Origin of the sequence: Sphingomonas pituitosa NBRC 102491, from assembly GCF_001598435.1 — a bacterium.
GTDB lineage: Bacteria > Pseudomonadota > Alphaproteobacteria > Sphingomonadales > Sphingomonadaceae > Sphingomonas > Sphingomonas pituitosa.
Genome location: NZ_BCYY01000015.1, coordinates 57,672 through 144,679, shown reverse-complemented (window position 1 = coordinate 144,679; position 87,008 = coordinate 57,672). Strand labels below are relative to the sequence as shown.

The 87,008-nt window shown below is 67.2% G+C and carries 66 protein-coding genes and 2 pseudogenes; 27 read left to right on the top strand and 41 right to left on the bottom strand.

Annotated features, from left to right (window positions below):
- A partial coding sequence (locus SPI01S_RS22330) for a hypothetical protein (protein ID WP_157084687.1) occupies positions 1 to 369 on the bottom strand: 369 nt, incomplete at its 3' end.
- Here SPI01S_RS22330 and SPI01S_RS13435 point away from each other — a divergent pair.
- The 6 genes from SPI01S_RS13435 to SPI01S_RS13410 all read left to right on the top strand — a co-directional run bounded on the left by SPI01S_RS13435 (position 353) and on the right by SPI01S_RS13410 (position 6,822).
- Positions 353 to 1,357: a YadA-like family protein gene (locus SPI01S_RS13435; RefSeq protein ID WP_157084686.1), complete on the top strand. Its 1,005-nt coding sequence runs from the start codon at positions 353 to 355 to the stop codon at positions 1,355 to 1,357. The genes SPI01S_RS22330 and SPI01S_RS13435 overlap by 17 nt on opposite strands.
- Positions 1,358 to 1,479: 122 nt before the next feature.
- Positions 1,480 to 2,595, top strand: a complete 1,116-nt coding sequence (locus SPI01S_RS13430; protein ID WP_066723261.1) for a DUF2827 family protein — start codon at positions 1,480 to 1,482, stop codon at positions 2,593 to 2,595.
- A 2-nt stretch (positions 2,596 to 2,597) separates the two neighbouring features.
- A complete protein-coding gene (locus SPI01S_RS13425) occupies positions 2,598 to 3,755 on the top strand; it encodes a DUF2827 domain-containing protein (RefSeq protein WP_066723258.1) in 1,158 nt (385 codons plus the stop codon).
- Positions 3,756 to 3,793: 38 nt separating this feature from the next.
- Complete coding sequence (locus SPI01S_RS13420; protein WP_157084685.1) at positions 3,794 to 4,306, top strand: hypothetical protein; 513 nt, start codon at positions 3,794 to 3,796, stop codon at positions 4,304 to 4,306.
- Positions 4,306 to 5,454 carry a DUF2827 domain-containing protein gene (locus SPI01S_RS13415; RefSeq protein WP_157084684.1) on the top strand — a complete coding sequence of 383 codons (1,149 nt, stop codon included), beginning with the start codon at positions 4,306 to 4,308 and terminating at the stop codon, positions 5,452 to 5,454. The genes SPI01S_RS13420 and SPI01S_RS13415 overlap by 1 nt, the downstream gene beginning before the upstream one ends.
- A 171-nt stretch (positions 5,455 to 5,625) precedes the next feature.
- Entirely contained in the window at positions 5,626 to 6,822 is a 1,197-nt protein-coding gene (locus SPI01S_RS13410; RefSeq protein ID WP_066723254.1) for a TetR/AcrR family transcriptional regulator, read from the top strand.
- Here SPI01S_RS13410 and SPI01S_RS13405 read toward each other — a convergent pair.
- The 3 genes from SPI01S_RS13405 to SPI01S_RS13395 are packed head-to-tail and all read right to left on the bottom strand — an operon-like array spanning position 6,799 to position 11,653.
- Entirely contained in the window at positions 6,799 to 8,061 is a 1,263-nt protein-coding gene (locus SPI01S_RS13405; RefSeq protein WP_084253457.1) for an MFS transporter, read from the bottom strand. The two genes, SPI01S_RS13410 and SPI01S_RS13405, sit on opposite strands and share 24 nt — an antisense overlap.
- A 44-nt stretch (positions 8,062 to 8,105) precedes the next feature.
- Positions 8,106 to 9,278, bottom strand: a complete 1,173-nt coding sequence (locus SPI01S_RS13400) for a Ca2+-dependent phosphoinositide-specific phospholipase C (RefSeq protein ID WP_066723287.1) — start codon at positions 9,276 to 9,278, stop codon at positions 8,106 to 8,108.
- Positions 9,279 to 9,286: 8 nt separating this feature from the next.
- The gene (locus SPI01S_RS13395; RefSeq protein WP_245653597.1) at positions 9,287 to 11,653 is read right to left on the bottom strand and encodes a TonB-dependent receptor; all 2,367 of its coding nucleotides are present in this window, start codon (positions 11,651 to 11,653) and stop codon (positions 9,287 to 9,289) included.
- Positions 11,654 to 11,743: 90 nt separating this feature from the next.
- Here SPI01S_RS13395 and SPI01S_RS13390 point away from each other — a divergent pair.
- Together SPI01S_RS13390 and SPI01S_RS13385 are read left to right on the top strand one after the other, a co-directional pair.
- Positions 11,744 to 11,998: pseudogene (locus SPI01S_RS13390) on the top strand (IS110 family RNA-guided transposase); the annotation flags it as partial.
- Positions 11,999 to 12,164: 166 nt separating this feature from the next.
- Entirely contained in the window at positions 12,165 to 12,614 is a 450-nt protein-coding gene (locus tag SPI01S_RS13385) for a Rossmann-fold NAD(P)-binding domain-containing protein (protein ID WP_066723245.1), read from the top strand.
- Positions 12,615 to 12,679: 65 nt separating this feature from the next.
- Here the strand turns inward: SPI01S_RS13385 and SPI01S_RS13380 are convergent, their stop codons facing one another.
- The 12 genes from SPI01S_RS13380 to SPI01S_RS13325 form a co-directional block, all read right to left on the bottom strand.
- Positions 12,680 to 15,355 carry a glycoside hydrolase family 2 TIM barrel-domain containing protein gene (locus tag SPI01S_RS13380; protein ID WP_084253462.1) on the bottom strand — a complete coding sequence of 892 codons (2,676 nt, stop codon included), beginning with the start codon at positions 15,353 to 15,355 and terminating at the stop codon, positions 12,680 to 12,682.
- 57 nt (positions 15,356 to 15,412) lie between these two features.
- On the bottom strand, positions 15,413 to 16,375 hold the full coding sequence (locus tag SPI01S_RS13375; RefSeq protein WP_066723242.1) for a creatininase family protein: 963 nt from the start codon (positions 16,373 to 16,375) through the stop codon (positions 15,413 to 15,415).
- Between the two features lie 78 nt (positions 16,376 to 16,453).
- A complete protein-coding gene (locus tag SPI01S_RS13370) occupies positions 16,454 to 19,294 on the bottom strand; it encodes a TonB-dependent receptor plug domain-containing protein (protein WP_066723240.1) in 2,841 nt (946 codons plus the stop codon).
- A gap of 196 nt (positions 19,295 to 19,490) precedes the next feature.
- A complete protein-coding gene (locus SPI01S_RS22325; protein ID WP_066723236.1) occupies positions 19,491 to 19,796 on the bottom strand; it encodes a hypothetical protein in 306 nt (101 codons plus the stop codon).
- Positions 19,797 to 20,029: 233 nt separating this feature from the next.
- The gene (locus tag SPI01S_RS13360) at positions 20,030 to 20,992 is read right to left on the bottom strand and encodes a fumarylacetoacetate hydrolase family protein (protein WP_066723233.1); all 963 of its coding nucleotides are present in this window, start codon (positions 20,990 to 20,992) and stop codon (positions 20,030 to 20,032) included.
- The gene (locus tag SPI01S_RS13355) at positions 20,983 to 21,909 is read right to left on the bottom strand and encodes an NAD-dependent epimerase/dehydratase family protein (protein ID WP_066723231.1); all 927 of its coding nucleotides are present in this window, start codon (positions 21,907 to 21,909) and stop codon (positions 20,983 to 20,985) included. Before SPI01S_RS13355 ends, SPI01S_RS13360 begins: the two co-directional genes overlap by 10 nt.
- Before the next feature lie 2 nt (positions 21,910 to 21,911).
- A complete protein-coding gene (locus SPI01S_RS13350) occupies positions 21,912 to 22,475 on the bottom strand; it encodes a cupin domain-containing protein (RefSeq protein WP_066723228.1) in 564 nt (187 codons plus the stop codon).
- An 11-nt stretch (positions 22,476 to 22,486) separates the two neighbouring features.
- On the bottom strand, positions 22,487 to 23,671 hold the full coding sequence (locus SPI01S_RS13345) for an MFS transporter (RefSeq protein ID WP_066723226.1): 1,185 nt from the start codon (positions 23,669 to 23,671) through the stop codon (positions 22,487 to 22,489).
- A complete protein-coding gene (locus SPI01S_RS13340; RefSeq protein WP_066723223.1) occupies positions 23,668 to 24,825 on the bottom strand; it encodes an alpha/beta hydrolase family protein in 1,158 nt (385 codons plus the stop codon). The genes SPI01S_RS13345 and SPI01S_RS13340 overlap by 4 nt, the downstream gene beginning before the upstream one ends.
- Positions 24,826 to 24,828: 3 nt before the next feature.
- Positions 24,829 to 25,731, bottom strand: coding sequence for a VOC family protein (locus tag SPI01S_RS13335; RefSeq protein ID WP_066723221.1), 903 nt, complete (start codon positions 25,729 to 25,731; stop codon positions 24,829 to 24,831).
- A gap of 23 nt (positions 25,732 to 25,754) precedes the next feature.
- On the bottom strand, positions 25,755 to 26,870 hold the full coding sequence (locus tag SPI01S_RS13330; RefSeq protein ID WP_066723219.1) for an FAD-dependent oxidoreductase: 1,116 nt from the start codon (positions 26,868 to 26,870) through the stop codon (positions 25,755 to 25,757).
- An 11-nt stretch (positions 26,871 to 26,881) separates the two neighbouring features.
- Positions 26,882 to 29,308, bottom strand: a complete 2,427-nt coding sequence (locus SPI01S_RS13325; protein WP_066723216.1) for a TonB-dependent receptor — start codon at positions 29,306 to 29,308, stop codon at positions 26,882 to 26,884.
- A 109-nt stretch (positions 29,309 to 29,417) separates the two neighbouring features.
- On the opposite strand from SPI01S_RS13325, the gene SPI01S_RS13320 reads away from it, so the two are divergent.
- Together SPI01S_RS13320 and SPI01S_RS13315 are read left to right on the top strand one after the other, a co-directional pair.
- Positions 29,418 to 30,341 carry a LysR family transcriptional regulator gene (locus SPI01S_RS13320; protein ID WP_066723213.1) on the top strand — a complete coding sequence of 308 codons (924 nt, stop codon included), beginning with the start codon at positions 29,418 to 29,420 and terminating at the stop codon, positions 30,339 to 30,341.
- A gap of 171 nt (positions 30,342 to 30,512) precedes the next feature.
- Positions 30,513 to 30,839, top strand: a complete 327-nt coding sequence (locus tag SPI01S_RS13315; RefSeq protein WP_066723206.1) for an alpha/beta fold hydrolase — start codon at positions 30,513 to 30,515, stop codon at positions 30,837 to 30,839.
- Between the two features lie 402 nt (positions 30,840 to 31,241).
- Here SPI01S_RS13315 and SPI01S_RS13310 read toward each other — a convergent pair whose 3' ends face one another.
- From SPI01S_RS13310 to SPI01S_RS22320, 5 genes and pseudogenes are all read right to left on the bottom strand, one after another.
- On the bottom strand, positions 31,242 to 31,487 hold the full coding sequence (locus SPI01S_RS13310; RefSeq protein WP_066723204.1) for a tautomerase family protein: 246 nt from the start codon (positions 31,485 to 31,487) through the stop codon (positions 31,242 to 31,244).
- Positions 31,488 to 31,490: 3 nt separating this feature from the next.
- The gene (locus SPI01S_RS13305; RefSeq protein ID WP_169804513.1) at positions 31,491 to 31,973 is read right to left on the bottom strand and encodes a (R)-mandelonitrile lyase; all 483 of its coding nucleotides are present in this window, start codon (positions 31,971 to 31,973) and stop codon (positions 31,491 to 31,493) included.
- Entirely contained in the window at positions 31,970 to 33,190 is a 1,221-nt protein-coding gene (locus SPI01S_RS13300; protein WP_245653596.1) for an MFS transporter, read from the bottom strand. Before SPI01S_RS13300 ends, SPI01S_RS13305 begins: the two co-directional genes overlap by 4 nt.
- 136 nt (positions 33,191 to 33,326) lie before the next feature.
- Positions 33,327 to 34,241 (bottom strand): LysR family transcriptional regulator, encoded by a 915-nt coding sequence (locus SPI01S_RS13295; protein WP_245653595.1) that lies wholly within the window; start codon positions 34,239 to 34,241, stop codon positions 33,327 to 33,329.
- Positions 34,242 to 34,506: 265 nt separating this feature from the next.
- Positions 34,507 to 34,713: pseudogene (locus SPI01S_RS22320) on the bottom strand (oxidoreductase); the annotation flags it as partial.
- Positions 34,714 to 34,891: 178 nt separating this feature from the next.
- On the opposite strand from SPI01S_RS22320, the gene SPI01S_RS13290 reads away from it, so the two are divergent.
- Positions 34,892 to 36,571 carry an MFS transporter gene (locus SPI01S_RS13290; protein ID WP_066723198.1) on the top strand — a complete coding sequence of 560 codons (1,680 nt, stop codon included), beginning with the start codon at positions 34,892 to 34,894 and terminating at the stop codon, positions 36,569 to 36,571.
- A 4-nt stretch (positions 36,572 to 36,575) separates the two neighbouring features.
- Here SPI01S_RS13290 and SPI01S_RS13285 read toward each other — a convergent pair whose 3' ends face one another.
- The 5 genes from SPI01S_RS13285 to SPI01S_RS13265 all read right to left on the bottom strand — a co-directional run bounded on the left by SPI01S_RS13285 (position 36,576) and on the right by SPI01S_RS13265 (position 45,928).
- A complete protein-coding gene (locus SPI01S_RS13285) occupies positions 36,576 to 39,017 on the bottom strand; it encodes an ABC transporter permease (protein WP_066723194.1) in 2,442 nt (813 codons plus the stop codon).
- A gap of 12 nt (positions 39,018 to 39,029) precedes the next feature.
- A complete protein-coding gene (locus tag SPI01S_RS13280) occupies positions 39,030 to 41,438 on the bottom strand; it encodes an ABC transporter permease (protein WP_066723192.1) in 2,409 nt (802 codons plus the stop codon).
- Between the two features lie 10 nt (positions 41,439 to 41,448).
- The gene (locus SPI01S_RS13275; RefSeq protein WP_066723190.1) at positions 41,449 to 43,860 is read right to left on the bottom strand and encodes an ABC transporter permease; all 2,412 of its coding nucleotides are present in this window, start codon (positions 43,858 to 43,860) and stop codon (positions 41,449 to 41,451) included.
- A gap of 94 nt (positions 43,861 to 43,954) precedes the next feature.
- Positions 43,955 to 44,635, bottom strand: coding sequence for an ABC transporter ATP-binding protein (locus SPI01S_RS13270; RefSeq protein ID WP_066723187.1), 681 nt, complete (start codon positions 44,633 to 44,635; stop codon positions 43,955 to 43,957).
- Between the two features lie 9 nt (positions 44,636 to 44,644).
- Positions 44,645 to 45,928, bottom strand: a complete 1,284-nt coding sequence (locus tag SPI01S_RS13265; RefSeq protein ID WP_245653594.1) for an efflux RND transporter periplasmic adaptor subunit — start codon at positions 45,926 to 45,928, stop codon at positions 44,645 to 44,647.
- A gap of 139 nt (positions 45,929 to 46,067) precedes the next feature.
- Between SPI01S_RS13265 and SPI01S_RS13260 the strand changes: the two genes are divergently transcribed.
- Positions 46,068 to 47,312 carry a sigma-54-dependent transcriptional regulator gene (locus SPI01S_RS13260; protein WP_066723182.1) on the top strand — a complete coding sequence of 415 codons (1,245 nt, stop codon included), beginning with the start codon at positions 46,068 to 46,070 and terminating at the stop codon, positions 47,310 to 47,312.
- Positions 47,302 to 48,480: a sensor histidine kinase gene (locus SPI01S_RS13255; protein ID WP_066723180.1), complete on the top strand. Its 1,179-nt coding sequence runs from the start codon at positions 47,302 to 47,304 to the stop codon at positions 48,478 to 48,480. The genes SPI01S_RS13260 and SPI01S_RS13255 overlap by 11 nt, the downstream gene beginning before the upstream one ends.
- 51 nt (positions 48,481 to 48,531) lie before the next feature.
- Here the strand turns inward: SPI01S_RS13255 and SPI01S_RS13250 are convergent, their stop codons facing one another.
- The 6 genes from SPI01S_RS13250 to SPI01S_RS13225 form a co-directional block, all read right to left on the bottom strand.
- The gene (locus SPI01S_RS13250; RefSeq protein WP_066723178.1) at positions 48,532 to 49,701 is read right to left on the bottom strand and encodes a pyridoxal phosphate-dependent aminotransferase; all 1,170 of its coding nucleotides are present in this window, start codon (positions 49,699 to 49,701) and stop codon (positions 48,532 to 48,534) included.
- A 35-nt stretch (positions 49,702 to 49,736) separates the two neighbouring features.
- Complete coding sequence (locus SPI01S_RS13245) at positions 49,737 to 50,552, bottom strand: sulfite exporter TauE/SafE family protein (RefSeq protein WP_066723175.1); 816 nt, start codon at positions 50,550 to 50,552, stop codon at positions 49,737 to 49,739.
- A gap of 90 nt (positions 50,553 to 50,642) precedes the next feature.
- Positions 50,643 to 53,255, bottom strand: a complete 2,613-nt coding sequence (locus SPI01S_RS13240) for a TonB-dependent receptor plug domain-containing protein (protein WP_066723173.1) — start codon at positions 53,253 to 53,255, stop codon at positions 50,643 to 50,645.
- Positions 53,256 to 53,966: 711 nt separating this feature from the next.
- A complete protein-coding gene (locus SPI01S_RS13235; RefSeq protein ID WP_066723172.1) occupies positions 53,967 to 55,496 on the bottom strand; it encodes a DHA2 family efflux MFS transporter permease subunit in 1,530 nt (509 codons plus the stop codon).
- A 12-nt stretch (positions 55,497 to 55,508) separates the two neighbouring features.
- The gene (locus SPI01S_RS13230) at positions 55,509 to 56,702 is read right to left on the bottom strand and encodes an HlyD family secretion protein (RefSeq protein WP_066723170.1); all 1,194 of its coding nucleotides are present in this window, start codon (positions 56,700 to 56,702) and stop codon (positions 55,509 to 55,511) included.
- Positions 56,695 to 58,134: an efflux transporter outer membrane subunit gene (locus SPI01S_RS13225; protein ID WP_157084682.1), complete on the bottom strand. Its 1,440-nt coding sequence runs from the start codon at positions 58,132 to 58,134 to the stop codon at positions 56,695 to 56,697. The genes SPI01S_RS13230 and SPI01S_RS13225 overlap by 8 nt, the downstream gene beginning before the upstream one ends.
- A 117-nt stretch (positions 58,135 to 58,251) precedes the next feature.
- Between SPI01S_RS13225 and SPI01S_RS13220 the strand changes: the two genes are divergently transcribed.
- From SPI01S_RS13220 to SPI01S_RS13205, 4 genes are all read left to right on the top strand, one after another.
- On the top strand, positions 58,252 to 58,893 hold the full coding sequence (locus SPI01S_RS13220; protein ID WP_066723168.1) for a TetR/AcrR family transcriptional regulator: 642 nt from the start codon (positions 58,252 to 58,254) through the stop codon (positions 58,891 to 58,893).
- A 69-nt stretch (positions 58,894 to 58,962) separates the two neighbouring features.
- Positions 58,963 to 59,415 carry a hypothetical protein gene (locus SPI01S_RS13215; protein ID WP_066723167.1) on the top strand — a complete coding sequence of 151 codons (453 nt, stop codon included), beginning with the start codon at positions 58,963 to 58,965 and terminating at the stop codon, positions 59,413 to 59,415.
- Between the two features lie 85 nt (positions 59,416 to 59,500).
- Entirely contained in the window at positions 59,501 to 60,154 is a 654-nt protein-coding gene (locus tag SPI01S_RS13210; protein ID WP_066723164.1) for a hypothetical protein, read from the top strand.
- On the top strand, positions 60,151 to 60,468 hold the full coding sequence (locus SPI01S_RS13205) for a hypothetical protein (RefSeq protein WP_066723162.1): 318 nt from the start codon (positions 60,151 to 60,153) through the stop codon (positions 60,466 to 60,468). The genes SPI01S_RS13210 and SPI01S_RS13205 overlap by 4 nt, the downstream gene beginning before the upstream one ends.
- Here SPI01S_RS13205 and SPI01S_RS13200 read toward each other — a convergent pair.
- From SPI01S_RS13200 to SPI01S_RS13185, 4 genes are all read right to left on the bottom strand, one after another.
- Positions 60,465 to 60,854, bottom strand: coding sequence for a DoxX family protein (locus tag SPI01S_RS13200; protein ID WP_066723158.1), 390 nt, complete (start codon positions 60,852 to 60,854; stop codon positions 60,465 to 60,467). The genes SPI01S_RS13205 and SPI01S_RS13200 overlap by 4 nt on opposite strands.
- A gap of 4 nt (positions 60,855 to 60,858) precedes the next feature.
- The gene (locus tag SPI01S_RS13195; protein ID WP_066723155.1) at positions 60,859 to 62,382 is read right to left on the bottom strand and encodes a fumarate hydratase; all 1,524 of its coding nucleotides are present in this window, start codon (positions 62,380 to 62,382) and stop codon (positions 60,859 to 60,861) included.
- A 71-nt stretch (positions 62,383 to 62,453) separates the two neighbouring features.
- A complete protein-coding gene (locus SPI01S_RS13190) occupies positions 62,454 to 63,221 on the bottom strand; it encodes an EAL domain-containing protein (RefSeq protein WP_174539107.1) in 768 nt (255 codons plus the stop codon).
- 80 nt (positions 63,222 to 63,301) lie between these two features.
- Positions 63,302 to 64,186 carry a LysR family transcriptional regulator gene (locus tag SPI01S_RS13185; RefSeq protein WP_066723272.1) on the bottom strand — a complete coding sequence of 295 codons (885 nt, stop codon included), beginning with the start codon at positions 64,184 to 64,186 and terminating at the stop codon, positions 63,302 to 63,304.
- Positions 64,187 to 64,289: 103 nt separating this feature from the next.
- Between SPI01S_RS13185 and SPI01S_RS13180 the strand changes: the two genes are divergently transcribed.
- The 7 genes from SPI01S_RS13180 (at position 64,290) to SPI01S_RS13150 (ending at position 73,658) form a co-directional block, all read left to right on the top strand.
- Entirely contained in the window at positions 64,290 to 65,837 is a 1,548-nt protein-coding gene (locus SPI01S_RS13180) for a proton-conducting transporter transmembrane domain-containing protein (RefSeq protein WP_066723151.1), read from the top strand.
- 4 nt (positions 65,838 to 65,841) lie between these two features.
- A complete protein-coding gene (locus SPI01S_RS13175) occupies positions 65,842 to 68,232 on the top strand; it encodes a YbcC family protein (RefSeq protein WP_066723148.1) in 2,391 nt (796 codons plus the stop codon).
- A 2-nt stretch (positions 68,233 to 68,234) separates the two neighbouring features.
- Positions 68,235 to 68,477 carry a hypothetical protein gene (locus tag SPI01S_RS13170; RefSeq protein ID WP_066723146.1) on the top strand — a complete coding sequence of 81 codons (243 nt, stop codon included), beginning with the start codon at positions 68,235 to 68,237 and terminating at the stop codon, positions 68,475 to 68,477.
- 50 nt (positions 68,478 to 68,527) lie between these two features.
- The gene (locus tag SPI01S_RS13165; RefSeq protein ID WP_066723143.1) at positions 68,528 to 69,466 is read left to right on the top strand and encodes a hydrogen peroxide-inducible genes activator; all 939 of its coding nucleotides are present in this window, start codon (positions 68,528 to 68,530) and stop codon (positions 69,464 to 69,466) included.
- A gap of 73 nt (positions 69,467 to 69,539) precedes the next feature.
- Positions 69,540 to 71,225, top strand: a complete 1,686-nt coding sequence (locus SPI01S_RS13160; protein ID WP_066723141.1) for an ATP-binding cassette domain-containing protein — start codon at positions 69,540 to 69,542, stop codon at positions 71,223 to 71,225.
- Positions 71,215 to 72,276 carry an HlyD family secretion protein gene (locus SPI01S_RS13155; protein ID WP_066723140.1) on the top strand — a complete coding sequence of 354 codons (1,062 nt, stop codon included), beginning with the start codon at positions 71,215 to 71,217 and terminating at the stop codon, positions 72,274 to 72,276. The genes SPI01S_RS13160 and SPI01S_RS13155 overlap by 11 nt, the downstream gene beginning before the upstream one ends.
- The gene (locus SPI01S_RS13150) at positions 72,273 to 73,658 is read left to right on the top strand and encodes a TolC family protein (RefSeq protein WP_066723138.1); all 1,386 of its coding nucleotides are present in this window, start codon (positions 72,273 to 72,275) and stop codon (positions 73,656 to 73,658) included. The genes SPI01S_RS13155 and SPI01S_RS13150 overlap by 4 nt, the downstream gene beginning before the upstream one ends.
- Here the strand turns inward: SPI01S_RS13150 and SPI01S_RS13145 are convergent, their stop codons facing one another.
- The gene (locus SPI01S_RS13145; protein WP_066723136.1) at positions 73,659 to 75,443 is read right to left on the bottom strand and encodes a thiamine pyrophosphate-requiring protein; all 1,785 of its coding nucleotides are present in this window, start codon (positions 75,441 to 75,443) and stop codon (positions 73,659 to 73,661) included.
- Positions 75,444 to 75,589: 146 nt separating this feature from the next.
- Between SPI01S_RS13145 and SPI01S_RS13140 the strand changes: the two genes are divergently transcribed.
- From SPI01S_RS13140 to SPI01S_RS13130, 3 genes are read left to right on the top strand one after another with little or no spacing between them, the layout of a single operon-like run.
- Positions 75,590 to 78,703, top strand: coding sequence for a response regulator (locus SPI01S_RS13140; RefSeq protein ID WP_066723134.1), 3,114 nt, complete (start codon positions 75,590 to 75,592; stop codon positions 78,701 to 78,703).
- The gene (locus tag SPI01S_RS13135) at positions 78,688 to 79,560 is read left to right on the top strand and encodes a CheR family methyltransferase (protein WP_066723132.1); all 873 of its coding nucleotides are present in this window, start codon (positions 78,688 to 78,690) and stop codon (positions 79,558 to 79,560) included. The genes SPI01S_RS13140 and SPI01S_RS13135 overlap by 16 nt, the downstream gene beginning before the upstream one ends.
- Positions 79,553 to 81,358 carry a response regulator gene (locus SPI01S_RS13130; protein ID WP_066723130.1) on the top strand — a complete coding sequence of 602 codons (1,806 nt, stop codon included), beginning with the start codon at positions 79,553 to 79,555 and terminating at the stop codon, positions 81,356 to 81,358. The genes SPI01S_RS13135 and SPI01S_RS13130 overlap by 8 nt, the downstream gene beginning before the upstream one ends.
- A gap of 6 nt (positions 81,359 to 81,364) precedes the next feature.
- Here the strand turns inward: SPI01S_RS13130 and SPI01S_RS13125 are convergent, their stop codons facing one another.
- From SPI01S_RS13125 to SPI01S_RS13110, 4 genes are all read right to left on the bottom strand, one after another.
- A complete protein-coding gene (locus SPI01S_RS13125; protein WP_084253453.1) occupies positions 81,365 to 82,351 on the bottom strand; it encodes a LacI family DNA-binding transcriptional regulator in 987 nt (328 codons plus the stop codon).
- 62 nt (positions 82,352 to 82,413) lie between these two features.
- Positions 82,414 to 84,477: a phosphocholine-specific phospholipase C gene (locus SPI01S_RS13120; protein ID WP_066723118.1), complete on the bottom strand. Its 2,064-nt coding sequence runs from the start codon at positions 84,475 to 84,477 to the stop codon at positions 82,414 to 82,416.
- A 78-nt stretch (positions 84,478 to 84,555) separates the two neighbouring features.
- Positions 84,556 to 85,644, bottom strand: coding sequence for a PLP-dependent cysteine synthase family protein (locus SPI01S_RS13115; protein WP_066723114.1), 1,089 nt, complete (start codon positions 85,642 to 85,644; stop codon positions 84,556 to 84,558).
- A gap of 326 nt (positions 85,645 to 85,970) precedes the next feature.
- The gene (locus tag SPI01S_RS13110) at positions 85,971 to 86,738 is read right to left on the bottom strand and encodes a Crp/Fnr family transcriptional regulator (protein ID WP_245653593.1); all 768 of its coding nucleotides are present in this window, start codon (positions 86,736 to 86,738) and stop codon (positions 85,971 to 85,973) included.
- Positions 86,739 to 87,008 lie beyond the last annotated feature (270 nt).

Here is an 87,008-nt window from a genome sequence, read left to right as displayed (position 1 = left end):
CAGCCAGGTTTCGGATCTCTCGACGGGTGTCGCGAGCAACGTGGCGTCGCTGTCAAGCGGCCTGAGCGCGGCGAACAGCAATGTCGCTTCGCTCTCGGCCGGTACGGCGAGCAACGTGGCGTCGCTGTCGACGGGGCTTGGCGCGGCGAACAGCGATGTCGCTTCGCTCTCGACCGGCGCTGCGAGCAGCGTGGCGTCGCTGTCGACAGGCCTGAGCGGGACGAACAGCAACGTGGAATCGCTCTCGACCGGGCTGAGCGCGGCGAACAGTAACGTCGCTTCGCTTTCCACCGGCACGGCCAGCGACGTGGCGTCGCTGTCGACGGGCCTGAGCGGGGCGAACAGCAACCTGGTGTCGCTGTCGACCACGACGGCGCAGGGACTGAGCACGGTTCAGTCGTCGATCATGGCGTCGATGAGCTCTGCGATGTCGCCGCTCCTGCCGGTGGCGGGTTCGGGTACGCAGGTCGTCGGAACGTTCGCAGCCGGCGCGAAGCTGGACAACATGTTCCAGACCCGCGGCCCGGCTGGCGACGCGGTCAACACCGTGAACGCGCTCGACTGCCGGAAGGTCGACGGTATCGACACGACGGCAACGGGTCTCTGCAGCGTCGCCGTCGGCGACGGGGCGAGTGCCTATGGGTCGAACGCCCAGGCGACGTCGTCGAACGCAACCGCCATTGGCTTCCGTGCCGTGGCCAGCGGCGCCGGTGCAACGGCGGTTGGCTATAACAACAAGGCCATCGGCAGCCAGTCGATTGCCATCGGCTATGCCAATGTCGTCACGGGGGCGGGCTCGGGTGCGATCGGTGACCCGAACATCGTCAGCGGCAACGGCAGTTATGCGATCGGCAACAACAACAATATCGCATCGAACGGTGTCTTCGTCCTTGGCAGCAACGTCAATGTCGGGGCCGGGAACGATGGAGCGGTCGTCCTCGGCGATCACAGCACCGCCAGCGGCGCGAACACCGTCTCGGTCGGTTCGGCGGATCAGGCGCGCCGGATCACCAATGTGGCGGACGGCATCGCCATGTCGGATGCCGCGACGGTTGGACAGTTGCGGCAGTCGACCTCGTACCTCAGCAACCAGATCGCGGGCGTCCAGGACCAGGTCTTTGACCTGGCACGGCAGACCTCGTTCGGCATCGCCGGGGCAACGGCTGTCGCGATGATCCCGGACATCGATCCCGACCAGCGTGTCTCCATCGGCATGAGCGTCGCCGGGTACAATGGCTACAAGGCTGTCGCGTTGGGCCTGACCGGGCGCATCGGGGACAACGTCAAAGTGAAAGCGGGTGCATCTATCTCCGGAGGAAAGTCGGTGTACGGCGCCGGCATCGCCTTCGGCTGGTAATTGCGCCGCTGCTCTGGGGCTTCCTTGTTCCCCCAATAGTCCCGGAGCGGGGAAGTGCGGGTGCATGCCCTCCCGCACTTCCCCATTTTTCTCGCTAAGCGATCAAGAGAGACGAGCACTGCATGCGCATCGGAATCTCCATTTTCACCCAAGCCGGCCAGAACATCTGGAACAACGGCATCGGTCAGAATGTGTACCATCTCGCTACTTTGTGCCGACAGTTACCGTTCGTGGAGGCGGTCTATCTGATCAACTGCGGTGATCAGCAGGAGCCGCCGGCCTGCGCCGGTGAAGCGGGCAAGTGCTTTCGACTCATTTCGCTGGCCGAGGCTACGGATCTGGTCGACGTCGTAATCGAATTGTCGGGTGCGATTGATCGCGAGTGGGGCGAGCGCTTCCGCGCCAGGGGAGGGCGCGTCGCCTTCAACAATTGCGGCCAACCTTATGTCGCGCTGGTCGACCACACCACCTTCTCGAGCGTGGGCTGCTTTCTGAAGCCGGACCGCTGTGACGAAGTCTGGCTGCTGGAAAAGGATGCTGCGTTCCTGCCGATGATGCGCAGCATGCATCGCTGCCCGGTTACCGTCGTTCCGTATCTCTGGGGGGCGAATTTTCTGCGGGAAAGCTTCGCCGGGGACGGTGAGAAGTTCGGCTACAAGAAGGGCACGCTGGCGTCCAAGCCGGCAAGCGTCGCGATCTTCGAGCCCAATCTTTCGCCGATCAAGATGGGGGTGATTCCCTTTCTCATCGCGGAAGCGGCCGATCGACGCAGGCCAGGAACTGTCGGCCGCGTCGATTTCATGAATACCGCCCAAATGGTGGGCCACCCGACCTTCAGTGGGCTGATGAATAACAGTGATATTTACCGGGACGGCAAGGTATTTATCCAGGGAAGAGATTATTTTTCACACGTCATGGGGCGGGGGGGTAACATCGTGATCAGTCATCAATTGGATTGTGCGCAGAATTATCTATACCTCGATGCAATATCCGGCGGGTATCCGCTCGTGCACAATTCACCACTGTTTGCTGGTGTTGGATATTACTATCCCGAATCCGACGTTGCGGCGGGTGCGGAGCAAGTTTTGCGGGCCTGTCGCGAGCATGACCGGGAACTCGACGCCTACAACGCCGCTGCGGCGGCGAAGATCGTCAGCCTTAGCCCGTTCAACCGACGGAACCAGGATGCCTATGCCCGACGGCTGCTCAACCTCGTCGCACGCAAGGAAGGCCGCTGAGCATGTCCGGCGCGAGCAAGCGTGCCGCCCAGCGGGGGCTGAAGGTCGGGGTGACCCTGTTCATTCGGGACGGCGAGCAGAGCCTGTGGGAAAACGGCATTTTCCAGAACTGCTACTTCCTGGTGATGCTGCTCAACCAGTCGCCAGCAGTGGAGCGCTGCTTCATCGTCAACGGCGGCTCGGGCGATCCGGCCAAGGCAGGGGACTTCCTGCAGCTGGCGCCGGCACCGGTCATCGACCTGGGCGAGGCCATGAACGAGCTGGACGTCATCATCGAACTGAGCGCGCAGCTCAACCCGGCCTGGGCACAGCAATTCTCGGAACGCGGCGGCAGCATCGTCGGGATGCGGGTGGCGAATGATTTCATCATCGACATGGAGCGGATGGTCTTCAAGCTGCCGCCGGGCCTGGTCGTGACGCCGGTACCCTATGACGAAATTTGGACACTGCCGGCCTTCGCGGACACGTGCGGCGCCTATTACCACACGGCCGCCCGAGCCCCCGTGCGCGTGATGCAGCATCTGTGGAATCCGATGATCCTCGAGCACGGGCGCAAGAGCGCGGGTCTGGCGGGCGCCTTCGAATATCAGCCGGGCCGCCGCCGCTGGCGCCTTGCCGTGCTCGAGCCCAATATCTGCACGGTCAAGACCTGCCATTTGCCGCTGCTGCTGTGCGACGTCGCCTATCGGCAGGACCCCAATGCGATCGAGCAGTTGCTTGTGTACAACGCCATCAAGATCAAGGACCATCCGGATTTCATAACCTACGCCAGATCGATGGATCTGGTGGGGCAGGGGCTTGCGACCTTCGAGCCGCGCTTCCCGATTTTCCACGTGATGGGGCCGTCCGCCGACGCGATCGTCTCCCATCACTGGAACAATGCGCAAAACTATCTTTATTACGAGGCGCTCTACGGCGGGTTCCCGCTGATTCACAATTCGCATCTGCTCGACGGCTGCGGATACCGCTATGGCAGCTTCGATCCCGAAGATGGCGCGCTGGCACTTCGGCAGGCGATGGCCGCGCATGACCGCAACCTGGAGGCCTATCGCCGGCAGGCCCAGGCATTGCTGGCGAAGCTGGACCCGGTCTCCGAAGCGAATGTCGCGACCTATAGCGAGGTGCTGCAGGCGATCGTCGACCGAAAGCGCGCGGCGTGAGCCGGCGGGGGATCTGGCTGGGCAGGCTGGCCGTCGCCGTGCCTCTTTCGCTGATCGGGTTTCTCGCTGGACACGTCGCTGCGGCCGTACAGCGCCAGGCGCCGCCACCGAAGGAACCGTTGGTGGTGGCAGCGGCGAGAGCCGTGGGCGTGAAGCGCTGCCTGCCGATGATCAGCGCCATTGCGCAACGCGCGACCGCCGGCGCCACCATGCAGGACATCATCGTCGACTGGGACCGCAAGGTGCCCGACGAAGCGCCCTTCTTCTCGCTCACCGGGCTGGGGAACGGCACGCTGCGCGCCGCCCTGACGATCGCCGCGATTCCCGCGCCTGCAGGCTGTGCCGTGCTGGTCGAGCGCGTCTCGTTCGCGGCGCGCGATTGTGCGTCCGTCGCGGCATCGGATCTCGCCGGATTTCCGTCCGGCCAGCTGATTGCAGGAATCATGGTGTATCAGAATCCAAAGCAGGCGGGCGAAACGTACAGCCTCATCAGCAACAATAGCGGCTGCCTCATCCTGCGTCGGCAGGCTTCGCTCACTTGGGGGGAATAATGATGACGCGTCGCTCTCTTCGCATCGGCATCACCATCGGCTTGCGTGCGCCCGACGAGACTCTCTGGAGCAACGGCATCAAGCAGAATGCATTGTTCCTGGCGAAGCTCCTGCGCAACTCGTCCTTGGCGCACGATGTGGTGCTGCTCAACACTACGGACGTTCCGGTCACGCCGGCGCTGCCTTGGGATCTGACGGCGTTCCCCACCGTCCCGTTCGACAATGGCTGCGACGGACTCCACGTGCTGATCGAGCTGGGTGGCCAGATCTCGCCCGATCAGACCGCGCGGTTGAAAAAACAGAAGACGAAGCTCGTCAGTTATTGCTGCGGGCCGGAATATGTCCAGAATATCGAGGCGATGATATTTGGGCGACCGTTGTGGGACTCGATCTTCATCAACCAGGAATATGACGAGCTATGGACGATCCCGCAGATTACGGGCACGACCGCGCCGTTCCTGCAGACGTTTCGACGCTGTCCCGTGCGCGAGGTGCCGTTCGTCTGGGATCCGATGGCCATCGAAAGCGTCGCTGCGGCGCTTCCGCATGGGGGTGAGTACCGTCCCCGCGGTGGGCCCCGCAGACTTGCGGTGGTAGAGCCCAACATCGACGTTCTCAAATTCTGCCTCTATCCGATCCTGGCGGCAGAGCGGGCCTTTCGTGCCGCGCCCGACAGCTTCGAGATGCTATACGTCGCCAACAGCGAGCACCTGGCGCTGGCGGATCGCGAATTCGCCGGCATGATGCGGCATCTCGACATCGTGAAGGCGGGGAAGGCGGGCTTTCTTGGCCGCGTCCGCACGCCAGATTTTCTCAGCGCCCACACGGATATCGTGGTTTCGCACCAGTGGGGCTTGCCGCTGAACTATTTCTATCTCGAATGCTGTTGGCAGGGATTTCCATTGATTCACAATGCGCAACTGATCCGGGATCTTGGCTATTACTATCCAGACAATGCAGTGGACGTGGCCGGGAGCCACATTCTTGACGTTTGTGCGCGGCACGATGCCGAATGGCAGCCCTATCGCGATCGCCAGCGCCGCCGCATTCAGCGCTTCCTTGCGACCAATCGCGCACTGGCAGACCAATATGACGATCTCCTATTCGGACTGTTGAGCCGTAGCGGCGCTGCCGCGCGCCATCGCTAGTCCGGAGAAAGATCGGGTGCCGCACAAGGGCATGTGTTCGCGAATTCCATCGCCTGCATTTCTGACCATTCAGGAAAAAGCTGAAAATGATCGGGCTTGCTTACCAGGGTGCCTGCCTCGTGCGTATGACGGATTGCCTCGCGGCCGGGACGACGGCATTGGTACGCTGACATGACCAATTCACATGTTCGGCAGTTGATCGATGCGGCGCGTGCGCGGATTGCTGCCGAAGGTATGCGAGGTCTCAGTCTTCGCACGATTGCGCAGGATGTCGGGATCTCGCTGGGTTCGCTCAGCTACAGGATCGGCGACAAGGCGGCGCTGCTCAAGCAGTTGCTGGAGCGGGAACATCTTGACCAGCAGGAATCCCAGGCAATTTGGCGCCAGCGCGTGACCGCGTTGAATCTGGCTGTTCCCTCGGTTCTTGCCGCGGTCATCACGACGTGGTTCGAAGACGCGTCCCAAGGGCGCCGCGTGGCGGCTTTGGCCGGTTGCGAGTTGTTGCTCGAAGCCGGCGCCAATCCCAGCGGCTATCCAGGGATGGCCGCGATCTTGGACGCGCAGGATGCTTTCTGGCGAGACGCGCTGCTGTCGCATCTGCCTGCCGAGGAGGCGGGGATCTTCGGATGTGCGATCGCGAACTACATTCGCGACGAACTTCCATTCTCGCTCGCTGCCGGGAGCAATGCTGATTATCGACTGCTCCGCGCGGCTACCGTCGAGCGCCTTGCCTCGCGGTTGATGGCCGGCGAAGCCGGCCTGTCCGTGCATTTCTCGCAACTCGTGGCAGCTTCCGGCAGCGAGAGTGCGGAAGCGCCGCTGCCGGTCGACCTGCCCGCCGGAACCAAGCGCGCGGAAGTGGCGGCGGTGATCGCGTCGCTCATTGCGGAGCAGGGGGTTGCGGCGGTATCGCATCGGGCGGTTGCGGCGCGCGCGGGAGTCTCGAATTCCAGCGTCGCACATTATTTCCGCACCCGCACGGATCTTCTCGACGCCGGCTTTGGCGCGCTCGTGATGAACATGCGGGATGAGCTGCAGGAGCATGCGGGGCCTGCGCGGTACCAGTCCTGGGCGGCGTTGATGCGGTCGACCCACGCGATCGCCCTGGCGGCTGCGCGCGATCCGCAGCTTGTGCCGTTCGCGTTGGATATGCGGCGACGGCGGGCGGAAAACGGGCGGGAGGCGCTGCGTACCGCGTTATCGGCCGATGCCCCGATCGACGCCGCCGCCGTCCAGTCCGCGGCGTTGATACTCGTCGGTAATTTCCTGTCGATGCAGGCGCGGGGCGGCTTCGATCGGCCGGGGTGGCTGAAGATCGAGGACCTTGCCCGGTTGCGGCGTCTGTCAAGCATCGCGGAATCCGCTTGAAGGGGTGTGCCCGGGTTCGCGGGCAATGGCGACGCCTGCCAGGCTGCAGGCGAGCATGACGAGCAGGCCGAGCATCAGGAACTGGTGGGGATCGGCATGCGTGGTGATGCCGCTGAAGGACAGCCAAGTCCCCACCAGCAACGCGGCTAGGCCGAGCGCGATCTTGGTCGCCATGGTGTAGACACTGAACGCTGCGGTAAAGCGCGCGGCGCCGTTTTGGCCGTCGCGCTTGATCGCGTCGGTCAACACGGCCCAACTCAGGAACGCGACGCCGCCGCTCCCCAGGCCAAACCAGGCGAGTAACAGGGTTACGGCATTTCCCATGCTCTTCGTCCAGGGAAGAAGCAGTGCGGTCATTCCACAGACCGCGTAGGCCCAGCCGAGCGCCTGCCTGCTGCCGATGCGGCCCGCGATCGGCGACCACAGCCATATCGCACCCAGCCGGGCGACCGTGGCGACAAGCAGTGCCAGCGGCCCGATGGCGCCTTCAACGACATCGATGTGCAGCAACGCCTTGGCCGTCGCGGCGATCGGAGCGAGGCCCAGCATGGTCGCGACGCAAAAGCGCCAAAGGGCAGGGGACCATCGCGGGGCAGGGTCTGCTTCGGGTGGCTCGATATGGAGACTATCGCCGCGCAGAAGGAACGGGAGCGGGGTCATCAAAGCGAGCGCTGCCAATGCCACGCAGCCGGCCAGCATCGCCGCACGATGGGGATCATTACCAGAGCCGGCCTGAATCAGCGCCGCCACCAAACCTATCGCCAGGGTTGCGACCGCCGAACCGATCGCGCGAACCCGGGCCGCCATCAGGTCGGCACCGTGCGCGGCAAGTTGGCGGGTAAGGCCGTTATGCGGGACGTCCGCAACGCTGTAGCCAAGCCGGAAGATCAGCAGCAGCAGCGTGGCGGTCCAGGGATTGTGCGGTGCCAGCAGGGGCAGCGCGGCAAAGCCGGCCGATGCCGCGAGGATCGCCAGACAGGAGAGCCATGGCATCGCCCTGCGCAGCCAGGCGAAGCGAACGATCGCGCGGCCGACCATGCCGTCGCAGAACGCATTGGCCAACGCGCTCGCCAGAAACACCCCACCCGCAAGACCGGGGGGCAGTGCGAGAAACCGCACCATGATGTAGAGACACAGGATTTCCTCGCCCGCCCAAAGCAGGCTGATGCCGAGATGTACCGACGCGTAGCCGACGACCAGGGATCGTCGCCTCCCGCCCGGCGTAATGGGTGAGTTCATGCGAACGCCTTGTTGATTGGATGGGACCCGTGACGACGTTCCGGTCAGCGGGCGGGGGGCACCAGGCGCGCGATCGCTCCGCCAGGAAGCTGCACGACATAGGGGGTGCCATAGTTGTTGCCGTCTTGCTCGAAATCGGTCGAAACGATCTGCGCGTTGGTGGCGAACGCTGCATCCGCCCGCGTTCTCACCATGTAGCCCTTGGCGATCGCGCTGTGGATTTCGGCGCCGCGGGCCAGCGCGTTGTCGTCGAGAATGAACGCAGCGTGGGGCTGGCCGGGCTGGGAGTCTAGAAAGGCCAGTCGTCCCTTCAGATCTGGATGATTCTGTAGATATGCTGCCGCGCCATCATGCCCGGTGGCGGTGATCAGCTGGAAGACGAACTTTCCGCGCGCACGCGCCAAGGTCGGCCAGTTGCCCGCCAGGACCGCTTCTTCCAGCGTCGCCCGCGACCCCCGGACGTCGTCGGGCGTGACCAGGCGATCGCGGCCGATCACCGCTGCGATCAGCCGGTCGATCTCCTCATATTCCGCGCTTGTGAACGGCGGTATGGGCGATGCGCCGGGCAGGATCGGCAGCGGCTGTACCTTGGCCTCCACCAGCACGAAGATGGGGATGTGCCGCGGATGTGCGTCGGACCAGGCCTTCAGCTCGGCCAGGCACTGGCGGAACGTCGGGCACGAGCTGCGAACGTCGATGTCCGGGATGTGCAGCACTTTCAACCCCGGCTCGGCAAGCGCAGCGGGGTCGAACGGCAGCAGGTCGCCGATCCCTTGGCTGCGCAGGAGTCGATAGACGGCAGGATCGGCATAGGCGCCGCCCTTGGGATCGGCATGGACATCCAGTTCCAGGGCGCGAACGCCCAGGTCCAGCTGCCGGGTCAGGCTGGGATGCCGGTAGTTCAGCGCTTCGGAAAAGCGCACGTCGTTCGGGTGCGCGATTGCGATCTCGTGCCGTTTGTCCGGTGGAAGGAGCGCCAGTATCTTGCCCGTCGATGGAAGGCGCGCATCCAGCAGCGCCGCCGCCCTCGGATCGATCCCGATCGAGTAGCTGTTGTGCGTGCCGAGCACTTGAATGCGATTGAGCGGCGTCGATTCCGGAATTTCGCTGGCTTCGGGCCTGGGGACGTTCTGGCCTCGGCCCGGCGAGGCCATGCCCGTCGCGAGCAGTGCCAGGCCGGCCATTGCGGCCAGGGCAGGGGAGAACCGAACGGGCATCGTGCGCATCACAAGCGGATGCTCACGAAACCGCCCACCGTGCGGCGGGCGTTGGGTGCGCTGTAACGGAGCAACCCGATCGCGCCATAGATCTGCCAGCCTGTCGAGAAATAGGTGTCGAACAGATTGCGCGCGTAGACGCCCATCTCGGTGCCCGAGCGCGCGTGCAGGATGCTGACGCGCGCATTGGTCAGGCCGAAAGCGGGGACATAGGAGTAGCCGGGCTGGCCCACCACGGTCCAGGATCCGCTCCGGTAGGCGTAATCGGCATGCCCACGCAGGCGCAGCGAGGCCGAGAGTGCGTGCTCGTAGGTTGCCGCCGTGGTCGCGGAAAATGCCGGCGAATTCGGCAGGCGCGTATTGGAATAGTTCGTCGTCGCGTCGAAGCGATAATCGGTGAAGTACGCGTCCGTGTAAGACGCCGACGCAGTGAGCGATAGCGACGCTGTGGGCCGCGCCGCGATGCTGGTCTCGAAGCCCTGGCTGCGCAGGCCGCCGGCATTGCCGATGGCGGTAGCGAGAAGCGAGCCGCCTGCGCCGTCCGGTATCCGGGTCAGGATAGTCGCTTGAAAATTGGTGAAGTCGGATCGGAAGAGATCGATGTTGACGCGAAGTCGCCGCCCGAACCATTCGGATTTGAGGCCGACTTCCCAGGCCTTTACCGTTTCTGCTGCGAACGGATCATATTTGTTGCCGACGAAGGCGATGCCCGCGGGTTTGTAGCCCGTCGTGTAGGTGCCGTAGACCATTAACTCCGGCGCGATCTGGAAGGTGGGCGAGATCCGGAAGGAGAAATCGTCGCCGGTCACGCGACCGAACGGACGTACCGGCGGGGCGCTGGTCGGGACGAACCTGGGGGCGAAGCCGATTACCGGGACCGGGTCCACCGTCACATGGTTCAGACCTTGAGCATTGTCGTCATGGCTATAGCGCGCGCCCACGTTGAGATGGAACCATCGCGTCGGGGTGATGCGGATCTCGCCGAATGTCGCTGCGGTTTCGTTCACGGCCCGGAACAGCGAGGCATTGCCGGTGGCGCCGATCGCGCCGGAGACGGCGAAGAGCGTACGAGTCGGGGTTCCGTTGGTGAAAACGGGGGCCCCCAGCGTAGCCCATTGGAGCTGCGTCTGGGTGGCTTCCAGTCGGTTGTAGAAGAGGCCGATCAGGTACTGGACCACACCGCCTTCGGGTGAGGCGAGATGGACCTCCTGGCTTACCTTGTCGGTATGAAGGTAGCCGACATTGTAGGGCACGTAGGCGAACCGGTCGATCGGCGTCAGATTTGCGGGCGTGTCGTTGTTGTAGCGGGTGTAGCGGTAGGCGCTGATCGACGTGAGATCGTGATTGCCGATCTTCGCATGCGCACGCACGGAGGCGCCCCATTCCTCGGTCTCGAGCTGCCCGTAGATCCCGTCGGCGGTATCGGCGCTTCTGGGGCCGGGGGTGACGCCGAGCGACCCCAGGATTGCGGTCACGGCAGCAGGCTGGCCGGAAACCGGCGTGCGGACGTTGCTGTCCCAATGATGGCCGTAATCGCCCGACACCAGAAGATCAAAACGATCACTGGGCTGGAGCAATAGGCGGCCGCGGCCGCCATAATCATGCGTCGAACCTACCAGCTTGTTCAGGGTCACGTTCCGCCCGAAACCGTCCTGTCCTTGATCGAAGCCGGTGATGCGCAGCGCTGCCCTGTCCCCCAGCGGGAGATTGACCGTGGTATGCAGGATCCGGTCGTCGTGTGCCCCGAAGCTCGCGCTCGCCTGCACCGACGTCGTGTTCAGCAACGGTCTGTTGGTCGTGATCGCAATCACGCCCGAGGTGGAGTTCTTGCCGAACGCCGTGCCCTGCGGCCCCATGAGGACATCGGCGTGCGCAAGGTCCGCGAGGCCGATCAGTCCATTGGCGCGCTGGCCGTCCATTACCACGTCGTCGACGACGACGTTGACCGACTTTGCGTTGGAGAAATCAAACGACGTGGTGCCTACGCCGCGGATCTGGAATGCCGCGCCCTGGGTCGGATCATATTGCAGGCCCGGCGCGAGATACTGGAGATCCGTGAGGGTGCTGTAGCCGGCGTCGCGGATCGCTTCCCCGGTGACGGTCTGGATTGCGACGGGCACCCGCTGGCTGTTTTCTCCGCGCCGCTGCGCAGTGACGACAATGTCAGCCAATTCAATGTTTCTGCTCTGGCTCCCGTCAAGCCCCGCGGCCACCTCCCCGCTGGCCTGCGCAAAAGACTGTGGAGCGTAAAATGCAATCGTTGCCATTGCAACCATATTGGCAATACGGAACAATTGTACTGATTTGTCAGGGGTTTCCACGAAAATCTTACCATGCAAAAGACGCGATTCGCCCGTCTCATAACAAAGATTCATTTCGGATCTAAGTCACTTGTACTGGAAGGCTGTGCTGGGCGGCGAGACGCAGAAAAGCAGAAGGTCGTGTGGTCGGTGTCAGCGGCTGGATTTGCGGGCATCGGGATCGAAGCCGGGCCATTGTCTCAGTGGCTGGTGAGCGGCATGATCGAGGCGGGTCTGCCGGTGATCTGCGTCGAGACCCGGCACGGGAAGGCCCTGCTGCAGGCGCAGCAGATCAACAAGGCGGACCGTAACGACGCGCGCGGCATCGCCCAGGTGATGCGGGTCGGCCTGTTCAAGCCAGTGCACGTGAAGATGCTGGTGGCGCAGGAGCAACGGATGCTGCTGACCAGCCGCAAGCTAGCGCTACTTTGGCAGGAGTGGAGGGATCGCCATCGATAGGCTCCCACCGCAGTGAGGGCATTGGCGTGGCGGAGATCGCATCAGGCGGACTGGACCACGCTCGACGTACCGAACCAGCCGTACATCCTGTCGAAGACGATCGCCGAACGCGCGGCGTGGGAGTTCGTTGAATCAGACGAGGGGGCCGGAACTCAGCCTCATCAATCCCACGGGCATCTTCGGTCCGGCGCTCGGGCCGCAACTCTCGGCCTGGGTCGGCATGATTAAGGGGCTGCTCGAGGGTGCCTTTCCGGAAGACCTGCCCGACCTATGGTTTGGCGTGGTTGATGTGCGCGTCGTCGCCGATCTGCATTTGCGCGCGATGACGGCGCTGGCAGCCGCAGGCGAGCAGTTCATTGCCGTAAGCGGCGCTCCGCTATCGCTGCTGGACGTCGCGACGATTTTGCGCGAGGCATTTGGGGATGCGGCGGCAAAGGTCCCGAGCCGGAGCAGTCTCGTGCCGTCGGAACGCAGGGCAAGGCACGCCACCAATGCGAAGGCTGCCGATATGCTCGGATGGACGCCCCGACCCAGCCGCGAGGCGACAATCGCGAGCGCGGAAAGCTGGCGCGGCTAGACTTGCTCACAACGTCCGGTTGAGCATCTCGAACCCGGTTCCTGAACCATCCTAAACGAAGGCGATCAACTCGGCCGGATGCTGATGCCAGCAAGAACGGCGTCACCCCCCAACGGCTTGAATTCCAGGACCAAGTGCCCACCGCGGCTCTGCGCCGCGAAGCTGCGCAAGACCGCCTTCCTTGCGCCGCCACCCGCTTCCATCGGTGCGAACCGCTCGATCACGGACTGGCCATTTGCCAGCACCTGAAAGCTGCGCCCGGCGCCCTTCGTCGGCTCCGGTTCAAGGCTGGCGATCGTCACCGTCCAGTTCCCGTCGGGCAGCGGCACGTCATAGCGGAACTGCCCCTCCCGGTAGCTCCCGAACAGGGCGGGCATGTCGGTGCCTTCCACCTTGGGCGGCGGCGCCATCGGGTTGCTGCCGGACAGGACCTTGGCGGTGCCGCCGCGGAAGAACGTATCCGAGCCATAGCGGTCCCCGCCCATCACGCTCGCGGCAATGGCGCCGACATCGATGAACACGCCCTTGCGCGGATCGGGCGCGTTCCAGTCGAGCGCGTCGCTGACCTGCTTGCCGCCGATCGTCGCGGTGGCGACGACATGGTTGGGTCCGGGCGTCAGCACCACGCCGGGCCAGGCACAGATGCGATCGGGGCAGGCGACCTCGCCCACCGGCTTGCCGTTCACCGACAGCGACACCCGATCGGCATTGGAATAGGCGCGCACATCGGCCACCGCATAGGCGCGATCGGTGTACCGGCGGCTGTTCAGATGCAGCGTCGGCGTGTCCGTCCAATTGGCCTTGAGGAAGTAGAAGGCGTCCTTGCGCGTCTTGCGATCGTAGGAGACAAGCCCCTTGGTATTGATGTCGGTCGCATCGCCTTCGTTGCGCATCGTCGTGGCGAAATCGAACAGGTTCCACAGCCAGCTCGCCGCCAGATAGGGGCGCGCGCGAATCTGCTTCCAATTCTCCTCGATGACGAGGCTCTGAAATTCCTCCGGCTGTGGCCGGCCATAGGCGGCGACCGGCCCGCCGAGCGGATTGTCGCTATGCTGGGTCATCGCGCCGCCGGCGCCATATTCGCTGAGCGTGATCGGCAGACCCGGATGCTTGGCATGCAGCGCGTCGAGGGCTGGCCCGACCGCGTCCAGCCCGCCATAATACCAGCCGAAATAGCGGTTCAGCCCCATCACCTGGGTGATGCCGTTGAGGCTCGGCGCGCCCTTCATCGACAGTATCGAGGGCGTGTCCTCGCAGCAATCGGCATAGACGGTGGGGCGGCTCGGATCCTCCGCGCGGGCCAGCGTGTCGAGCTGTTTCAGCATCGCGCCGGACTGGGCCGGCCCGCCGCCGCCCTTGCGCGCGGCGTCGATTGCGGCACCGATATCGGCCTCGTTGCCGACCGACCAGAGCAGGATCGAGGGATGGTTGTAGTTCTGCCGGATCAGCTCGCGCAGCTGCTCTTCGGCATTGGAGATCGTCGCGGCAGCCGGGGCCTCGCTCGGCTCGACATTGGCTTCGTGGACGAAGGGCAGTTCGGCCCATACCACCATGCCAGCCTTGTCGGCCGCATCGCTCCATTCCTGGGCATGCTGGTAATGGGCATGACGGATGGTGTTCGCGCCAATCTCCAGCGCGAAGGCCATGTCGCTGGCATGGTCCTCGGGCGTCAGCGCCCAGCCCTTGCCCTGCACGTCCTGATGGCGCGACACGCCGTGCAATGGGGTGACCTTGCCGTTGAGCACCAGCCCGCGGTTGGGGTCGAACACGAAGCTGCGGATGCCGAGCGGCTGGACCTGCCGGTCGATCACGCGCGTGCCCTCGCGCAGTTCGCTGACCACGCGGTAGAGATAGGGATCGGCGCGGCCCTGCCAGAGATGCGGCGTGGGAACGGTGAGGCTGCGCTCCACCGCCGATGCCTGACCGGGCGCGAGCGTGACGGGCGCACGATCGCTGACCACCGCCTTGCCGCCGGCGTCCTGGATGGTGGTGACCAAGGTCAGCGCGCGGCGCCGCGTGCCGAGGTTGCGCAGCAGCGTCTTCGCGGCGACGTCGGCGCTTTCCGGCGAGATGCGCGGCGTGCGCAGATACACGCCCGGGCCGCCATGATCGCCAAGATCGATATGCGCCGCATCCACCGCCAGCAGCCGCACGCCGCGATAGATCCCGCCCTGCACGAAGAAATCCCCACCGAGAGGGATCACATGCTCGGTGCTGCTGCCGGGAGCAGAGGCGCTGTTGTCCGCGCGCACGGCGAGGCTGTTGGCACCCGGTTTGACGAACGCGGTCACGTCGAAGCGGAACCGGCCGAACGCCCCGGCATGGCTGCCGACATGGCGGCCGTTCACCCAGATGTCAGCGATCTTCGAGACGCCGTCGAACTCCAGGAAAAGGCGCCGGCCGTTCAGCGCCGCGGGCACGGCGAAGCTGCGGCGATACCAGCCCTTGCCCTGGCGCATGTCGGCATCGGCGACGCGGGCGAGGGCGTAGGTGCCGACCCTGTTCCAGCTGTGCGGCACCGCCACCGGCTGCCACGTGGCATCGTCGAAGCCGGGGGCCGCGGGCGCGTCATCGGCGTCGCCGAAATGGAAGCGCCAGCCCTGGGAAAGATCGAGCACGGCGCGCGGATCGCTGCTGCTGGTCTGGCTTGCCGCCGTCGCCGGGGCCTGTGCCCAGGCCTGCGGCGCCAGCAGCGCGACCGAACACAGCAGGGCAGAAGCAAGGGCCGAACGCTGTACCATATCCATGTCTCTCCCGATCCGGTCCCTGTCGGACCGTATGCACGTCATTGCTGCGGATCAGTGCCCCGCAGAGGGCAGCAGGCTACCAAATTTCGTTTCCAGCTCCTTGGTGAACTGGTCGCGCTTGCGCAATGCCTCGAGCATGCCGTTCACGTCGAAGGATTCGACCTGCGCCTTGATCATCGCGGCGCCTTCGCGGCCCCATTGCGCGCGCTGCTCGGGGGTCACATTCTCCACCCAGCCGCCATGCTCGACCGGATCGGCGTAGAAGCTGCCCGCCGGCGTGCCGTTGAACGGCGGCACGATGCGCGACAGGTTGCTGGGATCATGCGCGATGTCGTGCTTGGGCTGGCTGAGCCCGGTGGGGATGTCGTTCAGCCGGCCGACGAGTTCATAGGCACCGAAGGTGACGAGCTGGCGGCCATTGGCGGGGCCGTCGCCAAAGCCGGGGCGACCTTCGCCGGGCTTGAAGGCGCGGACCATGCCGGTGTCCATCCACAGCACCGGCACATGATATTCGTCGAACGTCTCGCGGATCAGCGGCAGCAACGTGTTGCCCGAAGGACCGTGCGAGGAGAGGAACACGATCCGGCGAAAGCCCTGGCGGATCAGCGAGCGGGTCAGCGCCTTGAGGTAGGGCAGGCTGTCTGAGGTGGAGACATAGACCGTTGCCGGGCTGGTGGTGGTGCCGCCCGGATAGAAATAGGCGAGATAGGGCATCACCAGCCCGTCGCCCTTGGCGGCAAGCTCCTGCGCATAGGCGAGCGGGATGACATATTCCACGTCGGTCGGCGCGCCGCCATTCTGCTCGACCGGGCCGACGGGCACGAAGATCACGTCGTTGCGCTTGAGATATTCGCTCACTTCCCAACCGGTGAGCGTGGTGAGCAGGCGGCTGCGCATCGCCGGCACCGGCTTGGCGGCCGGCTGGGACTGGGCGAGCGCCGCCCCGGGCGTGAGCGCGAACGGCAGCAGCGCGAGTGCAAGCGCGGCGCGGCAGGTGTTGAACAGGGTCTTCATCGATCCGGACTCCCCCGAAAGGTTGGGCAAGCATAGCGAAGGCGGGGCGACCAGACCGGGCGCCTCGAGGCAAGGAGCTTAGAATTGCACCCGGATACCGATCCGGTAGCTGCGGCCGAGCAGATCGTAATAGGCGTTGTTGCCGATCGCGGGCAGCGGCGGTTCCTGATCGAACAGGTTGTTGATCGTGCCGTACAGCTCGATCGGCTTTGCCTCGCTCGCCAGATTGTAGCTGAGGTTGAGGTTCACATAGCCGCGCGCCGGCACGATGTTGTTGTTGATGCTGTTGACCAGCGCGGGGCTGTAGCTGGGATCGTCCGGCCCGATCAGGCCGTTGTTGAAGTGGCTGCGGCTGATCCAGCGATACTGGACATTGCCGCCGAACTTCTTGTCGCGATAGCCGACATTGGCGTTGACCGCCCAATCGGGCACGCCGCTGGTGCCGCCGAAGAACGAACCAGTCTGGCCTGCGCGGTTGATGCCGTTCGGGAACAGCAGCGAAACGTCGAAGGTCGAACGGAACTCCAGCGCGCGCGTCGCCTGGGCGCCGAAGGTCAGGCGGCCGGGAGCGTTCGCGATGATCTCGTCGAGCGGCTGGACATAGGAGGCGGCGATGTCGATCCCGCGTGTCTTGAACTCGGCGAAGTTGGCGTTCTGCGACAGCACGGAGAGTACCGCGCCGTTCACCGGATCGTTGTTGGCGAAGGTGATCAGGCCGCAGAACGGATTGGCCAGATCGGCGGTGCCGGTGCCCAGGCAGTTGGTGAGCGCCGTGGCGGCACCCGTCGCGCCGATCGCCTCGCGGATCTTGATCCGATAGTAATCGACGGAGAGCTGTAGCCGGTGCGCAAAGCGCGGGCTGAACACCGCACCGAAGCTGAGCGTGTTCGACACTTCCGGTTTCAGGCCGACATTGCCGCCGGTAATCGAATCATAGGTGTAGGACGGCTTGCCGGCAAAGGCGGGGCGAAGATCAGCATAGAGTGGCTTCGGCACCGTCAGCACCGCGGCGGTGTAGAGTTCGGGCAGGCTGGGCGCGCGGATGTCGCGCGAGAGCGTGCCGCGCAGCAGGATGTCCGGGATCGGCTTCCACACCAGGCCGGTCTTCCAAGTGGTGACCGCGCCAGAGACGCTATAGTCGGTGCGCCGGATCGCGCCGTTGAAATCGAGCGAGCCGATGCCCCAGTTCTTGCGCAGTAGCGGCACGATCGTCTCGAGATAGGCTTCCTTCACCGACTGCCCCACCTTCGGGAAGTTGCGCGGGGTACGGGCCATGAAGGCGCCCGCCTGGCTGAGCGCATCGACGTCGGTGCGGAAGGTTTCGCGGCGGAATTCGACGCCGGTGCCGATCGATACCGGACCCGCCCAGGTCGAGAAGGGCTCGCCGTTGATGTTCGCCGATGTCTCGAACAGGGTAGTGACCGCCCTGGCCGTCGAGGTGCCGAACGCATAGGCATAGGCCTCGGGCGAATAGGTCGCCTTGCCGAGGATGTTGATCGGCTGGCAGCCTGCGGCGCGGGCGGCGGCGCTGTTGCACACCGTCTGGCCGTTCAGCACCACTGCGTCGACCGCATTCCGGAAATTGGCGGTGATCGCGGTGTTGCTCTGCGCCTGGGTGCTGGTGTTGCGGCTTGCCTGCGCGCTGACGTCCCAGCGCCAGCCATCGCCGAAATCGCCCTTCAGACCACCCTGGCCGACGATCGTCTTGCTCCGGATATCCATCTTCGGCGCGCCGAAATCATAGCCGAGATAGCCGAGCGTCAGCGAACCATTGGCCGGGATCAGCGCGAGCTGGGCCGGGGTGAGCGCGGCCTGGAGATAGGGATTGTTGCGGCTGATCGTCAGGAAGCTCGTGGTGCCGCCGGTCGCCGCGCGGATTTCCGCGCTCAAATTCTTGGTGTCGACGTCCGAATACAGCCCGCGTGCCCAGATCTGGAGATGGTCCGTGATCTGGAAATCGGCATGCGCAACAAGGTTGTAGCGCTCGGTCTCCGGGCGCAGCACCTCGACCGGCAGCACGTTCGATCCGCCGATCATGCGGGTGCCGATCTGGCCCTGGAACTGGCCCGCATTGAACGGCGACGCGGTCACGGTGCCGGTTGGCCCGGCAACGAATTGCAGATTGCCCAGCCCGGCCGGATTGCTCGCCACCGTCGGCGTGATCAGGCCGCCGGGGGTCAGCGTGCCGTAGTAGATGCCGCTGCCGATGACATTGGCCGGCGTGCCTGCCGCCCGGCCCGCGCCGAACGCGACGCTGGTGGTTGCCGAACGGCCCCAGGCGCGCTTGTCGTTGAAGGTCCCGGTGCCGTCGTTCTTGTTATACTCGCCGCCGATCACGAAATGGCCGCGCCCGCCCGCGAAGCTGGTGCCCTTGGCGAGCGACACGAACTTGTCGGTTGCGTCGCCATAGCGGGTCTGGCCCCATTGCAGCGTCGCCTTGAAGCCTTCCAGCTTCGTGTCGAGCTGGAGATTGACCACGCCCGCCACCGCGTCCGAGCCATAGGCGGCGGAAGCACCGCCGGTGACCACATCGACCCGGCCGATCAGCGCCGCCGGGATCAGGTTGAGGTCGGTCGCGCCCGCAACGGTTGCGCCGGGCAGGTTTACCGCAGGCAGCCGCATCCGATCGAGCAGCACCAGCGTGCGCACCGGGCTGAGGCCGCGCAGGTCGATATTGTTGGCGCCCGAATTGCCGATGCCGCCGGCTTCGGGCGACTGGGTGCGGCGAAAGGCCGGAAGTTCGTTGATAACGTCGGCGACGTTCACCGCAGCACGTGTCTTGAGGGTGTCTGCGCCGACCACCAGCGTCGGGCTGGGCGCGACGAAGCCGCTGCGATCGATGCGCGATGCGCTGACGATGATTTCGTCGGCCTGCTGATCGGCAACGGGGCGTGCTTGTGCATCTTGCGCAGTGGACACGGCCCCGGTGGTGCTCGATGGCTGCTGCGTTTGCGCCTGAACTGGAACAATATACGCGAGCGTGCTCGCCCCCGCCGCCCATAGGAACGTGCGCATAACCTCTCCCGATTGTTATTGGTCATACCAATGCCACACGAGAGGCCTGACCGCCAAAGTCAAAAAAGTGATGGAGTTTGATAAACGCCGTTGATGGATCTTATTGAAAGACATAAAAATGACTGTCGCATCTGATCATCGCACGCGAGTATATTTCCCATGGCCTGCGCGAGCGCGCGTCCGAGCTGGTCAGGCTCGACCTGGCGCCGCGCACCGACCAGGAGATCGAAGCCGCCTCCGCCGCGATGTCGACAAGGGGCGGCTGACCGCGATTGACCGGCGGCTGCTCCGGCGGATGGATGCCGACCGGACGGTGCCGGCAGCCGACGATGATCCCCTTCCAGCAGGCCGTGGCTGCGGGACGGTTGCGGAAGCTGAAGACGATGGCGGCGCTGGCGAAAGACATCGGCGGGGGGCGCTACCGGCTCGCCGAAGGCCTTGAGGCCACGCCCCCGCAAAGACGGCGGCGGCAGCGGACCAGACCGTCCTGCACGGACGTCCTCATCGATTGAAGGATGTCGGACCGTTACCTGCCGGGCGGCATATGACATCACACGCTAAAGCGAACCGGTTCGAGACGATTGACCGTACGTTCGGAGGTCCTCCGACCCTGCCTTCGAAGCCGAGCGCCCAGTGGCTTCAGTCGCCCAGCCGCACCCGCTGGTCGATTCGGCCGAAATAGGCAGCATCCTCGCCAACCTGCATCGCCACGCGGTCGCCGCGCGTGAGGAAGCTGGTGCGGAATTCGCCGTGCACGATCCGCTCGATGGCCCGGCGCTCGGAAATGCAGGTGGATCCGACCACGGCGTGATCGGCATTGGAGACCGTGCCCGATCCGAGGATCGTGCCCGCCGGCAGGCTGCGGGTGCGGGCGGCGTGGGCGATCAGTTCGTGAAAGCCGTAAGCCATAGCGCTGCCATTGGGGCTGCCGAACCATGCGCCGTTGAGCGTCACGGTGAGCGGCAGGCAGACGCGGCCGTCCTTCCAGGCATCGCCGAGTTCGTCCGGCGTCACCGCGAACGGGGCGAGGCTGCACGCCGGCTTCGCCTGGATCCAGCCGAAGCCGGTCTTCATCTCAGCGGGCGCGATGGTCCGCAGCGACCAGTCGTTGATCAGCACGATCAGGCGGACATGCGCCAGCGCGTCCTCGGCCGAACAGCCCATCGGCACGGCGCCGGTGACCACGCCGAACTCGCCCTCGAAATCGATGCCGTCGGCAGCCGACGGAAACGGCGCGTCCTCGGTCGGGGCGAGGAACTGGTGGCTCATGCCCTGGTACATCAGCGGCTTGTCGGTCTCGATCGGCGGCAGGTCGAAGGCCTGCTGCATCAGTTCGCCATGCGTCGGGAACGCCGAGCCGTCGAGCCATTGCCAGGTGCGCGGCAATGGGGCGCGGAGCCTGGCCGGGTCGAGTGGCTCGCCCTCACCACCGCCAAGGCACGCCGCGACCGTGTGCAGTGCCGGAACGGCGGCGTCCCACCGTTCGAGGGTCGACAGCAGGTTGGAAGCGTCCGGCCCGGCGGGCATGCAGCGCGTGCCGTCCGCAGAGACGAGAACGAGTTCGCCATCGGGTGTGCCATTGTCGCGGGTGGCTAAGCGCATTGTGGGCATCCTTGTCTCGGGTTCGGCGATAGTTCCGCCAGAACCGCGTCGACGAGCGCGTCGACATCCGGTTCGGCGGTGAATCCCAGCGCGGCTGCGCGCGGTGTAGTGAGCGGCGGGTAGCTCGCGAAGGTGCGGCGCAGCGCCGGGTCCTCGGCATGGGTGATCGCCGCGCCGGGAAAACGGCGCGCGAGGACGGCGGCCAGGTCGCCCATCCGCACCCGCAGCGCTGGCAGGGTCACCGCGGCCTGCTCGGCGCCGTCGCCGAGCAGGGCAGAAGCGAGGTTAACCGCGCAGGCGCGTACGGAGCAAAGCCAGCTGGTCGCATCGGGTGCAACCGGCAGGGCATAGGGTTGGCCCGCCCCGGCCGCGTGGAACACGTCACTGAGGAAAGCGGAACCGAATCCCGTAGCTGCCGGTGGCCGCGCAACGATTCCCGGCAGGCGCAGCACCGCGCCGGCGATCGCGCTGCGGCGCACCGCGTCGGCAAAGGCAAGCTCGGCCATGCGCTTGTGCGTGCCATAGACGCTGTCCGGCACCGGCACGGTTCGATCGTCGACCGGCCCGGATGGCGCCGCGCCGAACACCGCGATGGAGCCGGCAAGCACCAGCCGCCGGTCCGACAGGGCCTCGATCAGCCGCAACGGCACGTCGAGGTTGATTGCCCGCGAGGCGGCAGGATCGCGCTCCGCTGCGCCGCCGGGCAGCGCGGCCAGATGCAGCAGTGCATCGCAATCGCGCGTCGCCGCCGCGAGGAGGGCAGGATCGGTCAGGTCCCCGGCCAGCCGGCGCTCCGGACCGGGATCGGCGAAGGCCCGATCGACCAGCAGCAGCTCGGCGGCGGTACCGATGTCGCGCAGCCGCCGGACGACCGCCCGGCCGACAAAGCCGTCGGCGCCGGTGATCGTCAGTCGCATGGTCAGCGCTTCAACTGCTCGTCGAACGCGCCGTCGATCAGGATGAAGGCGATGCGGCAGTTCTTGTCCGAGCGGTTCGACCAGCCATGGTTGGTGCCGCGCTGGATCACGATGTCGCCGGCGCGCACCGTCGTCTCGCCTTCGTCCATGATCAGCACCAGCTCGCCTTCGAGCACGATGCCATAGTCGATCGTCTCGGTGCGGTGCATCAGCGCATGGCGCGCGCCCTCGCCATGCGCCGAGGCGCTGCCGGCACCGACTTCGGCGAAGTGCGCGCGCGCCTCCTCGGGCGTCATGTTGCGGATGCCGTCGCCTTCGGGGGGGATGTCGAGCACGCGGATGCGGGTGCCGTTCTTGGGCGGCGCGAGGACGATGCCGTCCTCGTGCGGCTCGCCCGAGGCAGCGTTAATCGGCGCCGGCATCGCCTGGGTGTTCCACACTTCGTGGAACATCGGGCCGATATCGCCGCCGACGCGCTGGACGCGCGGCACGACACCGTCTTCCTGGATGATCGCGCGACCCTGGGCATCATGGCCGGTGACGACGCGGCGAACGGGTTTTTCCATGGTATTTTCCTTCAGGCGGGGAGGGCGTGGGGCTCGCGGCTGCCGGCGATCAGGGCGGCGACCGCCCCGGCCAGCGCAAGCCCGGTGTAGAGAAGCAGGGTCTGCGAGAGGCCGCCGGTCACCGGCGTGAGCAGCGTGGAGATCAGGGGTGCGGCGAACTGGCCGAGGAAGAAGGCCCCCGTCCAGGCGCCAGTGCCCGATCCGCGCGCGGCGGCGGGCAGGCGGCGCATCACCCAGGCGAGCATGTTGGGCAGCATCACGCCGCTGCCGATACAGGCGAGGATCGCAAACGCAGTGATCGCGGCGAAGCTGGGCGACAGCGCGGTGCCGGCATAGCCGACTGCGACCAGTGCGAGGCCGAGCGCGAGCAGCCGCGGCCCGGCATGCGCCTTGAACCGGCCGAAGACGATGCTGCCGATCGCCACGCCCAGATTGGTGCCGGCAGCCGCCAGCCCGATCAGCGCGGGAGAAGTCACGCCGCTGCGTTCGATGATCGGCCCGACCTGGACGATGATGGTGTAGAACAGCACGCCGACCGCGATCGTGATCAGCAGCACCGGCACGATGGTGCCGAGCGGCAGCCGCACCTTGGCGGCCGTGCGGGCGGCGCGGTGGACCGGCTCGAACAGCATGGCGGAAACCGCCAGGGCGATCGGCAGGGCGACGATGTACAGGAGGAACGGCCCGCGCGCCCCCAGCGCCTCGCCCAGCGCGCCGCCGATCGCCACCAGCGCGATCGCGCTGAGGCTGACCGACGCCATCTGGATGGAGATCCAGCGCTCGCGCCGGTCCCCCTCGAAATAGTCGGCGAGCATCGCGGTGGAGACGGTCATGATCGCCGCCTCGGCCAGCCCCAGTACCGCACGGGCGGCGATGATCGCGGGCAGATCCTTCAACACGAAGGGCAGCGTGCCGACGACGCCGTAGACCAGCAGCGCAAGGAGCAGCACCGGCTTGCGCCCGAAGCGATCGGACAGCGCCCCCGCCCCCGGCGAGAATAGCGCGATGCACAAAGCCGGGATGGTCAGCGCCACTGGCACCAGCACCGCCGATCCCGGTACGCCCGCAAACTCGCGCAGCAGCAGCGGCAGCACCGGCACCAGCGCGACGATGCCCATGGTGGGCATGATCGCGGTGAGGATCAGCAGGATCGCGTGCCTGCCGGTCGCGACCTGCGTTCCCGCCGACCGGCTCATGCGGTGCGTCCGCCCAGCGTCTCTGCGAACCAGTCGGCGATATAGTCGCGGCCGTACGACATGTTGTCGGCGCCGACATGCTCGACCCCGCCTTCGCGCGCGGTGAAGATCTTCAGCTCGCGCTTCGGGCTGTTGACCAGCTGGTCGTAGCAGTCGTGTGCGTACTGGACGCTGATCTGGCGGTCCTCGGCGCCGTGGGTGACGAGGAAGGGCACCTTCACGCCGTCCATGTGGCCGTTGAGGTTCATGTCGGCGGCCTTGGCGAAGAAATCGTCCATGTCGGTGGCGCCGAACGCCCACATCACATGCGCCCAGTAATGCGGCACCGGGTTCTCGCCTTCGCGGTTGAGGCGCTTCTGCTGCACCTCGGCCCAATTGTGATTGGCGCCCCAGCAGGCGCCCGAGGCGAAGCGGGGTTCATAGGCGACCGCACGGGGGGCGAAATGGCCGCCCAGCGAAATGCCGGTCATGCCGATCCGCCTGGGGTCTACGTCCGGCTGGCGCTCCAGCCAGTCGACCGCCTTCGACGCCCAATGCTCCGAATGCGGATCGACGGGAAGGTTCTGGAGGCGCAGCGCCTCGCCCGATCCGGGCTGGTCGACGCACAGCGTGGAGATGCCGCGCCGGGCCAGCGCCTCGGGCAGGCGCGACCAGTAGAGCAGTTCCTTGCAGCTATCGAGGCCGTTGCAATAGACCACGACGGGCTTGGGACCGTCGCCCGGCGCGCGGGTGTAGAGCGCCGGCATGGTGCCGGTCTCCAGCGGGATTTCCACGCGCTCTCGGTCGATCTGGCCGAGCGCGGTGGAGCGATCGAAGGTCGCCCGCGCCTTGGCATAGGTTTCCTTGCGGCCGGGATGGCCATGGCCCTGCATCCGCTCGCCGGTGAACAGATAGAGCGCGGCGCGCTCCAGCTTGTTCGAGGCGGAGAAGGCGCGGCCCCTGGCCTCGTCCTCGGCGGCGAGGTCGATCAGCTTGTCGGCCATCGCCACCCATTGCGCCATGAACTGCGGGGTGCCGGCGTCCGCACCGGCGGCGGCCGCGTCCTTGATCGGCTGGCACATGTCGACCAGCTCGCCGATCTGGCCGCCGCTCTCCATCGCGATCGCGACCGACAGGTTCCAGATATAGTTCGGGAAATACTCAAAGAGCGCCATGAATCAGGCCTCCACCGCTACGAACAGGCCGGGATTGGGCGCGGGGTGCGGCAGCGTCTGCGGGCCGCCGGTGCCGATCCCCCACTGGTCCATGATCAGCGGCGCGGGCGTGTAGACCTGGTGCTGGTGCGCCTCGAAATCGACCTCTTCCAGCTCCGACGTATATTCGGTGACGAAGCCGCTGGGCGTCACGAAATAGCTGAAGGTGTTGTTGCCGGCGGTGTGGCGGCCGGGGCCCCAGCCGATATTGATGCCGTTGAGCTTCAGCCGATGGGCGCCGCGCATCATCCCGTCGATCCCCTCCATGTCATAGGCGACATGGTTGAGGCAGGCGGGTCCGGGCAGCAGCGCGATGCGGTGGTGCGCCGAGTTGCAGCGCAGGAAGCACATGAAGTCGCCCAGCCAGTCGCTCACCTTGAAGCCGAGCACCTCGGTGAAGAACGTCACCGCCGCCTGGTGATCGGGCGAGTGCAGCACGATGTGGCTGATCTTGACCGGCACGCCGTCCCAGCGCGCGATCTCGCGACGCTGGCCGCGGGCGACGTCGCTGGAAACTTCGAACAACAGGCCGTCGGGCGAAAAGAAGCGGAAGCCATAGCCGCCGCCGGGCGTGGCGAGTTCGGCCGGTGTCCGCGCGATGGTGCAACCGGCCGCCTCGACGTTGGCGTGCAGCGCATCGACATCGGCGCGGCTCTCTGCCGACAGTGCGATCACGTCGATGCGGTTCTCTTCGGCGGGGCGGAGGCGGACGACATGGTGCTCGTCATGGCCCTGCGCCTTGAACCAGGCGAGGCCATCGTTGCTCGGCACGGGCTCCAGCCCCCACACGTCTTCGTAATAGCGTTTCTCGGCGTCGAAGTCGGTGACGGCATAGCCGACATAGCGGATTTCGGTGACACGGGTCATGATCGGTCTTCCTGGGGGGAGGGTCAGATGGGTTCGGCGGTGACGGCGAACATCTCCGCCGTCGCCTGGGCGTTATCGACCGGCGGGCCCTTGCCGAGCTGGCCGTGGCAGATCGCCAGGCTCTGGCGGACGATATAGGCGCAGCGATCGAAGCGGCGGGCGCGATAGGCGGTGAAGGCGTCTTCCACCGTCTCTGCGCGCTCCAGTTCCTCGGCGAGCACAAGGCTGTCCTCGATCGCCATGCCCGCCCCCTGGCCGAGATGCGGGGTGGTCGCGTGTACGGCATCGCCGAGCAGCACCACGCGGCCGCGATGCCAGGCCCCCTCGACCAGCATGCCTTCGAGCGGGCGATAGACCACGCCGTCGTCGTCGGTGATCTGCTCGGCGAGGTCGCGGATCGCGGGTGCGCATCCGGCAAGCTTGCTCCGCATCGTCGCTGCCAGCCCGTCGCGCGGGTAGCGTGGGTTGTCCGGTTCCGGCGTCGTCACATACATGTACATCAGGCTATCGCTGATCGGCACGAAGCCGACGCCGGTCGGCCCGTTATAGACCTGGAGCGCATCGAGGTCGGCAAAGCGCGGGAAATTGTAGCGCCATACCGCCTGGCCGGTGAACTGGGGCCGCTCGGCATCGGGGAACAGGGTCTGGCGGGTCTGCGAATAGACCCCGTCCGCGCCGATCACGACGTCATAGATCCCGCTGCTACCATCGGAAAAGGTGACCGCGACCTGCTCGCCATCGTCGACGATCGTCTCGGCGGTGATGCCGAGGCGTACCTCGGCGCCGAGCGCGATCGTGCGGTCGCCCAGCACCTTGTGCAGCGCCGGGCGGCCGATCCCGACATTGGCGGGATAGCCCTCGAGCAGCCGCGGCGCGGGTACCCGGGCGACCTTCACCCCGTCCGGCCGGAAGATCTCCACCGCATCGAACCCGACGCCGGCGCCCAGATAGTCATCGAGCAGGCCGAGGGCGTTCATCGCCCGCAACACATTGGCCTGCTGGATGATGCCGACGCCGTAGACCGACCAATTGGGATCGCGCTCGATCACCTCGACGGCGAAGCCCTTCTGGCGGAGCGCAATGGAGGCGGTAAGCCCGCCAATGCCGCCGCCGATGACGAGGATCTTGAGAGACTGCATGCCGATTTTCCTCAGAACTTCGAAGTAGCCCGCACGCCATAGGTACGCGGCGGGGAATAAACGGCGAGGGCGGCCGAGCCTGCGCTGTAGATCTGCGCGCTGGCCTGATAGCGTTCGTCTTCGATGTTCCGGACGAAGGCGGCGATCGACCAGCGATCGTCGGCCGATCCGAAGGCGATCTGGGCATTGCTCACCCAGGTCGCGCCGACGATCTGATTCGGCATATATTCGAACCCGACCACGCGGCTGGTGCGATACTGCGTGTCGCCCGAGAGCAGGATCTTGTAGTCGCCCAGCGGCACGGTCTGCTGCGCGCCGAGGTTCATCGTCCATTTCGGCGACTGATAGGCGGTGCGGCCCGAGCAATCGATGTCGTACAGCCCTGCCATGGCGCTGGCGCGGTACGGGCAGCCGGTGATCGGCGGGGTTGCGCCGATCGGTTCGCGATAGACGAAGTCGTCATATTTCGCGTCGAGATACTGGACGTTGACGCTTAGCAGCGTGTTGCGCGTGGCGAGGAACTGCGCATCGACCTCGACACCCTTGTTGGTCGACTTGCCGACATTCTCGGTGAACTGGCCCTGGTTGCCGTTGCGATCGATGCCGGTGTGGTTGACCTGCTGGTTGCGGTACTTCCAAAGGAACGCCTCGAGGTTCAGCTGCAGCCGGTTGTCGAAGAACCGGTTCTTCATGCCGATCGTGTAGGCGTCGATATATTCGGGCTGGAACGTCTCGTACCCGGCGGAAAGCGCGAAGCCGCCCGAGCGATAGCCGGTCTCGTAATTGGCATAGAGCAGCGAGCGGGGGCCGACGTCGAACTCGGCGCCGAGATGGTAGGTGAAGCGATCGTTCGACAGCGGCGTGTTGACCGGGGTGACGGCGTGGATCAGCAGCGCGCCGGTGGTGCCGATCGGGCGTGCCTGGTTGTCGGGCACGCTGGGATAGCCGAGCGAGGACAGGTCCTGGTAGCGGCCGGTCGATGGCAGCAGCGGCGCGTTCGGGCAGCTCGGCCGGCCCTGCACCACGGCGGTGCAGCGGACGAGGAACACGTCGGCGCGGCCGTTGAAGTCCTTGTCGTCCTTCGTGTAGCGCAGGCCGCCGATCAGCCGCAGGCGATCGGTGAAATTGGCAGTGACCCGGCCGAACCCGGCATAGGATTTGGTCGTCGAGGTGAACTGCTGATACGCGTTCAGCGCCTGCTGCGCATAGAGATAGGTCGCGTCGACCGACTCGTCGAAATAATAGGCGCCGAGCATGTAGTCGAAGATGCCGATGCGATTGCCCGCGAAGCGGACCTCCAGGCTCTTCTGCTCGTCGGTCTCCGCAACGTTGCCGTAGAAGGCGGGCACGGCGAAGCGGTTGTCGAGCTTGGTATAGCGCCAGGCCGGAATCACGGTGAGCGTGCCGGCACCGGTACGCAGGCTGATCTCGGCATTGGCGCCGAAATAATTGTTGTCGAGATAGGGCTGCACGTCGAGCGGCGTCAGCGTGCGGCCCGCGAGGCCGCTGAACAATGTCTGGCGATAGGCTTGCGCCTCGGGCGAGAACAGCCCGCTATCCTCGCTGAGCCCCGAGGGGACGAAGAGGTTGCTCGTGCCGTTGAAAGCGATGCGCCCGGCATAGGTGGAGCCCGGCCCCTTGCCGCCGCTATGCGCATAGTCGCCGCCGATGCGCACGGTGAGGTCCGGGGTCAGCTCGCTCATGAACTGGACACGCAGCGCCTGGGTCTTCTCGTCGCTGGTGCCGTCGGTCTGATAGCCGTCGCGGCTGACGATGTTGCCGGCGATGCGCATCGCGCCATGCTCGCCCATCGCGACGTTGACCGCGCCCTGGACGTTGAACGCGTTGTAATTGCCGTAGCTGGCGGTGACGAAGCCGCTATTTTCGCCGAGCTTGGGTCGCGTCGGCAGCACGTTGATCGCACCGGCGGTGGCGTTGCGGCCGTAGAGCGTGCCCTGCGGGCCCTTCAGCACCTCGACCCGCTCGAGATCGTAGAAGATGCCCGAAGTGGACGTGGCGCGGCCGAGATAGACGCCGTCATAATTGAACGCGACCGCCGGATCGCTATAGCCGTTGACGGTGAAATTGCCGACGCCGCGCAGGAAGAACACGGTGTTGGCGCCGCCCTGCGGCTGAGCGCTCAGGGACGGTACCGAATTGCCGAGTTCGTTGGCGCTGGTCAGGCCCTTGCTGACCAGCTGATCGCCGGTAACCACCGCGACGGGAATGCCCGCGCGCTGAAGATTCTCGGCCTTGCGCTGCGCGGTGACGATGATCTCCTGCAGACCCTGCTGGTCTGCCGCGCTGCTCGTTTCCTGCTGTTGCGGCGCAGCGCCGGCAGCCTGTTCAGCGCTCTGCGCATGCGCCTGCGCAGCGATGCCTGCGATTATTAGCGCCAGTATCGAACTGCTCCGCCTCCATGCCCGGTCCACATCCATTCTCCTGATGATGCGGATCTTTGTTTGTCCGCTGCAGACCAGGATGCGCCGGTTTTGACATTCATCAAAATTGTAATATTTTATGATGATCCAGTCACAGGATTTATACATGCGGCTTGATCGGTTCGACCTAAACCTCCTCGTTGCCTTCCACATGTTGATGGAGGAACGCAGCGTCACCCGTGCGGCCGAGCGTCTCAACCTCACCCAGCCTGCCATGAGTGCGGCGCTGCGTCGGCTACGCGAGTCGTTCAACGACCCGTTGCTGGTCGCCAATGGCAAGCAGATGGTGCCTACCCCCCACGCGCAGGAACTTGCTCCGCGCGTTGCGGAGATCGTCGCCAATGCACAGGCACTGATCTCCAGTTCGACATTGTTCGATCCGCACACGTCGCGGCGCAGCTTTCGGATCGCGGCGTCGGACTATGTCACGTCGATCGCCATCCAGCCGCTGCTTGCGGAGATGGCGGTGCAGGCGCCCGGTATCCGCTGCTCGGTAATCCCCCCGCATCCCGGCGCGACCGAGCAGATGGAGCGGGGCGAGGTCGACTGCATCATCTCGCCCGAACAGTTTCAGGCACATGGGCACCCGACGGAGCTGCTGTTCGAGGAGGACCATGTCCTGCTCGGCTGGTCGGAGAACCCGCTGTTCGCCAAGCCGATCACGGAGGCCGAGTATAAGGCGGCAGGCCATGTGGTCGTGGAGCTTTCGAACACGCCCGCCTTTGTCGAGCAGCTGGTCCGTTCTCGCGGCGATACCCGGCGTATCGAGGTAACCGTGACGTCGTTCACGCTGGTGCCTTGGCTGTTGCCCGGCACGCACCGGATCGCGCTCGTCCATGCCCGGCTCGCGCGTCTTTTCATGGGCAAGCTACCGCTTGCGATTGCGCCGCCGCCCTTTCCGCTTCCCAAGATGCGGGAACTGATCCAGTTCAGTCGCGCCAGGGCAAGCGACCGCGGGCTGGTCTGGCTGCGCGAGCGGCTCCGGCACCATGCCGGCGCGACGGGGGCGGCGGCGTGTTTCGATCCATGAGGAAGTGCGCATTGCGCCTTCCGCCAACCCGGTTGCCCCGGCGCTGGAGGCAGCCGCCCAAGCACCCGATCGCGTGGTGGGTCTGGGCCTCGCGAACACCGGCGTCCATCCACCCGCCCAGGGGAGGCGCAGGGCCGCCAGAAACTGATCGAGTGCGCCCGCACCGGTGGCATGGCGGCGCTGGCGGAGGCGTGGCTGCCGCCGATGATGGGCAACTCGGCGGAGCAGAGGGCCGCGCTGATGCCGGAATTGCGGGCGATGGTCGCTGCTAATAGCCGGGAGAGCTATGAGGACCAGATCGCGGCGCTGCTGGCGCGGCCGGATGCGGCGTCGGCACTCCGGGCCTATCGCAGACCTATTCTGCTGCTGGCAGCCGAGCAGGACCGCTGGCCACCGCCGCGGCAGCACCAGGACATGCGGGTTCTGGCCCCCAAAGCGAACTGCACATCCTCGACGATGCCGGTCATATGCTGCCCTATCGGGGTTCGGTCGCTCTAGTCGCCATGGCATGGAGTGCCTTGGGATCGCGCCTGCTGCCGGCAGCAGCCGAGCGGAGGGAGTTTTCGGAGCCGAGCAGGCAGCGATCGCCCGAAACCCTGAACGGCATGCCCGCACGCTATGGTGATGTTCCCAAGCTCGGGCCGGCTGCCCCAGGCATGACGGCAACAAATGGTTGAGAGACCTACCGGGGAGAGTGCCGCGAATCGGGCCTAGAAAGTACCAAATTGGTTCGTTGGACGAGGGTTCGTGTCCGGGTTTCGGACCAGATTTTTGGTGGGCCACGAAGGGGGCACGGCTTTTGTTCTCCGCGAGAAAATGGCGGTTTTCTCGGGTTTCTGGAGGTAGATGTGAGTCCGGCCAGGGCCTGCTTCATTCCGATGGAGAACCGGTGCGCATCGCTCAGTCGGCCCTTGTCGCCAACGGACCGTATCCGGGCATCTTGGTGAGCGTATCCCGTTTCCCCTGTATATCGGGCGCATACACACGCGTCATCCAGTCATCGGGCGCCACTTCCTCCAAGCCGACCGACACAGCCTCGGGGCCATAGTCCATGGTGCGGGCAACTTCCCGCACGATGGCGTCGGCCAACTGCTGCTTCTGGGCCGCGGACTTGCCCGGCCAGAGCTTGACGATGACGTGCGGCATCGATCAATCCTTGCCGAGCGGCGCCAGATATTGCGCGTCCGTCACCTTCTCCATCCAGGTCACCGGTGTGCCGTTGATCGATTCCTGAATGGCAATGTGGGTCATGCCTTGGTGCGGCGTGGCGCCGTGCCAGTGCTTGTGCCCTGCCGGGCACCACAGGACGTCCCCGGCGTGGAACTCCAGCTTCGGGCCACCCTCGATCTGGGTCCAGCCGACGCCTTCGGTGACGATCAGCGTCTGCCCGGCAGGATGGCTGTGCCAGGCGGTGCGAGCGCCGGGTTCGAAATGGACGATGGCGCCGCCCACACGCGATGGATCGGGGCGCTGGAATTGCCCGGTGATCGTCACCTTTCCGGTGAACCATTCGGCGGGCCCGTCGACGGTCTTCATGTCGGCCTTGCGGGTGATTTCCATGTTGGTGCTCCATGTAGGGTCGGGGGTGGGGAGGGGGATGGCCAGCAGGCCGAGGATCATGAGCGGCGTCATTGCGTGGCTCCGCGGCTGGTGGACGGGGTCCGGGCGTCGAGCGCGGCGAAGACGGCGCCGAGCGCGAGCAAGGCCGCGCTGGCGAAAAAGGTTGCGCGGTAGCCGCCTGCATCGAACAACAGCCCACCGCCGGCCGCGCCCAGCGTGATCGCGAGCTGGACGACGGCCACCAGCAAGCCACCGGCGGCTTCGGCATCGTCTGGAAAACGGCGCGCAACCCAGGTCCACCAGGCTACCGGCGTACCGGTGCCGACCACGCCCCAAAGCGTCAGGAGGATCGCGGTGGGTATGGCGAACGCACCACATGCGACCAGCAGCGCGGCGATCGCGGCAAGCCCGATCGGCGCCAGGATAAGCGTGGCGGCCAGGCTCTGCGCCACGAAGCGTCCGAACAGCCAGGTGCCGAGCAGTCCACCAGCGCCCATCAGCAGGAGGACCAGCGAAAGCGCGGGCACGTCCAGATGGGTCACGCCCTCCAGGAACGGGCGGATATAGGTGAACAAGGCGAACTGGCCGGCGAAGAACAGCGCCACGGCCACTGCGCCGATCCGGGCGGTCGGGCGGCGCAATACCCCCAGCGCGCTCGCGCCGCGCACATCCCGATCCGAGGGCATCGTGGGCAGGGTGAGCCACTGCCACGCAAAGGTAATCGCCGCCAGGGGCACCACCAGGAAGAAGGCGCCGCGCCAGCCGATGCTCTGGCCAAGAAAACTGCCGAGCGGTGCCGCAACCGTCGTCGCAAGTGCGTTTCCGCCGTTAAGCAGCCCCAGCGCGCGCGGCACCTGATCCCCAGGCACCAGCCGCAGCACCGTGGCCGCGGACATCGACCAGAAGCCGCCGATGACCACGCCGATCAGCGCACGGCCTGCCATGAACACCAGGTAATTGGGGGCGAAGGCAACCGTCAGCCCCGACAGCAGCATGAGGACGGTAAGCCCCAGGAGCAACGCGCGGCGATCGATCCCGCGCGTCACGCTGGCGATCGACAGGCTGGTCAGCACCGCGAACAGGCCGGAGATCGCAATGGCTTGCCCCGCCGCGCCTTCGGTCAGGTGCAGATCGGAGGCGATGGGGGTGAGCAGGCTGACCGGCATGAATTCCGATGCGATCAGCGTCGAGACGCACAGAGTCAGCGCAAAGACGGCGCTCCAGCCGGTCTTGACGCCGCCCAGCTCGGTATGGGGCAGGGATTGTTCCGAAGATAGGGATTGCGCCACGCAGATGCTCCGTCGGGGTTGCGGTGCCACAGACGTGGCTCGCGATCGTCGGAGCTAAGGTAGGGTGCGGAAGACGCGCGGATCACCCAGAGTCTACACAATGGAGGGGTGAGGCCGGCTCAACGTTCCGAACCCGCTAGAAGCCGAGCGGCTGAAGCTCGCGTATCAAGTCTATCAACAGTCGGAGGCCTGTGGGAAGCTGCCTTCGACCCGGGTAATACATGTGGAAACCTGCGCCGGTCGCCGCCCAGTCGGCAAGGACACAGCGCAGCCGACCTTCCGCGACCAACGCAGCGACGCTTGGTTCGGGCAGATAGGCCAAGCCGGCGCCCGCGGCGGCCAGGGTGAGGGCGAATTGGGTCTCGTCCAGCGTGATGGCGCCGGGGACGTCGATAGCCGCCGCTTCCCCGTCCTTCTCAAACTCCCAACGATAGACGGTGTCGTCGCCCAGCCGGATCCGCAGGCATTGGTGCTGGAGGAGCTCCTCAGGACGCGCAGGCGTACCCTGGCGATCCAGATAGTCGGGCGCGCCGACGACCACCCAGCGGACGTCTGCGGAAAGCCGCTGCGCGATCATGTCTTCTGGCACGGTGCCGCCCCAGCGGATGCCGGCATCCGCGCCCATCGCGACCACATCGACGAGCTGGTTGGAGATCGCCACGTCTATCGCAATGCCTGGATAGCGCGCGACGAAAACGGGCAACACCGGTGCCAGCAACAGCGAACTGGCCTGTTCCATGACGTTCAGCCGGATCCGCCCCGCAGGCGCATCCCGGTAGCGGTTAAGCCCTTCTACCGCGGCGCCGATGGCTTCGAAGGGGACGGAGAGCGCCGCATTCAATTCTTCGCCGGCTGCCGTCAGCGTAACGCTTCGGCTTGTCCGGTTGACCAGCCGCACGCCGATGCGCGCTTCCAGCCCCTTCAGCGAATGGCTGAGCGCAGAGGCGCTTACGCCCAGTTCCAGGCCTGCTACACGAAAGCTGCGGTGCTTCGCGAGCGCGAGGAAATAGGAATAGTCCGCAAGATCGGACCGATTGATGCGCATGAACATCAACTGCCAGTTGAGCGCTCCCAGTGCAACGCTCGCCGATGATGCTCGACGTTCGAAACGGCGCGGTAAATCTGCTGCTGGTGCGCCCTGGCTTGCCGGACCGGGCATCTAGCCAGCACCGCCTTGCAGCCCGACTGCGAAGCGCCGTTGACGCCTGCCTTGACAGCGCGTCACCACGCATATTGCCCCGGCCGCCGCGTTCCATACGGATTTGAAGAGGGGGGCGAAGGTGGGCACCCCTTACGGCTTGGGTTGGCCGAACTGCATCGGTCGCTTCAAGCAGGAAGCGCGCGCGGTTTTCGACAGGCCCGCGATAGGCGTCCGTTCGCTTGTTGGGCCCGTCCTCCAGGAGCTGGGCCGACAGATAGCCATTGGCACCATGTACCTCCACGCCGTCGAAGCCCGCCGCCTCTGCTGCGCGTGCGGCGACCTCATAGTCGAGGATCGTGCTGTGGATCTCCTCCAGGGGCATTGCCGGGGGGTGACGGCAGGCTTCGGCCCCTCGGGCGTGATGGCCTGGCTATTGAAGGGCACGGCCGATGACGCTTTTGTCCGACATGCCTATGCAAGCGCGTCGCCGCTTGCCACTATCCCCCGGGCAACCGGTGCGGACACGTCATGCGACGGCCGCCGGGCAGGGAGAGAATGCGATGGCGATCGGGGAGGGAGCTGCGGTGCCGCAGCGCCACGTGGCGATGCGGAGCGAGAAGCTGGTGATCACGGCCAGCTCGCTCGGCACGGTGTTCGAATGGTATGATTTCTATCTCTATGGGCTGCTGACGACGATCATCGCTTCGCAGTTCCTCACCGGCCTGAACCAGACGACCTCGTTCATCATGGCGTTGCTGGTGTTCGCCGCCGGATTTATCGTCCGGCCGTTCGGCGCGCTGGTGTTCGGTCGGATCGGCGACATGGTCGGGCGGCGCTATACCTTCATCCTTACGCTGCTGGTGATGGGACTTTCGACCTTCCTGGTCGGCTGCCTGCCGACCTACCAGACGGCGGGCGTCACCGCGCCGATCCTGCTGGTGGTGTTGCGCATGTTCCAGGGGCTTGCGCTGGGCGGCGAATATGGCGGCGCGGCGACCTATGTCGCCGAGCATGCGCCCGAGGGGAAGCGCGGCTTCTACACGAGCTGGATCCAGATCACCGCCACCGCCGGCCTCGCCATGGCGCTGCTGATCGTCATCACCGTCCGCTCGCCGATCACCGGCCTCGGCGAGGAGGCGTTCAAGGCCTGGGGCTGGCGCATCCCCTATCTCCTGTCGGGCCTGTTCCTGGTGGTGGGGCTGTGGCTGCGGTTGAAGCTCCATGAGTCGCCGGTATTCCAGAAGATGAAGGACGAGGGCACCGCCTCCAAGGCGCCGCTGACCGAGGCGTTCGGCCAATGGGCGAACCTGAAGATCGTGCTGATCGCCTTCTTCGGGGCAATCGCGGGGCAGGCGGTGATCTGGTATACCGGCCAGCTCTACGCGCTGTTCTTCCTCGAGAAGATGCTGAAGGTCGACGGGCTGACCGCCAACATGCTGGCGATCACCGCGCTGATGCTGGCGACGCCGTTCTTCCTGTTCTTCGGCTGGCTTTCGGACAAGATCGGTCGCAAGCCGATCATCCTCACCGGCTGCGCGCTGGCGGCGGTGACGATGTTCCCGGTGTTCCACGCGCTGACCGGGGCCGCCAATCCCGCGCTTGCCCGTGCACTGGCCTCCGCGCCCGTGACGGTCACCGCCGATCCGGCCGAATGCTCCTCGCAGTTCGATCCGGTCGGCCAGAACAAGTTCGACACGACGAGTTGCGACATCGTCAAGAACGCGCTCGCCAAGGCGGCCGTGAACTATGAGAATGTCGCGGCCGCGCCTGGCACGATTGCGGCGGTGACGATCGGCGGAACGGGCTTCACTGCGCCCGATCCGCGCCAGGTGACCGGCGAGGCGCGCAAGCAGGCGGTGAAGGCCTTCGCCGGCCAGCTCACCGGCGAACTCGCCAAGGTCGGCTATCCCGCCAAGGCCGATCCGACGGCGATCAACAAGCCGATGGTCGTCGCCTTGCTCTTCTATCTCGTGCTGCTGGTCACCATGGTCTACGGCCCGATCGCGGCAATGCTGGTGGAGCTGTTCCCCAGCCGCATCCGCTACACGTCGATGTCGCTGCCCTATCACATCGGCAATGGCTGGCTGGGCGGATTGCTGCCGGCAATCGGCTTCGCGATGGTGGCGGCGAACGGCAACATCTATTTCGGGCTGTGGTATCCGGTCGTCGTTGCCGCGGCGACGGTGGTGCTCGGGCTGCTGCTGCTGCCCGAGACCTTCCGCCGCAAGGTCGACGGCTGAAGCCCTATTCGCTGCGCAGCGCCCAGGCGGGCGAGGCGCGGCTGGCGCGGAGCGACTGGCCCAGCACGGTCAGCACCGCGATGGCGGTGGCGATCAGGCTGGCGCCGAGGAAGTAGAGCGGGGAGAGGGGAATGCGGTCCCCGAACCCCGCCAGCCACGCGCGCGACGCCGCCCAGGCCAGCGGCCAGGCGAGGAGGCTGGCGAGCAGCACCGGCCGCAGGAACTGGCCGACCAGCAGCCGCGCGACCTCGGCCGCCGAGGCGCCGAGCGTCTTGCGGATGCCGATCTCCTTCACCCGGCGCGCGGTGCTGAACGCGGCGAGGCCCCACAGCCCGACACAGCCGATCAGCACCGCCAGGCCGGTGCCGATGCCCACCAGCCGCATCGCGCGCTCGTCTTCGGCATAGAGGTCGGCCATCCGCCGATCGGCGGTGTCGCCGCGAAACGGCACCCAGGGGATCACCCGCCGCCAGGTCTGCTGCACCCGGTCCAGCATCGCGCGCGGATCGCCGGTAAAGCGCACCGCGCCGACATGCTGGTACACCGCGTTGGGCGTGTACATGTAATAGGTGCCGGTCTCCGGCGTTCGCGGTGACAGGAAGCGCAGTTCGTCGATCACGCCGATGATCGTGCGGGGGCGGGGATTGCCCACGGTCTTGCCGATCGCTTCCGCCGGGCTGCGGAAGCCGAGCGCCGTCACCGCCCGGCGATCGAGCACGACGTTGCGCCCGAGGGGCCAGCGCTTCCAGTCGCTGGCATCGTCGGCGGCGTGGGCGTCGTCGAACAGCCGGCCGGCGAGCAGGCGGGGACGATAGCTGTCGAAAAAGCCGGGGCCGACGCTGACCAGCCGCAGCATCGGACCCGTGCCCGGCGGTCCGGGCTGTTCGATCATGTCGATGTTGCTCGTGCCTTCGCCACCGGGCGCGTTGTTCGCGGTGCCGACTGCTCGAACGCCGGGCAGCGCCTGCAGCGCGCGGATCAGGGCGCGGGCCTGGTCCTGACCGATCTTGGGATCGGCGAGCGAGGCGATGGTGATCAGCCCTTCGCGGCGGAAGCCCAGGTCGGCCTCGCGCAGGTGGCGCATCTGCACGGTCATCACCACCGTCCCGATCAGGAACGCGATGGCGAGGCCGAACTGCAGCACCACCAGGGCCTCGCGCAGCCGCGCGCCGGCCTTGCCGCCGCCCGGCGCGCGGGCCGAGGCGAGCACCGCGGCGGCAGGAAAGCGTGACAGGACGAGCGCAGGGTAGAAGCCTGCGATCAGGCCCACGACCAGCGTCACGGCCGCCAGCAGCGGCAATGCCCAGCCATAGGGCATGGCGAGCGCGGTGCCCCCGGCGGCATTCACCAGCGGCAGCCCCATTTCGGCGAGCATCAGCCCCAGCAGGGCGGCGATGGCGACGGTGGCGATCGCCTCGCCCAGGAACTGGCCGATCAGTGCCGTGCGGCTGGCGCCCAGCACCTTGCGCATCGCCACTTCGCGGGCGCGCAGGCTGGCGCGGGCGGTGGCGAGGTTCACATAATTGACGATGCCGATCAGCAGCGTGAGCAGCCCGATCGAACCGAGCGTGGTGACCATCAGCTGGCGGCTGGCGCTCTCTGAACCCATCGGCTTCAGATGCGTGTCGGCGAGCGGGACGAGCGGCAAGGAGATCCATTTCGACGCGCCGGGCCCGAAATCGGCCTTGGAGCGGCGATCGATAAAGGCCGGCAGCTTGGCGGCGAAGGCCTGCGCCGCCTCGGGCGTTTCAAATCGCAGCCAGGTGGTGACCGATGCGGTCCCCCATTTGTACCACGCCCATTCGCCCGGCGGCGGCGTTTTGGGGATCGGGATCAGGATGGCGAGGTGTAGCTCGCTGTTCCTCGGCAGATCCTCGAACACGCCGGCGACGCGGTAATTGGCGGGCGCGTCCATGCTGACGGTAATCGTCTGCCCGATCGGATCGGCGCTGCCGAAATAGCGCCGCGCCGCCGATCGGCTGAGCAGCGCGGCGGTGGGATCGGCGAGCGCGCGGGCGCCGTCGCCCTGGACCATCGGCAGCGCGAAGACCTGGAAGAAGCCGGGATCGACCTGTGCGACATCCTCGGTCGTCGCGATGCCGCCGCGCACCACCGCGCCGCCGTGCTCCCCGGTGGCGCGGTCGCCGCCGCGGATCCGCGTGCCGATCAGGCCGGGGAAATCGTCCCGCATCTGCTCCAGCATGCCGGGCATGGTTGCCGGATAGGCGCCGTTGAACGGGCTTCCGGGAAACTGCACGGCCGTATCCACCCGGTACACCCGGTCGTAGCGCGGCAGCCAGCGCTCGAAGCCGGTCTCGAAGCGGACGTACAGCGCAAGGACAAGGAAGGTGGCGATCCCCACCGCCAGCCCGCCGATGGTGAGCGCAGCATACAGCTTGTCGCGGGTAAACGAGCGGTACAGGGCGGTGAGGGCGAGGCGGGGCATGGGCGTCTGCTCCTATTCGTAGCGCAGGGCGCGCGCGGGTTCGGCGCGGGCGACGCGCCACGACTGGCCGAGGACGGTGGCTACCGCGATCACCCCGGCCAGCATGGAGGCGACGAGGAAATACCAGGGGGTAAGCGCGATCCGATCGTCGAAGGTGGAGAGCCAGCGCTGCATCGCCACCCAGGCGAGCGGCCAGGCGATCAGGTTGGCCAGCAGCACCGGCCGCAGGAAGTTGCCGAGCAGCAACCCCAGCACGTCGCGGGTCGAGGCACCCAGCGCCTTGCGGATGCCGATTTCCTTGATGCGGCGCTCGGTATCGAAGGCGGCCAGTCCGTAGAGGCCGATACAGCCGATCAGCACGGCCAGGGCGGCGCCAGCGGTGAACAGCCGCGTGCGCTGGGCATCGGCGCGCTGATATTGCTCATACAACTGCTGATCGACGGTGACCGCCTGGAACGGCACATTTGGCGCGATCCGCCGCCATGCCGCCTCGAAGCGATCGAGGATCGGCCGGGCGTCCGTACCGGCATAGCGGGCGGCGAGGACGGGCGCGAAGAGGTCCTTCGACTTCAGCAGATAGGCCTGCGGCTCTACCGGCGCTCGGGGCCCCATAAACCGGAAATCCTCGATCACGCCGACGATTGTCGCGCTCTCGCCGCCGTTGCGCACCGTGCGCCCCACCGCGGCGGCCGGGCTGCCAAAGCCGAGCCGAGTGACCGCCGTGCGATTGAGCAGCAGGTTGTTCTTCCGCCCCGCGCCGGTGGCCAGCGCGGCATCATCGGCGGCGAAGCGGGCCGGATCGAGCCAGCGCCCGGCGAGCAGGCGGGCGCCATAGACGCCGAAGAAGCCGGGGCCGACCTCGTCCTGCACGACGTTCGGGTCGGGCCCGCTCGCGCCGTCACGATGCATGGTCGCGATCCCATAGCTGCCGCCGCCAGCGGCGATCGACGACTGGGTGACCGCCGTCACGCCGGGGAGTGCGCCCAGCGCCGCGGCGAGGTCACGGCGCTGGGCGACGTCCAGGCCCTGATCGCCATAGGCGGGGACCATCACCAGCCCGTCCCGCCGGAAGCCGAGATCGGCGGTCTCCAGATGCCGCGCCTGCCCGAACAGCACCGCGGTGCCGACCATCAGCGCGATCGCGGTCGCGAACTGAAGCACGACCAGCGTGGCGCGCAACCGTCGGCCCGCGCGTCCGCCGCCGGTGGCTCCCGCCGCCGCGAGGATCGTCCCCGGCTGGAAGCCGGAAAGCACCAGCGCCGGATAGAATCCCGCCAGCAGCCCCAGCAGCACGATCAGTGCGGCCAGCGGCGGCAGTACCGAGTCCCGGCCCCAATAGACCAGACGGAGGTCTGCACCGCCCAGCGTGTTGACCAGCGGCAGCGCCATCTCCGCCAATGCCAGCCCGAGCACGGCGGCGAGCGCGCTGGTAGCGATGGCTTCGGCGAGGAACTGCCCGATCAGTGCAGGGCGGCCGGCGCCCAGTACCTTGCGCAGCGCCACCTCGCGGGCGCGCAGCCCGGCGCGGGCGGTGGCGAGGTTCACATAATTTCCGATCGCCACCAGCAGCACGAGGAGCCCGACCAATCCCAGCGCGGTGACGACCGCGCGGTTCTGCCCTTCGCGCAGGTGCATCGAGCCGAGCGGGAGCAGTTCGTGCCGCAGCCGCAGCTTGTCCGGCGGCCCGGTGAAATCCGGATCGGGATGGCGGCGGTTGAAGTCGGTGATCTGCGGGAGGAAGCGCGCGGCCGCCGCGGCATCGTCGAACCGAAGGAAGGTCGTCAGCCCCTTGCCCTTGCGGCCGAACATCGGGGAATCGGGCATGAGGCGGACGAAGATCGTCTGGCGTTGGGTAATCGACAGCGGCAGGTCGCGGATCACGGCGCCGACGCGCACCAGCCGCGGCGTGCCGTCGATCGCCAGCGTCAGCGTGCGGCCGAGCGTGCCGCCGCCGGGCAGATAGATGCGGGCGACGCTTTCGGTGATGACGGCGCCATCGGGCGTGCGCAGCGTGGCGGCGGGATCTCCCTCCACCACGGGCAGCGGGAAGAAGGTGAAGTGATTCGGGTCAACGAAGCCGATCGGTTCGGCGGCGCTGCCGTTGCCGATCCGCACCGCTGCCTCGTTCGCCGCCAGCCGGGTGCCCTGCAGGCCCGGATTGTCAGCCTGCAGCATCGCCAGCATCTCGCGGCGCGTTGGGATGGTCACCTCCGGCGCGCCGGAGAACTGCATGCTGCGCTGGACGATCCAGGTACGGTCCCAGCCGGGCACGGCGTGATCGAATGTCGTCTCGTAGCGCACGAACAGCGCGAGGATCAGGAACACCGCCATGCCCAGCGCCAGCCCCCCGATGTTGACGAGCGTGAACAGCTTGTGCCGCGTGAACGAGCGATAGAGGGCGAGCCAGGCGAGGCGGTGCATGGAGCCGATCCTATTCGTAGCGCAGCGCGCGCGCGGGTTCGGCACGGGCGACGCGCCAGGACTGGCCGATCACGGTCGCCACCGCGATCAGCACGGCGATGGCCGAGGCGAGCAGGAAATAGGCCGGGGACAGCCCGATCCGGTCGTCGAAGGTCGACAGCCAGCGCTGCATCGCCACCCAGGCGAGCGGCCAGGCGATCAGGTTGGCGAGCAGCACCGGGCGGAGGAACGTGGTGACGAGGAGCTGGAGCACGTCCCGCGTGGAGGCGCCCAGCGCCTTGCGGATGCCGATTTCCTTGATGCGCCGCGTGGTGTCGAAAGCGGCGAGCCCGTAAAGGCCGATGCAGCCGATCCCGATCGCCAGCACCGCGCCCATCGTGAACAGGCGGCCGCGGCGCGTGTCTTCCTCGTAATAGGCCTTGTAGAGATTTTCCTCGATCGTGCGGCCCTGGAACGGCTCGGTCGGGACGATGCGCTTCCAGCTGGCCTCCACCGCGTCGGCCATTTTCTGCGGGTCGCCGCTGTACCGCAGCGTGATGTAGGCGTCGTTGAGCGGGCGCGTGTCGTACAGGTACAAGGTTCCGGCGATCGCCTCGCGCGGACCGCGGAAGCGGAGATCGTCGACCACGCCGACGATGATGTTTGTTCCGTCGCCCTCCACCGTTTTGCCGATCGCAGCCTGCGGGCTGGCAAAGCCGAGCAGGCCGACCGCCTTGCGGTTGGCGACCACGTTGACGGGCGTGGTGCTGCCCTTCGCGCGGAGTGCACGATCATCGGCCGGTCGGCCCGGATCGAACAGGCGCCCGGCGATCAGGCGTGCGCCGAAGGTATCGAAATACTGATTGCCGACGCGCAGCCACATCAGCGAAGGCGCGCGGATGCCCTGCATGCCCGGCTGGTACATCGACGAGAAGTTGGTGTTGCTCTGATCGCCGGGCGCGTTCTGCGCCATGGTGACCCCGCTGACGCCCGGCAGCGCGGCGAAAGCGCGGAGGAGCGCGGTCTTCTGTTCGGGCAGCACCGATCCGCTGTTCAGCGATCGCACGACATAGAGGCCGTCGCGGCGGAAACCGAGATCGGCATTGCGGACATGGTTTGCCTGGGCGAGCATCACGGTGGTCCCGATCGCGAAGGCGATGGCGACGGCGAACTGGACGACCACCAGCGCGGCGCGAACCCGCGCGCCGGCCCGTCCTCCGCCGGGCGCACGGGCGGAGGCGAGTACCGCGGCGGGGCGGAAGCCGGCCAGCACCGCGGCGGGATACAGTCCGGCAATGGCTCCGACCAGCAGGACGAGCGGGACCATCAGGAGCAGCACGCTGTCCGTTCCCCAATAGGTGAGGTGCAGCGACATTCCGCCGGCGGCGTTGACCAGCGGCAGCGCGATTTCCGCCAGCGCGAGGCCGATCACTGCCGATAGGATCACGGTCAGCATCGCCTCCGCCATGAACTGGCGGATCAATGTACGCCGCGTGCCTCCCAGCACCTTGCGCACCGCCACTTCCCGCGCCCGCAATCCGGCGCGGGCGGTGGCGAGGTTGATATAGTTCACGATGGCGATCAGCAGGGTCAGCACGCCCACCGCGCCGAGCGTGGTCACCACCGCACGGTCGGATGCTGCATAGAGGTGGTTGTCGACCAGCGGCCGTAGCGACTGTTCCCACTCCCCCTTCTTGATGTCGCCGCCGAACACGCGGCGATCGGCGAAGCGGGCGAGTTCGCCTTCGAACTGCTTGGCTGCGGCGCGATCGGGGAAGCGCAGGAGGGTCACCAGCGAGGTGCTGCCCCAGTGATCGAAATTGTCGCCGGCGAATCGCGAGGCAACCAGCGGTACGAACAGCTCGGCGGTGTAGCTCTGGTCCTTGCGCATGTCGGCGATCACCGCACCGACGCGGTAGGTATAGGTCGAGCCGTTGGCGATGACGGTCAGAGTGCGGCCGATCGGCGACTTGAGGCCGAAATAGCTGGTCGCAGCGCGCTGCGTGATGACCAGGCCATCGGGATCGGCGAGCGTGCGCGTGGGGTCCCCGGCCACGATCGGCAGCCGCATCAGCGTGAAGAAGTTGGGATCGACCGCCGCCATGGTCTCGCGGGTGTTCGAGGTGCCCTGCCGCACCGTTGCGTCCATCTGCGCGATCCGGAAGCCCTGCAGCTGCGGATAGTCCGCGCGCAGATGCAGCAGCTCGTTCCCCATGGTGTAGGGGCTCGGCGTCTCCGGATAGCCGGGCATGTGATAGGTTTCCTGGACGATGTAGAGCTGGTCCGCGCCGGGAATCCACCGGTCGAACCCGGTCTCGAACCGCACGAACAGGGTCAGCACCAGGAACACCGCGATCCCCAGCGCCAGCCCGCCGATGTTGAGCGCGGCGAACAGCTTGTGGCGGGTGAGCGAGCGATAGAAGCTGGTAAGCGCCGAAGTCATGGCGTCACTCCCGGTTTACGGGTGGCGGAGAGATGGCGGAGCAGGGCGACGGCGAGGAGCAGCAGCACCAGCACCGTCAGCGCGCGATCGAGCTTCACGCCGCCCGCCGCACCGCAGAGAGGATCCGCCCGTCGAGCATGTGCACCGTGCGCTTGGCGATATCGGCATGGGCGGGCGAGTGGGTGACCATCACGATCGTCGCGCCGTCGGCGTTCAGCCGGGTGAGGATGTCCATCACCTGCGCGCCGTTTTCGGTATCGAGGTTGCCGGTCGGTTCGTCGGCAAGGATCAGCTTGGGCTCGCCGACGATCGCGCGGGCGATCGCGGCGCGCTGCTGCTGGCCGCCCGAAAGCTGGTGCGGATGGTGGTTGCGGCGGTGCGCGATCCCCACCCGGTCCATGGCGGCGTCGACACGCTCGCGCTTCTCGCGCGCCGGCATCGACCTATAGGCGAGCGCCAGCGCGACATTCTCGGCGATGGTCAGCTCGTCGATCAGGTTGAAGCTCTGGAACACGAAGCCGAGCCGATCGCGGCGGAGCTTGGCCAGTTGCGCCTCGGGCACCTTGGCGATGTCCTCGCCCTCGAACCGGTACGCGCCGCTGGTCGGACGATCGATCGTGCCGAGGATGTTGAGCAGCGTCGACTTGCCGCAGCCCGAGGGGCCCATGATCGCGAGGAATTCGCCCGCCTGCACGGTCAGGTCGATATCGGCGAGCGCCGTGGTCTCGACTTCGTCGGAGCGGTAGGCGCGGTGGATGGCGTTGAGTTCGATCATGGCGGGCTCCTATCGGATGAGCAGGGTCTGGTAGGGGGCGTAGGTGGCGAGCGGCGTGGTGATGATGCGCTCGCCGGGGGCGAGGCCGCTGGTCACCTCGACCTGGTCGGGGTTGCGGCGGCCGGTGGTGATCGCCCGGCGCACGGCGCGGTTGTCGCTGGTGAGGACGAAGGCGGTGGTGCCGCCGGCATCGAGCCAGCCGCCGGAAGGGGCGACGGTGGCGGGGCGATCGGCGCCCAGGGTGAGCCGCACGTCGAGCGTCTGGCCGCGGTTCAGGCCCGCAGGCGCGGCGCCCCGAAAGCCGAGCTCGACACGAAATCGCCCTTCGGTGACTTGGGGCAGCACCTTGATCACGGTCATCGGCAGGCTGCGCCCGTCGAGATCGGCAACGGCGGTGAGGCCGGTGCGGACGCGGCCGAGATAGAATTGATCGACATCGGCGGTCAGCTTCCAGGCGCGTTCGGAATCGACCTGGCCCACCGTGTCGCCGGGCTTGATCATCTGCCCCGGCTGAAGGGTGAAGGCGGTCAGCCGCCCGGCGACCGGCGCGCGCACCACCAGCGCGGCAAGGCCGGCGCGGGTCATGGCCAGGCTCTCGCGCAGTTCGCCGGCGGTGGCGTTCACGCCGGAGGACTGGTCGGCGAGCATCCGCCCGGCCTCGGCGGCGCTGCGGGTGAGCGCGGCCAGGCGGGCGCGCTGGTACGTCACCTCCTCGCGCAGCGGAGTGACGGCGGCGGCGGTGACGATCTGCTTGTCGAACAGGATCTGCTTCTGGCGCAGCAGCGCCTCGGCCTTGGCGAGTTCGTTGCGGGCGGCGGCGATGTCACGCTCGGTCTGCTCGCGGCTCTGCTGGATCGACAGGCGCTGACCGCTGATCGAGCTGAGCTGGCCGGCGATGTTGGCGGAGCGGCTGGCGACGTCGAGCGCGAGGGTGGGGTTGGCGAGCCGGGCGAGCGGGGCGCCCGCGGCGACCGACTGGCCGTCGCTGGCGATCAGCGCCTCGACCTGGCCGCCGCTGATCGCGGTGACGTAGACGGTCTGGAGCGGAGCGACCTGCGCGCGCAGCGGCACGTAATCGGCGAAGGCGGCGCGGGTGACCGGCGCAATGCGGATCGCTGCCGCATCGACTGCCAGGCTTCCCGAGCCCGGAAGGAACCACCAGAGACCGGCGGCCGCGACGACCACGGCGATGCCGAGCCCGATGCGCACGATCAACTTGCGTCGGCGCGCATGCGGGCGCTCGATCCTTCGGTCCATCGCGGCGCCGTTGGTGTGGAGAGGCGTAACGTCCATGTCCGCCAGTGTACGGCAGTCGAGTGACTGGCCCTAAAATACTGATAAAGAAGCAATATTCATAAGGTGCTGGCGCTCTCGCCGAACAGTGTTCAAGCTAGTGTCCGATTCCGAACATGTCTGTGGAGCCGTCAAGCCAGTGCCAACCGAATCGCCGACCATCCTGGTGATCGACGACGATCCCGACATCGTCCGCGCGGCGACCCTGCTCCTGGAACGGAACGACATGCGCGTGCTGGGTGCCGGAGATCTGGACGCGGCCTGGGTGCGGCTGGCCGAGGGGCCGGTCGACGCGATCCTCCTCGACCTCAATTTCGCGCGTGGGCGGACCAGCGGGGAGGAGGGGTTCCGCATGCTCGACCGGCTGATTGCCGCCGATCGCAACGCAGTGGTGGTGGTCGTCACCGGCCATAGCGGCATCGCGGTGGCGGTGCAGGCGATGCGCGGTGGGGCGAGCGACTTCGTGATCAAGCCGTGGAGCAACGAACGCTTGCTCGCCACCGTCGAGCGCGCGGTGGCGCTTCGGCGGGCGAAGCTGGCGGCGGCACCCGCGCCGACGGGCGAGGAGGCGCTGCTGCTGCTCGGCGAGGCGCCCGCGATCGAAGCGGCGCGCGGGCTGATCGCGCGGGTGGGGCCCACGGACGCGGCGGTGTTGCTCACCGGCCCGGCGGGCAGCGGCAAGACGCTGGCGGCGCAGCTGCTCCACCGCGCCTCGGCCCGCGCCGAGCGGCCGCTGGTGACGCTGGACGCTGCGGTGGCGGATCTGGCGGCGATCGAAGCGCGGACCGCGGCGGCAGAGGGCGGCACGCTGCTGATCGAGGCGGTGGACCAGCTCGCACCGGCCTTGCAGCCCGAGCTGGTGCGGCGGTTGGGCGGCCTTCGCCTGCTCTCGACCAGCCGGTGCGATCGGGCTGGCACCCGCGCGGCGCTCAGCGACGATCTGCGCTTCCGGCTGAACACGGTAGAGATCGATCTGCCGCCGCTCGCCGGGCGTGGCGGCGACGCGCTGCTGCTCGCGCGCCATTTCTGTGCGCTGTTCGCTGGACGCTATGGCCAGCCGCTGCGACCGCTGACCGACGAGGCCGCGCGCGCCGTCGCCGCCGATCCCTGGCCCGAGGGGGTGCATGGACTGCGCCAGGCGATCGAGCGCGCGGTGCTGCTCGGCGGCGGCGAGGCGATCGACGTCGCGACGCTGGGCCTGGCGCTGCCGGAGGACACGCTGGAGCCGCGCGCGATCAAGGCGGACCTCAATCTCGGGCGGAGCGAGGCGGCGCTGGTGGCGGCGGCGCTCAAGCGGCACGCCTTCAACGTCAGCCGCGCGGCGGCGGAACTGGGGCTGACGCGGGCGGCACTGTATCGGCGGATGGCGAAATATGGGCTCTAGGGGCTGGGTGGCGCTGCTGCGCGGAATTCTGCTGCTGGCGGCGGGGGGCGCCTTCGCGATCGCCTGGGGGGCGGGCCTTTATGCGAGCGCGCTGGTCGCGGCGCTTGCGGGGCTGTGGAGCATCGCGACCGGGGTCGTGGCGGCCGGCAAGCCCCAGCTGGTGCCGGTGGCCGCGCCGGGCCCGGCGCCGGACCCGGCCCATCGCGAGCGGCGGCTGACGGCGCTGCTCGATCTTTCGCCGGCCCCCATCGTGACGCTGGACGGCGAGGGGCGGTTCCACGCGATCAATCGCGCCGCGCGTCGCCTGTTCGGGGCGGCCGATCTCGTCGCCGATCCGCCGCCGCTCCTGGTCGAGGCGATCGGCGACGCTTCCGGCCGTGCAGCCACGGTGACGATCGGCGGCCGCAGCTATGCGCTGACCACCAGCGACTTCGCACTGGGCGGTGCGCAGAGCCGGCTCGCGGCGCTGATCGACATCGACGCCGAACTGAAGGCGGCCGAGGCGGCCACGCTGCGGGAGCTAGTGCAGGTGCTGAGCCATGAGATCGTCAATGCCCTGACGCCGATCGCCTCGCTGAGCCGCACGGCGGCGGACATGCTGGACGAACCGGCGCTCGCGCTTCCCGCGCTGCGCGACGCCGTGGGGACGGTTGCGCGCCGGGCCGAGGGGCTGCAGCGCTTCGGCGAAGCGTATCGCTCGCTGGCGCGGCTGCCGGCGCCCCGCCTGGCGCCGCTCGACCTGCGTGAGGTGGCGACCGATCTCGCGCGGCTGTTCGCAACCCGCTGGCCGGACCTGCCGCTCGCCTTCGATGGCGAGGCGCCGGTACGCCTGCAGGGAGATGCCGACCAGTTGAGCGCGGCGCTCTGGGCCTTGCTGCAGAATGCCGCGGAGGCGGTTGGCGGGGCGGGCGAGGGCCGGGTCGGCCTGTCGCTGTGGCGCGACGAACGTGCGGCCTGGTGGCGGGTGTGGGACAATGGTCCGGGTATCGCGCCTGGCGACCGCGGGGCCGTGTTCCGCCCCTTCTTCACCACCAAGCCGCAGGGGAGCGGCGTCGGGCTGGCCCTGGCACGGCAGATCCTGCTCGGCCATGGTGGCGATCTGGTGCTGGTGGAGGGGGCCGGCGGCGCCTGTTTCGAGGCGATGCTGCCGATCGCGCCTGCAGGCTGAAAACGGACCCGCGCCGCCCAGGGAGGCGGCGCGGGCCAGGCACCGCAAACCTCAGGCCATCAGCACCTTGTCGACCGCGATCCGGAACTTCTCCATGTCCGCCGCCGAGCCGACGGTGACACGCGACATCGTCGGATAGGCAGTCCACGACCGGCCGATCTGGACGTTCTGGGCGAGCAGCGCCGCCATCATCTCCTTCGGCGCCTTGCCCTTCCATTCGGTCATGAACATGTTGGCATGGCTGCCCGGCAGTACCTTCAGGCCACGGTTCTGGAGATGGGCGATGGTCTTCTCGCGCACCGCGATCATCTCGTCGCGCCGCGCCTTGATCTCGCCGGCGAGCGGGATCGAGGCGGTGCCGCAGGCGACGGCGGTCATCGGCAGCATGTTGGTCACCTGCATGCCGTCATAGCGCATCATCTTCTCGTGCAGCGACGGCGCCGCGAAGGTGAGGCCCAGGCGCATGCCCGCCATGCCGAACAGCTTGGAGAAGGTGCGCATCACCAGCACGTCGTCGCGGGCGGCGACCAGCTTGGCCGCGTTGGGCGCATCGGCGAAGTGGATATAGGCCTCGTCGACGATCAGCACCGCGTCCTTCGGCTTGTTCTCCGCCAGCCAGACGATGTCTGCGATGGGAGTCAGCGTGCCGGTGGGATTGTTGGGCGAGCAGACATAATAGAGGCCGGCGTTCGGGTCGGCCGCCAGCATCGCCTTGACGTCGTGCTGATACTGCGGCCCCAGCGGCGCCTTGGTGACCTTGGCGCCGATCCAGGCGGCGGTGCGCCAGATCTGCTCATAGGTCGGGTCTGCGGTGACGATGCCGCGCGTTGGCGAGGCGAAGGTGATGGCGGCACGGTTGAGCGGGTCGCTCGATCCCGGCCAGGCTTTGATGTGCGTGGCGGGCAGGCCTTCCACTGCCGAGACGGCGGCGAACAGCCGGTCATGCTCCCCGTTCGGTTCGTAGCGATTGCCTTCCGTCACGATCTTCATTGCCGCCGCCGCGCCGGCGGGCAGCGGGCCGGTCCAGCATTCGTTCGATCCGATGCGGACCGCGCCGACGACCGCCTTGGCCGATTGCTGGGCGAAGGCGGGCGCGGCGCGGCCCAGTGCCACGGAGCCGCCGAGCAGGGCGGCGATCCGCCCCATGTCGCGGCGCGAATAGCCCCGGCCGCGCAGGTCTTCGGTGATTTCGGGCTGCTTGAGCGTTTCGATGATGGTCATGTCGTGGTCCTCCCTGTTTCGATCGAAGACGCGCGTCAGAACTTCAGCGCATTGTGGAACATCACCAGCGCGATGACGATGAGGTAAATGCCGAATACCCGTTTCAGCATGGCTGGTTGTAAGGCGTGGGCAGCTGCGACCCCGAGCGGGGCGGTGAGCATCGACATCGAGGCGATGGCGAGCGTCGCCGGCAGGTTGACGAAGCCGAGCGAGCCCCAGGGCAGCCCGGTTTCATGCATGCCGATCAGCGCGAAGCCGATCGCGCTTGGGATGGCAATCAGCGTGCCGATGCCGCTGGCGGTGGCGACCGCGCGGTGGATCGAGCGGCCGCACAGGGTCATCACCATGATCGCGATCGTGCCGCCGCCGATGCCGAGCAGCGACGAGAAGGTGCCCAGGCCGCCGGCGATGGCGACGCGCGCGACCCCCATCGGCATCTGGTCGCTGATCACCCGGTTGCCCAGGCGCGGCACCAGGAAGTTCACCGACATCAGCAGCACGCCGCTGGCGAACACCAGGGTCAGCACGCGTCCGTCGACATGGCTGGCGAGCAGCACGCCGATGCCGTCGCCCAGCACCACCCAGGGCGCCCAGGTCTTGAGGATCTCGAAATCGACCGCGCCGCGCTTGTGGTGGCTCAGCACCGATCGGATCGAGGTGATGATGATGGTCGCCGCGGACGTGCCGATCGCGACATGGGCGTACTGGCTGTGCTCGCCGCCCAGCAGGGGCAGCATCAGCAGCAGGGCCGGGACGACGACGAAGCCGCCGCCAATGCCGAACACGCCGCCGGCGAAACCGGCAGCGAGCCCGGCGACCAGCAGGCCCACCAGCGGGATCAGCCAGTCCATGGAAGAGTTAAGCAAAGGACATCACTCCCGAGTTATGTTCTTGCACGCGACAGGACCGGCCGGGGGCGCGCGCCCCCGGCCGGCAAAGCTTCAGAATTTCACGCTGATCCGGCCGTAATAATAGCCGCCGTTGATCCCGTAGGGCGAGATCGTCGGATAGAGGTTGCTCGAATAGGTGCGCGACCCCGAGAGCAGCTGGGGATCGCGGATATTCTCCGCGGAACGCTTGGTCGGATAGTGGTTGAACAGGTTGTTCGCACCGATGGAGAGCCGAACCGGCTTGGCGACCTCTACGGTCAGTTCGGCATCGGTGATGAAGGCGGCGTTGACCGGCACGATGGTATCGGCACCGCGCAGCGGGCTGTTGCCGGGCGTGGATTCCAGCGCATAGACGCGGGAGTAATAGCTCTCGCGCAGGTTGAGGCTGAAGATGCCGCGCGTCCAGAAGGCGCCGAGCGTGGCGCGGAACTTGGGCGTGCTGTTCTCGAGCTGGACCAGGCTGTAGCGATCGATCAGCGCCGAACGGCTGGGATCGGTGCGGTTGACGTAGAGCGGCGTGGGCAGGCCCGAGATGCCGCGCACCTTGTTCTCGTTGTAGTTGGCGGTCAGCGACCAGTCGACGTTGCCCAGATTGCCCAGGTCGGTCGCGTAGTTGGCGGTGAAATCGACGCCGCGCGTGCGCACCTTGGCGCCGTTGACGAACGTCTGCACCGAGACCGACCCGTCGATGTTCCGCTCGCCGTTGACGTCGAGCAGCACATAGCTGGGGATCGAGCCGCCGAGCGCGGTGGCGACGGCGTTGTACACCGATGTCTGGTTGTAGGTCAGATAGTTGTCGGCATTGTAGGCGACGCAGCGGCTGGCGTTGGAGCCCGTATAGTTCTGCGGGCAATATTGGCCGCGGAAGCCGTAGAAGGAGCTGGAGATCAGGATCCGGTCGCGGATGTCGATCCAGTAGCCGTCCACCGTCACGGTCAGCCGCTTGGCCGGGTGGAAGACGAAGCCGGCGCTGAAGTTGGTCGACTTTTCCGGCTTGAGGCCGCCAAAGCCCAGCGCCGCGCCCGCCGCCGAGTTGGCCGGCAGCACGCCGGAGATGCCGCTGGGGGCGACGTTGATGCCCGAATAGAAGCCCTCGGCCAGCGTCGGCGCGCGGAAGCCGGTGGAGACGGTGCCGCGGATCGCGAAGGCGTCGGACAGGTCGTAGCGGCTGGTCAGCTTGAACACCGTGGTGTCGCCGAAGTCGCTGTAATGCTCGTGGCGGATCGCGCCGTCGATCAGCCAGGCGGCGAGCGGCTTGATGCTCAGGTCGAGATATTGCGAGAAGTTGGTGCGGCGGTGGTTGCCGGCATCGTTGGGGCTGTATCCGAAGAAGGACTGGGCACCGCCGCCATAATAGGAGGCCGGGTCGCCCGAGACGATGCCATAGGTGTCGCGCCGCCACTCCAGCCCGCCGGCGAGGTTGGCGGGCTCGGCCAGGCCCAGTTCGATCGGATAGGTCAGGTCCAGCGTGTTGGTCCACTGGCTGGCCTTGAAGTCGCCATTGTGGAACTCGGTCGGGGTGAAGCCGGTGGCGCGATAGAGCTGCGCGTTGCCCGAATTCTCGACATGCACGCCGACCAGGTCGTCGCCATAGGTGGAGGCGATGTCGAAGGTGCCGGCGCCGAGCGGGCCCTTGAAGCCGGTGGTGACGGCATAGTCGGTCTCGCGCACCGCCTCGAGCGGCTGGAAGCCTGCGGGGTAGAAGGGAACGCCGGCGGCGCTGACGATCACGTCGGGCGTGCGGACATTCTCATAGGCGCGGGCATATTTGTGGCCATAGCTGCCAAAGGCGTAGAGTTCGTAGCCGTTGCCGAAATCATAGCCGGCATTCGCCATGACCGAGGTCTGGTCGATCGAGGGATCGCCGAGGATGCGGTTGGTATAGGGATAATAGGGCAGGTTCTTGATCGCCGGGTAGAGCGAGAGGTAGCGCGCGGCCACCGTGTTGTTGCCATAGACCTGCGGGTTGATGTCGCCGCGGAAGCTGAAGCCCTTGCGCTTCTTCTCCACCGTCAGGTTGACGAAGGCGTTCTCGAACGGCGCGAAGCCGACATTCCCGGCAATCGCATATGTCTTGCCGCCCTGATCATAATAGCGCCCGGCGGTGGCGGTGATCATGCCGCCATGGTCGGCCTTCTTCTGGATGATGTTGATCACGCCCGCGATCGCGTCCGTGCCGTACTGGGCGGCGGCGCCGTCCTGCAGAACTTCGATATGGTCGATCGACAAGGGCAGGATGAAGCTGATGTCTGGTGCGGCGCTGCCGCCGAACGGCCCGCCCGCGATCGAGACGTTGGCGGTGCCGTGGCGGCGCTTGCCGTTGAGCAGGACCAGCGTGTGATTAGGGCTCAGCCCGCGCAGCTTCATCTGCAGGTTGTGCGCCTGAAGGTCGCTGCCGAACGCCTGGGCCTGCACGCTCGGCAGGTTCTGGGCGAGCGCCTGGATCAGGTCCGGCTGGCCCGTGCGGGCGAGTTCGGCCGCGCTCAGCAACTGGATCGGCGCGGGGCTGTCGGCGGCGCGCAGGCCGGTAACGCGCGTGCCGGTAACGATGATGTCGTCGCCTTGCGGTGCCGCGCTCGCGCTGTCCTGTGCAAGGGCGGGTGTGGCGGCAAGCGCCAGGGTGATGGCCAGAACCGTGAACGAAGCCGTTTCGCGAAATTGCATTCGATGGTGCCCCCCGAAGGCTGATGGTTGTCGTTCGTTCCTCAGAAGCGATCTGTTTTCTCTCGTCTTCCTGGTTGCCCTGTGTCGGTCCCGCACCGGACGCGGAGATCCGTTCCCGAAAGCGCCTCCGCGCGCTCGGGTGGAGAAAGGTCGACACTGGGGTACGCCCCGGCAATCATGCCCCGGAGGCATGGTTGCACGGCACTATCCCCGCATCCCTTCCGGGGCAGCGAGGCGGGTACGCCAACAACAATGGTTCGAACCGGGCCCGCCTACCGCGCAAGGCCAAAAGCATTGAGGCTAGCGCTGCAGGCTATATCCTGCCGGGCATCCTCTGCTTGGAAATAACGGCATCGCAATCGCTGATGGTGCCGGATTGGGCAGCGATGTGCCCGGGATCAGCCGGTCGTTATCGCGAAGCTGCAGCACGTAGAGGCCAGCTGTTCCGGCGCCGTTGCGCGCGCAGATGGTGTCGTAGTGGCGCAGGTTACTAGATGGTCGGTCATTTGATCACCCCGTTTTTGTGGATCAAAGCACCGATTCGGACATCCCGCCCCTGAAAACGTTTCTGCTTATTAGGGGGATGCTATCGGTGGGGCAGGGGATGTCAATGCGCGAATGACGTATGTCGTACTGTCCTTGTCACATCTATGACACATAGCCCGCTCCATCGCTGGAACGGGCTATGTGCCTCTACGAACTTGCAGAATATCAGTGCGCCGCGCTGGTATCCACCTTGCCGCGCGGGCGCGGCGTCAGCCAGATGATCCCCGCCGCGAACACGAAGATGATCGCCGAGAGCAGGAACACATGGGTGGTCGCCAGCGTCAGGCTCTCCTGATCGACCAGCCGCGCCACCACGCTGCGCACCTGGTCCACCGAAAAGCCCTGCGCCATCATCGCGTTCAGAGTCGGCTCGGTATTCATCCGCGAGACGATCTCGCTGCGGGCGATGCGCGAGCTGTCGTCCCAGATGCTGGTCGAGATCGAGGTGCCGATCGCGCCCGCCATGGTGCGCAGGAAGCTCATCACGCCCGCCGCCGAGGCGGTCTCCTCCGGCAGCACCGATCCGAGCGCGAGCGTGGTCAGCGGGATGAAGAAGAACGGCATGCCGAAGCCCTGCAGGAACTGCGGGAAGGCGAAGGTCCAGAACCCCGCCTGGCTGTTCCAGTAGACGCGCAGCAGCGCCGAGACGCCGAGCCACAGGATGCCGAACGACACCAGCAGGCGCGGATCGACCTTGTTCGACAGCTTGGCGACCACCGGCGACATGAACACCGCCGCCACGCCCGAAAAGGCGGTGGCATAGCCGGCATAGGTGGCGGTGTAGCCCTGGCTCGACTGGAGCCATTGCGGGATGATCACCGCCGAGGCGAAGAAGGTGGCGAAGGCGAAGGACAGCGAGATCACGGACACGGTAAAGCCGCGGTGCCGGAACACCCGCAGATCGACAATCGGGTCCTTGGCGGTAATCTCCCAGGCGAGGAAGACCAGGAAGCCGACTGCGGCGACCACGCCCAGCCAGACGATGGTGGCATCGTTGAACCAGTCATGCTCGCGGCCGAGGTCCAGCATGATTTGCAGCGCGGCGATCCACAGCACCAGCAGTGCCAGGCCGCCCTTGTCGACCGAGAGCTTCTGCGTCGGCGTCTCGGCGCGGCGCAGCAGCCGCATCGCGCCGAATGCGCACAGCGCGGCGACGGGGATGTTGATGAAGAAAATCCAGTGCCACGACCAGTTGTCGCTGATCGTGCCGCCGGCGATCGGGCCGAGGATCGGCGCGACGACCGTGGTCATCGCCCACAGGCCCATCGCCTGGGCGTGCTGGCTGGGCTTGAAGATGCGCAGCAGCAAGGTCTGCGTCAGCGGCATCAGCGGGCCGCCGCACAGGCCCTGGCCGATCCGGCAGGCGACCAGCATGCCGAGCGAGGTCGACAAGCCGCACAGCACCGAAAAGATGCCGAAGCCGATCACGCCGAGGATGAACACGCGCACCACGCCGAACCGGCCGGCGAGCCAGCCGGTGAGCGGCACGCAGATCGCTTCCGCGACCGCATAGGAGGTGATGATCCAGGTACCCTGGCTGGACGAGATGCCCAGGCTGCCGGCGATGTGCGGCACGGAGACGTTGGCGATGGTGGTGTCGAGCACCACCATGAAATTGGTCAATGCCAGCACCACGCCGGCAAGGATCAGCGAGGGCCCCTCCAGGAAGCCCCCGCGCTGCTGCTGCCCGCTCATGGCACGTGTTCCTTACTTGGCCGAGGTGTCGATCTCGGCGTCCATCGACAGGCCGACGCGCAGCGGGTGCTGCTGCAGTTCCCTGGGGTCGAGCGCGACACGGACCGGCAGGCGCTGGACCACCTTGATCCAGTTGCCGGTCGCGTTCTGCGCCGGGATCAGCGCGAAGGACGAGCCCGTGCCGCCCGAGAAGCCGATCACCCGACCATGATATTCGACGTCGCCGCCATAGAGGTCCGACGTCAGCGTCACCGGCTGGCCGACCTTTACGCGGGTCAGCTGGCCTTCCTTGAAGTTGGCGTCGACATAGAGCTGGTTCAGCGGCACGATCAGCATCAGCTGTGCGCCCGGCGCGACGCGCTGGCCGACCTGGACGTTGCGCCGGGTGACCACGCCGTCGAACGGCGCGCGGATCGTGGTGCGGGCGAGGTCGAGCTTGGCCTGATCCACCTTGGCGCGGGCCGCGAGCACTTCCGGCGCCGTGGTCGCGGTGGTGCCGTTGACCAGCGCCTGGTTCGCCGCCAGCTGGCCGCTGGCCGCGACGCGGGTCGAGGTCGCCTGCGCCAGACCCGCCTTGGCGAGTTCGAGGTTGGCGCGGGCCGCCGCGAAGGCGTTGGTCGCCGAGCTCAGCTCCTCGCCCGAGACCGCGCCGTTGGGCGCGAGCTTCTGGCGGCGGGACAGGTCGATCTGCGCCTTCTGGAAATCGGCTTGTGCCGCGGTCACCTGCGCGCGGGCGCGGGCAATGTCCGCCTCGCGCGCCTGCACCTGCGCGGCGAGCGCTTCGCTGGTCGCCGAGGTCTGGCCGAACTGGCGGGTGGCGCGGCCGAGATCGGCCTCGGCCTGGGCCAGCGCGATCTTGGCATCGCTGTCGTCGATCTGGACGAGCACGTCGCCCTTCTTCACCGCCTGGGTGTCCGACACCGCGACACGGAGCACCTGGCCGCCGGTCATCGGGGTGATGCTGGCGCTGTCGGCACCAACATAGGCGTTGTCGGTGCTCACGAAGTGGCTGCCGACGGCCATGTAATAGCCGCCATAGCCGAGCCCGGCGATCAGGACGAGGCCGCCCACGCCGAGCATCAGCCGCTTGCGCAGCGTCTTGCGCCGGCCGTCGTCCATGTCGACGGGGGCGGGCGCCTGGGAGGGCTCGTTGCGATCGGCGGCGTCGCCGCGTGCGGAATGGATGGCGGGTTCTGCATCAGCCATTGGTCTTGACCTCGGAAGCGGCGACCGCCGCGTTGTTGGTAGAAAAGCCTCCGCCGAGCGCGCGGACGAGTTGGACGTCGAGCGCGAACGCACGAGCCTCCAACGCGGCGACGATCTGGCGGTTCTGCAACACCCTCTCCTCGGCGGTCAGAACATCGAGAAACCGCGAGAGCCCGCCTTGGTAGCGTTGCTGTGCGATTCCATAGGCCTGTTCGGAATCTTCGAGCGCTTGGCGGCTCTGCGCCAGCCGCGTGGCCAGCGCCTTCTGGCTGGTCACTGCATCGGCCACGTCGTGATACGCCGTGGTGACGCTGTTGTCGTAATTGGCGACCGCCTCGTCATAGGTGGCGCGGGCGCGGGCATATTGGCCGCGCAGCTCGCCCCCATGGAAGATCGGCAGACTGATCGCCGGACCGGCCTGGAACACCGATGCGCCACTACCTTTGACAAGGTTGTCAAGGCCGAGCGCGCCATAGCCGGCCAATGCGCTCAGGCGGATCGACGGATAAAAGTCGGCGCGGGCGGCCTTGATCCGGCTGGCGGCGGCCTCCACCCGGGCGCGGGCGGCGGCGATGTCCGGTCGGCGGCCGATCAGGTCCGTCGTCACGTCGGCGGGGATGCCGCGCGCTTCGGTCGGCGCGGCGGGCAGGGCGATGCTCAGCCCGCGATCCGGACCCTGGCCGAGCAGTGCCGCGATGCGGTTGCGGGTGAGGCCGATATCCTCGTCGATCGCGGCGAGCTGGGCGCGTGCGGCGGGAACGGCGGAGGCTGCCTGCTTCTCCTCGGCGCGCGTCTCGAGCCCGTTGGTCACGCGATCGGTGACCAGCTTCTGCGTGGCGAGGCGCACTTCCAGCGCACGCTCCTGCACGCGGCGGTCGGCCGCGAGGCGGGCGAGATCGGCATAGGCGGCGGCGATGTTGGTCGACAGCGCGAGCCGTGCCTGTTCCAGCTCGAGCCGGGCTGCCTCCGCTTCGGAGGTGGCGGCGGCGAGCTGCGAGCGGTTCTTGCCCCAAAGGTCCAGATCGAACGCCAGGTTGAGCGTGCCGTACCCGATCGTCTGGACGTTGGAGCCGATCTCGATCGGCAGGCCATCGCCCACATTGATCTGGTTGGCCGCCGCCGAACCGCTGGCATCGACGCGCGGCAGGCGGGCCGCGCCGACCTGGACGGCATAGGCCTGTGCCGAGCGCAGCCGCGCGGCCGCCGCAGCCAGATTGGGCGCGCCGCGAAAGGCCTCGTCCATCAACGCGTTGAGCTGCGGATCGTTATAGGCGGTCCACCAGTTGGTGACGGGCCACTGCGCCTGCGCGGAGCCGGCGAACGACTGGTCCGCCGCGTAGCTGTTGGCGGCGCGCACGTCGGGGCGGGCGCCGAGATCGGGCACCGGCGCGCAGGCTGCCAGCGCCGAAGCGGCAGCCGCAGACAGCAACAAGGGCCTTGTTGGGAAACGACTCATCATGGTCTGGAAAAACCGTACTATTGGGTACGAGTTCCAGATGGAGAGGCCTTTCGCCCTTGTCAATAGAAAATCGTACCCTATAGTACGGTTATGGAAATCGTAACGCCCAAATGTCTCGGCAAGCGTGAAGCGCGGAAGCAGGACCGGCGCGCCGCCATCCTCGCCATCGCCAAGCGCCATTTCATGGAGCAGGGCTATGCCGGCGTTTCGATGTCGGCGATCGCGGCGGAGCTGGGCGGATCCAAGGGCACGTTGTGGAGCTATTTCGCGTCGAAGGAAGAATTGTTCGACGCCTGTGTCGATGAGGCGACGCGCGACTATCGCGAGCAGGTGATGCAGCTGCTGGTCCCGTCGGACAACCTGCAGGCGACGCTTTGCGCGTTCATCCGCAGCCTGTTGCGCAAGGTGACGTCGCGTGAGGCGATCCAGCTGCACCGGGTGATCCATGCGGAGGTGGAGCGCACGCCCGAGATGGGGGAGATCTTCTTCCGCCGCGGTCCGCAGCGCACCCGCGAGATGCTGGCGGCGCATCTGGAGGACGCGATGCACAAGGGGCAACTGCGCCAGTCCGATCCGCTGAAGGCCGCGTTCGCGCTGACCAGCCTGTGCATGGGCTCGCACCAGCGGGCGATGCTCGGCTACCAGTTCAGCGACGCCGAGATGGACGAGGAAACGGATTATATCGTCGATCTCTTCCTTCGAGCGTTTGCGCCGGAGCCCCGCGCCGCCTAGGCAACCCGCGAGGGGGAGGCCATGCCGAAGTTGCATCATAACCATCGCAGTGCATCCCGGGGGGCGGCCATGGCCGCGGCACTGCTGATCGCCGGCTGCCAGTCGGCGCCGCCCGCACCGCCGCCGCCGTCGCTTGCCTATGCCGGCCTGCCGGTAAGCGGTAGCCTGGCGGATGCGAAGCGCGCCGGGTTCGACGACTGCCTGCAGATGGACGGGGGGCATCTGCGCTGCCGCCGCTCGGGCGTGATGCTGCTCGGGCAGGGCCCCTATGAGGCGGCGCTCGACCTGACCGGCGACGACGGTGCCAGCGGCTTCCGGCAGATCACCCTCTGGCACGATCGCGATCAGTCTGCGGTCCTGAAGGTTTCCGAGGTGCTGAAGAAGCAGGGCTGGGCCTTCACCTATACCGGCGAAGGCGGCCGCGGCGACCAGATGATCCTCACGCGCAAGGGCGCGCCGGTGCATTTCTCGGTCGACCTCAGCTATTGGGGCAAGCGCCGGGTGCGGATCCTGCCGGAATAGTGGGCAGGATCTGGCCGGCCTGGGTACCGCATCGGTTCGGCGCGAACTCCTTGTCGCCTGGACGGCCGCGTAATAACCGGTGGCCATGAAGATCCCGCGTCTCGGAACTGCCCTGCTTGCCGCGCTGTTGCCGGCAGCCTCCTTCGCCGCATCCATGCAGGACACCGCTTCCGCCGCGGACGATTTCGATCCGTCGACCGTCGACGTGAAGGACGCCATCGAATGCCGGCTGGAAGCGCCGGCTTACAACAGCTTCGCCATGGCGATAAGCGGCGAGGAGAAGCTGGCCGCCAAGCGGCAGTGGAAGGCAGTGAAGTCCCCAAATTTCCTGATGCAGGAATATGAACTGCCCACCCCGATCGTCGTGTCCGGCACGTACAGCACGCGCCGCATCGCCTTCACCTCGACCGGGGTATTGGCCATCCTCGATCAGCCCGATCCTGCGGTGATCGCGGGCAAGGAGCAGATCGAGAATGCGATGCCCGCCGATGGGCTGGTGGATGCGCTCGTCGCCTCGGGCAAGGTGACGCGGGCGCAGGCGGAGGCCGAGATCAAGTTCCGCAAGTTCATCGGCGAGCGCGTGATCCGCGACGTCACCAATCCCGCCGATGGCGATCATTTCCGCGCCCGGACCCGCATCGCCCTGAACGTGTCCAACGTCGCGACGCACCCCGGCAAGACGCTGTACGGCTGTTCGTACAAGATCGAACTACTCGACAAGGACGGCAACCCGCTGTGATCGGCGTGCTGATCGCGCTGGCCGTCGCGACGCCGCTGCAGGAGGGCGCCGATGTCTTCATCGGCACGCTGGAGCGGTCCGGCAACGCCATCGTCCTGCGCCGCTGCGACCTGGTCGAGAACCGCTATGCGCTGGTCGATGCGCCTGGCGGACATGCGATGGACACGCTCCGCAAGGCCAGGCTCCCCGCCTATGGCGAGGTGATCGGCCGCTATGTCGAGGGGCCGGATGGCGGCTCGATCCTGCAGGTCGAGAGCGTCGAGAATCTGAAGCCGGGCAAGAACTGCCACCTGGCGGACGCGCTCGGGGGCTAACGCCCGACGCTACCCGCCCAGAGCGCCCCCCAGCAGAGCAGCGGCTGCACGAATAATCGCGGCGCGTGATAGGCCCAGCCGAGCCCCGTGCCGGTCGATAGATCCTGCACCGCGTGCTGGAGGTTCGCCGGGAACACGCACAGCGCGTAGAGCGCGAGCATCACGCCCGCGAGCTTGCGCAGCCGCACCGTCAGCAGGCCCATTGCGCCGGCGATCTCGCACAGGCCGGTGCCGGCGATGACGAGGGCCGGATAGGGCACCCATGCAGGGGTGATGTGCAGGAACGGGCGCGGCACCCACAGGTGCAGCACGCCCGCCAGCAGATACAGGCACGCCAGCACGATGCGCGCGCGGCGGCGCCACCGCGTCTCGGCGGGCGTGCCCATCGTCTCAGGCCTGCTGGAGCAGCCGTTCCTTGGCGATCTTCTCGCGCCACACCAGCGGACCGGTGTGGTGGACGCTCTCGCCGGTCGCGTCGACGGCGACCGTCACCGGCATGTCCTTCACGTCGAATTCGTAGATCGCTTCCATGCCGAGATCCTCGAAGCCGACCACGCGCGCGCCCTTGATGGCGCGGGAGACGAGATAGGCCGCACCGCCCACCGCCATCAGATAGGCGGCCTTGTGGTTGCGGATCGCTTCGATCGCCACCGGACCACGCTCCGCCTTGCCGACCATCGCGATCAGCCCGGTCTGGGCGAGCATCATCTCGGTGAACTTGTCCATCCGCGTCGCGGTGGTGGGGCCGGCGGGGCCGACGACTTCGTCACGCACCGGATCGACCGGGCCGACATAATAGATCACCCGACCCTTGAAATCGACCGGCAGTTCCTCGCCGCGCGACAGCATGTCCTGGATGCGCTTGTGCGCGGCGTCGCGGCCGGTGAGCATCTTGCCGTTGAGCAGCAGGCGATCGCCCGGCTTCCAGCTCGCCACAACTTCGGGGGTCAGCGTGTCGAGATCGACGCGGATCGATTCCTTCGACGGCGCCCATTCCACCTTCGGCCATTCGTCCAGGCTCGGCGGGTCGAGATAGACCGGGCCGCTGCCGTCGAGGCTGAAATGCGCGTGGCGGGTGGCGGCGCAGTTCGGGATCATCGCGATCGGCTTCGACGCGGCGTGCGTCGGATAGTCGAGGATCTTCACGTCGAGGATCGTGGCGAGCCCGCCCAGGCCCTGCGCACCGATGCCCAGCGCGTTGACCTTGTCGAAGATCTCGATGCGCAGCTTTTCGATATCGTTCTGCGGCCCGCGCAGCTTGAGCTGGGCCATGTCAATGTCGCCCATCAGTGACTGCTTGGCGAGCGTCACGGCCTTCTCGGCGGTGCCGCCGATGCCGATGCCGAGCATGCCCGGCGGGCACCAGCCGGCACCCATCTTCGGGACCATCTCGAGCACCCAGTCGACGATCGAATCGCTCGGGTTGAGCATCGCGAACTTCGACTTGTTCTCCGAGCCGCCGCCCTTGGCCGCCAGCTCGACATGGACATGGTCGCCGGGCACCATCTCGACGTTGAGCACGCAAGGGGTATTGTCCTTGGTGTTGACGCGGGAAAAGGCCGGATCGCGCAGGATCGAGGCGCGCAGACGGTTCTCTGGGTGGAGATAGGCGCGGCGCACGCCTTCATCGACGACGTCCTGCAGCGAACGCTCGCTGTCCAGCACGCACTTCTGGCCCCATTTGATGAACACGGTGACGATGCCGGTATCCTGGCAGATCGGGCGATGCCCCTCCGCGCACATCCGGCTGTTGGTCAGGATCTGGGCGATGGCATCCTTGGCGGCGGGGCCCTGCTCGGCCTCATAGGCGTCGCCCAGCGCGCGGATATAATCCATCGGGTGGTAATAGGAGATGTACTGGAGCGCGTCGGCGACGCTCTCGATCAGATCGGCTTCCTGGATGAGGACGGTCATGGATCTTGCCTGCGATGCTGTGTCGCCCGGGGCGGGCTCCTGGTCCCTGTATAGGCCAAGGCGCGGCAGGACTAGTCGGGTCGGGCGCGGAGCGCGTCCTCGCTGATGGCGGGCAGCACGCCGAGGGCCGGTCGCGCGTACCAATAGCCTTGGTGATAGCGCACGCCGAGGTCGCGCAGCGTCGCGGCCTCGGCAGCGGTTTCGATCCCCTCGGCGATCAGCAGCGTTTCGAGTTCGGCACAAAGGCCCGCGACGGCGCGCACGATCGCCTGGCGTCGACGATCGCCGTCGATGTTCCGCACAAGCTCCATGTCCAGCTTCACTTCGTCCGGTGCGAAGCGGGCGAAACGATCGAGGCCCGAATGTCCGGCGCCGAAATCATCGATTGCGACCTTGAAGCCGATCTGCTTGTACGATTCGATGATCGTGGCGACATGTTCGGGCGAGCCCATCTGCTCGTTCTCGGTGAACTCGAAGATCAGGCGGTCCAGCGGCAGCCCGGCCTTGCGCGCGGTCTGCAGCGTCAGCTGGATGCAGGCCATCGGCGAATAGACGGCGTTGGGCAGAAAGTTGATGGAGAGGAAAGCGCCGGTGGCCATCAGCCCGGCGGCCATCGCGGTTTCAATGGCCTTGACCCGGCAGGCCTGATCGAAGGCGTAGCGATTGGCGTCCGTCACCTGCGACAGGACGTGGATCGCGCCTGTCCCGTCTGCGCCGCGCACCAGCGCTTCATAGGCGAACGGCGCGCCCGTCAGCGTGTCGACGATCGGCTGGAACGCCATGCCGAACGGGATGGCGAAATCGGTGCCGTCGCGGCAGCCGCTGCAAATCTTTCGCATCTCCATCCCTTGCACCTAGCCCAATCCTACTAATTTTGGAGAATCGACATCGGCACGCGGTCCGGCTCCCGGACCGGCGGCTATGCCTGTGCCGCGGCAGCGTCGCGCAGCAGCGCGGCCACCAGCGGGTTGGGGAAGCGCCGATCCAGCGTGACGGCGTAAAAGCTCTCGGTGACCTGCGGAAGCTGATCGAGTTCGACCAGGCTGCCCGCCGCCAGCTCGTCGCGCACGACGATCGGGGGAAGCACGGCCAGCCCCACGCCCTCGCGGGCGAGCAGACGCATCATCGCCATGTCGTCCACCTCGGCGGCGATCTGGGGGCGCACGCCCAAGGTTGCAGCGAGCGCATCGAAGGCGGCGCGCACGCTGCTTTCCAGCGTCGGCAGTACCAGAGGCTGGGTGGCGAGCAGCGCGGCAAGGCTGGTGTCGCCGGCGATGCCGGGGCGACCGATGAGGCTCACGCGCTGCTCGGCGATCTTGTGGGAAAGATAGGGCGTGATCGCATCGCGGGCGGGCGGGCGGTTGGCCAGCACCACATCGAGCTGCAGGCTCGCGAGCGCTTGCATCAGCTCCGCCGCACTGCCCGAGCGCAGCACCAGCTCCACATCGGCCCGGTGGAGCAGGGGCTGGACGAATCCGATCTGGAAGTTGCGCGACAGCGTCGCCAGCGCGCCGATCCGCACCGCCTGGCGCGTGCGGCCGGTCTCGCGCAGCACGTCCAGCAGTTCGTCGCCGGTCGCGAAGATCGAATCCGCGTGGTCCAACGCGATCCGTCCGGCTTCGGTGAGCACCAGCCGACGGCCTTCGCGCTCGAACAGGGCATGGCCCAGCCGTTCCTCCAGCTTGCGGATCTGGGTGGAGAGCGCGGACTGTGAAACGGCCATCCTCTCGGCCGTCCGCGTGAGGTTGCCGTCATGGGCGACCGCCCAGAAATATCGAAGATGGTTGTAGTTCAGATCGCGCATGACGTTCTCATAAAGCGAACGATACGTGCCATACAATGAATTTTATCTGATCGTTTCGCACGCCTAACGCTCCGCCCACAGAAGAAGGAGATCGGGTGTGAGCATGTGGTGGTTGGCGAATGCCGGGCCGACGCTTCTCGCGGCGGCGGCAGTCGCTGCGGCAGCCGGGCGGCAGTTCCGGCCCGGATGGACGCTGCGGGTGGTGCCGCTCGCCGCGTTCGGCGCGCTGATCGCGGCGATCGCGCTGGCGATATGGACGGCAGTGGCCGGGCCGCGCACGCTCGCGCCGGCAAGCGTCGCCACGCTGGTGGCGACCCGGCTGGATGTGGTGAGCGTCACCATGCTGGTGCTGGTGAGCTTCGTCGGTTGGGTCGTGGTGCGTTTCGCCGCCACCTATCTCGACGGTGAGGCGCGGCAAGGCAGCTTCATGGCCTGGCTGGCGCTCACGCTGGCGAGCGTGATGCTGCTGGTGACGGCGGGAACGCTGCCGCAACTGGTCTTCGCCTGGATTGCGATCGGGCAGGGATTGCGCCGCCTCCTGCTCTTCTATCCGGAGCGGGCTGCAGCCCGCCGCGCCGCCCGCAAGAAGGCGCTGAGCACCGGCCTGGCCGACCTGCTGCTGATCGGATCGGCGCTGCTGCTGTGGCGGGCGACCGGCACCACCGACATCGCCGCCCTTCTGGAGGCGGCACGCATGGGGGAGGCACCGCGCGCGATGACGCTCGCCGCCTGGGGTATCGCGCTTGCTGCGATGCTGAAATCGGCGCAGTTCCCGCTGCACGGCTGGCTGACCGAGGTGATGGAGGCGCCGACTCCGGTCTCCGCGCTGCTCCATGCCGGGGTGATCAATGCCGGCGGCTTCCTGCTGATCCGCCTGGCGGATGTGATGCTGACCTCGCCATCGGCGCTGGCGCTGCTGGCGGTGCTGGGCGGCTTCACCGCGCTGTTCGGCAGCCTGGTGCTGCCCACCCAGCCGGCGATCAAGACCCAACTCGCCTGGTCGACCGTCGCCCAGATGGGCTTCATGCTGCTGCAGTGCGGGCTCGGCCTGTTCTACCTGGCCTTGCTGCACATCGTCGCGCACTCGCTCTACAAGGCGCATGCCTTCCTCTCCTCCGGCGGCGCGGTCGAGCGGATAGCGGCGGCGCGGCGGCTGGGGCCGGTGGCGAAGCCGGACGGCGCGGCCGTCGGGTTGGCGATGCTGGGGGCGGCAATCCTCTATGGGGCGCTCGCGATCGGCTTCGGAGCTTGGGCGAAGCCACCCCAGGCAGTGGCACTGGGCGCGATCCTGGTATTCGGCGTCGCCTATCTGATCGTGCAGGGGATGAGCCCGGCCGCACCGAAGCCGCTGCTCCAGCGCACCCTTGGCTTCGCGATCCTCGCGACCTCTGCCTATTTCCTCCTGCACGACGCCGCCGAATGGCTCACCATCGGCACCCTGCCGCCGGTCCCCGCGCCGGGGCCGTTCCAATGGGTGCTGCTCGGCGTCGCCCTGGTCGCTTTCGGCGGCATCGCGGTGGCCCAGGCGATGCTGCCGCTGTGGTGCGACCATCCGGCGGCGCAGCGTCTGCGCACGCATCTCTCCCACGGTTTCTACGTCAACGCGCTGCTCGATCGGGTGATCGGCAGCCGGGTCATCGGAAAGGCTTGATCCCATGTATCGCAGTGCCGACCCGCAATCCCATGCGCCGCAGCCCAGCTATGTCGGGCTGCTGCTGGAGGCCGCCGAACAGGCTGCCCGCGCCGTACCGCCGCTCTGGCCGCTGGCGACCAGCGTCGCGGTGAACCCGTTCCTGGGCCATACCCGCCGCAGCCTCGCGCAGGCCTCCGCCTGGCTGGCCCGGAGCGGCGGCGCCAGGGCGACCATGCCGCGTGCCTGGTATCGCGCCCGGATCGCCGAAGGCGCCATTTACGAGAGCGACCTTTACGCCGCGTGGGAGGCGACGCCCGCGGGCGAGCGGCCGCACCCGTTCGAACATTTCCTGATCGAGATCCGGCACGACGGCGTCGATCCCGTTCCCCATCCGACATTGGCGGAGATCGCCGCGGTGCCAGGGCACACCGACTGGTCGTCCGTGATCGCCGACCAGATCGGCGGCTGGGCTGGCAGCTATTTCGATGCCGGGCAGGCGCTGTGGGCGGCGCCGCAGGGGCAGGGCGCCTATGCCGGATGGCGCGAACAGGCCGCGCTTGATCGCACGCCCGAAATCCATGGCATGGCCGGCTTCCGCGCCTTTGTCGGCGCAGCGCCGGCCACGGCGAGCGATGCCATCGCCGTCAGCGCCGCCCGGCTCGGCCTTCGCGCCGAGGCGGCGGAACGCTATTTCGAGCGGCTGCTGATGAGCCTTGGCGGGTGGGCGCAGTTCGCCCGCTATCGTCGCTGGCAGGCGGAACTGGCGAGCGGTGCCGATGGCACGCTGGTCGATCTGCTCGCGGTGCGACTGCTCTGGGAAGCGGCACTGTGGGAACTGGGCGGCGCTGCCTTGCGGGAGCGCTGGGCGGACGCCGCGCGCACCTATGAAACGCCGACGCGGCCAAGCCAGGATTGCTGCATCGACGCCATCCTCCAGCACGCCGCCGAGATCGCCGAACAACGGCGGCTGGTCGCACGGCTGCACGCGCCGGCGGCAGCGGCAGGGGCAACGATGCCGATCGCGCAGATGGCGTTCTGCATCGACGTGCGATCGGAGCCGATCCGAGCTGCGATCGAGCGGGTGGCGCCGGGAATCCGCACCAAGGGTTTCGCCGGTTTCTTCGGTATCGCCACTGCGCATCGGCCGCACGCCGCGTGCGATGGCGAGGCGCGGCTGCCGGTGCTGCTCCGGCCGGGTTTGACCAGCGATGATGGCGGCGACCCGCATCTCGAGGCGCTCGACCATGCCAATGCGCGCGGCGATCGCGCGTGGGGAAGGTTCAAGCAGGCGGCAGTCTCTTCCTTCGCCTTCGTCGAGGCGGCGGGGTTGGCCTATGCCGCCAAGCTGCTGAAGAACACGCTGGGTCTTGGCGCTGCACCCCGGACGCGGGGCAAGCCGCGCTTCCATCCGCCCTTGCCGCAGCGGGACGCCGTCGATGCTGCCGAGCGGATCCTGCGCGCCATGTCGCTGACCAGCGACTTTGCGCCGCTGGTGATCCTGGTGGGACACGGCGCGGGCGTGACCAACAATCTCCACGCCAGCGCGCTTCAGTGCGGGGCGTGCGGCGGCCATGGCGGTGACGTGAATGCGCGGCTGCTGGCGGGACTTCTCAATGATCCGGTGGTGCGCAAGGGGCTGGCGGAGCGGGGCATCGACATTCCTGCCGAGACGGTGATGATCGGCGGTCTGCACGATACGACCAGCGATCGCATCCAGCTGTTCCACGAGGATGCCGCAGTGCCCGCCCCGCTGCTCGCGGCGGTGGAACAGGCCTTGGCGCAGGCCTCCGTCGAAGCCGCCGTCGCCCGCGCCGTTCGCTTGCCGCGGGCGGAGGGCGTGCGGCATGTCCTCGCCCGCGGTCGCGACTGGGCGGAGGTACGGCCCGAATGGGGCCTTGCCGGATGCAGCGCCTTCATCGCCGCGCCGCGCAGCCGCACGGCCGGAAGGTCGCTGGGCGGACGTGCCTTCCTCCATGACTATGACTGGCGCGCCGACGCCGATCTGGGGGTGCTGGAACTCATCCTCACCGCGCCGGTGGTGGTCGCCAGCTGGATCAGCCTGCAATATTACGGCTCCAGCGTTGCGCCCGGCGTGTTCGGGGCCGGGAACAAGCTGCTCCACAATGCGGTCGGCGGGATCGGCGTGCTCGAAGGCAATGGCGGGCTGCTGCGGGGCGGGCTGCCCTGGCAGTCGGTGCACGACGGCCAGCGGCTCGTGCACGATCCGCTGCGGCTTGCCGTGGTGATCGAGGCGCCGACGGCGGCGATCAGCGACGTGCTTGCCCGGCATGACGCGGTGCGGGCGCTGTTCGACCATCGCTGGCTGCATCTGCTGGCCATCGACGAATTCGGGAAGGTCGCCTGGCGCTACGTCGGGGGACTGCGCTGGCAGCCGTTCGCACAGGAGGTTTGACGATGCGGATCGAAATCGCCCCTTCACTGCGTGTGGCGGAGCCCGAGGTGGAGCTTGCCGGCATCGAGCGGCGCGTCGCCTGGGTGCTGGCGCATCCCGGCACCAGCCCCTGGCTGCGGGCTGCGCTGGAGGCGGCGCTGGCGGAAGACCCGGTGGCGATCGCCAACGATGTCGAGATGCTGCGCCACCTGCTGCTTCCCCGCAGCACCGCGCATGCGATCCTCGCCGCAGCCACCGCGCGCTGACGGAGAAGACCGTAGGCGAAGCTGTCATGTTTATGCTTCAATGAAGCTGTATGGACCTGAAGATATCCGGCTTCGAACAGCAGATCAGCTTGCGGCAATTGCGCTATCTGGTTGCACTGGGCGAGCAGGCGAGCTTCACCCGGGCGGCCGCGGTTTCGGGCGTCAGCCAGCCTTCGCTTTCCCAGTCGATTCGCCAGTTGGAGGATGCGCTGGGCGCGCCGCTCGTGGAACGCGGTGCGCGCGCCTTCCTCACGCCGCTTGGCCGCGAAGTGGCGGCGCGTGCGCAGCGCATCCTGCTGGAGGTCCGCGATCTGGGTGAACTGGCGGGTGCCGGGGATACGGCATTGCTCGGCACGATCCGGCTGGGCGTGACGCCCACCATCGGCGCCTATCTGCTGCCGCGGCTGGTCGCGCGATTGCACCAGCAGTTCCATGATCTGCGTGTGCATGTCCGCGAAAACCCGCCGGCGCTGTTGGTGGAAGGCCTGGCGGCAGGGGCACACGACGTGATCCTGGCGCAACTGCCGCTGCAGGCCGCCGGCGCGCATGTCGAGCGGCTGTTCCGCGAGCCGCTGCACCTTGCCATGGCCGCGGATCACCCGCTAGCCGCCCGCACCACGATCGGCAGCGAGGATCTGGCCGGGCAGGACCTGCTCACGCTCCAGCGCAGCTACCGTCTGGCCGAGCAGACCATCGCCATCGCCGAGGAGGCGGGCGCACGGGTGCGGGACGATTACGAAGGCACCAGTCTGGATGCGATCCGCCAGATGGCCGGCATGGGCATGGGGCTGGCGGTGCTGCCCGAGCTCTATGTGCGGCAGGAGATTCGCGCCGGCGACGACGTGGTCGCGCGGCCGTTCCACGCCGGGCGGCACTATCGCGAGCTCGGCTTGCTCTGGCGGAGCGGGGTGGCGCGGGCGGCAGCCTATAAGAGACTGGCACAGGAATTGGTCGCCTGCGTCGAAGACATAGGAATATCCTATCGATGATATAGCCGGCGCACCATTGTGCTTATGGTGCACCGCACGCACTTCATCGATCGTGAAGGGAGCTGACGTAGCGATGGCAAAACAGAAGATCGGCTGGGCGCAGGTACGCGGCTGGCTGAGCGAGGTGATCGGGCCCGATGGCGGCTATCTGCGGCTGGCGATGGTTTATGGCGTCGCCATCAGCCTGTTGTCGCTGGCCACCCCAATCTCGGTGCAGCTGCTGATCAACAGCGTGGCCAAGATCGCACTACCGGCGCCGCTGATCACGCTATCGGCGATGCTGTTCACGCTGCTGCTGATCGTGGTGATCCTCAGCGCGCTGCGCGTCCACATCATGGCGCTGTTCGAGCGGCGCCTGTTCGCGCGCACGGTGGCCGAGATCACCGTCCGGGTGGTGCACGCCCGCAATCCTTTCTTCGCCGATGCGCGCCGGATCGACCTGTTCAATCGATATTTTGACCTGATGACAGTGCAGAAGAGCGTGCCGAGCCTCGTCATCGGCGGCTTCACCATTCTGCTCCAGTCGGTGGTGGGGCTGGTGGTCACCAGCTTCTACCATCCGTTCTTCCTGGCCTTCAACGTGATCCTCATCACCCTGGTCTGGCTGATCTGGCAGCTCTGGTCGCCCGGCGCGATCCGCTCGGCGGTGGCGCTCAGCCATGCCAAGCATAATGCGGCGCGCTGGCTGGAGGGGCTGGGCACCTCGAACGGATTCTACAAGTCCAGCCGCCATCTCGACTTCGCGATGGACGGGTCGGAATCGATGACCGCCGCCTATGTCGCCGCGCACCGCCGCCATTTCCGCTTCAGCTTCACCCAGACCTGCGCCTATCTGCTGCTCTACGCCAGCGCGAGCGCCGCGCTGCTGGCGATGGGCGGCTGGCTGATCCTGCAGGGGCAGTTGTCGATCGGCCAGCTGGTCGCCGCCGAACTGATCCTGTCGGGCGTCTTCTATGGCCTCGGCCAGCTCGGCCACTATCTCGACGCCTTCTACGACATGGCCGCGGCGGCGGAGGAAGTTTCGCTGCTGTACGCGATACCGCACGAGACCCATACCCGCAGCACCGAAGCGCCGGGCAATGGCGAGGTGCGACTGCGCGAGGTCGAGGCCGGCGACGCCCGGATCGACCTGACCATTCCCGCGGGCGCGCAGCTGATCGCGGTCGGCGCGCCGGCAATGGACAGCCGCCTTGCGATGCTGCTCAAGCGCAACACCCAGCCCGACCGCGGCCTGGTGATGGTGGGCGGCGTCGATCTCGAGGCGCTCGACGTCTACCGGCTCCGTTCGGACGTGATCGTGCTCGATCGGCCGACGATCGTCGAGATCAGCATCCGCGAGTATCTGGGCCTGGCCGGCGCGGGGATCCCCGCCGGCAAGGTGCTCGATGCACTGGCGCTGGTCGGGCTCGACGCCCGTATCGGGCAGCTCCCGGAAGGAATGGAGACGCCGCTCGCCGCATCGGGCTATCCGCTGTCGATCGGCGAGCTGATGGCGTTGAAGCTCGCCAATGCACTGCTCGCCCGGCCCAAGGTGCTGCTGCTGAGCCCCTTGTACGACCTGATGCCGATCGAGCGGCTGACTGCGGCGCTCGATGCGCTGCGCGAGGCCGGTACGACGGTGCTGCTGTTCACGGGGCGGCCGGAGGCGATCCGCCGCGACGGCTATCTGTGGCTGGGCAAGACTGCCCAGACCCGCTTCGACACGGTGGACCAGCTCCGCACCGCGCTTGCCGATCTGGAGGCTCGCAATGCCCTTTAAGCCCGATCATATCGGCCATTTTCCGACCCTTGCCGCGATGCGCCTGCCGCGGATCGCCCGGGCGATCGCGTGGATGATCGTCATTACAGTGGCGCTGCTCGGCGTCACCATGGTCTATGTTCCCTGGGTGCAGACGGCGCCGGGACGGGGGCAGGTCGTAGCGCTCGATCCCCACGATCGGGTGCAATCCGTCACCGCAATGGTGCCGGGACGGGTCGAGCGCTGGTTCGTCACCGACGGCCAGGCGGTGAAGAAAGGCGATCCGATCGCCAAGATCTCGGACAACGACCCGGAACTGCTCGCCCGCCTCGCCGCCGAGCGCGACCAGGTGCTGGCCGAGATTTCGTCGGTCGAAAGCGCGCGTGCCGTGGCCTCGATCGACGTCAATCGCGCACGGACCCTGTTCAACGAGGGGCTTGCGGCGCGTCGCGACTATGAACAGGCGCAGATCCGCGTCGCCGATCAGGGGGCCAAGCTCGCGGAGTCGCGGGCCAAGCTGAACCGGATCGAGGTGTCGCTCAACCGCCAGGCGGTGCAGATCGTTCGCGCGCCCCGCGACGGCCGCATCCAGACGCTGAACGCCGCCGCCGGCGCAACGCTGGTAAGTGCCGGCACCGAGCTGGCGACGCTGGCGCCGGAAGGCAGCACCGAGCGCGTGGTCGAGTTGATGGTCGATGGGCGCGACGTCGCGCTTGTCCATCCGGGGCGCCGCGTGCGGCTGGAGTTCGAAGGCTGGCCCGCAATCCAGCTGAGCGGCTGGCCCTCCATGGCCTGGGGGCTGTTCGACGGGCGGGTGCGCTCGGTCGATCCCTCGGCAATGCCCGACGGCCTGTTCCGCGTGTTGATCGAACCCATGCCGGGCACCCCGGTCTGGCCGGGTGACCGCTTCGTGCGCCTCGGCGCCAAGGTGCGCGGCTGGGTACAGGGCGAAACGGTGCCGGTCGGCTATGAACTCTGGCGCCAGCTCAACGACTTCCCGCTCGAATTCGGCACCGGCTCGGACAAGGGCGAGGACAAGGGCATGGACATCTACAAGAAGAAAAAGAAATGATCCGGCAACTGCTCGCTCTCGTCGCTCTGGCGTTCGCGGTGCCCGCCGCGGCGCAAGGGCCTCTCACGCTCGACCAGGTGCTGCGCTCCTCGGCGCAGAACGCGCCGCAGATCATCGAGGCGCTGGCCAAGCAGCGCCAGGCCGAGGGCAAGGCGTTGAGCGCCGAGGGCGCGTTCGACGTGGTGTTCGACGTCGATGCGCAGGCGCGTGCCTTCGGCTATTATGACGGATCGGTGGTGGAGGCGAAGGCCAGCCGCGCGCTCGATAACAATGGCGGCGGGCTCTACGCCGGCTACCGTGTCTCCCGCGGCAAGTTCCCGGTCTATGAGGACAAGGCCTACACCAACCAGCTCGGCGAGTTCAAAGTCGGCGCGGTCTTCTCGCTGCTCCGCGACCGAGTGACCGACGAGCGCCGGACCAAGCTGCGCCTCGCCGACCAGGACGTCGACGTCGCGCGGCTGGAGCGCGAGATGGTGGCGATCGGCGTGCAGCGCCGGGCGATGAGCACCTATCAGGCCTGGGCAGTCGCGGGCCTCCGGCTGAAGGCGTATCGGGACCTGCTGGCCCTTTCCGAGAAGCGCCGCTCGCAGCTGGCGCGCCAGGTGCAGCTGGGTGCCCGGCCGCAGATCCTGATCACCGAGAACGACCAGAACCTGGCCCGCCGCCGCTCGCTGGTGGCGCAGGCCGAACAGAAGTTCGCGGAGGCTGCCAATGCGCTTTCCTTCTTCTGGCGCGACGGAAACGGCGTGCCGCTGGTTCCTGCCGCGGAGCAATTGCCGGAGGCACTGCCCGAACTGGCGATCGCTCCGCGCAAGGCCGGGCCGTTCCTGCGCCCCGATCTGAAGACCGTGCTGGTGCGGATCGACCAGTCGCTGGCCCGTCTCGACCTTGCCGAGAACGACCTCAAGCCGCGTCTTGATGCCCGGGCGGAGCTGGGGAAGGACGTCGGTGCGATCGGCCTGGGTGGCCCGTCCCGCACGCCGGCGGAGGCGATGGTCGGCGTGAAATTCTCGGTACCGCTCGAGCGGCGCAGTGCGCGCGGGCGCATTGCCGAGGCCCGGGCGGAGATCGACGGCCTTCGCACCCGCCACCGGATGCTGGAGGAACAGATCGCCATCGAGGTGAAGGGCATTGCCATCGGCATCGAGGGTGCCGACAAGGTCGCCGACCTTGCCGGCCAGGAGGCCGACCTGGCAGGCAAGATGGCGGTGGCCGAGCAGCGCCGCTTCGACATGGGCGCCAGCGACTTCTTCCTGATCAACCAGCGCGAGGAAAGCGCGACCGACGCCCGGCTGCGGGCGCTGGATGCGCGGTACCAGGCGCTGGTCGCGCGCGCTGACCTCGCGGCGGCAACGGCGGACCGCGCGGTGCTGGGGCTCTGACTAGCCCGTGATCTCCTTGGCGATCTGCCGCACCGTTTCCTTGATCACGCCGCCGCGTCCCGCATCGCCCTTGAGCATGGACGACATGAAGCCTTTGGCCTGCGCAAGCGTCAGGTGCGGCGGGAAGGGGGCGACGTCCGGGTCGGTCTTGACCTCCAGCACCACCGGCCGGTCGGCGCGCAGGGCGGCGTCCCAGGCATCGCCCAGCGCCTCGGGCGTGTCGACATGGATGCCCTGCAGCCCGATCAGTTCGGCGAAGCGGGCATAGGGCACGTCGGGGATGTCCTGCGTGGTCGGGAAGCGGGGATTGCCCTCCATCACCCGCTGTTCCCAGGTGACCTCGTTGAGATCCTGGTTGTTGAACACGCAGACGATGAAGCGCGGGTCGGCCCAGCGCTGCCAGTATTTGGCGACAGTGATCAGCTCAGCCATGTTGTTCATCTGCATCGCGCCGTCGCCGACCAGCGCCACCACCGGCCGATCGGGATGGGCGAACTTGGCACCGATCGCATAGGGCACCGCCGCGCCCATCGAGGCGAGCCCGCCCGACAGCGAGGCACGCTGCCCCGCCTTCACGCGATAGTCGCGCGCATACCAATTGGCGCAGGAACCCGAATCCGAGGTGACGATGGCGTTGGCGGGGAGCCGCGGCGACATTTCCCACACCACGCGTTGCGGGTTGACCGGGTTCGCCTCCGCCATCGCCCGCGCCTCGATCGTCTTCCACCATTTGGCGACTTCGTGGGCGATGCCTTCCTGCCAGCTGCGGTCCTCCTTGCGCTGGAGCAGGGGGAGCAGTGCCTTCAGCGTCTCCGCCGCGCCACCATGAAGGTTGCACTCCACCGGATAGCGCAGGCCAAGCATCGCCGGATCGATGTCGATCTGCACGGCGCGCGCCTGGCCTTCCTCGGGGAGGAACTCGGCCCAGGGGAAGCCGGTGCCGATCATCAGCAGCGTGTCGCAGCCCGCCATCATGTCCGACGAAGGCTTGGTGCCGAGCAGCCCGATCGCACCGGTGACGAAAGGCAGGTCGTCCGCCAGCACGTCCTTGCCGAGCAGCGCCTTGGCGACACCGGCGCCCAGGCGCTCGGCAATCTCGATCACCTGTGCCTCTGCGCCACGCGCGCCGGCACCGATCAGGATCGCGACCTTCTGCCCGGCATCGAGGATCTCCGCGGCCTGCGCCAGCGCGCTTGCCGGCGGCACCACCTGCGGGCGGACATAGCCGGGGCCGGAGCGGGTAAAGCCGTGCTGGAGCGGCGGGTCCTGGTACGGCTCGTCCTGCACGTCCTTGGGGAGCACGATCGCGGTCACGTCGCGATTGGCGATCGCGATACGGATCGCGCGATCGGTGACGTGGCGGAGCTGGGCCGGGGCGGACACCTCCTGCACATAGCCGCACACGTCCGAGAACAGCCGGTCGAGGTTGAGCTCCTGCTGGTAGCTGGCCCCGCGCACGGTGCTTTCGGCCTGACCGGCGATGGCCAGCAGGGGGACGTGGTCGAGCTTGGCATCGTACATGCCGGTGACGAGGTGCGTCGCGCCTGGCCCGCCGGTGGAAAGGCACACGCCCAGCTCGCCGGTGAACTTTGCGTGCGCGCTGGCCATGAAGGCGGCCATTTCCTCGTGGCGGACCTGGATGAAGTCGATGCCGTCGCCCGCAGCTTCGGCGCGTTGCAGCGCGCCGAGCACGCCGTTGATGCCGTCGCCCGAATAGCCGTAGATCCGCGTCACGCCCCAGGCCTTGAGCCGCTCCACGAAAAAGTCGCTCGTCTGCTTCGCCATCTGCCGTCTCCTGAAGTTGCTGGGAGAAACCGCCGGGAGGGAGGATGGTTCAGGGCGAGGAGCGAAGGTCGTGCCCCGCACACGGGGTTGCAGCGGCAGGGTAAAGACGGGTACGCCGGTAACCTTCTATCTCTTTGAGTTTCCTTATGTCGCCCAGCCAGCGCAGCCGAAAATCCTCGTTCTCCCTCCATGCCGGCCTAGGCGCCCTTCTGGTCCTGCCGTTCGGCGCGGACACAGTGCTGCCGCTCGGCACCGCGACCTGGGCGGGCTATCTGCTGCCGACGGTGATCGCCTATACGGCAGGGCGGCCGACGGTGCCGCTGGTCGTCGCCGCGCTGGCCACGCTGCTCAACTTCGCCGGGTTCACGCTCGCGCCGCCGGGGGTCGACCCGCAGGTGGTGCTGGTCAACCGCATCCTCGGCACCGCGATCATCTGGATCCTGGCGGGGATCGGCTTCGCCTTCATCCGGAACCGGCTGGCGATCCAGCGCGAGGAATGGCTGCAATCGGGGCAGGTCGGCCTCGCCAAGGCCGTGGCCGGCGAACTGCCGCTCGACGAGCTGGCGACGGCGGCGCTGCGCTTCCTCGCCGACTATACCGGCGCGCAGGCTGGGGCAATCTTCGTGCGCGACCGGAGCGGCGCGGGTTTCCGGCGCCGGGGCACCTATGCGGTGCCGGGCGATGCGCCGCTGCCGGAGTGGGTCAAGCCGGGTGAGGGACTGCTCGGCCAGGCGATCGCTGATCGGCGGCAGTTCGTGCTCGATCAGGTGCCGGAGGGCTATCTCTACTACGGCTCCGGCCTCGGCCAGGCGCAGCCGCGCACGCTGCTGATCGGCGTCACCGAGGCGGATGGCGAGATCAACGGGGTGCTCGAGCTCGGCTTGCCCGGCGCGGTCGACCCGCAGGTGCAGAGCCTGCTGGAGCGGATCAGCGGCCAGCTCGGCGTGTCGATCCGCTCCGGCAAGTATCGCGCCCGGCTGCGGGAACTGCTCGAGCAGACGCAGAAGCAGGCCGAGGAACTGCAGGTCCAGAGCGAGGAACTGCGCGTCAACAACGACGAGCTGGAGGCGCAGAGCCGCGAGCTGCAGGATACCGCCGCCCGGCTGGAGGCGCAGCAGACCGCGCTCGAACAGAGCAATGCCGAGCTGGAGGCCCAGACCCGCGCGCTGGAGCTGCAGCGCGACGAACTCGCCCGCGCACAAGGCTCGCTGGAGCAGCAGGCCGCCGATCTGGAGCAGGCCAGCCGCTACAAGTCGGAATTCCTCGCCAATATGAGCCATGAGCTGCGTACCCCGCTCAACTCGCTGCTGATCATGGCGCGGCTGCTGGCGGAGAACCGTGCGGGCAACCTCAGCGCGGACCAGGTCCGGCACGCCGAGACGATCGAGACCTCGGGCAACGACCTGCTCACGCTGATCAACGACATTCTCGACATCTCGAAGATCGAGGCAGGCAAGCTGGAGCTGCAGCCGCGCCGCGTCCGCATCGCGCCGATGCTCGACAAGCTGAAGGCGGTGTTCGGCGCCTCCGCCACCGCCAAGGGGCTGGGCTTCCACATCGAGCAGGCGGCGGGCGCGCCGGGCGAGATCGAGACCGATCCGCAGCGGCTGGAGCAGGTGCTCAAGAACTTCCTGTCGAACGCGATCAAGTTCACCGCCAGGGGCGAGGTGTCGCTGGGCGTTTCGCGGCGGCCGGACGGGCGGATCGCCTTCACGGTGCGGGATACCGGCGTCGGCATCCCGGCCGAGCAGCAGCAGGTGATCTTCGAAGCGTTCCGCCAGGCGGACGGTACGGTCAGCCGCAAATATGGCGGCACCGGCCTGGGCCTGTCGATCTCGCGCGAGCTGGCGCGGCTGCTCGGCGGCGAGGTGCTGGTCGAGAGCGTGGCGGGCGAGGGGAGTGCCTTCTCGCTCGTGCTGCCCGACGTCTATGATCCGGCGCTGGTCCAGACCCCCGCGCCGTTGCCGAGCCCCAGCCCGGCGCCGATCAAGCCGCTGCCCTCCAATCCCAAGCCCGGCCGCCGCCGCAGCGCCGAGCCATGCGAGGACGATCGCGAGACGCTGTCGGGTGACTCGCGCGTGATCCTGATCGTCGAGGACGATCCCGTCTTTGCGCGCATCCTGTGCGACATCGCCCATGATCTGGGCTTTCAGTGCCTGATCGCCGGCACCGCCGACGAGGGCGCGTTGCTGGCGCGGCAATATGTGCCGAACGCGGTGATCCTCGACATGAACCTGCCGGACCATACCGGTCTGTCGGTGCTCGACCGGATCAAGCGCGACGTGCGCACCCGGCACATCCCGGTGCATGTCGTCTCGGTCGACGACGACAGCCAGGCGGCGCTGTCGAGCGGCGCGGTCGGCTATCTGTTCAAGCCGGTAAAGCGCGAGCAGCTGGTCGACATGCTCGAGGGCCTGGAGGCGCGGATGTCGCAGCGGATGCGGCGCGTGCTGGTGGTGGAGGACGACGCGCAGCAGGCGGAAAGCGTCAAGGCGCTGCTCGCCTCGCGGGAGGTGGAGACGGTGCAGGCCCATTCCGCCGCACAGACCTTCGAACGGCTCGGCCAGGAAACCTTCGACTGCATGGTACTCGACCTCAACCTGCCGGATGCGTCGGGTCTCGACCTGCTCGACCGGCTGAGCGAGGACGACAGCGTCGGGTTCCCGCCGGTGATCGTCTATACCGGTCGCGACCTCAGCCCGGACGAAGAGCTGCGCCTGCGCAAATATTCCAAGTCGATCATCGTCAAGGGCGCCAAGTCGCCCGAGCGACTGCTCGACGAGGTAACGCTGTTCCTCCATCAGGTCGTGTCCGAGCTGCCAGAGCCGCAGCAGGCACTGATCGCCAAGGCGCTGGGCCGCGACGCCGCGCTGGAAGGCCGCTCGATCCTGGTGGTCGAGGACGACATCCGGAACGTTTATGCCCTGACGAGCATTTTCGAGCCGCATGGGGTCAAGGTTCGCATCGCCCGCAACGGCCGCGAGGCGCTGCACGCGCTGGACGAGTCCGTGCGCCATCTCACCGACCCGGTCGATCTCGTGCTGATGGACGTGATGATGCCGGAGATGGACGGCCTCACCGCCACGCGCGAGATCCGAAAGCAATCCTGGGGCAAGACGCTGCCGATCCTGATGCTCACCGCAAAGGCGATGGCGCGCGACCAGCAGGAGTGCCTGGACGCCGGTGCGAACGACTATCTCGCCAAGCCGCTCGACATCGACAAGCTGCTCAGCCTGGTGCGGGTGTGGATGCCGCGGTGATCGACGAGGTTTTCCCGGCGCATGAGGAGATCGAACTCGACCTGCTGCTCGAAGCGATCTGGCGGCACTATCAGTACGACTTTCGCGGCTATTCGCGCGGATCGTTGCATCGGCGGATGGAGCGCGCCTGCCACCGCTTTGGCTGCGAGGGGTTCTCGCATCTCCAGCATCGGCTGCTGCGCGAGCCCGCCATGTTCGCCGAACTGATGGGGTTCCTCACCATCCAGGTGAGCGAGATGTTCCGCGATCCGGCCTATTTCCGGGCGTTGCGCGAGAAGGTGGTGCCGCATCTGCGTACCTGGCCGTCGCTCAAGGTGTGGATCGCCGGCTGCGCCAATGGCGAGGAATTCTACTCGCTCGCCATCCTCTTCCGCGAAGAGGGGCTGGAGGACCGGACGATCTTCTATTGCACGGATATCAGCCCGGCGGCGCTCGCCAAGGCCGAGGCGGGGATATTCGATCTGGCTCGGATTCCGCAATTTACCGAGAATCACCGGCTTTCCGGCGGGCATAGCTCGCTTTCCGATTACTACACGGCGGCCTATGGTGGCGCGGTGTTCGACAAGAGCCTTCGTGCCCGCGCGGTGTTCGCGGAACATAGCCTCGCCACCGACCAGGTGTTCGCCGAGGCGCATCTGGTGTCCAGCCGGAACGTGCTGATCTATTTCGATCGCGGCCTGCAGGATCGCGCGCTTGGGCTGTTCGGGGAGTCGCTGGTGCGCGGCGGCTTCCTGGGGCTGGGCGCGCGCGAGACGCTGCGCTTCTCGCGCCATGCGGGTGCTTTTGCCGATTTCGACGCTGGTGAGCGGATCTACCGCCGCAACACCGTGGCGCTGCAGGCGATCGCCGATGCGTGATCCGGTAAAGGTCCTCGCCGTCGACGACGTGCCCGAAAACCTCATCGCGCTGGAGGCATTGCTCGCCCAGGACGGGCTGGAGCTGCTTACCGCCGCCTCCGGCATGGAGGCGCTGGAGCTGCTGCTGGTGCACGACGTCGCGCTGGCGCTGCTCGACGTGCAGATGCCGGGCATGGACGGGTTCGAACTCGCCGAACTGATGCGCGGTACCGAGCGCACTCGCCGGGTGCCGATCATCTTCCTGACCGCCGTCGCCACCGACGAACGCCGCCGCTTCCGCGGCTATGAAACCGGCGCGGTCGATTATCTGCTCAAGCCCGTCGATCCGCAGATCGTGCGCAACAAGGTCGAGATTTTCGTCGAGCTGGCGCGGCAGCGGCAGGAGATCGCGCATCAGCGCGATCGCCACGCCGCCGCGCTCGCAAGGCTGAAGGCGCATCGTGACAATTCGCCGCTCGCCATCGTCGAGTTCGATGCCGATCAGCGGATCATCGCCTGGTCGGCCGGAGCCGAGCGGATGTTCGGCTGGCGTGCGGCGGAGGTTTCCGGCCTGCGCCCGTCCGAGCTCGAATGGCTCGATGCCGAACATGCCGCGCGGTTCGACACGATGATCCGGGGCATGATCATCGGCGAGCAGCTCCGCGACATGCGGCCGCTGCGCCTGCGGACGGCCGTGGGCGTGACGCTCGACTGCGAAGTCTATGGCTCGGCACTGCTGGGGGCGGATGGGTCGCTGCTCTCGGTCAACACCCAGATTCTCGACGTCACCGATCGGGTACGCGCCGAGGAAACCCAGCGGCTGCTGATCGGCGAGCTCAACCACCGGGTGAAGAACACGCTCGCCTCGGTGCAGGCGATCGCCACCCAGACGCTGCGCCATTCCTCCGGGCCGTCGGACTTCGCGCCTACCTTTATCGGCCGTATCCACGCGCTCGCGCGGGCCCATTCGCTGCTCAGCAGCACCACCTGGCAGGGCGCCAGCCTGCAGGAACTGGTGGAGGGCCAGCTACAGACCGGCACCATTGATCCGACCCGAATCGATACGGGCGGGCCCTCCGTCGATCTGGCGCCCGAGCCGGCGCTGCATCTTGCCCTGGTCCTCCACGAGCTGGCGACGAATGCGCACAAATATGGTGCGCTGTCCGTGCCGGAAGGCCGCGTGGCGCTTCACTGGGGCGTACGCGACGGCATGCTGGAGGTCGATTGGCAGGAGCGCGGTGGACCGGTCGTGGCACCGCCGACGCGGCGCGGCTTCGGCACGGCGCTGATCGAGCGCAGCCTCAAGGCGGAGGGGGGCAGCGCGGTCCCCAGCTATGGCGACGACGGTGTCGCGTGGAAGCTCACCATTCCCTATGCGAGCGCGGTGCGGCTGCGCGGAGAGGCCCGCGGTTGCCGCAAGCCGATGCCGGTGCTCCCGTCGGGCGGCAGTGCAGCCCTGATCGGCAAACGGGTGCTGATCGTGGAGGACGAGCCGCTGGTCGCGCTGGAACTCGCCACGATCCTCGGCGATCTCGGCATGGTGGCGGCAGGTGTCGCATCCACGGCGGAAGAGGCGCTGGCGGCGATCACCGCCACGTCTGCCGATGCAGTGTTGCTCGACGGCAATCTGCAGGGCGCGCTGGTGGATGATGTAGCGGCGGCACTGGTCGACCGCGCGATCCCCTTCCTGTTCGTCAGCGGTTATGGTCGCGACCATCTGCCGATCGGCCTCGAATCGGTCACCGTCATCGAGAAGCCGTTCGACGCTCGCACCATCGCGGCGGCACTGCACCAGGTACTGGTTTCCGCCGACGCCTGATCGGGTTCAGGCGGAATCGCGGACGATCAGTTCCGGCAGCATCGCGACGGATCCGACATTCTGCCCCGCGATCCGTGCCAGCAGCAGGTCGACGAGCAGATTGGCGCCGTAGACAACATCCTGGCGAATGGTCGTGAGCGCCGGGGAGGTGTAGCCGGCGAGCAGAATGTCGTCATAGCCGATCACCGCGACGTCCTCCGGCACCCGAAGCCCTCGTCCCGCCAGCGCGCGCATCGCGCTCATGGCGATCACGTCGGAGGCGGCAAGGATCCCGTCCGGTGCCGGATTGGCGGCGAGATAGGCCTCCATCTCGCGATAGGCGTCTTCCATCGTCAGGTGGATCGGCACCACCGTTTCCGTCACGCCCGACGCCGCGGCGATTGCCGTGTGGAAGCCGGTATATCGATCGGCGAACTCCGGCGCTTCGGGATTGCCGAGAAAGGCGAGGCGCCGGCACCCGCGCCGGAGCAGGTGCTGCGCCGCCAGTTCGCCACCGGTGACATTGTCGGTGCCGACGGTGATCTGGTTCGATCCCAGCCGCGCGGCGCCCCACACGACCATGCGCTCGTAGCTGGTTGCCACCCGCTCGATCGCCTCGAGCTGGTCCGACTGGCCGATGAGGATGATGCCGTCGACGCGGCCGGAGGCGATGACGTCGTCCAGCCAGCGCGGGCCCTGGGGCACCACACGCGACAGGAACAGGTCATATCCGCGCTTCGTAAGGGCGTCTGCGAGGCCCCCCAGCAGCCCCATGAAGAAGGGATCGGACAGCGCCTGATCGACCTCATGCCCCAGCGGCACCACCACGCCGATCACCCCGGTACGCTGCTTGCGCAGCGCACTGGCGGTCTGGTTCAAGCGAAAGCCATGTTCCTGCGCCAGCGCGACAATACGTTCGCGTGTGCCCCGCGCGACACGCGGATGATTGGACAAGGCGCGGGAGGCGGTCGAAACCGACACGCCCGCGATCTTCGCCAGCTCGACCAAGCCCACTGACTTCAATTGTCCGGCCCCCCAGGTATGATTTTGTTCTGTCAGCGCTGACAGTATCGTGTCTAATCGATTTGGGAAACCTTAACATTGGTCAGCGGCGGCTCCGACCATCCATCGCTGCCATTTTCGATCCGTCCGGCGAGGCGTCGGCGGTAACCGGGCGCATCGGGGGCGCGGAGCACCAGATCGTACCAGCCGCCGGTTGCGCTGAGCGGCACGCGGGTTTCGCCGGCCCCGATCGCGCGCAAGGCCGGATGGCGCGGCCATTCCGATGTCATGGCCGCAGGCGCCTGCACGATCAGCTGGGGGGCTCCGGTGCGACGCTGCTGCCAGCGGACCGCGCCGGCATGTGCAATCCCCTGGCCGGCGAAGTGGCGGTGGAAGCCGTTGGGGCCGAGCAGCCACAGGTCGTAGCGCCCCTCCGCATCCAGCGGCCATTCGGCCTCGATCGTGCCGCCCTGCTTCAGCGTGTAGCGGCGCGGCACCGCGTCGAGCCGCAGCCGGTCATAGACCTGCACGACCGCCGGCACGCCCGGACATTCGAGCCGCAGCGTGATGCCCCGGGTATCGAGCGCCGCTTCATGGACCTCCAGGGCATAGGGCAGCGCCCGGGCGCGGCGGATGCCGGGTTCCTGCGCCGGGGCCTGACCTGCCGCGACGGGCGCACTCGGTTCGGGCTGCTTCGGCACGGCGGCGGCGCGGACCGCGAGCGGACGCGGGTCCGGCAGCGTCGGGGAGGCGGGGCGGTTCGGCGTGCGGAAATCGAAGGCGCTGGTGAGGTCGCCGCAAACCGCACGTCGCCATGCGGAGATATTGGGCTCCTGCACGCCGAAGCGCTTTTCGAGGAAGCGGATCACCGACGTATGGTCGAAGACCTGCGAATTGACCCAGCCGCCGCGGCTCCACGGCGAGACGACATAGCAGGGGACGCGCGGTCCCAGGCCGTAGGGGCGGCCGATCAGTTCGGGCCGTTCGGACTTCTGGTCGGCTACGCTGGGGATCTGGTGATAGTCGTTGGCGGTGCCGATCTGCGAGATGCCGGCAAATCCACCCGGCGCCGCCGGATCGCGCGACGGCGGGCAGGGTGGGGGTACGTGATCGAAGAAACCGTCATTCTCGTCGAAATTGACGATCAGCACAGTACGCGCCCACACCTCCGGATTGGCAGTCAGCGCGTCGATCACCGCAGCGGTATAGGCCGCGCCCTGCGCCGGGCTGGAGGGGGCAGGGTGTTCGCTGCCCGCGGCATCCGCGATGATCCAGGAAACCTGCGGCAGCCTGCCCGCCACCACGTCGGCACGCAGTTGATCCAGGCCATGGGTGGTGCGTGCGCGCTCGTGCAGTGGCGAGCCCGGCTGCGCCTCGCGATAGGCAGCGAAACCGACCAGGGGATTGTCGGTGAAATTGTCCGCCATGTCCTGGTAGATGCGCCAGTCGATCCCCGCTGCCTGCAGCCGTTCCGGGTAGGTGGTCCAGCGATAGGAGTCGGGATGGCCGCCCTTCGTGGCCAGCTCGTCGTGCGAGTTGCCGATTGCGGGGCCGCCCAGCGTTCCGCTGGGATCGTTGGTGCCGGTCCACAGGAACAGGCGGTTGGTGTTCGTGCCGGTATGCACCGCGCAGTGATAGGCGTCGCAGATCGTGAAGCTCTCGGCGAGCGCGAACTGGAATTCGAGGTCCTCGCGCGCGAAATGGCCCATCGCGCGATCCGTCTTGGCTGCGGCCCAGCGCTGCATCCGGCCCTGGTCCCAGGCGGCCTGTGCGTCGGGCCAGCTGTGCGGCGTGCTCGCCACGCGCATCAGCTCGAAATGCTCTTTCGTCGAAAGATGGAACGGCGCGACCAGGCGGCCGTCCGCCGCTTCCTGTGCCCAGACGCTGCGGCCGTCGGGCAGCGGCACCGTCAGCGGATCGCCGAAGCCGCGCACACCCTTCAGCGTACCGAAATAATGGTCGAAGCTGCGGTTCTCCTGCATCAGGATCACGACATGGGCGACGTCGGCGAGGGTGCCGGTCCGCACATCGGCGGGGATCGCCGCGGCGCGGGCGATCGAGGCCGGCAGCGCGGACGCCACCGCCGCCTGCGCGCCTGCCGCAAGAAACCGCCGCCGAGTGGTCGCGCTGCCCGTCATGTCCGCCTCAACTCCGTCCCGTGGTAACCGATATCTGCGGCCGGGTGCAGCAACTGGATGACGGATTGATGACGGTTCTCAGCGCCGCGACCCGAAAAGATCGTCAAGTGCCCTATCGTGCGTGTCGGTCTCATAGCCATGCGCCGCACGCCATCCGGCATCGAAGCAGGTGGAGGCATAGCGGCGGCCATCGTCGCACAGCAGCGTGACGATCGATCCGGCCTGCCCCACGGCGCGCATCTCCCGGATCAGGGTCGCACAGGCCCAGATGTTGGTGCCCGTGGAAACGCCGCAGGGGCGGCCGAGGACCTGGCTGATGCGGAGCGCAGCGGCGAGGCTGGCGGCATCCGGCACGGTGATCATCCGGTCGATCACGTCGGGCAGGAACGAGGGTTCGAGTTGCAGCCGGCCGATCCCCTCCACGCAGGAAGGTGCGCCGTCGGTCGTGGTGATGCTGCGATCGGCATAGTGGCGGTGGAACACCGAGGCCTCGGGATCGGCGACACACAGGCGTGTTTCCATCCTTCGATAACGCAGATAGCGGCCGATCGTCGCGGAGGTGCCGCCGGTGCCGGCCCCGCAGACGATGTGCGCCGGTATCGGATGCGCTTCCTGCGCCATCTGCTCGAAGATCGACTGGGCGATGTTGTTGTTGCCGCGCCAGTCGGTGGCGCGCTCGGCATAGGTGAACTGATCCATGAAATGGCCTCCGAGCTCGGTCGCGAGGCGCTGCGCCTCCGCCCGCACCGAGCGAGGATCGGCGACTTCATGGCAGTGACCGCCATGGAACTCGATCGCCTCGATCTTCTCGGGCGAGGTGCCCCGCGGCAGCACTGCCACGAAAGGGAGCCCGATCATCTTGGCGAAATAGGCTTCCGATACCGCGGTCGAGCCGCTCGAAGCCTCGACGATCGTCGTCTTCGGCCCGATCCAGCCATTGCACAGGGCATAGAGGAACAGCGAACGACCCAGGCGGTGCTTCAAGCTGCCGGTGGGGTGGCTCGACTCGTCCTTGAGGTACAGGGTGATGCCCGGGGCACCCGGCAGTTCCACCCGCACGAGATGGGTGTCGGCGGAGCGATTGAACTCGGCGTCGATCGTCCGGACGGCTTCGTCGACCCAGGCGCGATCGCAGCGGGTGGGGCGGGGGAGGGGGGCATCGGTCATGACGCGGAGCTTTAGCGGCTCGATCGATCGTCCGTCGACTCCGGAAGCGCCGGTTGTCCCGCGTTGTCCTGATCCAGGCAAGCGCTGTGCGCGCCGCGCGGGTGTAGCATGGCCGACGCCCCAAGGAGTGCAGCGCATGCCAAGTGCCGATGATAGAGACTATTTTCAGTGCCGGGCGCGCGCCGAACTGGCCATCGCATCGACGTGCGAGGACAATATCGCAGCGCTTGCCCATTTCCGCCTCGCCGATGAATATGAGCGCAGGCTACGTGCGCTGGCCGCGCCAATCCGGCATTCTCCTGCAATGCCGCCGTCCGGGTCCTGATCTAGCCGGAGACAAGCAAGTTGCGGGACACGGGAAGCGCCGCCCCCGGCTGGAAGCGTTCGCGGGGTGCGGCTTGCGTCGCGGCGGTCGTGTTCCGCTTGAGACGAACCATGCCGCCGCGCCATTCCAGCACGCCCTCGCGCCGCATCGCCTGCACCGTCCGGTTCACATGGACGCTCGTGAGGCCGAGGGCATCGGCAAGCATTTCCTGCGTCAACGGCATGGCGAAGCCGTCGGGGCCGGCGCGGCCGGCAAGCAGAAGGCGCTCATGGATCTCGAGTAGCCAGTCGTGGATCCGTTCGAAGGCGCTCATCCGGCCGAGCCGCGCCACGTGGCGAAGCAGGTTGACCTCGTCCAGCGCGGCGCTGGCGGCATAGGCTTCTCGCAGGCCTTCGCTGTCAGAGGCGGGTGCCGGGCAAAGAATCGCATCGGAAAGCGCTGTAATCGTGCTGGACGCGACCGGCTGAAAGGTGCCGGGTTCCTGGATGACGTCACCGGGCAGCAGGAAGCTCAGGATCTGGCGGCGACCGTCGCTGAACAGTTGCACGCGGCCAAGCCATCCATCCAGCACGACGAGCGACCCCGCTGATCGCTGCCCGGCAAGGATCAAATCGCGCGCGGCTCGGATCCGCTGCGGAAACTCCGCTGCCGACCGGAGCGACCGGCGATCGCCATCGCTGAGCGAAGCAAGCGCGCCAAGCCTGCTGGTTGCGGATGCATCCGCCACAAGGGAAGAAGCTTCCAGCATAACGTGGAACAAACGCCGCATCGGTGCGCATGGTTCAGCGTGGATGTCTTAACCCGGATCAATAAGAAATCACGTTTCGGGACGAAGATCGTGCATTCGGCGTCACCGGGAAGCCATTGGACGTGCGCCCTTTCTTCGGGAATGTCCCCTGCAGCTTGCTCTGGAGGAACGCAGGCATAGCGGGGTGCCCCCTTTCGGCGGCGAAGGGGGGCAACGCTTGTCTCCCACCAAACACGCTGGTGCCACCCAGGGTTGCCGCCAAACGTACCCTTTTGCAAACCACGCTGGTTC

Bases quoted from the DNA above. Each gene is read 5' to 3' on its own strand.
- SPI01S_RS13430 (WP_066723261.1), top strand. From the start codon at position 1,480: ATGCGCATCGGAATCTCCATTTTCACCCAAGCCGGCCAGAACATCTGG.
- SPI01S_RS13425 (WP_066723258.1), top strand. From the start codon at position 2,598: ATGTCCGGCGCGAGCAAGCGTGCCGCCCAGCGGGGGCTGAAGGTCGGG.
- SPI01S_RS13415 (WP_157084684.1), top strand. From the start codon at position 4,306: ATGATGACGCGTCGCTCTCTTCGCATCGGCATCACCATCGGCTTGCGT.
- SPI01S_RS13410 (WP_066723254.1), top strand. From the start codon at position 5,626: ATGACCAATTCACATGTTCGGCAGTTGATCGATGCGGCGCGTGCGCGG.
- SPI01S_RS13405 (WP_084253457.1), bottom strand. From the start codon at position 8,061: ATGAACTCACCCATTACGCCGGGCGGGAGGCGACGATCCCTGGTCGTC.
- SPI01S_RS13400 (WP_066723287.1), bottom strand. From the start codon at position 9,278: ATGCCCGTTCGGTTCTCCCCTGCCCTGGCCGCAATGGCCGGCCTGGCA.
- SPI01S_RS13395 (WP_245653597.1), bottom strand. From the start codon at position 11,653: ATGAATCTTTGTTATGAGACGGGCGAATCGCGTCTTTTGCATGGTAAG.
- SPI01S_RS13380 (WP_084253462.1), bottom strand. From the start codon at position 15,355: ATGGTACAGCGTTCGGCCCTTGCTTCTGCCCTGCTGTGTTCGGTCGCG.
- SPI01S_RS13375 (WP_066723242.1), bottom strand. From the start codon at position 16,375: ATGAAGACCCTGTTCAACACCTGCCGCGCCGCGCTTGCACTCGCGCTG.
- SPI01S_RS22325 (WP_066723236.1), bottom strand. From the start codon at position 19,796: ATGTCTTTCGCCAGCGCCGCCATCGTCTTCAGCTTCCGCAACCGTCCC.
- SPI01S_RS13360 (WP_066723233.1), bottom strand. From the start codon at position 20,992: ATGCGCTTAGCCACCCGCGACAATGGCACACCCGATGGCGAACTCGTT.
- SPI01S_RS13355 (WP_066723231.1), bottom strand. From the start codon at position 21,909: ATGCGACTGACGATCACCGGCGCCGACGGCTTTGTCGGCCGGGCGGTC.
- SPI01S_RS13350 (WP_066723228.1), bottom strand. From the start codon at position 22,475: ATGGAAAAACCCGTTCGCCGCGTCGTCACCGGCCATGATGCCCAGGGT.
- SPI01S_RS13345 (WP_066723226.1), bottom strand. From the start codon at position 23,671: ATGAGCCGGTCGGCGGGAACGCAGGTCGCGACCGGCAGGCACGCGATC.
- SPI01S_RS13340 (WP_066723223.1), bottom strand. From the start codon at position 24,825: ATGGCGCTCTTTGAGTATTTCCCGAACTATATCTGGAACCTGTCGGTC.
- SPI01S_RS13335 (WP_066723221.1), bottom strand. From the start codon at position 25,731: ATGACCCGTGTCACCGAAATCCGCTATGTCGGCTATGCCGTCACCGAC.
- SPI01S_RS13330 (WP_066723219.1), bottom strand. From the start codon at position 26,870: ATGCAGTCTCTCAAGATCCTCGTCATCGGCGGCGGCATTGGCGGGCTT.
- SPI01S_RS13325 (WP_066723216.1), bottom strand. From the start codon at position 29,308: ATGGATGTGGACCGGGCATGGAGGCGGAGCAGTTCGATACTGGCGCTA.
- SPI01S_RS13320 (WP_066723213.1), top strand. From the start codon at position 29,418: ATGCGGCTTGATCGGTTCGACCTAAACCTCCTCGTTGCCTTCCACATG.
- SPI01S_RS13315 (WP_066723206.1), top strand. From the start codon at position 30,513: ATGGCGGCGCTGGCGGAGGCGTGGCTGCCGCCGATGATGGGCAACTCG.
- SPI01S_RS13310 (WP_066723204.1), bottom strand. From the start codon at position 31,487: ATGCCGCACGTCATCGTCAAGCTCTGGCCGGGCAAGTCCGCGGCCCAG.
- SPI01S_RS13305 (WP_169804513.1), bottom strand. From the start codon at position 31,973: ATGACGCCGCTCATGATCCTCGGCCTGCTGGCCATCCCCCTCCCCACC.
- SPI01S_RS13295 (WP_245653595.1), bottom strand. From the start codon at position 34,241: ATGTTCATGCGCATCAATCGGTCCGATCTTGCGGACTATTCCTATTTC.
- SPI01S_RS13290 (WP_066723198.1), top strand. From the start codon at position 34,892: ATGGCGATCGGGGAGGGAGCTGCGGTGCCGCAGCGCCACGTGGCGATG.
- SPI01S_RS13285 (WP_066723194.1), bottom strand. From the start codon at position 39,017: ATGCCCCGCCTCGCCCTCACCGCCCTGTACCGCTCGTTTACCCGCGAC.
- SPI01S_RS13280 (WP_066723192.1), bottom strand. From the start codon at position 41,438: ATGCACCGCCTCGCCTGGCTCGCCCTCTATCGCTCGTTCACGCGGCAC.
- SPI01S_RS13275 (WP_066723190.1), bottom strand. From the start codon at position 43,860: ATGACTTCGGCGCTTACCAGCTTCTATCGCTCGCTCACCCGCCACAAG.
- SPI01S_RS13270 (WP_066723187.1), bottom strand. From the start codon at position 44,635: ATGATCGAACTCAACGCCATCCACCGCGCCTACCGCTCCGACGAAGTC.
- SPI01S_RS13265 (WP_245653594.1), bottom strand. From the start codon at position 45,928: ATGGACGTTACGCCTCTCCACACCAACGGCGCCGCGATGGACCGAAGG.
- SPI01S_RS13255 (WP_066723180.1), top strand. From the start codon at position 47,302: ATGGGCTCTAGGGGCTGGGTGGCGCTGCTGCGCGGAATTCTGCTGCTG.
- SPI01S_RS13250 (WP_066723178.1), bottom strand. From the start codon at position 49,701: ATGACCATCATCGAAACGCTCAAGCAGCCCGAAATCACCGAAGACCTG.
- SPI01S_RS13245 (WP_066723175.1), bottom strand. From the start codon at position 50,552: ATGGACTGGCTGATCCCGCTGGTGGGCCTGCTGGTCGCCGGGCTCGCT.
- SPI01S_RS13240 (WP_066723173.1), bottom strand. From the start codon at position 53,255: ATGCAATTTCGCGAAACGGCTTCGTTCACGGTTCTGGCCATCACCCTG.
- SPI01S_RS13235 (WP_066723172.1), bottom strand. From the start codon at position 55,496: ATGAGCGGGCAGCAGCAGCGCGGGGGCTTCCTGGAGGGGCCCTCGCTG.
- SPI01S_RS13230 (WP_066723170.1), bottom strand. From the start codon at position 56,702: ATGGCTGATGCAGAACCCGCCATCCATTCCGCACGCGGCGACGCCGCC.
- SPI01S_RS13220 (WP_066723168.1), top strand. From the start codon at position 58,252: ATGGAAATCGTAACGCCCAAATGTCTCGGCAAGCGTGAAGCGCGGAAG.
- SPI01S_RS13215 (WP_066723167.1), top strand. From the start codon at position 58,963: ATGGCCGCGGCACTGCTGATCGCCGGCTGCCAGTCGGCGCCGCCCGCA.
- SPI01S_RS13210 (WP_066723164.1), top strand. From the start codon at position 59,501: ATGAAGATCCCGCGTCTCGGAACTGCCCTGCTTGCCGCGCTGTTGCCG.
- SPI01S_RS13200 (WP_066723158.1), bottom strand. From the start codon at position 60,854: ATGGGCACGCCCGCCGAGACGCGGTGGCGCCGCCGCGCGCGCATCGTG.
- SPI01S_RS13195 (WP_066723155.1), bottom strand. From the start codon at position 62,382: ATGACCGTCCTCATCCAGGAAGCCGATCTGATCGAGAGCGTCGCCGAC.
- SPI01S_RS13190 (WP_174539107.1), bottom strand. From the start codon at position 63,221: ATGCGAAAGATTTGCAGCGGCTGCCGCGACGGCACCGATTTCGCCATC.
- SPI01S_RS13185 (WP_066723272.1), bottom strand. From the start codon at position 64,186: ATGCGCGATCTGAACTACAACCATCTTCGATATTTCTGGGCGGTCGCC.
- SPI01S_RS13180 (WP_066723151.1), top strand. From the start codon at position 64,290: ATGTGGTGGTTGGCGAATGCCGGGCCGACGCTTCTCGCGGCGGCGGCA.
- SPI01S_RS13175 (WP_066723148.1), top strand. From the start codon at position 65,842: ATGTATCGCAGTGCCGACCCGCAATCCCATGCGCCGCAGCCCAGCTAT.
- SPI01S_RS13170 (WP_066723146.1), top strand. From the start codon at position 68,235: ATGCGGATCGAAATCGCCCCTTCACTGCGTGTGGCGGAGCCCGAGGTG.
- SPI01S_RS13165 (WP_066723143.1), top strand. From the start codon at position 68,528: ATGGACCTGAAGATATCCGGCTTCGAACAGCAGATCAGCTTGCGGCAA.
- SPI01S_RS13160 (WP_066723141.1), top strand. From the start codon at position 69,540: ATGGCAAAACAGAAGATCGGCTGGGCGCAGGTACGCGGCTGGCTGAGC.
- SPI01S_RS13155 (WP_066723140.1), top strand. From the start codon at position 71,215: ATGCCCTTTAAGCCCGATCATATCGGCCATTTTCCGACCCTTGCCGCG.
- SPI01S_RS13150 (WP_066723138.1), top strand. From the start codon at position 72,273: ATGATCCGGCAACTGCTCGCTCTCGTCGCTCTGGCGTTCGCGGTGCCC.
- SPI01S_RS13145 (WP_066723136.1), bottom strand. From the start codon at position 75,443: ATGGCGAAGCAGACGAGCGACTTTTTCGTGGAGCGGCTCAAGGCCTGG.
- SPI01S_RS13140 (WP_066723134.1), top strand. From the start codon at position 75,590: ATGTCGCCCAGCCAGCGCAGCCGAAAATCCTCGTTCTCCCTCCATGCC.
- SPI01S_RS13130 (WP_066723130.1), top strand. From the start codon at position 79,553: ATGCGTGATCCGGTAAAGGTCCTCGCCGTCGACGACGTGCCCGAAAAC.
- SPI01S_RS13120 (WP_066723118.1), bottom strand. From the start codon at position 84,477: ATGACGGGCAGCGCGACCACTCGGCGGCGGTTTCTTGCGGCAGGCGCG.
- SPI01S_RS13115 (WP_066723114.1), bottom strand. From the start codon at position 85,644: ATGACCGATGCCCCCCTCCCCCGCCCCACCCGCTGCGATCGCGCCTGG.
- SPI01S_RS13110 (WP_245653593.1), bottom strand. From the start codon at position 86,738: ATGCGGCGTTTGTTCCACGTTATGCTGGAAGCTTCTTCCCTTGTGGCG.